The organism is Nocardioides sp. NPDC054178, assembly GCF_055585005.1.
In genome coordinates, this window is record NZ_JBVJKY010000001.1 from 500,872 (window position 1) to 613,756 (window position 112,885).

105 protein-coding genes, 3 tRNA genes, 1 other RNA gene and 2 pseudogenes (2 of these 111 running past the window's edge) are annotated in these 112,885 nt (G+C 69.5%); 68 read left to right on the forward strand and 43 right to left on the reverse strand.

Annotated elements, in window-relative coordinates:
• The 3 genes in view from ACZ6WN_RS02425 to ACZ6WN_RS02435 are tightly spaced (at most 57 nt apart) and all read left to right on the forward strand, a layout consistent with a single transcriptional unit that may run on beyond the window.
• On the forward strand, positions 1–1,449 hold the 3' portion of the coding sequence (locus ACZ6WN_RS02425) for an ABC transporter substrate-binding protein (protein ID WP_465862469.1). 102 nt of this gene lie to the left of the window's left edge; 1,449 of the gene's 1,551 nt are visible here — the last part of the coding sequence; its start codon lies off the left edge, out of view; its stop codon occupies positions 1,447–1,449.
• A gap of 57 nt (positions 1,450–1,506) precedes the next feature.
• On the forward strand, positions 1,507–3,717 hold the full coding sequence (locus ACZ6WN_RS02430) for a protein kinase domain-containing protein (RefSeq protein WP_465862470.1): 2,211 nt from the start codon (positions 1,507–1,509) through the stop codon (positions 3,715–3,717).
• Positions 3,714–6,041 (forward strand): protein kinase domain-containing protein, encoded by a 2,328-nt coding sequence (locus ACZ6WN_RS02435; protein ID WP_465862472.1) that lies wholly within the window; start codon positions 3,714–3,716, stop codon positions 6,039–6,041. Before ACZ6WN_RS02430 ends, ACZ6WN_RS02435 begins: the two co-directional genes overlap by 4 nt.
• A 73-nt stretch (positions 6,042–6,114) precedes the next feature.
• On the opposite strand, the gene eccCa is transcribed toward ACZ6WN_RS02435, so the two are convergent.
• Positions 6,115–10,146: a type VII secretion protein EccCa gene (gene eccCa, locus ACZ6WN_RS02440; protein ID WP_465862473.1), complete on the reverse strand. Its 4,032-nt coding sequence runs from the start codon at positions 10,144–10,146 to the stop codon at positions 6,115–6,117.
• 174 nt (positions 10,147–10,320) lie between these two features.
• On the opposite strand from eccCa, the gene ACZ6WN_RS02445 reads away from it, so the two are divergent.
• The 6 genes from ACZ6WN_RS02445 to ACZ6WN_RS02470 all read left to right on the forward strand — a co-directional run bounded on the left by ACZ6WN_RS02445 (position 10,321) and on the right by ACZ6WN_RS02470 (position 16,612).
• Complete coding sequence (locus ACZ6WN_RS02445) at positions 10,321–11,694, forward strand: ubiquitin family protein (RefSeq protein ID WP_465862474.1); 1,374 nt, start codon at positions 10,321–10,323, stop codon at positions 11,692–11,694.
• A 154-nt stretch (positions 11,695–11,848) separates the two neighbouring features.
• A complete protein-coding gene (locus ACZ6WN_RS02450; RefSeq protein ID WP_091043262.1) occupies positions 11,849–12,184 on the forward strand; it encodes a WXG100 family type VII secretion target in 336 nt (111 codons plus the stop codon).
• A 47-nt stretch (positions 12,185–12,231) separates the two neighbouring features.
• Positions 12,232–12,525, forward strand: coding sequence for a WXG100 family type VII secretion target (locus ACZ6WN_RS02455; RefSeq protein ID WP_091043260.1), 294 nt, complete (start codon positions 12,232–12,234; stop codon positions 12,523–12,525).
• 183 nt (positions 12,526–12,708) lie between these two features.
• Positions 12,709–14,079 (forward strand): type VII secretion integral membrane protein EccD, encoded by a 1,371-nt coding sequence (gene eccD / locus ACZ6WN_RS02460; RefSeq protein WP_465862476.1) that lies wholly within the window; start codon positions 12,709–12,711, stop codon positions 14,077–14,079.
• Positions 14,079–15,485 carry a type VII secretion protein EccB gene (locus ACZ6WN_RS02465; protein WP_465862477.1) on the forward strand — a complete coding sequence of 469 codons (1,407 nt, stop codon included), beginning with the start codon at positions 14,079–14,081 and terminating at the stop codon, positions 15,483–15,485. The genes eccD and ACZ6WN_RS02465 overlap by 1 nt, the downstream gene beginning before the upstream one ends.
• Positions 15,467–16,612 (forward strand): hypothetical protein, encoded by a 1,146-nt coding sequence (locus tag ACZ6WN_RS02470; protein WP_465862479.1) that lies wholly within the window; start codon positions 15,467–15,469, stop codon positions 16,610–16,612. The genes ACZ6WN_RS02465 and ACZ6WN_RS02470 overlap by 19 nt, the downstream gene beginning before the upstream one ends.
• An 87-nt stretch (positions 16,613–16,699) precedes the next feature.
• Here ACZ6WN_RS02470 and ACZ6WN_RS02475 read toward each other — a convergent pair.
• Positions 16,700–16,787: transfer RNA gene (locus ACZ6WN_RS02475), tRNA-Ser, on the reverse strand.
• A gap of 100 nt (positions 16,788–16,887) precedes the next feature.
• On the opposite strand from ACZ6WN_RS02475, the gene ffs reads away from it, so the two are divergent.
• From ffs to ACZ6WN_RS02515, 8 genes and pseudogenes are all read left to right on the forward strand, one after another.
• Positions 16,888–16,978: signal recognition particle sRNA small type (gene ffs / locus ACZ6WN_RS02480), an RNA gene on the forward strand.
• A gap of 66 nt (positions 16,979–17,044) precedes the next feature.
• A complete protein-coding gene (locus tag ACZ6WN_RS02485) occupies positions 17,045–19,201 on the forward strand; it encodes a DNA polymerase III subunit gamma and tau (protein WP_465862480.1) in 2,157 nt (718 codons plus the stop codon).
• A 10-nt stretch (positions 19,202–19,211) separates the two neighbouring features.
• Positions 19,212–19,601, forward strand: coding sequence for a YbaB/EbfC family nucleoid-associated protein (locus ACZ6WN_RS02490; RefSeq protein ID WP_378817442.1), 390 nt, complete (start codon positions 19,212–19,214; stop codon positions 19,599–19,601).
• Between the two features lie 33 nt (positions 19,602–19,634).
• Positions 19,635–20,231 (forward strand): recombination mediator RecR, encoded by a 597-nt coding sequence (recR, locus tag ACZ6WN_RS02495; protein WP_008356228.1) that lies wholly within the window; start codon positions 19,635–19,637, stop codon positions 20,229–20,231.
• Between the two features lie 86 nt (positions 20,232–20,317).
• On the forward strand, positions 20,318–20,905 hold the full coding sequence (locus tag ACZ6WN_RS02500) for a DUF5063 domain-containing protein (protein WP_141791375.1): 588 nt from the start codon (positions 20,318–20,320) through the stop codon (positions 20,903–20,905).
• Positions 20,906–20,916: 11 nt separating this feature from the next.
• A pseudogene (locus tag ACZ6WN_RS02505) lies at positions 20,917–22,221 on the forward strand (aspartate kinase); the annotation flags it as partial.
• A 75-nt stretch (positions 22,222–22,296) separates the two neighbouring features.
• Entirely contained in the window at positions 22,297–22,755 is a 459-nt protein-coding gene (locus tag ACZ6WN_RS02510; protein ID WP_465863508.1) for an ACT domain-containing protein, read from the forward strand.
• On the forward strand, positions 22,752–23,795 hold the full coding sequence (locus ACZ6WN_RS02515) for an aspartate-semialdehyde dehydrogenase (RefSeq protein ID WP_465862483.1): 1,044 nt from the start codon (positions 22,752–22,754) through the stop codon (positions 23,793–23,795). Before ACZ6WN_RS02510 ends, ACZ6WN_RS02515 begins: the two co-directional genes overlap by 4 nt.
• A 308-nt stretch (positions 23,796–24,103) precedes the next feature.
• On the opposite strand, the gene ACZ6WN_RS02520 is transcribed toward ACZ6WN_RS02515, so the two are convergent.
• From ACZ6WN_RS02520 to ACZ6WN_RS02535, 4 genes are all read right to left on the reverse strand, one after another.
• Positions 24,104–24,853: a hypothetical protein gene (locus tag ACZ6WN_RS02520; RefSeq protein ID WP_465862485.1), complete on the reverse strand. Its 750-nt coding sequence runs from the start codon at positions 24,851–24,853 to the stop codon at positions 24,104–24,106.
• 37 nt (positions 24,854–24,890) lie between these two features.
• On the reverse strand, positions 24,891–25,349 hold the full coding sequence (locus ACZ6WN_RS02525; RefSeq protein ID WP_465862486.1) for a nitroreductase family deazaflavin-dependent oxidoreductase: 459 nt from the start codon (positions 25,347–25,349) through the stop codon (positions 24,891–24,893).
• A gap of 73 nt (positions 25,350–25,422) precedes the next feature.
• Positions 25,423–25,496 (reverse strand) — tRNA-Pro (locus ACZ6WN_RS02530).
• Positions 25,497–25,569: 73 nt separating this feature from the next.
• Positions 25,570–26,514 (reverse strand): metallophosphoesterase, encoded by a 945-nt coding sequence (locus tag ACZ6WN_RS02535; protein ID WP_465862488.1) that lies wholly within the window; start codon positions 26,512–26,514, stop codon positions 25,570–25,572.
• A 25-nt stretch (positions 26,515–26,539) separates the two neighbouring features.
• Here ACZ6WN_RS02535 and ACZ6WN_RS02540 point away from each other — a divergent pair, with 25 nt between their 5' ends.
• A complete protein-coding gene (locus ACZ6WN_RS02540) occupies positions 26,540–26,998 on the forward strand; it encodes a GatB/YqeY domain-containing protein (RefSeq protein WP_465862489.1) in 459 nt (152 codons plus the stop codon).
• A gap of 70 nt (positions 26,999–27,068) precedes the next feature.
• On the opposite strand, the gene ACZ6WN_RS02545 is transcribed toward ACZ6WN_RS02540, so the two are convergent.
• Complete coding sequence (locus ACZ6WN_RS02545; protein WP_465862491.1) at positions 27,069–29,507, reverse strand: transglycosylase domain-containing protein; 2,439 nt, start codon at positions 29,505–29,507, stop codon at positions 27,069–27,071.
• Positions 29,508–29,735: 228 nt separating this feature from the next.
• Between ACZ6WN_RS02545 and ACZ6WN_RS02550 the strand changes: the two genes are divergently transcribed.
• The gene (locus tag ACZ6WN_RS02550) at positions 29,736–30,011 is read left to right on the forward strand and encodes a WhiB family transcriptional regulator (RefSeq protein WP_045548985.1); all 276 of its coding nucleotides are present in this window, start codon (positions 29,736–29,738) and stop codon (positions 30,009–30,011) included.
• Positions 30,012–30,114: 103 nt separating this feature from the next.
• Here the strand turns inward: ACZ6WN_RS02550 and bagB are convergent, their stop codons facing one another.
• The 3 genes from bagB to ACZ6WN_RS02565 all read right to left on the reverse strand — a co-directional run bounded on the left by bagB (position 30,115) and on the right by ACZ6WN_RS02565 (position 33,262).
• Positions 30,115–31,281: an ATPase BagB gene (bagB, locus tag ACZ6WN_RS02555; protein ID WP_465862493.1), complete on the reverse strand. Its 1,167-nt coding sequence runs from the start codon at positions 31,279–31,281 to the stop codon at positions 30,115–30,117.
• Positions 31,282–31,357: 76 nt separating this feature from the next.
• Complete coding sequence (bagA, locus tag ACZ6WN_RS02560) at positions 31,358–32,374, reverse strand: ATPase BagA (RefSeq protein ID WP_357337166.1); 1,017 nt, start codon at positions 32,372–32,374, stop codon at positions 31,358–31,360.
• Between the two features lie 72 nt (positions 32,375–32,446).
• Complete coding sequence (locus ACZ6WN_RS02565; protein WP_465862495.1) at positions 32,447–33,262, reverse strand: maleylpyruvate isomerase family mycothiol-dependent enzyme; 816 nt, start codon at positions 33,260–33,262, stop codon at positions 32,447–32,449.
• Positions 33,263–33,354: 92 nt separating this feature from the next.
• Here ACZ6WN_RS02565 and ACZ6WN_RS02570 point away from each other — a divergent pair, with 92 nt between their 5' ends.
• The 5 genes from ACZ6WN_RS02570 to ACZ6WN_RS02590 are packed head-to-tail and all read left to right on the forward strand — an operon-like array spanning position 33,355 to position 36,302.
• The gene (locus ACZ6WN_RS02570) at positions 33,355–33,510 is read left to right on the forward strand and encodes a DUF4177 domain-containing protein (protein WP_141791386.1); all 156 of its coding nucleotides are present in this window, start codon (positions 33,355–33,357) and stop codon (positions 33,508–33,510) included.
• Entirely contained in the window at positions 33,507–33,965 is a 459-nt protein-coding gene (locus ACZ6WN_RS02575) for a RidA family protein (RefSeq protein ID WP_465862497.1), read from the forward strand. The genes ACZ6WN_RS02570 and ACZ6WN_RS02575 overlap by 4 nt, the downstream gene beginning before the upstream one ends.
• A gap of 50 nt (positions 33,966–34,015) precedes the next feature.
• A complete protein-coding gene (locus tag ACZ6WN_RS02580) occupies positions 34,016–34,897 on the forward strand; it encodes an NUDIX hydrolase (RefSeq protein WP_465862499.1) in 882 nt (293 codons plus the stop codon).
• Positions 34,894–35,688: an MBL fold metallo-hydrolase gene (locus ACZ6WN_RS02585; protein ID WP_465862500.1), complete on the forward strand. Its 795-nt coding sequence runs from the start codon at positions 34,894–34,896 to the stop codon at positions 35,686–35,688. Before ACZ6WN_RS02580 ends, ACZ6WN_RS02585 begins: the two co-directional genes overlap by 4 nt.
• Positions 35,689–35,705: 17 nt before the next feature.
• A complete protein-coding gene (locus ACZ6WN_RS02590) occupies positions 35,706–36,302 on the forward strand; it encodes a YdeI/OmpD-associated family protein (protein WP_465862501.1) in 597 nt (198 codons plus the stop codon).
• A gap of 92 nt (positions 36,303–36,394) precedes the next feature.
• On the opposite strand, the gene ACZ6WN_RS02595 is transcribed toward ACZ6WN_RS02590, so the two are convergent.
• On the reverse strand, positions 36,395–37,072 hold the full coding sequence (locus ACZ6WN_RS02595; RefSeq protein WP_008356269.1) for a Crp/Fnr family transcriptional regulator: 678 nt from the start codon (positions 37,070–37,072) through the stop codon (positions 36,395–36,397).
• 187 nt (positions 37,073–37,259) lie between these two features.
• Here ACZ6WN_RS02595 and nth point away from each other — a divergent pair, with 187 nt between their 5' ends.
• The 4 genes from nth to ACZ6WN_RS02615 are packed head-to-tail and all read left to right on the forward strand — an operon-like array spanning position 37,260 to position 40,487.
• On the forward strand, positions 37,260–37,976 hold the full coding sequence (gene nth, locus ACZ6WN_RS02600; protein WP_465862503.1) for an endonuclease III: 717 nt from the start codon (positions 37,260–37,262) through the stop codon (positions 37,974–37,976).
• Positions 37,976–38,620 (forward strand): TlpA family protein disulfide reductase, encoded by a 645-nt coding sequence (locus ACZ6WN_RS02605; protein ID WP_465862504.1) that lies wholly within the window; start codon positions 37,976–37,978, stop codon positions 38,618–38,620. Before nth ends, ACZ6WN_RS02605 begins: the two co-directional genes overlap by 1 nt.
• Positions 38,617–39,312 carry an NUDIX hydrolase gene (locus tag ACZ6WN_RS02610; RefSeq protein ID WP_465862505.1) on the forward strand — a complete coding sequence of 232 codons (696 nt, stop codon included), beginning with the start codon at positions 38,617–38,619 and terminating at the stop codon, positions 39,310–39,312. The genes ACZ6WN_RS02605 and ACZ6WN_RS02610 overlap by 4 nt, the downstream gene beginning before the upstream one ends.
• On the forward strand, positions 39,309–40,487 hold the full coding sequence (locus tag ACZ6WN_RS02615) for a MarP family serine protease (RefSeq protein WP_465862507.1): 1,179 nt from the start codon (positions 39,309–39,311) through the stop codon (positions 40,485–40,487). The genes ACZ6WN_RS02610 and ACZ6WN_RS02615 overlap by 4 nt, the downstream gene beginning before the upstream one ends.
• A gap of 472 nt (positions 40,488–40,959) precedes the next feature.
• Here the strand turns inward: ACZ6WN_RS02615 and ACZ6WN_RS02620 are convergent, their stop codons facing one another.
• The 3 genes from ACZ6WN_RS02620 to nhaA form a co-directional block, all read right to left on the reverse strand.
• Positions 40,960–41,892 (reverse strand): DUF559 domain-containing protein, encoded by a 933-nt coding sequence (locus ACZ6WN_RS02620; protein WP_465862509.1) that lies wholly within the window; start codon positions 41,890–41,892, stop codon positions 40,960–40,962.
• A gap of 146 nt (positions 41,893–42,038) precedes the next feature.
• Entirely contained in the window at positions 42,039–42,446 is a 408-nt protein-coding gene (locus tag ACZ6WN_RS02625; protein ID WP_465862510.1) for a phage holin family protein, read from the reverse strand.
• A 42-nt stretch (positions 42,447–42,488) separates the two neighbouring features.
• Complete coding sequence (nhaA, locus tag ACZ6WN_RS02630) at positions 42,489–43,787, reverse strand: Na+/H+ antiporter NhaA (protein WP_465862512.1); 1,299 nt, start codon at positions 43,785–43,787, stop codon at positions 42,489–42,491.
• 518 nt (positions 43,788–44,305) lie between these two features.
• On the opposite strand from nhaA, the gene ACZ6WN_RS02635 reads away from it, so the two are divergent.
• Positions 44,306–44,836 carry a C40 family peptidase gene (locus ACZ6WN_RS02635; protein ID WP_465862513.1) on the forward strand — a complete coding sequence of 177 codons (531 nt, stop codon included), beginning with the start codon at positions 44,306–44,308 and terminating at the stop codon, positions 44,834–44,836.
• Between the two features lie 64 nt (positions 44,837–44,900).
• On the opposite strand, the gene acs is transcribed toward ACZ6WN_RS02635, so the two are convergent.
• The 7 genes from acs to ACZ6WN_RS02670 all read right to left on the reverse strand — a co-directional run bounded on the left by acs (position 44,901) and on the right by ACZ6WN_RS02670 (position 52,982).
• Positions 44,901–46,871 (reverse strand): acetate--CoA ligase, encoded by a 1,971-nt coding sequence (acs, locus tag ACZ6WN_RS02640; RefSeq protein WP_465862515.1) that lies wholly within the window; start codon positions 46,869–46,871, stop codon positions 44,901–44,903.
• Between the two features lie 112 nt (positions 46,872–46,983).
• The gene (locus ACZ6WN_RS02645; protein WP_465862517.1) at positions 46,984–48,615 is read right to left on the reverse strand and encodes a solute symporter family protein; all 1,632 of its coding nucleotides are present in this window, start codon (positions 48,613–48,615) and stop codon (positions 46,984–46,986) included.
• Complete coding sequence (locus ACZ6WN_RS02650) at positions 48,615–48,965, reverse strand: DUF485 domain-containing protein (RefSeq protein WP_465862518.1); 351 nt, start codon at positions 48,963–48,965, stop codon at positions 48,615–48,617. The genes ACZ6WN_RS02645 and ACZ6WN_RS02650 overlap by 1 nt, the downstream gene beginning before the upstream one ends.
• 211 nt (positions 48,966–49,176) lie before the next feature.
• Entirely contained in the window at positions 49,177–50,706 is a 1,530-nt protein-coding gene (locus ACZ6WN_RS02655) for a sodium/solute symporter (protein WP_465862520.1), read from the reverse strand.
• Entirely contained in the window at positions 50,703–51,086 is a 384-nt protein-coding gene (locus ACZ6WN_RS02660) for a DUF485 domain-containing protein (protein WP_465862521.1), read from the reverse strand. The genes ACZ6WN_RS02655 and ACZ6WN_RS02660 overlap by 4 nt, the downstream gene beginning before the upstream one ends.
• A 22-nt stretch (positions 51,087–51,108) precedes the next feature.
• Positions 51,109–51,882 carry a LytR/AlgR family response regulator transcription factor gene (locus ACZ6WN_RS02665; protein ID WP_465862522.1) on the reverse strand — a complete coding sequence of 258 codons (774 nt, stop codon included), beginning with the start codon at positions 51,880–51,882 and terminating at the stop codon, positions 51,109–51,111.
• Positions 51,879–52,982, reverse strand: a complete 1,104-nt coding sequence (locus ACZ6WN_RS02670; RefSeq protein WP_465862523.1) for a sensor histidine kinase — start codon at positions 52,980–52,982, stop codon at positions 51,879–51,881. The genes ACZ6WN_RS02665 and ACZ6WN_RS02670 overlap by 4 nt, the downstream gene beginning before the upstream one ends.
• Before the next feature lie 134 nt (positions 52,983–53,116).
• On the opposite strand from ACZ6WN_RS02670, the gene ACZ6WN_RS02675 reads away from it, so the two are divergent.
• Positions 53,117–53,590 carry a PNPOx family protein gene (locus ACZ6WN_RS02675; protein ID WP_465862524.1) on the forward strand — a complete coding sequence of 158 codons (474 nt, stop codon included), beginning with the start codon at positions 53,117–53,119 and terminating at the stop codon, positions 53,588–53,590.
• Positions 53,591–53,599: 9 nt separating this feature from the next.
• On the opposite strand, the gene ACZ6WN_RS02680 is transcribed toward ACZ6WN_RS02675, so the two are convergent.
• The 4 genes from ACZ6WN_RS02680 to ACZ6WN_RS02695 all read right to left on the reverse strand — a co-directional run bounded on the left by ACZ6WN_RS02680 (position 53,600) and on the right by ACZ6WN_RS02695 (position 56,173).
• Positions 53,600–53,671 (reverse strand) — tRNA-OTHER (locus ACZ6WN_RS02680).
• A gap of 104 nt (positions 53,672–53,775) precedes the next feature.
• Entirely contained in the window at positions 53,776–54,150 is a 375-nt protein-coding gene (locus ACZ6WN_RS02685) for a low affinity iron permease family protein (protein WP_465862526.1), read from the reverse strand.
• Positions 54,147–54,605: a low affinity iron permease family protein gene (locus ACZ6WN_RS02690; protein ID WP_465862528.1), complete on the reverse strand. Its 459-nt coding sequence runs from the start codon at positions 54,603–54,605 to the stop codon at positions 54,147–54,149. Before ACZ6WN_RS02690 ends, ACZ6WN_RS02685 begins: the two co-directional genes overlap by 4 nt.
• 131 nt (positions 54,606–54,736) lie before the next feature.
• Positions 54,737–56,173, reverse strand: coding sequence for a glucose/sorbosone family PQQ-dependent dehydrogenase (locus ACZ6WN_RS02695; protein ID WP_465862529.1), 1,437 nt, complete (start codon positions 56,171–56,173; stop codon positions 54,737–54,739).
• A 164-nt stretch (positions 56,174–56,337) separates the two neighbouring features.
• Between ACZ6WN_RS02695 and ACZ6WN_RS02700 the strand changes: the two genes are divergently transcribed.
• Complete coding sequence (locus ACZ6WN_RS02700; RefSeq protein ID WP_465862530.1) at positions 56,338–57,288, forward strand: 5'-nucleotidase; 951 nt, start codon at positions 56,338–56,340, stop codon at positions 57,286–57,288.
• 431 nt (positions 57,289–57,719) lie between these two features.
• Complete coding sequence (locus tag ACZ6WN_RS02705) at positions 57,720–59,177, forward strand: alkaline phosphatase PhoX (RefSeq protein WP_465862531.1); 1,458 nt, start codon at positions 57,720–57,722, stop codon at positions 59,175–59,177.
• 58 nt (positions 59,178–59,235) lie between these two features.
• Here the strand turns inward: ACZ6WN_RS02705 and ACZ6WN_RS02710 are convergent, their stop codons facing one another.
• Positions 59,236–60,345: a ScyD/ScyE family protein gene (locus ACZ6WN_RS02710; protein ID WP_465862532.1), complete on the reverse strand. Its 1,110-nt coding sequence runs from the start codon at positions 60,343–60,345 to the stop codon at positions 59,236–59,238.
• A 266-nt stretch (positions 60,346–60,611) separates the two neighbouring features.
• Between ACZ6WN_RS02710 and ACZ6WN_RS02715 the strand changes: the two genes are divergently transcribed.
• On the forward strand, positions 60,612–62,063 hold the full coding sequence (locus tag ACZ6WN_RS02715) for an MFS transporter (protein WP_465862533.1): 1,452 nt from the start codon (positions 60,612–60,614) through the stop codon (positions 62,061–62,063).
• 105 nt (positions 62,064–62,168) lie between these two features.
• Here the strand turns inward: ACZ6WN_RS02715 and trpS are convergent, their stop codons facing one another.
• Positions 62,169–63,122 carry a tryptophan--tRNA ligase gene (trpS, locus tag ACZ6WN_RS02720; protein WP_465862535.1) on the reverse strand — a complete coding sequence of 318 codons (954 nt, stop codon included), beginning with the start codon at positions 63,120–63,122 and terminating at the stop codon, positions 62,169–62,171.
• A gap of 185 nt (positions 63,123–63,307) precedes the next feature.
• Between trpS and ACZ6WN_RS02725 the strand changes: the two genes are divergently transcribed.
• The 5 genes from ACZ6WN_RS02725 to ACZ6WN_RS02745 all read left to right on the forward strand — a co-directional run bounded on the left by ACZ6WN_RS02725 (position 63,308) and on the right by ACZ6WN_RS02745 (position 67,208).
• Complete coding sequence (locus ACZ6WN_RS02725; RefSeq protein WP_465862536.1) at positions 63,308–64,525, forward strand: acetoin utilization protein AcuC; 1,218 nt, start codon at positions 63,308–63,310, stop codon at positions 64,523–64,525.
• 209 nt (positions 64,526–64,734) lie between these two features.
• Complete coding sequence (locus tag ACZ6WN_RS02730) at positions 64,735–64,938, forward strand: helix-turn-helix domain-containing protein (protein ID WP_008356311.1); 204 nt, start codon at positions 64,735–64,737, stop codon at positions 64,936–64,938.
• Positions 64,939–65,123: 185 nt separating this feature from the next.
• Entirely contained in the window at positions 65,124–65,225 is a 102-nt protein-coding gene (locus ACZ6WN_RS02735) for a 30S ribosomal protein bS22 (protein WP_008356322.1), read from the forward strand.
• Positions 65,226–65,239: 14 nt separating this feature from the next.
• A complete protein-coding gene (locus tag ACZ6WN_RS02740; protein ID WP_465862538.1) occupies positions 65,240–66,259 on the forward strand; it encodes an NAD-dependent epimerase/dehydratase family protein in 1,020 nt (339 codons plus the stop codon).
• The gene (locus ACZ6WN_RS02745; RefSeq protein WP_465862540.1) at positions 66,252–67,208 is read left to right on the forward strand and encodes a lysophospholipid acyltransferase family protein; all 957 of its coding nucleotides are present in this window, start codon (positions 66,252–66,254) and stop codon (positions 67,206–67,208) included. Before ACZ6WN_RS02740 ends, ACZ6WN_RS02745 begins: the two co-directional genes overlap by 8 nt.
• 273 nt (positions 67,209–67,481) lie before the next feature.
• On the opposite strand, the gene ACZ6WN_RS02750 is transcribed toward ACZ6WN_RS02745, so the two are convergent.
• The 3 genes from ACZ6WN_RS02750 to ACZ6WN_RS02760 all read right to left on the reverse strand — a co-directional run bounded on the left by ACZ6WN_RS02750 (position 67,482) and on the right by ACZ6WN_RS02760 (position 70,655).
• Complete coding sequence (locus ACZ6WN_RS02750) at positions 67,482–68,672, reverse strand: DUF5667 domain-containing protein (RefSeq protein WP_465862541.1); 1,191 nt, start codon at positions 68,670–68,672, stop codon at positions 67,482–67,484.
• Between the two features lie 142 nt (positions 68,673–68,814).
• A complete protein-coding gene (locus ACZ6WN_RS02755; protein WP_465862543.1) occupies positions 68,815–69,564 on the reverse strand; it encodes a sigma-70 family RNA polymerase sigma factor in 750 nt (249 codons plus the stop codon).
• 191 nt (positions 69,565–69,755) lie between these two features.
• Complete coding sequence (locus ACZ6WN_RS02760; RefSeq protein ID WP_465862545.1) at positions 69,756–70,655, reverse strand: HAD family hydrolase; 900 nt, start codon at positions 70,653–70,655, stop codon at positions 69,756–69,758.
• Positions 70,656–70,712: 57 nt separating this feature from the next.
• Between ACZ6WN_RS02760 and ACZ6WN_RS02765 the strand changes: the two genes are divergently transcribed.
• The 7 genes from ACZ6WN_RS02765 (at position 70,713) to ACZ6WN_RS02795 (ending at position 77,706) form a co-directional block, all read left to right on the forward strand.
• On the forward strand, positions 70,713–70,952 hold the full coding sequence (locus ACZ6WN_RS02765; RefSeq protein WP_465862546.1) for a glutaredoxin family protein: 240 nt from the start codon (positions 70,713–70,715) through the stop codon (positions 70,950–70,952).
• A 178-nt stretch (positions 70,953–71,130) separates the two neighbouring features.
• Positions 71,131–71,856, forward strand: coding sequence for a redox-sensing transcriptional repressor Rex (locus tag ACZ6WN_RS02770; RefSeq protein ID WP_465862548.1), 726 nt, complete (start codon positions 71,131–71,133; stop codon positions 71,854–71,856).
• Positions 71,853–73,148, forward strand: coding sequence for a glutamyl-tRNA reductase (locus ACZ6WN_RS02775; protein WP_465862549.1), 1,296 nt, complete (start codon positions 71,853–71,855; stop codon positions 73,146–73,148). The genes ACZ6WN_RS02770 and ACZ6WN_RS02775 overlap by 4 nt, the downstream gene beginning before the upstream one ends.
• Complete coding sequence (gene hemC, locus ACZ6WN_RS02780) at positions 73,145–74,158, forward strand: hydroxymethylbilane synthase (protein WP_465862551.1); 1,014 nt, start codon at positions 73,145–73,147, stop codon at positions 74,156–74,158. Before ACZ6WN_RS02775 ends, hemC begins: the two co-directional genes overlap by 4 nt.
• Positions 74,155–75,840 (forward strand): bifunctional uroporphyrinogen-III C-methyltransferase/uroporphyrinogen-III synthase, encoded by a 1,686-nt coding sequence (locus ACZ6WN_RS02785; protein WP_465862552.1) that lies wholly within the window; start codon positions 74,155–74,157, stop codon positions 75,838–75,840. Before hemC ends, ACZ6WN_RS02785 begins: the two co-directional genes overlap by 4 nt.
• Positions 75,841–75,935: 95 nt before the next feature.
• Complete coding sequence (hemB, locus tag ACZ6WN_RS02790) at positions 75,936–76,919, forward strand: porphobilinogen synthase (RefSeq protein WP_465862554.1); 984 nt, start codon at positions 75,936–75,938, stop codon at positions 76,917–76,919.
• A 67-nt stretch (positions 76,920–76,986) separates the two neighbouring features.
• On the forward strand, positions 76,987–77,706 hold the full coding sequence (locus tag ACZ6WN_RS02795) for a TetR/AcrR family transcriptional regulator (RefSeq protein WP_465862556.1): 720 nt from the start codon (positions 76,987–76,989) through the stop codon (positions 77,704–77,706).
• 215 nt (positions 77,707–77,921) lie between these two features.
• Here ACZ6WN_RS02795 and ACZ6WN_RS02800 read toward each other — a convergent pair whose 3' ends face one another.
• A complete protein-coding gene (locus ACZ6WN_RS02800; protein ID WP_465862557.1) occupies positions 77,922–79,178 on the reverse strand; it encodes a lytic transglycosylase domain-containing protein in 1,257 nt (418 codons plus the stop codon).
• Positions 79,179–79,440: 262 nt separating this feature from the next.
• On the opposite strand from ACZ6WN_RS02800, the gene hemL reads away from it, so the two are divergent.
• The 12 genes from hemL to ACZ6WN_RS02860 all read left to right on the forward strand — a co-directional run bounded on the left by hemL (position 79,441) and on the right by ACZ6WN_RS02860 (position 91,713).
• Positions 79,441–80,799 carry a glutamate-1-semialdehyde 2,1-aminomutase gene (gene hemL / locus ACZ6WN_RS02805; RefSeq protein ID WP_465862558.1) on the forward strand — a complete coding sequence of 453 codons (1,359 nt, stop codon included), beginning with the start codon at positions 79,441–79,443 and terminating at the stop codon, positions 80,797–80,799.
• A gap of 2 nt (positions 80,800–80,801) precedes the next feature.
• Positions 80,802–81,467, forward strand: a complete 666-nt coding sequence (locus tag ACZ6WN_RS02810) for a histidine phosphatase family protein (RefSeq protein ID WP_465862560.1) — start codon at positions 80,802–80,804, stop codon at positions 81,465–81,467.
• A 35-nt stretch (positions 81,468–81,502) separates the two neighbouring features.
• Positions 81,503–82,081, forward strand: coding sequence for a TlpA family protein disulfide reductase (locus tag ACZ6WN_RS02815; protein WP_465862562.1), 579 nt, complete (start codon positions 81,503–81,505; stop codon positions 82,079–82,081).
• Positions 82,078–82,836: a cytochrome c biogenesis CcdA family protein gene (locus ACZ6WN_RS02820; protein ID WP_465862563.1), complete on the forward strand. Its 759-nt coding sequence runs from the start codon at positions 82,078–82,080 to the stop codon at positions 82,834–82,836. The genes ACZ6WN_RS02815 and ACZ6WN_RS02820 overlap by 4 nt, the downstream gene beginning before the upstream one ends.
• Positions 82,833–84,416 carry a cytochrome c biogenesis protein ResB gene (gene resB, locus ACZ6WN_RS02825; protein WP_465862564.1) on the forward strand — a complete coding sequence of 528 codons (1,584 nt, stop codon included), beginning with the start codon at positions 82,833–82,835 and terminating at the stop codon, positions 84,414–84,416. The genes ACZ6WN_RS02820 and resB overlap by 4 nt, the downstream gene beginning before the upstream one ends.
• Entirely contained in the window at positions 84,413–85,423 is a 1,011-nt protein-coding gene (gene ccsB, locus ACZ6WN_RS02830; protein ID WP_465862565.1) for a c-type cytochrome biogenesis protein CcsB, read from the forward strand. Before resB ends, ccsB begins: the two co-directional genes overlap by 4 nt.
• Positions 85,420–85,737, forward strand: a complete 318-nt coding sequence (locus ACZ6WN_RS02835; RefSeq protein ID WP_465862566.1) for a DUF4229 domain-containing protein — start codon at positions 85,420–85,422, stop codon at positions 85,735–85,737. The genes ccsB and ACZ6WN_RS02835 overlap by 4 nt, the downstream gene beginning before the upstream one ends.
• Positions 85,738–85,756: 19 nt before the next feature.
• Entirely contained in the window at positions 85,757–86,377 is a 621-nt protein-coding gene (locus tag ACZ6WN_RS02840; protein WP_465862567.1) for a maltokinase N-terminal cap-like domain-containing protein, read from the forward strand.
• Positions 86,378–86,745: 368 nt separating this feature from the next.
• Positions 86,746–87,813, forward strand: a complete 1,068-nt coding sequence (chvE, locus tag ACZ6WN_RS02845; RefSeq protein ID WP_465862568.1) for a multiple monosaccharide ABC transporter substrate-binding protein — start codon at positions 86,746–86,748, stop codon at positions 87,811–87,813.
• Between the two features lie 76 nt (positions 87,814–87,889).
• Positions 87,890–89,422: a multiple monosaccharide ABC transporter ATP-binding protein gene (gene mmsA, locus ACZ6WN_RS02850; protein WP_465862570.1), complete on the forward strand. Its 1,533-nt coding sequence runs from the start codon at positions 87,890–87,892 to the stop codon at positions 89,420–89,422.
• A 6-nt stretch (positions 89,423–89,428) separates the two neighbouring features.
• Positions 89,429–90,715: a multiple monosaccharide ABC transporter permease gene (gene mmsB, locus ACZ6WN_RS02855; RefSeq protein WP_465862571.1), complete on the forward strand. Its 1,287-nt coding sequence runs from the start codon at positions 89,429–89,431 to the stop codon at positions 90,713–90,715.
• 122 nt (positions 90,716–90,837) lie between these two features.
• Positions 90,838–91,713 carry a 1,4-dihydroxy-2-naphthoate polyprenyltransferase gene (locus ACZ6WN_RS02860; protein WP_465862572.1) on the forward strand — a complete coding sequence of 292 codons (876 nt, stop codon included), beginning with the start codon at positions 90,838–90,840 and terminating at the stop codon, positions 91,711–91,713.
• Positions 91,714–91,725: 12 nt separating this feature from the next.
• Here ACZ6WN_RS02860 and ACZ6WN_RS02865 read toward each other — a convergent pair whose 3' ends face one another.
• The 4 genes and pseudogenes from ACZ6WN_RS02865 to ACZ6WN_RS02880 form a co-directional block, all read right to left on the reverse strand.
• Positions 91,726–92,385, reverse strand: a complete 660-nt coding sequence (locus ACZ6WN_RS02865; RefSeq protein WP_465863520.1) for a hypothetical protein — start codon at positions 92,383–92,385, stop codon at positions 91,726–91,728.
• A 217-nt stretch (positions 92,386–92,602) separates the two neighbouring features.
• A pseudogene (locus ACZ6WN_RS02870) lies at positions 92,603–92,737 on the reverse strand (type IV toxin-antitoxin system AbiEi family antitoxin domain-containing protein); the annotation flags it as partial.
• Between the two features lie 201 nt (positions 92,738–92,938).
• On the reverse strand, positions 92,939–94,150 hold the full coding sequence (locus tag ACZ6WN_RS02875; RefSeq protein ID WP_465862573.1) for an MFS transporter: 1,212 nt from the start codon (positions 94,148–94,150) through the stop codon (positions 92,939–92,941).
• A gap of 224 nt (positions 94,151–94,374) precedes the next feature.
• The gene (locus tag ACZ6WN_RS02880; RefSeq protein ID WP_160025706.1) at positions 94,375–94,548 is read right to left on the reverse strand and encodes a hypothetical protein; all 174 of its coding nucleotides are present in this window, start codon (positions 94,546–94,548) and stop codon (positions 94,375–94,377) included.
• Positions 94,549–95,000: 452 nt separating this feature from the next.
• On the opposite strand from ACZ6WN_RS02880, the gene ACZ6WN_RS02885 reads away from it, so the two are divergent.
• From ACZ6WN_RS02885 to ACZ6WN_RS02930, 10 genes are all read left to right on the forward strand, one after another.
• Positions 95,001–95,267, forward strand: a complete 267-nt coding sequence (locus ACZ6WN_RS02885) for a hypothetical protein (protein ID WP_091043078.1) — start codon at positions 95,001–95,003, stop codon at positions 95,265–95,267.
• A 39-nt stretch (positions 95,268–95,306) separates the two neighbouring features.
• Complete coding sequence (locus ACZ6WN_RS02890; RefSeq protein ID WP_465862575.1) at positions 95,307–96,545, forward strand: hypothetical protein; 1,239 nt, start codon at positions 95,307–95,309, stop codon at positions 96,543–96,545.
• Complete coding sequence (locus ACZ6WN_RS02895; protein WP_465862576.1) at positions 96,542–99,265, forward strand: ATP-binding protein; 2,724 nt, start codon at positions 96,542–96,544, stop codon at positions 99,263–99,265. Before ACZ6WN_RS02890 ends, ACZ6WN_RS02895 begins: the two co-directional genes overlap by 4 nt.
• Entirely contained in the window at positions 99,265–101,400 is a 2,136-nt protein-coding gene (locus tag ACZ6WN_RS02900; RefSeq protein ID WP_465862578.1) for a hypothetical protein, read from the forward strand. Before ACZ6WN_RS02895 ends, ACZ6WN_RS02900 begins: the two co-directional genes overlap by 1 nt.
• Positions 101,400–101,930: a hypothetical protein gene (locus ACZ6WN_RS02905; protein WP_465862580.1), complete on the forward strand. Its 531-nt coding sequence runs from the start codon at positions 101,400–101,402 to the stop codon at positions 101,928–101,930. Before ACZ6WN_RS02900 ends, ACZ6WN_RS02905 begins: the two co-directional genes overlap by 1 nt.
• A gap of 3 nt (positions 101,931–101,933) precedes the next feature.
• On the forward strand, positions 101,934–103,877 hold the full coding sequence (locus tag ACZ6WN_RS02910) for a peptidoglycan DD-metalloendopeptidase family protein (protein WP_465862582.1): 1,944 nt from the start codon (positions 101,934–101,936) through the stop codon (positions 103,875–103,877).
• 100 nt (positions 103,878–103,977) lie between these two features.
• Entirely contained in the window at positions 103,978–105,015 is a 1,038-nt protein-coding gene (locus ACZ6WN_RS02915) for an AMP-binding protein (RefSeq protein WP_465862583.1), read from the forward strand.
• Entirely contained in the window at positions 105,012–105,971 is a 960-nt protein-coding gene (locus ACZ6WN_RS02920; RefSeq protein WP_465862585.1) for an o-succinylbenzoate synthase, read from the forward strand. The genes ACZ6WN_RS02915 and ACZ6WN_RS02920 overlap by 4 nt, the downstream gene beginning before the upstream one ends.
• A 9-nt stretch (positions 105,972–105,980) precedes the next feature.
• Positions 105,981–107,585: a 2-succinyl-5-enolpyruvyl-6-hydroxy-3-cyclohexene-1-carboxylic-acid synthase gene (menD, locus tag ACZ6WN_RS02925; RefSeq protein ID WP_465862587.1), complete on the forward strand. Its 1,605-nt coding sequence runs from the start codon at positions 105,981–105,983 to the stop codon at positions 107,583–107,585.
• 17 nt (positions 107,586–107,602) lie between these two features.
• On the forward strand, positions 107,603–107,947 hold the full coding sequence (locus tag ACZ6WN_RS02930; RefSeq protein WP_465862588.1) for a hypothetical protein: 345 nt from the start codon (positions 107,603–107,605) through the stop codon (positions 107,945–107,947).
• A 2-nt stretch (positions 107,948–107,949) separates the two neighbouring features.
• Here the strand turns inward: ACZ6WN_RS02930 and ACZ6WN_RS02935 are convergent, their stop codons facing one another.
• The 5 genes from ACZ6WN_RS02935 to ACZ6WN_RS02955 form a co-directional block, all read right to left on the reverse strand.
• Positions 107,950–108,162, reverse strand: a complete 213-nt coding sequence (locus ACZ6WN_RS02935; protein WP_465862589.1) for a helix-turn-helix domain-containing protein — start codon at positions 108,160–108,162, stop codon at positions 107,950–107,952.
• Positions 108,159–108,812 (reverse strand): DUF2975 domain-containing protein, encoded by a 654-nt coding sequence (locus tag ACZ6WN_RS02940; RefSeq protein WP_465862591.1) that lies wholly within the window; start codon positions 108,810–108,812, stop codon positions 108,159–108,161. Before ACZ6WN_RS02940 ends, ACZ6WN_RS02935 begins: the two co-directional genes overlap by 4 nt.
• Before the next feature lie 208 nt (positions 108,813–109,020).
• The gene (locus ACZ6WN_RS02945; protein ID WP_465862592.1) at positions 109,021–109,590 is read right to left on the reverse strand and encodes a TIGR03086 family metal-binding protein; all 570 of its coding nucleotides are present in this window, start codon (positions 109,588–109,590) and stop codon (positions 109,021–109,023) included.
• On the reverse strand, positions 109,587–110,075 hold the full coding sequence (locus ACZ6WN_RS02950; RefSeq protein WP_465862593.1) for an SRPBCC family protein: 489 nt from the start codon (positions 110,073–110,075) through the stop codon (positions 109,587–109,589). Before ACZ6WN_RS02950 ends, ACZ6WN_RS02945 begins: the two co-directional genes overlap by 4 nt.
• Entirely contained in the window at positions 110,072–110,431 is a 360-nt protein-coding gene (locus ACZ6WN_RS02955) for an ArsR/SmtB family transcription factor (RefSeq protein WP_465862595.1), read from the reverse strand. Before ACZ6WN_RS02955 ends, ACZ6WN_RS02950 begins: the two co-directional genes overlap by 4 nt.
• Before the next feature lie 205 nt (positions 110,432–110,636).
• Here ACZ6WN_RS02955 and ACZ6WN_RS02960 point away from each other — a divergent pair, with 205 nt between their 5' ends.
• Entirely contained in the window at positions 110,637–111,482 is an 846-nt protein-coding gene (locus ACZ6WN_RS02960) for a GH25 family lysozyme (protein WP_465863509.1), read from the forward strand.
• Positions 111,483–111,508: 26 nt separating this feature from the next.
• Here ACZ6WN_RS02960 and ACZ6WN_RS02965 read toward each other — a convergent pair whose 3' ends face one another.
• The 3 genes in view from ACZ6WN_RS02965 to ACZ6WN_RS02975 are tightly spaced (at most 24 nt apart) and all read right to left on the reverse strand, a layout consistent with a single transcriptional unit that may run on beyond the window.
• Complete coding sequence (locus ACZ6WN_RS02965) at positions 111,509–111,787, reverse strand: YciI family protein (RefSeq protein WP_465862597.1); 279 nt, start codon at positions 111,785–111,787, stop codon at positions 111,509–111,511.
• Positions 111,787–112,419 (reverse strand): MBL fold metallo-hydrolase, encoded by a 633-nt coding sequence (locus tag ACZ6WN_RS02970; protein WP_465862599.1) that lies wholly within the window; start codon positions 112,417–112,419, stop codon positions 111,787–111,789. The genes ACZ6WN_RS02965 and ACZ6WN_RS02970 overlap by 1 nt, the downstream gene beginning before the upstream one ends.
• A 24-nt stretch (positions 112,420–112,443) precedes the next feature.
• A protein-coding gene (locus ACZ6WN_RS02975; protein WP_465862600.1) for a hypothetical protein crosses the window boundary here: on the reverse strand, positions 112,444–112,885 show its 3' portion. It continues 50 nt past the right edge of the window; only the last 442 of its 492 coding nucleotides appear in the window; its start codon lies off the right edge, out of view; it ends in the stop codon at positions 112,444–112,446.

Sequence of the window (112,885 nt, forward strand, 5' to 3'; positions counted from 1 at the left end):
ATGGAGGGCGACAAGCAGCCCAGGGTGCGCTACGACTTGGCCGAGCCGACCTGGTCCGACGGGGTGCCGATCGACACCGCCGACCTCATGCTCGCCTGGGCGGCGACCTCGGGCTACTTCGGCACCGCCCAGGAAGACAGCGACGGCACGGTGGACTTCGGCGGAGTGCCGACGGGTCTGACCAAGAGCGCCTACATCCCCGAGGTCGACGAGGGCGCGCGCGCCATCGAGGTCCCGCTGGTGGTGCCGGTGGTCGACTGGCGTACGGCCCTGGACGTCGCCGTGCCGGCGCACGTCGTCGGGCAGAAGGCGCTGAAGATCGAGGACCCGATCGAGGCCAAGGAGGTCGTCGAGACCGCGATCGAGGAGTCCGACACCGCGAAGCTGACCAAGATCGCGGAGGCCTGGAAGTCGACCTTCGCGGTCGCCGAGGACGGCAAGGCGTCCGAGGACGCGCTGCTCTCCAGCGGGCCCTACACGATCTCGAAGATCTCGGTCGGAGAGGCTGGCCAGGAGGTCGACCTGGAGGCCAACCCGGAGTACGCGGGCGAGGCCAAGCCGACCTACGAGCAGGTACGCCTCACCCCGGCCGGCGCCGACGCGCTGGACAGCCTGGGGGAGAAGGTCGACGTCGTCCAGGTCACCCCGACCAAGGCCAACCGGAAGCAGGTGCGCGACCTCGAGCGCCGCGACTACGGCGTCGCCGATGCCCACGACGGCACCATGTGGGCGCTGATCCTCCGCACCGACCGCGGCTTGTTCAAGCGCAAGGACACCCGCACCGCCTATCTGCGGGCGGTTCCCCGCGGCGACATCGCCGAGGGTGGCGCGGGCGATTGGGCCGAGGCGTACGAAGCCACCGACGTGGTGCTGTTCCCGCCGGGTGGCGAGGGCTACCAGATCGCGACCGAGGACTCCGGGTTCTCCACGAAGTTCGGAGCCTCCCAGGACGCGAAGGCTCCGCGTGGCGCCCGGGTGTGCATCGCCTACGACAAGTCGAGCGCCTTCGCCTCGGGCGCCTACGACGCCATCGCGAACGCCGTCGACGACGAGGGCTGGAGCACCGCCGACTGTGGCGTGTCCTCGGCCGACAAGGTGCTCTCCGGCAACAGGTCGGATGCTGTCCTCGCCCGCATCCCGATCCCGCAGACGCCGGAGGAGATCTCGGCGCAGTGGGGGAGCAAGGGCAACCAGAACGCGACCGGCGGCGGCGACCGCGAGCGCGACCGACTCATCAGCGAGCTGGCCCGCACCGCCGACCCCTACGAGGCCCGCGACGTACGCGTCCAGATCGAGAAGACGCTGGTCCGGGACTCGATCGTGGTGCCGATCGTGATGAACCCGACGGTGACGGTGAGCGACAAGAAGGTCGACAGCGTTCGGCCCCGGTCCGGACAGGTCGCGCCGCTCGTCTCCACCATCGTCGAGTGGTCGCCGACGAAGAAGTAGGCGACTTTTAGCACATTGGAGTGGTTGGGTTCCGCGACCCTTGAATAGGGTGCGGGCATGACGACGCTTCATCCCGGGGCAGTGTTCGGCCACTACCGCCTGGATCGCATTCTCGGCGAAGGTGGAATGGGCGTGGTCTACGACGCCTTCGACACCAAGCTCGAACGGCAGGTCGCCCTGAAGATGGTGCATGCCCACCTCGCCGACCGACAGTTCATCGACATGTTCATCCGCGAGGGGCAGACCCTCGCGCAGATCAGGTCGCCCCACATCATCGCGATCTACGACATCGGCGAGCAGCACGGCAGCCCGTTCATCGTCACCCAGTTCATCAAGGGCGGTGATGTGACCGGACTCGTACGCAGCAACGGACCGTTGGCGCCGCACCTGGCGTGTCTGGTGAACGCGCAGGTGGCGGGGGCGCTCCACGACGCCCACCAGGCGGGGATCATCCACCAGGACGTCAAGCCCTCGAACGTGCTCGTACGCAACCCGGCGAGCCCGCTCGACCCGTTCGCGTTCCTGTGCGACTTCGGGATCGCGACCTCGTCCTCCGACTCGCCGGCCGGCGGGATCACGGGCACGTGGAACTACCTCGCGCCCGAGTACATCCGCGACGAGCGCGACGCGCAGGGCCGGCCGATCTCGCCGGAGCCGTCACGAGACATCTACGCGGCCGGCTGCATGCTGTGGTTCACGCTGACCGGCAAGATCCCCTACTCGGGTGCGGCCGTGCAGGTGGCGATGGCCCACCAGAACGCACCGATCCCGCAGTTCGTCGGCTCCGACGACTGGACCAAGGCGGCCAACCGGATCCTGCAGCTCTCGATGGCGAAGGACCGCCGGAGCCGCTACCAGAGCGCCGCCGTCTTCAAGGACGACCTGCTGAGGCTGCGCGAGATCACCGCGCCCGCCCAGCTGGTGCCGGCTCCTTCGATGAGCGACCCCCACCCGCTGCCGATCCTGGTCGCGGCCGTGCGGGCGCCTTCCGAGAGCGAAGCGATCCTGATCGAGGAGGCGCAGCGGCCGTCGAAGATCACCCCGCTCCGGGTCGGCGCCGCGATGGTCGGGGTGGCCGCTCTCGGGGTCGGCGGTGCCCTGGCGATCACCCAGCCCTGGGTCGAGCACGGGCCCGAGCCCATCGTGCCGACCGTCAAGGGGGCTGCGTACGCGGATGTGAACGGCGACAAGTTCGGGGACGTGGTCACCAACGTCCAGAACCCTGACGGCAAGGGCGTCGACGTCGTCACCTGGAAGTCGGACGGACGCACGTTGACCCCGTCGAAGCCCGTCACGTACGACGACCCTGCGCTTCCGGCGGACAACGACGGGGGCGAGGTGTTTCCGCTCTGCGCCGACTTCACCGGCGATGGCAAGAACTCCTTCCTCACCTTCGTGCGGAGCGAGAAGGGCTTCACGTTCCAAGGCGATCTGGAGGGGTCCCTCAAAGCCCCCGCCGGGGTCGTCGAGCAGGGCAAGAAGATGACGGGCTCGAACTTCTACTACGACCTCGGCACCGACGACTTCGACGGTGACGGGGTCGCCGATCTGTTCATGTCCACCCACTTCGGCAACCCGGACCCCGCTCTCGACAGGCAGGGGAGGAGGACCGGGGACGGCACGATCTGGGTCTACCGAGGAACCGGGTCGGGATTCGCCGAGCCGACGCTCTTCGCGGCCTATCCGGCCACACCGGTGGAGCAGATCTCGGTGGGTGAGTTCACCGGTGACGAGAAGGCCGATCTGGTGGTCCTGAACCGGGTCGAAGGGAGCCCGGAGGACATGACGCTCACGTCCGGAAGCTCTGACCTGGACCTCTACCAGGGAGAGGGGGCGACGGTGGCCGCCGCGAAGACGTTCCCGTTCAAGCACCAGTCGATCAGCTCGTTCCTCGCCGGTGACGTCAACGGCGACGGCCGGGACGAGATCGTCGCCACGGAGTCCGGTCGTGGCGAGGGCCAGTCGATCACCGTCGGCACGTTCAGCGAGGACCTCACCCAGTTCTCGATCGCCACTCGCGGCAAGCTTCCCAAGCCCCGCAACACCCTCAAGACCACCAGCAGGTATCCCGCGACCGTTGCCGACGTCAACGGTGACGGACGGACCGACATCGTCGCGGTCACGCAGGACACCAGCGAGAGCCCCTACGCCTTCTACGTCGCTCTGGCCTCGAAGACCGGGACGTTCTCCGGTCACATGATGGCGACGTGGAAGAAGTCGCCCGACGATGTCCGCCGCTACAACCTGATGGGAGGAACGCTCGGATGAGCGATTCCACCGGAACCCCTGACCCCACGCCCCGCGGTCCCCAGCCGTCGTTCGAGCGCCCCCCGGTCGACGATCCCGACAAGACCACGATCAGGCCGCGGATCGCTCGGCCCGGCGGACCCTCGAGTACGCCGCCGCCACCGCCTCCTCCTCCGCCGACCCAGCAGCCGATCCAGCAGCCGGCTCAGACCCCGCCACCCCCGCCGCCGCCCGTGCAGACAGCTGCCCCCGCGACCGCGCCGCAGGCGGACGCCCCCGGCATGATCGGGCCCTACCGGCTCGAGCAGCAGGTGGCGTCCAACGACATGGCGGTGGTCTACCGGGCCACCGACACCCGGCTCAACCGAGCGGTCGCCCTCAAGGTGCTCCTCGGGCGCGGCGCCCGTGACCCCGAGTTCGTGTCCCGGTTCGACAAGCAGGCTACGCTGATGGCCAAGCTGGACTCGCCGCACATCATGGGCGTCTACACCAACGGCCGGACCAACGACGGCGCCCCCTACCTGGTCTCCCAGTTCGCCGACGGCGGCGACCTCGGCTCGCTGCTGAAGGCCCGTGGCCGTCTTCCCGGCCCGCTGGCCGCCGACATCTGTGCCCAGATCGCCGATGGCCTGGCGGCGATCCATTCGCCCGAGGTCGGCGTCGTGCACGGCGACGTGAAACCGTCGAACATCCTGCTGCGCGACGGCAACACGCCGCCGTACGTCTACCTCGCCGACTTCGCGGCGGCGCGTGCCGACGACTCCGCGACGGCCAGGCCCGGGATCCACTCCGGCGCGTGGAACTACCTGGCGCCCGAGCGCGCGATGGGGGCGCCGGCCACCCCGGCGAGCGACCTCTACTCGCTGGGCTGCCTGTTCTACGAGCTCGTCACCGGGACCGTTCCGTTCACCGGGGCGAACGACGTCGAGACCGCGATGGCTCATGGATCGCAGCCGATCCCGACCCTGCCCGGGCGCGACGACTTCACCCTGCAGGCCAACGACCTGCTCTCCGGTGAGCGTGGTCTGCTCGCGAAGGATCCCGCGCAGCGTACGAACGAGGCGGTCCGGGTCCGGGACCGCTTCGCCGCGATGGCCGGGCGCCAGATGGGGTTCGCGTCCGGAGCCACGGTCACCCTCAAACGCGCCAAGGCCACGTGGTGGATCGCCGGTGCGGCGGCACTCGCGGTCCTCGTTGCGGGCGGCACCGCGGTGGGCGTGACCCTCGCGACCACGGAGAACACTCCCGCGAAGCCCAAACCGGCGGTGAGCGGAGACATCGACGGGGACCGGCTGGGCGACCTGGTGCTCGGTGCGCCGTTCGGTGACGTCAACTACAACTGGGACGGCAACGCCGCGACCCTCTTCGCCTCCACCGGCAAGGGGTTCGAGGCAGCCACCACCAAGGGCCTCAAGTTCGGCAACCTGCTCGGCGACCTCGATGCCGACGGGCGGGTGGACGTGGTTCAGGTCTCCGGCATCGGCTCCTCGTTCAACGTCGACTCCAACGCGAAGAACCAGCCTGACGGCGCGATCCAGGTGCCGGCATCGGGCAAGCGGCTGGCCATGTTCTGCGCCGACTTCAACGGCGACGGCCGCGACGACATCGGGATGATCTCGGTCGGCAACGGGACCAAGCTGCCCAAGGAGGACGCCGACCTGGCCAAGCTCGAGGACCTCGAGTTCCAGATGACGGTCATGCTGAGCAAGGCGGACAACACCTGGGGCAAGAGCGCCGAGTGGTACACCGGTCCCTGGAAGGGCCCGACGTTCGACATCAACTTCGACGTCGGGGACTTCGACGGCGACAAGCGCGCCGACGTCGTCATGGGGGCCAGGGAGACCTCGCCGGCTGCGGTGGTCCTGCTGATGAGCAATGGCTCGAAGCTCACCAAGACCGACCTCGAGGTGCCCGGACCCGACGGTGATCGGGTCGCCGGATCGTCGAACATCGCCGACGTCACCGGTGACGGGAAGGACGAGCTGATCACCCAGGAGATCGTGGACCAGAAGTGGGCCATCCGCGTCTACTCCTACGACCCCGAGGGCAAGAAGTTCGTCGCCGAGCCGTCGTGGGACATCGACGACCCGGTCAAGAACGACGACGCGCTCAGCGGGTCTCAGATCCCCGGTGTCGCCGATGTCAACGGTGACGGCAGGGACGACCTGGTGAACCCGTTGCGTGCGGGTGACGGAGACTACGAGTACCTCAACAAGGCGTCGGTCCTGATCTCCGGCAAGGACGGGTTCACCGCCGAGACCTGGGAGATGCCCGGGGCCGACCAGTTCCAGACCCACCCGCCGTTGCGCAAGGCGTCCAACAACAACGGCACCGGGACGCTCTGAGCACCGGCGAACGACGAGACGGCCCGCGACCTGGATCAGGTCGCGGGCCGTCTCTCGCTCGGGCTGTCGAGGGCTAGACCGTCGATTCGCTCCAGGCCAGCTGGATGACCTCGATGCCACGGTCACGGGTGACCAGGCGCCCACGACCCGGGAGGGTCGGGACCGGCTTCAGGTTGCCGATGAGCGGGCCCTCGTCGGGGTTGCCGGAGAGCAGCAGGCCCGGCATCGCCAGGTCGCGCATCGACTGGATGACCGACTCGTAGAGGGATCGCGACGCGCCACCCGAACGGCGGGCGATGATCACGTGCAGGCCCACGTCGCCGGCCTGGGCCATCAGCGGCTGCAGGGGCGCTAGGGGCGAGCCCTGCTGCGTCGAGACGAGGTCGTAGTCGTCCACGAGCACGAACAGCTCCGCGCCGGACCACCACGACCGGTTGCGCAGCTCCTCGGGCGTGACGTCCGGGCCCGGGATCCGCTTGGTCAGGTACGCCGCCAGGTCGTTCAGCGTCGGGTTCGCCTGCGTCGCCGAGGTGAGGTAGCCGACCAGGTAGTCCTCGGGGATCTCGCCGAGCAGCGAGCGCCGGTAGTCGACGACCGCGATCTGCGCCTCCTTCGGGGTGTAGGTCCGCATGATCTCGCGGGCGAGGTTGCGCAGCATCGAGGACTTGCCGGACTGGCCGTCGCCGAAGACGAGCAGGTGGGGCTCGGTGTCGGGGTTGAGACCGACCGGAGCCAGCTCCTTCTCGTTGATGCCCAGCAGCAGACGCTTGCCGGGCTTCTCCTCGGTGACCCCGGCCTGCTCACGGATCCGCTCGATCGTGATCTTCTCGGGCAGCAGCCGCAGCTTCGGGCCGGCGGGACCCTGCCAGGCGGCGGAGACCCGGGAGATCAGGTCGTCGACGCCGTCGCCCAGCGTCGCCGCCGAGCCGTCGCCGTCCATGCGGGGCAGGGCGCTGAGGAAGTGGAGCTTCTCCTTCACGATGCCTCGGCCCGGACGCCCGGTCGGCACCAGGGCGGCGAGCTTGCGGTCGAGCTCGGAGTCCATCGGGTCGCCCAGACGAAGCTCGAGCTTGGTGCCGAAGATGTCGCGCATCGAGGAGCGGAACTCGGCCCAGCGGCCGGCCGCCGCGACGATGTGGACGCCGAAGGTCAGGCCTCGCGGAGCGATCTCCTGGATGGCGTACTCGAGATCGTCGAAGTCGGCGCGCAGCGTGCCCCAGCCGTCGATGACGAGGAAGACGTCGCCCCAGCCGTCGTCGGCCTGGCCGCGGGCACGGCGGGTGCGGTAGGTCTCGATCGAGTCGATGCCCTGCGCCCGGAAGTAGGCCTCGCGGCGGTCGATGATGCCGGAGATCTCGGCCAGCACGCGGCGTACGACATCGGGCTCGGAGCGGGTGCCGACGCCGGAGACGTGCGGGAGCTTCGCCAGCGGCGCGAACGTGCCGCCACCGAAGTCGAGCACGAAGAACTGCACCTCCTGCGGCGTCATGGTCAGCGACATCGAGGTGACGATGGTGCGGAGGGTGGTCGACTTGCCGGTGCGTGGGGCACCGATGACCGCGACGTGACCGGCGGCCCCGCGCAGGTCGACGGTGAGCGTGTCGCGCAGCTGCTCGCGCGGCTTGTCGACGATGCCCAGGGGTACGACCAGCCCGCCGAGCCGCTTCCAGGCCGGCGAGTGCAGACCGAGCTCGGGAGACGTGGTCAGGTCGGGCATCAGCGAGTCGAGCGTGTCGGGGATGTCGAGCGGCGGCAGCCAGACCTGGTGGGCCGGGGTGCCGTGTCCGGTCATCCGGTCGACGGCGATGTCGAGCATCGACTTCTCGACGCCGTCGGCGCCCACGACCGGGGCGGCCGGACGATCCTCCTCCTCGGCCGGCATCGCCAGCTGCTTCACCTCGGCGATCGAGAACGGGAAGATCCCCTGCAGCTTGCCGCCCTCGTCGCGGCGGATCCGCGACCCGGCGGCCGGCGGCCCCGAGACGTACGCCGCCCGGAACCGCTGCATGTTGGTCGGGTCGGGCTTCAGGTAACCGAGGCCGGGGACCGCCGGGAGCTCGTAGGCGTCCGGCACGCCGAGCACGGTCCGCGACTCCTGCGCGGAGAAGGTGCGCAGACCGACGCGGTAGGAGAGGTGCGAGTCGAGACCGCGCAGGCGGCCCTCCTCGAGGCGCTGCGAGGCGAGCAGCAGGTGGATGCCGAGCGACCGGCCCAGACGACCGATCGCGACGAACAGGTCGATGAACTCGGGCTTGGCCGAGAGCATCTCGGAGAACTCGTCGACCACGATGAACAGCGACGGCAGCGGCGCCATCGACGGGTCCTGCGTACGAGCCTTCTCGTAGTCCTTCAGCGAGGAGAAGTTGCCGGCCTCGCGCAGGAGCTCCTGGCGGCGGGTCATCTCACCGGAGAGCGCGTCCTGCATACGGTCGACCAGGGTGAGCTCGCCCTCGAGGTTGGTGATCACCGCGGAGACGTGCGGCATGCCCGCCATCCCGGCGAAGGTCGCACCGCCCTTGAAGTCGACCAGCACCAGGTTGAGGACCTCCGGCGGGTGGGTGAGCACCAGGCCGAGGACGAGGGTGCGGAGGAACTCCGACTTACCGGAACCGGTCGCGCCGATGACGAGGCCGTGCGGCCCCATACCCTGCTGGGCCGACTCCTTGATGTCCATGTAGATCTGCTGGCCGGCCTCGCCGACACCGACCGGCACCCGCAGCCGGTCGCGGTTGGCGCGGGGGCGCCAGGCGACGTCCGGGTCGAAGGAGCGTACGTCGCCGAGACCGAGCAGCGCCATGTAGTCCTTCGGCGCCGCGATCTCGGTGTCCTGCGGGGTCTCGGCGGCGGCGTCGGAACCCTCCGGCGCCACGGTGTAGAGCGCGGTCAGGCGCCGGGCGTACGCCTCGGCGTCAGCCATGGTCATCTGGTCCACGCGCAGCCGGACCGGGTCCATGCGTACGCGCACCTGGTAGCCGGAGACCGTGTTGTTCTCGTCGGGCTCCTCGTCGTCGATCAGGAACCGCACCCGGCTGGAGTCGAACAGCTCGTCCCAGTGGGTCGGCAGGTCGATGACGGTGACGCCCTGGATGCCGTCGTCGGGGAGGACGTGGTTGCCCGGGGGGACCGAGCCGCCGTCGACGATGACCACGACCTGGGGCGAGGGGATCCGGTCGTCGGTGCCCCAGCGGGCGCGCTCGCCGACCTCGGTCGGGAGGAGCGCGGCGAGGTCGTTGATGTTGGTGACCACCATCCGGCGCGGCCCGACGGCGTCGACCTCGCGGCCGCTCTGCGCGTGCGGGAGCCACTTGACCCAGTCCCACTCGGCCAGGTTGCGCTCGGAGGTGAGGACGGCGACGATCAGCTGCTCCGGCGAGTGGAAGGCCGTCATCCCGCAGATCAGGGCGCGGGCGAGGGCCCGGGCCTGGTCCTCGTTGCCGCAGATCTCCATCTTGTCGAAGCCGCGCAGGTTGGTCGCGGCCGGCAGGTCGGGCTGCACCCGGTGGACCGTCAGCAGCCGGTGCAGCGCGCTCGCCGACGCGGGGTCGACCTGGTCGATCGGGGTCTGCTGGGGCGGCACCAGGGTCAGGGCCAGGGGTTGGTGCGCGACGCCGTAGCGGACGTCGAGGTAGCGCTTGTGGGTGTTCGCGCGCTCCCACAGCCGACTGCGCTCCTCGGCGATCGCGGGCAGCGAGGACGGCGCGGGATAGTGCCAGGTCAGCGCCTTGCGCTGCTGCTCGCCGGCCCTGCGCGCCGACTGCCGGACGCCGGCCAGGTAGCGCAGGTAGTCGGTGCGCTGCCCACCGACCTGCTTCTGCTTCTGCTTCCGCTGGCGGTCGATCTGCACGAAGATGAAGCCGAGCGTCGCGAAGAGGAACATGCCGGCGGCGATGTAGCGCTGGATCGGCGGGGACCCGCCCGCACCCGACTGCATCGTCGCGATGAGCACGATCGACCCGAGGCCACCGAGCATGGGGATGGCGTTCATCAGGATGCCGCCGACGCCCTCGCCCTCTTCGATAGCCGGCGGAGCATTCAGAGCCAGCTCCCCCTCGGGGACCTCCGGCTCCTCGGTGCGGGTACCGCCGGCTGTCGCAGCGATGGTCACGTGTCCCCCTGAGACTGGTTCAGTGCCCCGCGGGCCCGGATGCCGCAGGTGGTCAGGATCTTAGAGTGCCCGCTACCCGGCTACTACCCTTAACCGTGCCGGTCGGGTAAAACGGGCGGTGGAGCTTCCGATGTGGAACTCTGTCACAGGGTCATCACGCATCCGGGAGGTGTCATGCCCACTCAGACGGCCGATGCCGTAGAGCCGGCGCTCGCAGCAGGCGGCCTGGCGGTCACGGTCCACGGCACCGCCGGAGTGGTCGACATCGTCGTTCCGTCCGATGCGCACGCCTCGGACCTGGCGCGGGAGTACGCGACGGCCGTCGGCCTTCCCGCGGCTCCGGTCCTGCGGGACCGGCGTGGCGAGGTGATCCGGCCGGACGCATCGCTCGCCTCACGTGGCATCACCTCGGGCGCCCTGCTCGCCGCCGACTCGCCGCCGACGCAGGCCTACGCCCGCCGCGAGGTCGTCGAGACGGCCGCTCCGGTCCGAGCAGGCAGCTTCTCGTTCTACTGGGTCGGTCTGGCCACCCTCCTCGCAGTCGCCGCGGCCGGGTTCGGCGCCCAGGCCGACGGCTGGCAGCGACTGGCCATCGCCGGTCTGCTCGCGCTCGGCGCACTGGTCGGCATCATCCCCGCGGGGCCGTACGCAGCGCGCCGGGCCATCGTCGCCCCGGCCTTCGCCGCCGGCGCCGCCTTCGTCATCACCGTCGACCCGGCGCCCGAGACGCTGCCGATCGCGGTCGGTGTGGCCGGGCTGAGTGCCGCGGTCGTCGCGACGATCTCGAGGTCGCTCGTCGACACCGTCGACGAGGGCCTGAAGATCTGGACCGCGACCGGCGTGGCGGTCTTCGTGGTGACCGCCCTGTGCGCTCTGCTCGGCACCTCGCCGCAGGTGCCGTGGTCGATCCTGTTCGCCGCTGCCGCGCTGGCGGCGCGGATCGTCCCGTCCTACGCCGTCGACGTCCCGGACTCCTATCTCCTCGACGTCTCCAAGCTGTCGGTGACCGCCTGGTCGGCGCGGGCCAAGACGACCTCCGGCAAGGCGACGGTCCCGATCGACGAGGTCACCGAGGTCGCCGAGCGTGGTTCCCGCACCCTGGCGGCGGCCTCCTGGGCGATTCTCGCCGTGGTCGCGGTGAGCGGGCCCGGGCTGGTGGCGACCGCCACCGACGACGTGGACCGGATCGGTGGCTGGCTGATCACGCTGACCGGTGCCTTCGTCATCCTGCTCGCGGCACGCAGCTACCGCTACTGGCTGCCTCGCGGCGTACTCCGGGTGGCAGGAGTTATTGCGCTGGCGGTCGGGGTCGACGCCTTCGTAGGCTGGGCCGACCCGGAGCTGGTCTCCTGGTTCGGTCTGGGAGTCGTGGTGATCGGGTTCGCCGTCATCATCGCGGCGATCGCGACCGGCCGGGGCTGGCGCTCGGCGAAGTGGGCAGCTCGGGCCGACTGGGCGGAGTCGCTGTGCGGCGCCGCCGTCATCGCGTCGTTCGTGGTCTCCTCAGGGTTCTTCCGACACCTGTGGGAGTCGGGTTTCAGCGGCTAGACAGCAGGGCCGAAAAAGTTCAGAGATTTGTGTTTAGAACTCCGGGGACGGGGTATGAACACATTGTCCGGACCTCGGGGGAGCCCATCGGGAGCCGGGCTCCAACAGGTATCTAACCTAGGAAAGCCGGTTCCGCCGGTGGAAGGACAGCACCATGAGCAGTGAGATCAAGCAAGGTCAGGCGATCAACACCGCCGTCAACTTCATCAACGAGACGAAGGCCAAGCTGCAGAGCGTCAACAGCCGCACCGTCTCGGAGGCCCAGGCGGAGGGCGCATCGGGCTGGAAGGGTGCCGGCGGCACCTCGTTCCAGCAGCTGATGAACACCTACAACGAGAAGTCGCGCGAGATCACCAACGCGCTCGACGAGCTCACCGCGGGTCTCGAGAACGCCCGCAAGGTCGGTAGCCAGGCCGACGAGGATGTTGCCGGACAGTCCAGCTCCGTCACCTCCAGCATGGACAGCATCTCCTACAAGATGGGTGGCTGACCACCCGGTCAGCCCGCATTTCAAGCACAGGACTGGAAGGAACTGACATGGGTGAAGAGATTGTCGTAAACCACGGGAAGATGGGCTCCATCACCGACGTCCTGCTCAAGGGCGTCGCCGACATGGACCGCGAGCTCGACGAGCTCGAGCGTCACATCCTCGGTCTCCAGGAGAACTTCACAGGTGAGGCGGCCGACGCCTACAACCGGGCCCAGGCCAAGTGGAACCAGAGCATCCGCGAGCTCGGCATGGCTCTGGACCGCGGCAGCAAGTTCGTCAACGAGGCCAACGCCAACATGCACGACGCGGACCGACGCGGTGCCGGCGGCTTCGGCGGCTGAGTTCTTCAGCACACAGGCAACACGGGGGGATCGGTGCGGGGCACCGGTCCCCTCGTCGCTGCTTTTATGGCAAAGTCAGCGCTGATGCTCGCCGGCTGGCTCAGCCGGCGATGGTAGGGCGTAGATCTCGGGACATTCGGTCGGTTCGTCTCGGGCACAGGCACGACGCGAGGAGTTCGTGAAATGACGCAGGCGCAGGTGGCGCCCACTGGGCTGGTCCGGGTGACGGTCGCCTCCGGCACCCGTCGGATGGATCTGGTGCTGCCGGGCTCCGTGCCGGTGGCAGAGCTGGTGCCCGAGCTTGCGCGAAGCGTCGGGCTGCTCGACCCGCAGACGGCGTACGCCGGCTACCGCGTCGTGCTCGCCGATGGCCGCAAGCTCACCGGTGACCTCGGTCTGATCCCGCAGGGCGTCGAGGACGGCGGCGTGCTGACCGTGAGCGCCGGGATCGACGACAAGCCGCCGCGGGTCTACGACGACGTGGTCGAGGCGATGACCGACGTCGTCGAGAGCGAGATGGCCCCGTGGAAGCCCGAAGCAGGACGGCGTACGTCACTGCTGGCTGCCGCGCTGCTGCTGCTCCTCGGCGCCGGTGCGTTGTGGACGCAGGCCCCGTCGATGCTCGCCGGCGTCGCTGCCGGGGTGATCGGCATCGTCCTCGCCGGAGGCGCGATCGTGCTCTCCCGGCTCGAGGCCGAGAACGACGCCGCGATCGCGGCGGTGTGGATCGGTGAGGTCTACGGCGCGGTCGCCGGCTTCCTGATCGGCTCGGCCTCCCTCGGCCCCGAGGGCGGCGTCGGGATGCCGCTGGCCTTCGCCGGCGCGGGCGCGATGCTCGCCGCCGCGATCGGCTTCCTCGGTCTGGGTGAGGCCCGGATGCTGGCGATGCCGGGTGCGCTCGTGGGTGGCGTCTTCCTGGTGGCCGGCATGCTGCTGAGCATGACCGGCTGGAAGGCCGGTGTGGTGCTCGGGATCGTGCTGGTCGTCGTGGTGCTGGCCGGCAGCTTCTTCCCGTGGCTCGCGCTGAGCACGACCAAGACCGACGTCCCGCAGCTCTACTCCGACGAGGACATCAACCTCGACCCCGACGAGATCCGGCAGGACCAGGTCCGGGTCGACGCCAGGGTCGCCCACGAGATCCTGGTCGCCATCTCGCTCTCCGTCGGCGTCCTGGTCGTGCTGACCGCGCCGTTCGTGGTGCGCCTCGGGCTCTTCGGCACGCTGCTGGCTCTGGCCGCGTGTGTGGTGCTGATGCTGCGTACGCGGCAGTACCGGACGGGTTCGGAGGTGCTCGTCGGCCTGGTCTCCGGGATCGCCGGGCTGCTCGCGATCGGCGCGGCGTTGCTGGTCTACCACGAGTCGTGGCGGCCGACGACCGCCGTCGTGCTGGCGGCCGCGGGTGGCGTACTCCTGGTGCTGACGCTGGTCCCCGACGTCGGGTCGATCCGGCGTGGGCGGCTCGCTGACGTCGCCGAGACGGTCTGCCTGCTCGCGATGCTGCCGCTGATGGTGCTCGCCTCGGGCCTCTTCGGCGCCGCGGTGGCTGGTTTCTGATGGCCAGCAAGAAGGACCTCGTAGAGGCGCATGCCTTCAGCCGTCGCCGGCTGGTCTCCGCGTTCCTCTCCGGTGCCCCCGGTGGGCGCGAGGTGGAGCCTGCTCGCCCCGGCCGCTCCGTCTTCGGCGGCCTCGTGCTCGCGGTGCTGCTCATCGCCGGCGGCGCCGTCGCCCACTTCCTCTCGCCCAAGCCGGCGACCGGCTGGGCCGACACCGATGGCCTGATCGTCACCAAGGGCGGTGCGCGCTACGTCGTCACCGGCCCGGACAAGGACAAGGAGCTGCACCCGGTCGTCAACCTGGCCAGCGCGCAGCTCATCCTCGGTCTCGACCTGGAGAAGAGGTCCAAGGTCATCGATCAGGAGGAGATCGACAAGGAGTTTCCGAAGCAGACGATCGGTCTCTCCGGCCCGAAGGTCCCCGAGGAGCTGCCGCTGACGTCCGACTTCATCAACTCCGGCTGGACCGCGTGCACCGCCAACGGCGCGGGGACGTTCCTGAACATCTCCGCGAAGCCCGACGTCAAGGCCGCCGCGGACACCGGCTTCATGGTGCAGACCGAAGACGGCAACTACCTCATCGCGGAGCACGAGACCACCGACGGATACACCCAGGCGTACAGCTACAAGATCGAGGGCGACTCGGAGACCTATGCCGACCGCACCTTCGACGGGCCGGTCTCGACGCCGACCGTTCCGCAGGCTTGGGTCAACCTCTTCCCGTCCGGCGCGCCGCTGTCGGGCAACTCCTTCGGAAGTGCCTTCACCAAGGTCGGTGGCACGGTCGAGGGTGAGGAATACCCGATCGGCACCAAGGCCAACTACCAGGCCAACAACTACCTGATGACCGAGTCCGGCTGGATCCGGCTGGACGAATTCGCCAGCGAGATCTATGACGTCGCCTTCGGCAGCAAGGGCAACCAGCAGTCGCTGAGCTCGCAGCCGAACATCAACGGTGAGCGGCTCGAGACCTCGTGGCCCGCGTCGACCCTCGAGCCCGGAACGGGCAGCGTCTGCGCCAAGCTCGAGACCGAGGACAAGACGACGGTACGCCTCGGTGTCGACCCGGGTGAGAGGGCCTGGCCGACGTCGGAGCCTCCCGCGGCGACCGACTTCACCTCGGCCCGGGTCGACCCCGGCAAGGGCGCCTTCGTCTTCGCGGCCAACGGTGAGGAGCTCCAGAAGCAGAGCGCGACTCCCTACCTGATCGACGCCCGCGGCACCGCCAACACCCTCGACGGCAAGCTCACGGTCGAGCGGCTCGGCTTGTCGAACGACTCAGGCCCGATCGTGCCCGGCACGTGGCTGGGGCTGCTCCCGGCCGGCGCTGCGCTCTCGACAGAGCTGGCGTTGTGCCCGCCGAGCACCGGAGAGGTTCAGGAGAGCAAGTGCGTGGCGACCGAGTGACGCTGGTGCGTTCTGGCATCGCGCTCGTGGCCGTCATCGGTGGGCTGAGTCTGCTCGGCGGCCCGAGCCCTGCGTACGCAGCGGAGGAACGAGCCGACTGCTCGGTCTACGCGCAGAACACCGGTGGCGGTGCACCGCCGAAGGCGGAGACCAAGGCGGCGCCGGTGCCGGAGACAGTGGCTCCGTTCGCGATCATGCGGATCGGCGAAGCGCAGAAGGTGAGCAAACAGGGTCAGGGGATCCGTGTCGCGGTGATTGACTCCGGTTACAGCGCCAAGGCACAGGACTATCGCGGCACCGTTGCGGCGGGCCTGATCTCCGGGATCGCTCCCAAGGCGACGCTCAGCGACCACCCGGTCCTCAAGGTCGGCCAGGAGAAGTCCACGATCGACGCCAAGCGGATGGTGGCCGAGCTCAACTCGCTCGCCAAGGGCAATGCGAAGGGGCTGATCGTCGACATCGGTCTGCCGGCGACGGAGGTCGCCGCGGGCCTGGACACGGCCGTCGACACCCTCATCAAGAAGGGGGCCATCGTGGTGATGGCCGCGGACTGGTCCGGTGTTGCCAGTGGCACCGACCGGGACATGGGCCCCAAGGTCTTCCCGAACGCCAACGACTCCGTGGTGACGGTCAGCGCTTCCGGAACCTGGGCCTCCGACCCCGACTCGGCGGTGCTGCCCAACTCCAACACCGACGTGGCCGCACCGACGTACGGAGCCCCGTCGAAGACGCTCTTCGGCAAGCCGTGCTGGGTCGACTCGATCTCGACGTCCTTCGCCTCCGCCGAGGTCTCGGCGGTGCTCGCGCTGATCTGGTCGACCAACCGGAGCTGGAGCGCCGCCCAGGTCATCGACCGTCTTTACAGCACCACGTCCGGCCGTGAGGGCCAGGGCGGCCGGTTCTGGGGTGCGGGTGTCGTGAATGCGTACGACGCGCTCACCCGGCCGCCGGTCGAAGAGGCCGCGGCCGCGCCGGAGGTCGAACAGGCCCCGATGGCCCGCGACGAGGTCGATCCCCTCGCGACCGTCCGCGACAACGCGATCTGGTGGGGCATCGCCGGCGGCGGCGCACTCGGTCTCGGGCTGGTCCTGAGGCCGCTGTTCTCGCGGCGCAAGAGCTCGATGTAGTTCACCCGGCTGGGAAATGCAGAACGCCGATCCGGAAGCTTGCGCTGTCCGGATCGGCGTTCTTGCAGGTCAACCAAGGTTTCCTGCTGGCGGATCTGGGGGGATTCGAACCCCCGAGGGCGTTAACCCAACACGGATTCCAGCCGTGCGCCATAGGCCACTAGGCGACAGATCCGTGAGGGATCCTACGCGGCTCCGCGAGCATCGGGGAAATCGGCGGAGGGTCGGCGGGTGTGCTTTGGGATCGGCGAGCGGACTCGTCTAGACTCTTCGGCAACCCCCCATGTGGCGACATCTTGTCGAACCTCCCCAGGGCCGGAAGGCAGCAAGGATAAGCGAGCTCTGTTGGGTACGTGGGGGGCCTTTTCTATTTCCTGACAGCCTGCCCCGCGCGGTCGCAAACTGTCGGTGCGGGCGGATAGGGTCTACCGGGTGGACGCACCGCTAGCTCTCTACCGCCGCTACCGGCCGGAGACGTTTGCCGAGGTCATCGGCCAAGATCACGTCACCGGCCCGCTGCGCAATGCGCTGGCGGGCAACCGGGTCAACCATGCGTACCTCTTCTCCGGGCCACGTGGCTGCGGCAAGACGACCTCGGCGCGGATCCTGGCGCGGGCGCTGAACTGCGAGAGGGCGCCGATCGCGGACCCGTGCGGCGAGTGCGAGTCGTGCCGCGACCTGGCGCGCGGTGGCCCCGGCAGCATCGACGTGATCGAGATCGACGCGGCGTCGCACGGTGGTGTGGATGACGCCCGTGACCTGCGCGAGAAGGCGTTCTTCGCGCCGGTGAAGAGCCGCTACAAGGTCTACATCATCGACGAGGCCCACATGGTCTCGACGCAGGGCTTCAACGCGCTCCTCAAGCTCGTCGAGGAGCCGCCGGAGCATCTGCGCTTCATCTTCGCGACGACCGAGCCGGAGAAGGTCATCTCGACGATCCGGTCGCGCACCCATCACTATCCGTTCCGCCTCTTCCCGCCCAAGCTGGTCTCCGACTACATCTCGACGCTGTGCGAGAAGGAGGGGATCAACGTCGAGCCCGCCGCGCTGCCGCTGGTCGCGCGCGCGGGCGCCGGGTCGATGCGCGACAGCCTCTCGGTCATGGACCAGCTGCTCGGTGGTGCGGGTCCCGAGGGCGTGACGTACGAGCTGGCCGCCGGGCTGCTCGGCTACACCCCTGACGCGCTGCTGGACGAGGTCGTCGACGCCTTCGCCGCCCATGACGGGGCCGCGGTCTTCGGCGTGATCGACAAGATCATCGAGACCGGCCAGGACCCGCGGCGGTTCACCGAGGACCTGCTGCGGCGACTGCGTGATCTGGTCATCGTCAAGGCGGTCCCGGACGCGCCCGCGACCGGACTCATCGACGTCTCCGAGGACGGCGGCGAGCGGCTGGTCGCCCAGGCCGGACGCTTCGGGCCCCACGATCTCTCGCGGGCCGCCGATGCGGTCGCCACCGGCCTGACCGAGATGCGTGGCGCCACCGCACCCCGGCTTCTGCTCGAGCTGATCTGTGCCCGGGTGCTGCTGCCTGCGGCCGACGGCGCCGATGGTCTCGCGGCCCGGCTCGACCGTCTGGAGAGGCGGATCGAGATCAGCGGTACGCCGACGGTGACCGCTCCTCCGGCGGCGGCCGCCCCCGCCCAGGACCGGCCGGTGCTCAAGCCGTCCGTCGGCGCTCCGGGGCACGAGCCGGCCGCTCCGGCGGCGCCGCAGCCCGAGCCCGTCCAGGCGTACGCCTCGACCCCCGAGCCGGCCCGCGAGCCGGCCTCCGAGCCGGTCCGCGAACCCGCTCCGGCCGCGCAGACGCCTCCGCCGCAGGCGCCGGCCGCTCCCGAGCCGTCGAGCCAGCCTCAGCCGCAATCGGCGACGCCGCCGCAGCCACAGCCTCAGGCACCTGCGCAGTCGCCGGGCGGGATGGGCAACGTGGACGTCCGCCGCCTGTGGGACGACGTGATCGCCCAGACCAAGGGCTTGCGCCGTGCGACCTGGTCGTTGGTGGGCCAGAACGCTCAGGTGGTCGACTTCCGCGACGGTGTGCTCACCCTCGGGTTCGCCTCGCCGGGACTCCGCGACCGGTTCGCGACCGGCGGGCACGAGCCGATCCTCGGGCAGGCGCTGGTCAACGTGATCGGCATCCAGCCGAAGATCGAGGCGATCGTCGCGGGCGGAGGGCAGGGAGCCCCGCAGCGGCAGGCTCCGCCTGCGCCGCAGTCGGCCCAGCCCCAGGAACCCTCTCCGCAGCAACAGTCACCGGAGGCATCCTGGAACGAGCAGGCGCCGCCACCCGACTGGGCCACCGAGCCGCCGCCACCCGACCAGCCACCGGCTCCGCCGGAGCCGCCGGCGGCCTCCTCGCCGCAGCCGGCCGACCCGGGAGCGATCGCGCTGGCGCGGGAGGCGATCCGTCCGACGCGTGCGTCCGACTATGAGCCCCCGGTCGACGACACCGCGGCCCGTCTGGCGGAGGCCGACGCCGCGGTGAACCCCGACGACCAGGCCTACGACGGTCCGGCCGCGATGGGCGCCGAGGCGCTGCTCGCTCAGGAGCTGGGTGCAACCATGATCGAAGAGATTCCTCACAACTAGGACGGCACAGATGACGAACCCACTCGAAGGCCTCGGCGGCGAGGGCGGCTTCGACCTCAACGCGATCATGCAGCAGGCCCAGGCGCTGCAGAGCCAGATCGTCGACGCCCAGGAGAAGCTCGCCGAGACGATCGTCGACGGCACCGTCGCCGGTGGTGCGGTGACCGTCAAGCTCACCGGCACCGGCGAGCTGGTCGGTGTGGAGATCAAGCAGGGCGAGTTCGACGGCAGCAACCCCGACGACCTCGAGGACCTCGGCGCCGTGATCGTGGCCGCCTACCGCGAGGCCAAGGGCAAGGCCGACGCGCTCGCCGGTGAGGCGATGGGCCCGCTCGCGGGCGGTCTCGGCGGCCCCGGTGCGCCCGGCGGCGGCGAGCCGCCGTTCAAGCTCGGGTTCTGAGACAAGCACAGCTAGAGACAGGCGATAACCAAGTTGTACGAGGGTGTGGTCCAAGACCTCATCGACGAGCTGGGACGGCTGCCGGGCGTAGGTCCGAAGAGCGCTCAGCGGATCGCGTTCCATCTGCTCCAGGCTGATCCCGCCGACGTACATCGGCTGGCCTCGATCCTCAACGAGGTCAAGGCGAAGGTGAAGTTCTGCTCGGTCTGCTTCAACGTCTCCGAGGAGGAGACCTGCCGGATCTGTCGCGACCCGCGTCGCGAGCAGTCGGTGCTGTGCGTGGTCGAGGAGTACAAGGACGTCGTCGCGATCGAGCGCACCCGCGAGTTCCGCGGGCGCTATCACGTGCTCGGTGGCGCGATCAGCCCGATCGACGGGATCGGTCCCGACCAGCTGCGGATCCGGGAGCTCGTCCAGCGGCTCAACGACCCCGGCATCACCGAGGTGATCCTCGCCACCGACCCCAACCTCGAGGGTGAGGCGACGGCGACCTACCTGACCCGTCAGCTGAGCCCGCTCGGGCTGAAGGTCACCCGCCTGGCCAGCGGCCTCCCGGTCGGTGGCGATCTGGAGTACGCCGACGAGGTCACCCTCGGGCGCGCGTTCGCCGGCCGGCGCGCGGCTGAGTAGTCGCTAAGAGCCGACTCTTTACCCTCGTCAGGCGGCGACTTCGGCGGTAGCCTGACGATTCAAGGGACCTCGGGAAGGGGGCCGTCATGACGAACGACTTGACCGGCAAGGACTTCGCCACCAGCATCGCCGACTCGGTGGAGAGCTTCCTGCTCTCGGTGCGGGCGATAGCTGCCGACGGCGATGGTGGCAGCGCTGTCCCGATGCTGCTGCTGGAGGTGAGCCAGATCCTGCTGGCGGGCGCGCGACTGGGTGCCCAGCAGGACTTCGAGCCTCGTGAGGAGTTCCAGCCCGACGTGGGTATGGAGGCCGACGTCGATGAGCTCCGGATGGGGCTTGCCGAGATGTTCGGGGACATCGACACCTACAGCTTCGTCTTCGATCCGTACAGCCCGGACGTGGTCGACAGCCAGATCTCCGACGACGTCGCCAGCCTGGTGACCGACCTGGAGTACGGCCTGCGTCACTACCGTCTCGGCGACGTCGACGAGGCGCTGTGGTGGTGGCAGTTCAGCTACGTCAACAACTGGGGCAACCTGGCCGGTGCCGTGCTCAACGCACTGCTCACCGTGGTCGCTCACGACCGCCTCGACTCCGAGCCGTTCACCGGTGAGGACGAGGACCTGGCTGCCGCTGATGAGATGCTGGAGAAGACGCCCGTATCGGCAACGTAGACTTTCCCGCCGTGGGAATCGTCGTTCAGAAGTACGGTGGCAGTTCGGTCGCGGACGCTGCAGGCATCAAGCGCGTGGCTCAGCGAGTGGTCGCGACCAAAGAGCAGGGCCACGACGTGGTCGTGGCCGTCTCTGCCATGGGCGACACCACCGACGAGCTGATCGACCTGGCCAACAAGGTCTCGCCCGATGCGACCGCGCACGCGCGTGAGTTCGACATGCTGCTCACCTCCGGCGAGCGGCAGTCGATGGCGCTGCTCGCGATGGCGATCAACGACGTCGCGAACGAGCGCGGGCTGGCGTACGAGGCTCGGTCGTTCACCGGGTCGCAGGCCGGTCTGATCACCGATGCGCAGCACGGGCGCGCCAAGATCCTCAGCATCACCCCGGAGCGGATCCAGGCAGCGATCGGCGACGGCGCGATCGCGATCGTGGCCGGCTTCCAGGGCGTCTCCAGGGACACCAAGGACATCACCACGCTGGGCCGTGGCGGCACCGACACCACCGCGGTCGCGCTGGCGGTGGCGCTGAACGCCGACGTCTGCGAGATCTACACCGACGTCGACGGTGTCTTCACCGCCGACCCGCGGATCGTCCCGACCGCTCGCAAGCTGAGCTCGGTCGCCTTCGAGGAGATGCTCGAGCTGGCGGCCTCCGGCGCGAAGGTGCTCCACCTGCGCTCGGTGGAGTTCGCCCGGCGTCACAGCCTCCCGATCCACGTACGCTCCTCCTTCTCCACCCTCAACGGCACCGTGGTCAAGGGCAGCATCGACGCGGGCTCGCCGCAGGGCGACCACCAGCCGGGCACGGATGCCGGTATGGAGGCGCCGATCGTCGCCGCCATCGCCTACGACCGCAGCCAGGCGAAGATCACCGTCGTCAACGCGCCCGACAAGGTCGGCGCGGCCGCGAAGGTCTTCGAGATCATCGCCGGAGTCGGGATCAACGTCGACATGGTCGTTCAGGACGCCTCGGCGGCCAAGACCGAGCGCACCGACATCACCTTCACCCTGCCCCGCGACGACGTCGAGCGTGCCGTGGAGGCGCTGGAGCTGGCCCAGGCAGAGGTCGGCTTCGAGCGGGTCAGCGCCGAGCCGAGGATGGGCAAGGTCTCGCTGACCGGCGCCGGGCTGCGCACGCAGCCGAAGAAGATCGCCGACTTCTTCTCGGCCATCGCCCAGGCCGGGGTCAACATCCAGATGATCTCCACCTCCGAGGTGCGGGTCTCGGTCGTCGTCGACGACGACGAGGTCGACCGGGCGGTGCAGGCCGCGGCGGAGCAGTTCAGCGACGTCGAGGTCGAGAAGGTCTCCTACGGTGCCGAGCCCAACGGCGACGTCCCCGAGATCGTCGGCATCGCGCACGACCGCAGCGAAGCCAAGATCACCCTGGTGGGTGTCACCGACGAGCCGGGCGAGGCGGCCCGCGTCTTCGACACCCTCGCCGAGGCCGGCATCAACATCGACATGATCGTCCAGAACGTCTCGGCCGAGGAGACGCGACGCACCGACATCTCGTTCACGCTCCCGCGCACCGACGTGAAGTTGGCCCGAGCGGCCCTGGGCGACATCCAGAGCGAGATCGGCTTCGCCGACCCGATCGCCGACGAGCAGATCGGCAAGCTCTCCATCGTCGGTGCGGGGATGCGTACGCATCCGGGGATCACCTCGCGATTCTTCGCCGCGCTCGCCGCTGCGGGAGTCTTCATCCGGATGGTGTCGACCTCGGAGATCAGGGTCTCGGTGCTCGTCAGCGCCGACGACCTCGACCGCGCCGTGCGCGCCACACACAAAGCATTCGGCCTCGACAGCGACGTAGAGGCCATCGTCTACGGAGGGACCGGCCGATGAGCATCAATCTGGGAATCGTGGGAGCGACCGGACAGGTGGGCGTCGCCGTACGCCAGATCCTGCTCGAGCGCGGCTTCCCGCTGGGCGAGGTCCGTTTCTTCGCCTCGGCACGCTCGGCCGGCAAGACCATCGAGTTCGGTGACCGCTCGGTCGTTGTCGAGGACGCCGCCACCGCTGACCCGTCGGGCCTCGACATCGCGATCTTCTCCGCCGGTGGCGCCACCTCCAAGGCGCTGGCGCCGAAGTTCGCGGACGCCGGTGTGATCGTCATCGACAACTCCTCGGCGTGGCGCAAGGACCCGGAGATCCCCCTGGTCGTCTCCGAGGTCAACCCCTCGGCGATGGACGGGGTGATCGCGGCCCGCCAGGGCATCATCGCCAACCCCAACTGCACCACGATGGCCGCGATGCCGGCCCTCAAGGCGCTCCACGACGAAGCCGGTCTCGAGCGCCTCATCGTGTCGACCTACCAGGCGGTCTCGGGCTCCGGCGTCGCCGGTGTCGAGGAGCTCGTCAACGGCGTCGCCGCCGCCGGTGACAAGGCCCGCGAGCTGGCCTACGACGGCTCCGCGATCGCGTTCCCGGAGCCGGACAAGTACGTCGAGACCATCGCCTACAACGTTCTCCCGCTGGCCGGGTCGCTGGTCGACGACGGCCTGAACGAGACCGACGAGGAGCAGAAGCTCCGCAACGAGTCCCGCAAGATCCTGTCCCTGCCCGACCTGCGGGTCTCCGGCATCTGCGTCCGCGTCCCGGTCGTCACCGGTCACTCGCTCGCGATCAACGCCGAGTTCTCCTCGCCGCTGACCCCCGAGCGAGCCACCGAGATCCTGTCGAACGCCCCGGGCGTCGAGCTTCGCGAGGTACCCACTCCGCTGTACGCCGCCGGCAAGGACCCCTCCTACGTCGGCCGGATCCGCCAGGACGAGGGCGTACCGGACAACCGTGGCCTCGCGCTGTTCATCTCCAACGACAACCTCCGCAAGGGCGCTGCGCTCAACACGGTCCAGATCGCTGAGCTGGTAGCCGCCGCCCTCTGACGAGACGTCAGGTACGTCGGCCGAGGTGGCACCGTGGTGACGCTTCGGCCGACGGGGGTGACGTCTCGGTCGACGGGGGTGACGTCTCGGTCGACGGGGGTGACGCTTCGCCCGACCGGGCTGACGCTTCGGTCGACCGGGCTGACGTCTCGCCCGACCGGGCTGACATCTCGCCCGACCGGGCTGACGTCTCGCCCGACCGGGCTGACATCTCGCCCGACCGGGCTGACGTCTCGCCCGACCGGGGTGACGCTTCGGCCGAAGGGGCTGACGTCTCGGCCGTCGGGGTGACGTCTCGGCCTTGGCGGTCAGTCGATGTAGTTGGTCGTGACCCAGTAGGCGAGGGCGTAGGCGGCGGCGGAGAGGATCACGACGATGATCACTCCCCAGGCGTGGACGAAGAGGTCGGTGAGGAAGAGCATCGAGAGTACGGCGACGAGGGCCGAGCCGAGGAAGCTGATCGTGAAGGGGGAGCGGGCGGCGGCCAGGCGGAGGAGGTAGCCGCCGACGATGATCGCGAGGGCGAAGACGGCGATGAGGATGATCGCTCCCTTGTCGCCGAGCGACGAGGTGCCTCGTGTCCACTGGCTCACGGTGCCGCTGAACCAGACGGCCAGGGCCATGAATGCGCCGACGATGGCCCCGATCATGACCGCTGCGGACAGACCCGACGGAGTGCCGACATTGATCCGTCGCCGGCTCGGGTCCTTGGGCTCCCTGGGCGCCTTGGGGGCTTTCGGTTCCTTCGCAGGCTTGGGCGGCTTCTGCGCCTTCTGCTTCTTCGCCGGCTTCGCGGCCGGTTTCTCCGCAGACTCCTCCGCAGGCGGCTCGGGAGCGATGACGGGTGGTGCCGTCTTCTCCAGCACCTGGGTCTTCTCCGCCGAGGCTGACTCGACCGGAACGGCCTCGACCGATGCCGTCTCGACCCGAGTCTTCGGGGGCTGAGCCTTCTGGGGCTGGGTCTTCTCTGGCTTGACGTTCGCCGGCTTCGTACCCCCACGCTTCTTCTTGAAACCGAACGACGGCGCGGCGAGCTTGTCGGCGGGGTCGTTGCTCATGAGGGGCAGTTTCGCATGCCGAGCGTCACATTTGAACTCAGGCGCGGGTCAGACGGATGACCGGGATCTCGCGGTCGGTCTTCTCCTCGTAGGTTCCGAAGTTGGCAGCGGAGGCGACGATCCTGGCCCAGGCCTGCGCCCGCGCCTCACCGTGGAGCTGCTCGGCCGTCACCGGAATGGTCTCGCCGCCCAACTCGATCGTGACCCGGTCGGGGTTGGCGGCGAGGTTGTAGTACCAGGCAGGGTTCTTGGCCGCGCCGCCGGCGGAGGCGACGACCAGCCAGGTGCCGTCATCGCCCGGGAACCAGGCCAGTGGCGACGAACGGGGTTCGCCGCTCTTCTTGCCGATCGTGGTGAGCACGAGGAGGCGCATCCCGGCCGTCGTGGCCTTGCTCTTGCGGGCGCGGCTCATCATCAGCTTGTTGCCCAGCTTGAGGAGGAGGTTGGCCGAGGGCTGCCTGGCGCCGCGGGTGCCGTTGCGCGTGTCGAAGCTCATGGCGACGACACTACTGCCTCGGAAAACGGGATCAGGCTCGGAGATCTTGCGATCTCCGAGCCTGAGCTCGATGTCGGGTTGACAGGATTTGAACCTGCGGCCCCCTCGTCCCGAACGAGGTGCGCTACCAAGCTGCGCTACAACCCGAATGCTGCACCGAACAAACGGTCCAACGAGGAATGAGCATAGCCCAGAGACTCCCCGGACCCGTAATCGGGCCCTACCGACGAGAGGACCCACGCGGGGTGAGCGTTAGGAGGGTCGCCTCGGGCCGGCAGGCGATGCGGATCCGGGTGTAGGGCGAGGTGCCGAGGCCGGCGGACACGTGCAGCCAGGCCTGGCGTCCGGCGTGGGTGTGAGTGTGCAGTCCGCGCACCCGGGCGGGGTCGAGATCGCAGTTGGTGGCCAGGGCTCGGCCGCCCGGCAGGCAGATCTGACCGCCGTGGGTGTGGCCGGCCAGGATCGCGTCGTAGCCGTCGGCGGTGAACTGGTCCAGGACTCGTAGATAGGGGGCGTGGGCGACCCCGAGGCGTACGTCCGCGGCCGGGTCCGCGGGGCCGCGGACCGCCGACAGGTCGTCGAGGCGCAGGTGGGGGTCGTCGACGCCCGCGAAGGCGATCTCGATGCCCTTGACGGTCAACGAGGAGCGCGTGTTGGTGAGGTCCAGCCAGCCGGACTTGGTGAAGGACGCGGACAGGTCACGCCAGGGGAGCTGGGGCACGTTCGTCTGCCGCTTGCCGTTGTCCGGCAGCAGGTAGCCGATCGGGTTGCGCAGCCGCGGCTCGTAGTAGTCGTTGGAGCCGTGCACGAAGACGCCCGGTACGTCGAGCAGCGTGCCGAGGGCGTTGACGATCGACGGCACCGCCCGCTGGTGGGCCAGGTTGTCACCGGTGTCGACGACCAGGTCGGGCTTCAGCGCGGCCAGCGACGCGATCCAGTCGAGCTTCTTGTGCTGCGAGGGAACCACGTGCATGTCGGAGAGATGGAGCACCCGCAGCGGGTCCGCGCCCTCGGGCAGCACGGGCAGCCCGACGTGGCGCAGCGTGTACTGACGGGCCTCCCACAAGGCGTACGCCGTGATGGCCGCGCCGGTGGCGAGCCCGGTGCCCAGTGCTGTGCCGACTACTGGGCCGATTGCTGGGCCGATTGCTGAGGCGAGCCGCATGGCTCAACCCTGCCACAATGGGTCCATGAGCACTCTGAAGGACCAGCTGAGGACCGACCTGACCTCCGCGATGAAGGCCCGTGACAAGGAGCGCGCCGGCACGCTGCGCATGGTCATGGCCTCGATCACCGAGGCCGAGGTCGCCGGCAAGGAGGCCAAGGAGCTCACCGACGACGAGATCATCACGATCCTGACCCGCGAGGCCAAGAAGCGGCGCGAGGCGGCGACGGCCTTCGCCGACGGTGGTCGCGCCGAGCAGGCCGAGAAGGAGACCGCGGAGGCCGCGGTGATCACCGAGTACCTGCCCGCTCAGCTGAGCGCCGAGGAGATCTCCGACCTGGTCAGCAAGGCCATCGCCCAGACCGGTGCGGCCGAGGAGGGGATGCGCGCCATGGGCAAGGTGATGGGCGTGCTGACCCCGCAGACCAAGGGCAAGGCCGACGGCGGCGCCGTGGCCGCCGAGGTGCGCAAGCAGCTCGCCTGAACGGTAGTCCGAGAACGACTGTGGCCCCACCGAATCGGTGGGGCCACAGTCGTTTGGACAGGGTTCGGCGTCAGCCGGTCGGCCATTCCCAGCCGAAGTCGGGCTCTTCCTCGACCGCGGCCGGTTTCTCGTTGCCGCCGCCGGGCTTCTTCCTGTCCGGCTGCTTCTTCTTCTCGGGCTTGGGGTCGGGCTTCGGCTCCGGGCCGAGCGAGGTGTAGATCGTGATCGGCGATCCCTCGGCAGCGTCACCGGAGGGCGTGGTGAAGGCGACCAGGCCCGGGTCGTACTCCGAGTGCGCCTGCGGGCCCACCTGGACCTGGAACCCGGCCTTCCTCAGCACCTTCGTCGCCTTCTCGACGGTCATGCCGCCGACCCAGGGGACGTCGACCGTGTGACCCGCGATCACGTTCGGGTCGGGCTCCTCGAAGTCGACCCACTTGAGGTACTTGTCGATCACCTGCATCGCGTCGCCCCACATCGGGCCGGCGAAACCGGATCCCGATGCGGTGGCGATGTAGTCGCCGCCGATGTACTGGCCCTGGAGTCCCAGCGGCGTGCCCGCCGAGTTGGCTCCGGCGATCATCGCCGCGGTCGCGAGCCGCGGCGTGTAGCCCATCAGCCACACCGCCTTGTTGTCCTGCGTGGTGCCGGTCTTGCCGGCGCTCGGCACCGACAGGGCCAGGTTCTGGCCGAAGCCGCCCGGCTCCATCACGCCGCGGAGGATGTCGTTGACCGCGTCGGCGGTGCCCTTGGCCATCGCCTGCTCGCAGGTCGGCTCGTACTTCTTGATCACCTTGTCGTTGGCGTCGAGGATCTCGTTGACCGGCACCGAGTCGCAGTGCTTGCCACGGGCGCCGAACGTCGCGTACGCCTCCGCCATCTCGAGCGGGCTGACGTCGACGACGCCGAGGGTGAAGGTGGGTACGCGCTCGGCGCCGCCGCAGCGGGTCTCGCTCGGCTTGCAGACGTGACCGTCGTCGAAGCTGACCCCGAACGGGGCGGTGAGCTTGACGCCCATCTTCTGCGCCATCTTGTAGGGCGTGCACATCCCGGTGAGCTGGAAGAGCTGGGCGTAGAAGGTGTTCACGGACTCCCGGGTGCCGGTGTAGGCGTCCTTGCTGCCCGAGGTGGTGGAGTTGTGGAAGGTGTGCGAACCGACGCGGTTGCCGTCGCCCGGGCAGCCGGCGAAGGTGGACTCGTTGAGGGTCAGCTCCTCGGGGGAGTTGATCTTCTGCTTGAGCGGGAAGCCCTGCTCGATGGCGGCGGCCAGGGTGAACGCCTTGAAGGTCGACCCGGCCTGGAAGCCGTTGGAGTCGCCGGCCTTCTCCTTCGGGACCAGGTAGTTGAGGTAGGACTGGCCCTTCTTCTTGTTGTCACCCATCGGACGGGACTGGGCGAGCGCCCGGACCCGACCGGTGCCGGGCTCGACCATGGCCAGCGCGCCGATGGCCTGGTCGGTGGCGTGGACGTGATCCTCGACCGACTCCTGAGCGGCGTCCTGGAACCGCTGGTCCAGCGTGGTCTTGATGGTCAGTCCGCCCGACTTGATCAGCGCGAGCCGGTCGGTCTCGTTCTCGCCGAAGGCCGGGTCCTTGAGCAGCCACTTGATCACGTAGTCGCAGAAGAACTCCGCCGACGAGCCGAGGCAGCCGTTGCGCTGCTTCTGGACGTTGAGGCCGAGGCTGGCGTCCTTCAGCTTCTCCGCCTCGGGCCGGGAGACGACCTTGAGGGCGGCCATCCGGTCGATGACGACGTTGCGGCGGGCGATGGTGGCGTCGGGGTAGTTGGTCGGGTCGTAGCCGGTGGGGTTCTTCACCATCCCGGCCAGCATCGCCGCCTGCTGCCAGTTGAGCTCGGAGGCGTTGACGTTGAAGTAGTGCTTGGCGGCGGCCTGGACGCCGTAGGAGCCGTCGCCGAAGTAGGCCGCGTTGAGGTAGCGCTCGAGGATCCAGTCCTTGGAGTGCTGCTCCTCCAGCGCGATCGCGTAGCGCAGCTCACGGATCTTGCGGGCCGTCGACTTCTCGATGGCCGCCTTGCGCTCGGCCTCGGTCTTCGCGGAGTAGACCAGCGTCGTCTTCACCAGCTGCTGGGTGATCGAGGAGCCACCCTGCACGGAGTCGCTGGCTTGGTTGGTGATCAGCGCGCGCAGCGTGCCCTTGAGGTCCATCGCGCCGTGCTGGTAGAAGCGGTAGTCCTCGATCGCCAGCAGTGCCTTCGTCATGTTGGACGAGATCTGGTCGAGAGGACGGTAGACGCGGTTCTGGTCGTAGAGCGTCGTGATCAGGTTGCCCTTGCGGTCGACGATCTTGGTCGTCTGGGACATGTCGTCGACCTCGAAGGCCTTCGGCAGCGAGTCCATCTTCTCGGCGGTCTCCTTGGCCGCGATCCCGGCCACACCGGCGAAGGGGATGGCGAGACCCGCGGCGACGACTCCGAGGACGGCTGCCACGCCGCACATGACGGCGAGGTGCTTGAGCACGGTCTGCGGGCGCAGCGACGGCGAGGACATGCTCGTCATCGTAGGTGATCGCGGCTAATAGCACATGATTCGCAACCGGGGCCGGACAGGGAGGCCACAAACGGGGTCCCGAGGCCCCTTCTAGTCATTTAGAACTACGTACTTTGGGTCAGAAGGGTGTGTCACTCGACCGGTCAAGGTCCTTAACCTTTAGTCCGCACGGGCGCCCACGCCGTCATTTGGGGAGGGCGATGCGCTCCGACGAAGGGATGGCACACAATGTGGGTTGATGAATGGTCGCTGCAGGCCGCTTGTCGTGAGAACGAGCCCGACGAGCTCTTCGTGCGTGGAGCCGAGCAGAACAAGGCGAAGATGGTCTGCTCCGGTTGCGTCGTCCGCACCGAGTGCCTCGCCGAGGCGCTCGACAACCAGATCGAGTGGGGTGTCTGGGGCGGGATGACCGAGCGCGAGCGTCGTGCGCTGCTCCGGCGCAGCCCGAACGCCTCCTGGCGCGCCGTGCTCGAGGCCGCGCGCACCCGCGCCTCGGTGGAGTGAACGCTCGTCCCCTACTCGAGTGGATCGCTGAAGATCTTGGTCTGAGCCAGGACGTACGTGACGTACGTGACGTACGTCCTGGCTCGACCTCTTTTCCGGGTGCTCAGCCCTGGGCCAGCAGCCGGCCGATCTCGCGGAGCCCGTCGAGATCGTGTACGTCACCGGGCAGCGCCGGCACGACGGCGGTCGGCACCTGGGGATGGGCGACCGCGAAGCGTTCGCGCAGCTGGTCCTGACGCTCGACCAGGAGCGCACGGTCGGCATGGAGCCGCAGCAGCCCGGCGGTGAGGGGCGCGTCGGGGAGACGCTCCGAGGCGGCCCCGGCCGCCGCGGCGGTCAGAGAGGCGTCGTCGGGCAGGGTGGCCCGGTTGACGACCAGGCCCTGGAGCGGCATCCGGTCGCCGGAGAGGCGCTCGACGAAGTAGGCGGCCTCGCGGAGCGCGTCGGGCTCGGGAGCCGCGATGACGAGGAAGGCGGTCTCGTCGGCCTGGAGCAGGGCGTACGTCTCCTGGGCTCGTTGCCGGAAGCCACCGAAGACGGTGTCGAGTGCGGTCACAAAGGTCTGCAGGTCGGTGAGCATCTGCCCGCCGAGCACCTTCTTGAGCGCGTTGGTGACGATGTTGATCCCGGCCGACATGAGGCGGACCGGACCCTTGGCCGGGGCCAGCATCAGGCGCAGGAAGCGCCCGTCGAGGAAGCTGGAGAGGCGCTCGGGGGCGTCGAGGAAGTCCAGCGCGCTTCGGCTCGGGGGCGTGTCGACGACGATCAGGTCGTAGTCGCCGTTGCCGCCGTTGTGGGCGAAGGAGTCGCGGTAGAGCTGGCCGAGCTTCTCCATCGCCATGTATTCCTGCGTGCCCGCGAAGCTGGAGCTCAGCGCGATGTAGAACTGGTTGTTGAGGATCTGCTGCGCCTTCTCGGGGCTGGCCTGGGACTCGACCACCTCGTCGAAGGTGCGCTTCATGTCGAGCATCATCGCGTCGAGCCGCCCGGGGCCGATCCCGGAAACGGTGCGAGGCGTGTTGTCGAGCCGCTCGATGCCCATCGACTGGGCGAGGCGTCGCGCCGGATCGATCGTCAGCACCACCACCTTGCGCCCGCGCTCGGCCGCTCGGAGGGCGAGCGCTGCCGAGGTGGTCGTCTTGCCCACGCCGCCGCTGCCGCAGCAGACGATGATGTGGGTGTCGCGGTCGTCGAGCAGCCGGTCGATCTCGAGGGCGCGGGTGTGGTCGGCGTGGGCGGCGAGCGGGCCGACGCGTGGATGCGACGTCATGCCGCCGCCTCCGTAGGACAGCGCCAAGAATACGGAACCGGCGGCACGACCCCTATGGTCGCTCGCTTGCGGTCGCTCATGCGAGCCCCTGGTCCTTGAGCTCGGCCGCGAGCTCGTAGAGCCCGCCGATGTCGATCCCGCCGGCGATCCGGTCGAGCTCGTAGGTCGGGACCCCGAGGCCGGCGACGAGGTCGCGCTGGGCGTCCTCGAGGGCTCGACGCTCGGCGTACTCCTTCGCCTCGTCGGCCAGGGCGGAGATCAGGGCGGGGTCGGGTTCGACGCCGGCGCGCTTGAGGTCCTCGGCGATCGTCTCGCTGTCGAGGGTGCCGGCGAGGGCGGGGGCGAGGGACTCGTCGGGGAGGTCGCGGGGGCGTACCTGGTTGACGATGACACCGCCGACCGGGAGCCCGGCGGCACGCAGCTCGCTGATGCCGTCGGCGGTCTCCTGGACCGGCATCTCCTCGAGCAGCGTGACCAGGTGGACCGCGGTGCGGCGGGAGCGGAACAGGGTCATCATCGTGTCGGCCTGGTTCTTGATCGGGCCGACCTTGGCCAGGCCGGCCACCGACTCGGAGACGTTGAGGAAGCTCGTGATCCGGCCGGTCGGCGGAGCGTCGAGCACGACGGCGTCGTAGGTCCGCGCGCCCTTGTTGCGACTGTTGCGCTGGACGGCCTCGAAGAGCTTGCCGGTGAGGAGGACGTCTCGGACCCCGGGAGCGATCGTGGTCGCGAACTCGATCACGCCGAACCGGTCGAGGGCGCGGCCGGCCGGGCCGAGCTTGTAGTACATCTTGAGGTATTCGAGGAGGGCTTCCTCAGGGGCGATGTGCAGGGCGTAGACGTTGCCGGGCTCGGCGTCGGCACCGGACCTCGACCGCATCCGCAGCCCGGTCGCGATGCGGGTCTCGGCATAGGGCAGCGGGTCGACGTCGAACATCCGCGCCACCCCCTGGCGGCCCTCGACCTCGCACAGCAGGACGTTCTTCCCGTGGGAGGCCAGCCCGAGCGCGAGGGCCGCAGCCACCGTCGACTTGCCCGTGCCACCCTTGCCGGTCACCACATGCAGCTGCACGTGTGGCCAGTCGGAGCTCATGCGCCGACTTTATCCGGGCTGAGGAGGTTGTGAACCCGAGAGTGACCTATCGATCACTCTCGGACTCGCAACTCAGGGGGTGATGTTGAGGTTCTCGACGATCTTGGTGCCGAGGGTGGCCTCGCCGGAGATCCTCACCTTGGCAGGGTCGGCCGAGGCACGTCCGCCGGCCAGCAGGACGTACGTCTCGCGGTCGGTGGAGAGGGTGACGGTGGGGTCGGCGACCGGGTCGGCCTGCGGGACGCCCTTGCCTTCCTTGGTGACGGTGAAGGCGTAGGGGTCGTGGCCCTCGACCTCGACGACGACCGTGGAGCCGGGGGCGCCGCCGGCCTTCTTGGCGAGCACGAAGCCGACGCCTTCGAGGAGGTAGTCGGCGGTGTGGAGGGCGCCGGGGCTGTCGAGGTTGCCGGGGCGACCGGTGGCGCGGCGGATGTCCTGTTCGTGCAGCCAGAGGTCGAGGGGGCGGTTGCGGAGCAGCTTGCCGGTGGTCCACCCGATCGCACCGAAGACGCCCGGCGCCGGTGCCGCGGGGTCCTCGGGCGGAGAGGCGAGCAGCTCGTCGTGGCGTACGGCGGTGTAGCGGCGGATCTCGTCGATGATGCTCGCCGGCGAGGCGTCGCGGCGGGTGATCACGCCGATCTCGGTGAACTGGCCCATCGGCGACTTGATGTGGGCCGACTCCGGCACGGAGACGTCCTCGCGGGGTGCGCCGGCGGTGAGGCCCTCCAGGTGAGCGACGTGGGAAGCGATGGCGCGGACGTCCCAGCCGGGGAGGTCGGTGGGCTGGTCCCAGTCCGGCTCGGAGAGCTCCTCCAGGAGCGCGAGGAGGTCCTGGACGGAGGACCACCAGGTGTCGACGTACGTCTTCAGCTGCTCTGTGGAAGTCACGGACCCGACGATAGTGGGCCGGATGCACGGTTGGAAGGTCAAACCTTCTCGCCGAGAAACCCGTCCGCGGGTCCGCGAAGTAGGGTGCCGATATGACCAAGTGGGAGTACCAGGTAGCGCCGATCCTCAACCACGCGGCGGCGCAGATCCTCAACAACTTCGGTGCCGACGGGTGGGAGCTCGTCTCCATCCTCGACAACGGCACCGGCAACTACGTCGGCTTCTTCAAGCGGGCGGTCTCGGAGTGAGCGGGCCCGAGGAGGTCCTCGCCGAGCTCGGGCTGAGCGTGCCGGACGTCGTGCCGCCGGTGGCTGCCTACATCCCGGCGGTGCGCTCGGGCAACCACGTGTTCACCTCGGGCCAGCTCCCGATGAAGGACGGCGCGCTGCTGTCCACCGGGAAGCTCGGTGGCGAGGTCTCGCCCGAGGAGGGCGTAGCGGCCGCGCAGCAGTGCGCGCTCAACGCGCTCGCCGCGGTGAAGGCCGAGATCGGCGATCTGTCGCTGGTCAAGCGGGTCGTCAAGGTGACCTGCTTCGTCGCCTCCACCCCTGACTTCACCAGCCAGCCGGGCATCGCCAACGGTGCTTCCGAGCTGCTCGGCAAGGTCTTCGGTGACGCTGGGCGCCATACCCGATCCGCCGTCGGCGTACCCGTGCTGCCGCTCGACTCTCCCGTCGAGGTGGAGATCATCGTCGAGATCTGAGCCTCGGACGGGGGTAGGGCCCTGGTGTGAGCGTCGCTACAGTGACGAACGTGCGTATCCCGATCCCTCCAGTCCGGCTTGGTGACGACATCGTGGCGTTGGCCGGGGAGTACGCCGAGGGCGTACGCACCCCGGTCGAGCCGCGCGACGCAGCGACGGTGCTGCTGCTGAGGCCGGGCTCCGGCGCCTCCTCCGGCCCGGAGGTCTATCTGCTCCGTCGGCAGCTGACGATGGGGTTCGCCGCCGGGATGGCCGTCTTCCCCGGCGGTGGCGTGGACGTACGCGATGCCGATCTGCCCGACTCCTGCTGGGCCGGGCCGTCCGCCGGTGAGTGGGCGCGCCGGCTCGGCGTCGAGGAGTCCCGGGCGCGGGCGCTGGTCGCCGCGGCGGTGCGGGAGACGTTCGAGGAGTGCGGCGTGCTGCTCGCGGGGACGTCGGCCGATGCCGTCGTCTCCGATGTCTCGGGCTCGGACTGGGAGACGGACCGGGTCGCCCTGGAGTCGCGCTCGCTGTCGTTGACCGAGATGCTGACCCGGCGTGGGCTGGTGCTGCGTACGGATCTGCTGGCGCCGTGGGCGGCCTGGACGACGCCCGTCTTCGAGCCGAAGCGCTTCGCGACCTGGTTCTTCGTCGCCCGGCTGCCCGAGGGGCAGGTGACCCGCGACGTGTCGACGGAGTCCTCCTCGGTGCACTGGCTGGGTGCCGCCGAGGCGGTCGACCAGGTCGAGGCCGGCGAGCTGGCGATGATGCCGCCGACCTACCTCAACTGTCTCGAGGTCGCCTCGATCGGCTCCGAGGACGACGTCCTCGCCGCCGCCGCGGAGCGCGAGCTGACCATGTTCACCCCGGCCGTCACGGCGGTCGACGGCGGCCACGCGCTGTCGATGCTGCCGCTGCACGCCACGCTCCTCGCCGGAAGGGGACGCTCATGAACGAGTCCTGGTCAGGCGGTGTTTTCGGCGAGCGCGGTCGCTGCATCCTCGCGCCCAACCCCGGGATCATGTCGCTCGACGGCACCAACACCTGGGTGCTGCGCGAGCCCGGCGCGCGCCGGTCGGTCGTGATCGACCCCGGGCCTCTCGACGAGGGGCATCTCGATGCGGTCGCGGAGGCGGCCGGCGAGGTGGCGACGGTGCTGCTGACCCATCATCACTACGACCACTCCGAGGCGGCACGGGCCTTCGCGGAGCGGGTCGGAGCCGGCGTACGCGCTCTTGATCCTGAATACCGGCTCGGCACCGAGGGGCTCGGCGACGGTGACGTCATCGAGGTCGACGGGCTGGAGATCCGCGTCGTCGGGACTCCCGGGCACACCTCGGACTCGTTGTCCTTCTGGCTGCCGGGCGATGGGGCGGTGCTGACCGGTGACACGGTCCTCGGGCGGGGGACCACGGTGGTCGCCCACCCCGACGGCGAGCTGGGCGCCTACCTCGACTCGCTCGACCGGCTCCACGCCTTGGCCTCCGAGCACGGTGTCGGCAGCGTCTGGCCCGGTCACGGCCCGGTCATCGGCAACGCACTGGGAGCCCTCGACTACTACATCGCCCACCGCCGCGAGCGCCTCGGCCAGGTCGAGGCCGCTGTGGCCGGGCTCGGGGTCACTCCGGCCGACGCAGACCCGCGGGCGATCGTCGAGATCGTGTACGCCGACGTCGACCAGGTCCTCTGGGGTGCCGCCGAGCTCTCGGTGAGGGCGCAATTGGCTTATCTCGCCGAGCGCTGAGGCCTACTCTTCGGCTCATGGCCACCCTGCCCGGAGTCGAGCTCCTGCTACCCGATCCGCCCGCGTGGCGGACCTGGTTGGACGAGCACCATGCCGATACGCCCGCGGTCTGGCTGGTGCTGACCAAGAAGGGCGGCACGCTGACCACGCTGACCTGGCAGACCGCGCTCGACGAGGCGCTCTGCTTCGGCTGGATCGACGGTCAGGCCCGGCGGCGCGACGAGCAGTCGTCGTTCCAGCGGTTCACCCCGCGAGGGCCGAAGAGCCGCTGGTCACTGAGGAACGTCGAGCACATCGACCGTCTCGAGCACGAGGGCCGGATGACCGCCGCCGGGCGGGCCGCTGTGGAGGCGGCGAAGGCGGATGGGCGGTGGGAGGCGGCGTACGCCGGACCGGCCACCGCCGAGACCCCGCCCGACCTCCTCGCGGCGATCGCCGCGGTGCCCGAGGCGCAGGCGATGTACGACGTCCTCACCTCCCAGAACCGCTACGCCCTCTATCACCGCATCACCGCCCTGAAGACCGAGGCCGCGCGGGCGCGGCGGATCGAGGAGTACGTCGCCATGCTCGCTCGGCACGAGACGCTCCACCCCCAGAAGCGCCGGCCTCGATAGACCCGTCTGGGGGAAAACAAAGGCACGGCCTCCTTTCACCGGCTACTACGCCGGATGAGAGGAGGCCGGGTGCCTGTTGAAAGGTAAAAGAATCAGCGGGCGCGGCGGGCCATGCGCTCGATGTCCATGATGACGACGCTGCGGGGCTCGAGACGGAGCCAGCCGCGGCTGGCGAAGTCGGCCAGGGCCTTGTTGACGGTCTCGCGGGAGGCGCCGACGAGCTGGGCGAGCTCCTCCTGGGTGAGGTCGTGGTGGACGTGGACGCCGTCGTCGGCGGTGCGGCCGAAGCGGTCGGCGAGGTCGAGGAGGGCCTTCGCGACACGGCCGGGGACGTCGGAGAAGACGAGGTCGGCGACGACGTCGTTGGCCTTGCGGAGGCGGCCGGCCAGCTGGGCGAGCAGGCCGCGGGCGACGACCGGGCGGCCCTCGAGCCACTTGAGGAGGTCTTCGTGCGAGAGGCTCGCGAAGGCGGAGTCGGTGACCGCGGTGACGGTGGCCGAGCGGGGGCCGGGGTCGAAGAGGGAGAGCTCACCGAACATCTGGCCGGGGCCCATGATGGCGAGCAGGTTCTCGCGGCCGTCGGACGAGGTGCGGCCGAGCTTCACCTTGCCGTCGATCACGACGTACAGCTTGTCGCCGGAGTCGCCCTCGTGAAAGAGCACCTCTCCGCGGCGGAGCTTCGACTCTGCCATCGAGGCGTGCAGGGCCGTCATCGACTCGTCGTCGAGTGCGCTGAAGAGCGGTGCCTGACGGAGTACGTCGTTGTCCATTGCGGCCATTCCTCCTGGATTTTCCCCACATCCGCGGGTATTACACCGGGAATCCTATCTGTGGAACGTCTCACAAGTGCACATCACCCACCGATAAGGGCAGAAAGTGCATGTGTTGAGCGGTGTTTGTGGTAGCCGTCCTCCGGGCCGGATCGGCATTGTCGGTGCGGCCGCGTAGCCTTGCTGCGTGCCTGCCCAGAAGTTTGCGACTGAGACGCGCCTGGGTCTGGTGCGTCGTGCCCGTCGGATCGACCGCATCCTCGGTGAGACCTACCCCGATGCGAAGGCCGAGCTCGACTTCACCAACCCCTTCGAGTGCCTGGTCGTCACCGTGCTGAGCGCGCAGACGACGGACAAGCGGGTCAATCTGGCCTCGCCCGCCCTGTTCGCGGCGTACCCGACCGCGAAGGAGATGGCGGCCGCGCCCCGGGAGCACCTGGAGCAGCTCGTCGGGCCGCTCGGCTTCTTCCGCGCCAAGACCGACGCGCTGCTGAAGCTCAGCGCCGTCCTCGTGGAGGAGTACGACGGCGAGGTGCCCGACCGTCTGGAGCAGCTGGTCAAGCTGCCCGGTGTCGGGCGCAAGACCGCCAACGTGGTGCTCGGCAACGCCTTCGGCAAGCCGGGGATCACCGTCGACACGCACTTCGGACGCCTCTCCCGGCGCTTCGGCTGGACGACCGAGAAGGACCCGGTCAAGGTCGAGCACGAGGTCGGCGCGCTGTTCGAGAAGCGGGACTGGACGATGCTGTCGCACCACGTGATCTGGCATGGACGGCGGATCTGTCACGCCCAGAAGCCGGCGTGCGGTGCCTGTCCGGTGTCACAGCTGTGCCCTGCGTACGGGGAGGGCCCGACCGATCCTGACGCTGCCGCCAAGCTGGTCCGCACGGAGGGCCGCAACTGATGCTTCGTGTCCTGGGGAGAGCCCGGGTCGCGTCGGCAGCCGCCCTGCTGCTGGCGGTCCTGGCGGGTTGCGGCGCCGATCCCTCGAGCGGTGGCGGGCAGTCCGGCGCGCCGCTCGCCGACGGGCCGTCCTCCTCCAAGGTCGACGTCGCCACCGCGGAGATGGTCGCGGCCAAGAAGGCATCGAAGGTGGAGGCCTGCCAGGAGGGGCCCGCGAATGACGGCGGACTGCCGTCGATCGTGCTGGCCTGCCTCGGCGGTGGCGAGTCCGTCGACCTCGCGTCGTTCGAGGGACCGATGGTGATCAACCTCTTCCAGGGTTTCTGTGCGCCCTGCAAGGAGGAGATGCCCGCGCTGCAGAGCTTCTACGAGACCTACGGCGACGAGGTGCCGGTGATCGGCATCGACGTGATGGACACCGTCCCCGGGGTCGCGCTCGAGGAGGCGATCTCGCGCGGGGTGACCTTCCCGATGTACGCGGATCCTGGCGGTGAGCTGCAGGGCGGGTCGCTCACGGCGCGCTCGGTGCCGGCGACGTACGTCCTGTCCTCCTCCGGCGAGGTGGAGCTGCTGCAGATGGGTGGCATGACCAGTGCGACCCAGGTCAAGGAGCTCGTGGAGAAGAAGCTGGGGATCACGCTGTGAGCGAGCGTCAGGCGGCCAACGGGACGCGGCCGGAGTGGTTCGAGGAGATCGTCGAGGCGGCGCAGCAGATCCAGGGCGAGGACATCTCTCAGTTCCTGCCGCCGGCCGACGGCAGCGCACGCGAGTCGGCCGTGCTGATGCTCTTCGGTGACGGGCCCTCGGGTCCTGATCTGCTGCTGACCGAGCGCTCGCACACGATGCGTTCGCACCCCGGACAGGTCTCGTTTCCCGGCGGCCGGCTCGAGCCGGGGGAGACGGCGGAGGAGGCTGCGCTGCGGGAGGCGTGGGAGGAGACCGGGCTCGACCCGACCGGTGTCGACGTGGTCGGCCGCCTCCCGGCGCTGTGGATCCCGTTCTCCAACCACGCGGTGGTGCCGATCATCGCGTGGTGGCGCGAGCCGTCTCCGGTCACCAACCGGTCGCTCGAAGAGGTGCACGCCGTCTACCGGGTGCCGTTGTCGGATCTCATGGATCCGGCTCACCGGATTCAGGTCGGCGCGCCGGGCCGCAGCGGATGGCTGATGCCCGCGTTCTTGATCGGACCGGAGAAGGATGTCATCCTCTGGGGCTTCACCGGTGGAATCATCAGCCGCTTCTTCACCTATCTCGGGTGGATCACGGAGATTCCGGACGCCCCGATCAAGGAGTTGCCCGAATACATGCTGCAGGGACGCGAACGGAATCGGCCGTGAACTTTCTTGATTGGATCCTGATCATTCTCGTCGGGGCCTACGCGCTCTCGGGCTACTGGCAGGGCTTCATCACCGGCGCCTTCGCGACCGGCGGACTGCTGCTGGGTGGCTTCATCGGCATCTGGCTGGCACCGAAGGTGCTCGGCAGTGCGGCTCCGTCGTTGTGGGTCTCGCTCGGCGCCCTGTTCGTCGTGATCGCGTGTGCGTCGATCGGGCAGGCGGTGCTGCAGTACGGCGGAGTGCGCGTGCGGGACGAGATCACCTGGCAGCCGGCCCGGATCGTCGATGCGCTCGGAGGGTCGTTGCTCAGCGCGGCGGCCGTGCTGGTGGTCGCCTGGGCGCTCGGGGTCGCGGTCTCGGGGGCGCAGATCAACGGGCTCACGCCCGCGGTGCGTGGGTCGGCGATCCTGGCCAAGGTCGACTCGATCATGCCGTCGCCTGCCGACCGCGCGCTCAGCGCGTTCAACGACGTCGTCGGCACCTCGTTCTTCCCGCGCTACCTGGAGCCGTTCGCCCGCGAGCGGATCGTCGAGGTCGGACCCGGTCCGCGGCGGATGCTCACCGACCCCGATGTCGTACGCGCCGGCGAGTCGGTCCTCAAGATCCGCGGCGCCAACGAGTGCGGCAAGGGTGTCGAGGGCACCGGGTTCGTCATCGGCCGCGGCTATCTGATGACCAACGCCCACGTCGTCGCCGGCGTACACGACCCCAACGTCATCGTCGGTGACGGCGCCAACGACGCCAAGGTCGTCCACTACGACCCCGAGATCGACATCGCGGTCCTGAAGTTCGAGGGAGGCGGCAACCTCAAGCGGCTCGAGTTCGACAGCACTGCCGCCGCCGAGGACCCGATCGCCGTCCTGGGCTATCCGCAGGACGGCCCCTTCGACGTACAGCCCGGGCGTATCCGTGCCGAGCAGCGCCTCCGCTCGCCGGACATCTACGGCGTCGGCACCGTCATCCGCGACGTCTACTCCGTGCGTAGCCTCATCCGCCCCGGCAACTCCGGTGGCCCCATCGTCGACTCCGAGGGTGACGTCGTCGGCGTCGTCTTCGCCGCCTCGGTCACCGACTCCGAGACCGGCTACGCCCTCACCACCGACCAGGTCATCGACATCGCCCGCCAGGCTCGCTCCCAGACCGCCGCCGTCGACACCGGAGCCTGCGCCGGCTGACTCTCGCCGAGACGTCACACCGGTCGGCCGAGGCGTCACGCCGGTCGGCCGAGGCGTCACGCCGGTCGGCCGAGGCGTCACGCCGGTCGGCGAGGCGTCAGGTACGTCGGCCGAGACGTCACGTACGTCGGGGGGGGGGGGGGGGGGGGGGGCCCCACGCCCCCCCGGGGGGGGGGGGGGCCCCCCCCGGGGGGGCCGCCCCCCCCCCCCGGGGGGCCGACCGGGCGCGGGGGGGGGGGGGGGCCCGGGGCCGGGGGCGGGGCGCCCCCGCGGGGGGGGGGGGGGCGGGCCCGGGGCCCCCCCCCCCCCCGGCGGGGGGGGTTGGGGCGGGGGCCCCCCCCCCCCCCCCCACGGGAGTGACGCTTCGGCATGCCCGGGTGACGCCTCGAGCGACGGGAGCGACGCCTCGGCCGGTGGGCCTGACGCCTCGGCCGACGCGGGTGCCGCCTCGGCCGACGGGGTGCCGCTTCGATCAGAAGCGGCGGGAGGAGTAGGTCGGGATCAGGGCGTCCTTGATCTCGCGGAGCCAGGCGTCGAGACGGTCACCGGTGAAGTCGCCCTTCCGCACGATGACGATCGTCCAGCCGTGATCGATCAGCCAGCCTCGTCGCTCCTCGTCGTAGATGCGTTGGTCGGGATCGTCGTGGTCCTCCCCGTCGTACTCGATCGCGACCTTGGCGAGTCGATAGGCGAAGTCGAGGCGGTAGGTCGGGATCCCCTCGACGTCGACCCAGACCTGAGCCTCGGGAAGAGGAAGTCCGGCGTCGCTGATCGCGAGCAGGGTCCACGATTCGCGTTGGGACTCGAGGCGACGATTCAGCAGCGGGACGAGCTCGCGGAGCTGGACGACACCGCGACGCCCGCGAAAACGGGGCAGCTGCTGGTCGAGGGCGTCCCGCGTGATCCCGTGGTGTCTGGCGAACTCGTTGAGCGCCGCCATCGCCTCACGCCGGTTCAGGTTGCAGCCGAGGTCGAGCGCGGTGCGGAGCGGCGTCGTCACACGTACGCCGCCGATGGCCGTGATGTCCTCCGGCAGGAGGTCGCGCGAGCGGCCGTCGGTGCCCGGGCGCCGCGTGCGGGTGTGACCACGGACGGCACACGTCTCCACGGCCGGTAGCTGTGCCATCTCGGTCTCGGTGAAGGTGTTGACGCCGTGCACCCAGGCGGCGGTTCGGTCACTGATCACCTGGTGCGCGGAGACCACCTGCACGAGCGCCTCGGCGCGCTTCACCGGGTCGTCCTCCGCCTGCGCGGCGAGATAGACGCCCCGGAAGGGGCGGCGCACGTCCCCATGGTTGATCGCCTGGGCGAGTGCGTACCGGTTCGTCGCAACGGACTCGATGTCGGACGTGGTGAAGGGGCGCTCGGGCAGGTGGCTGTCGGTCTTGACGAGTGAGAGATTCATGGCCGCAGCGTGCGACAGGTCGCGGACGAAATCATCCGTCTACGCAGAGACTGTGGATAACTCCGGACCCAGCGCGCCCTGTGGACGGAAACTGGCCCGCCACCGTGACGCCTCGGCCGACGGGGCTGACGCCTCGGCGGGGAGGGTCAGTACTGGCCCCGGAGAGCCCGGGGGATCTCCTTGCCCTGGGCGATGGCCTTCTCGGGAGCCTTGACCTTCTTCACCTTGCGTACGCCGATGAAGGCGAGCAGGGCGGCGAGGAGGACGTAGAAGCCGAAGACGATGAGGAAGGACCAGTGCAGGCCGAGGCCGGTCAGGTGGATGAAGTAGGCCGCCGAGACGGAGAGCATGATCACGGCCAGGACCAGCAGGAACGCGGTGGCCGCGAAGAGACCGACGCCGACACCGGCGTTGGTCACCGAGACCTTGAGCTCCTGCTTGGCGAGCGTGATCTCCTTGTTGACGAGCTCGGAGATGTCGCGGGTGGCGTCGACGACGAGCTTGCCGATCGTCGGGTCCTCGTCGCCCGGGGACTTCACGATGTCGACTGCCATGGGAACCCTTCGCTGAACGTGTGTTGGGGAGCGCCCACGACCTTACCGGTCCAGACCCCGATCATCCTCGAACACGTCCGGCACGCCGTCGTTGTTGGCGTCGATCGTCTCCAGCTCCTCGATGCGGCGGTAGACGCGGTTGCGGGCCCGCAGCACCACCGTCGCCAGCAGTGCAGCCAGCACGGACCCGAACAGCACGCCCACCTTCATGTGGTCGTGAGCCGACGGATCCGAGCTGAAGGCGAGCTCGCCGATCAGCAGGGACACCGTGAACCCGATGCCGGCCAGCATCGCCATCCCGATCACGTCGGTCCAGGCGAGGTCGTCGTCGAGGGAGGCACGGGTGAACCGGGCCAGCAGCCAGGTCGACCCGGAGATCCCGATGGTCTTGCCGACGATCAGACCGAGGATGATGCCGAGCGTGATCGGGTCGTGCAGGGCTCCGGTGATGCCCGCCCAGCCGCCCAACGACACGCCGGCGGCGAAGAAGGCGAAGATCGGCACCGCGACGCCTGCCGAGATCGGCCGGACCAGGTGCTCGAAGTGCTCGGCGAGCCCGCGCTTGGCCTCCGGGTTGCGAGCGATCACGGGCACGGTGAACCCGAGCAGCACGCCGGCGACGGTGGCGTGGACGCCGCTGGAGTGGACGAGGGCCCAGGCGATCAGGGCGAGCGGGAGGAGCAGCCAGGGGCTGCGTACGCGGCGCTGCACGAGCACCGCGAAGAGCCCGATCGGGATGAGCGCGAGCAGGAGGTAGCCGATGTGCAGGTCGGAGGTGAAGAAGACCGCGATGACGATGATGCCGAGCAGGTCATCGACGACGGCGAGGGTCAGCAGGAACGTACGCAGCCCCGCAGGCAGGTGCGTCGAGATGACCGCCAGGATGGCGACCGCGAAGGCGATGTCGGTGGCCACCGGCGTTGCCCAGCCGGCCAGCGAGCCGTCTCCGATCAGGTTGACGGCCACGTAGACCAGCGCCGGCATGACCATGCCGCCGACCGCGGCAGCGATCGGCAGCGCGGCCCGCCGCGGGTCGCGCAGGTCGCCGGAGACGAACTCGCGCTTGAGCTCCAGGCCGGCGACGAAGAAGAAGATCGCCAGCAGGCCGTCGGCCGCCCACGCCCCGATGGTCAGATCGAGATGGAGGGACGCCGGTCCGACCCGGAAGTCGCGGACCGCTTCGTACGCCTCCTGCCAGGGGCTGTTGGCCAGGATCACCGCGATGAACGCGGCGATGATGAGGAGTACGCCGCCCGTCGTCTCGGCGCGCAGGATCTCGGCCGTCCGCGAGGTCTCCAGCCAGGATCCGCGGGTGAACAGGCGGTTGCGGGTGTCGGTCACGGGTGTGCCTCCAGGGGCTCAGGGGTCGACGAAGTCACGCCGACCAGACTTCCCGGCACACCTGACGACGACCCTAGCAAGCGCCGTGGTCAGAGGCAGGAGGGTGATCAACACGGGGCCACTTTCGACCAAAAGTCGAAGGAAAACCAGAGCAAACACAAGCAAAACCATGAAATGGAGAGTGAGTTGCTCCACAAATGCCCCGCCCGGCACCGATTTTCGTTGCATAGTGGATGAGCCCTCACCGAATGGTGGGGCCGCTCCGGTCGCGCCGAGGCCCGTCACAACCGGAGGAGAGTCGATCCGACCACGGTGGCGGGCACGGGGGAGCCGAGCAGTACGCCGGGAGCCAGAGACAAGGCAGACCGGCTCGGGGTGAAGGCGTAGACGGAACACCACCAGCGCCCGGGCAACAGCAGCCCGAATCCGACAGGTAAACCTTCGCAGGCGTCGCTGCAACAGGGGAACCCCGAATGACCGGATCGTGTGTCCGTGCGCTTTCGCGCGTCTACAGAACGATGACCGTCGGCCTCGCGACCGCCCTTGTGGTCGGTCTCGCGCTCGTCGCCGCTCCCAACCAGTCCGCCACGGCTGCCGCCCCGCCGGGCGCAAGTGCCCAGGCCGGCGCCGACAAGGGTGCCCGGACGAGCACCCCCACCACCAAGAAGAAGCACAAGAAGTCGCGCGGGCTGCGAGCGCTGCGTCGCGTCAAGAGCCAGGCCGGCGATCCCTACTCCTACGGCGCCAACGGCCCCCGCGCCTACGACTGCTCGGGCCTGACCCAATGGGTCTACAAGAAGCTCGGCCACAAGCTGCCGCACAGCTCATCGGCCCAGGTCGGCCACACCTTCAAGGTCAAGAAGCCGCGCAAGGGCGACCTCGTCTTCTTCTACGGCAGCGGCGGCGTCTACCACGTCGGCATCTACGCCGGGAAGCGCGACGGTCGCCGCTGGGTCTGGCACGCCCCCGGCTCCGGTAAGGCCGTCACGAAGGACCCGATCTGGACCAGCAGCCACTTCATCCGCCGGGTGAAGTACACGAAGCACTAGGACGTACGCAGCGGCCCGGTCACCCCTCGCGGGGCGACCGGGCCGCTGTGCTAACCGAGCGTGATCAGTCGTCCGTGGCGGTCGTCTTCCCGGCCGCGATCAGATCCATGATCGTCTGGTCGGCGAGCGTGGTCGTGTCGCCGACGCCGCGACCCTCGGCGAGGTCGCGGAGCAGCCGCCGCATGATCTTCCCCGAGCGGGTCTTGGGCAGCTCGGGCACGATCATGATCTGCCGCGGCTTGGCGATCGGGCCGATCTCCTTGCGGACGTGGTCGGAGAGCTCCTTGTGACAATCCTCGGGCGACCCGTCGCGCAGGATGACGTACGCCACCACCGCCTGGCCCGTGTCGGGGTCGGTCGCGCCGACGACCGCCGCCTCGGCGACGTAGGGGTGCGAGACCAGGGCCGACTCGATCTCGGTCGTGGAGAGCCGGTGACCCGACACGTTCATCACGTCGTCGACGCGGCCCAGGACCCAGACGTCACCGTCCTCGTCCTTCTTCGCGCCGTCGCCGGCGAAGTAGTAGCCGCGGTCCTTGAAGCGGGCCCAGTAGGTGTCGACGTAGCGTTCGTCGTCCCCCCAGATCGTACGCAGCATCGACGGCCACGGCTGGGTCAGCACGAGGTAGCCCCCGGCACCGTTCGGCACGGACTCGCCGTTGTCGTCGACCACGTCGGCGCCCACTCCGGGCAGCGCCTTCATCGCCGAGCCCGGCTTGCCGTTCGTGACGCCGGGAAGCGGCGAGATCATGATCGCGCCGGTCTCGGTCTGCCACCAGGTGTCCACGACGGGGACCTTGTCGCCGCCGATGACCGAGCGGTACCAGATGTAGGCCTCGGGGTTGATCGGCTCACCGACGGACCCGAGCAGGCGGACCGAGGAGAGGTCGCGGGCGTCCGGGATGGCGCGGCCCTGCTTCATGAACGTCCGGATCGCGGTCGGCGCGGTGTAGAAGAGGGTGACGCCGTACTCCTCGATGATCTGCCACCAGCGACCCTTCTCCGGGAAGTCCGGGGTGCCTTCGTAGAGCACCTGGGTCGCGCCGTTGGCCAGCGGTCCGTAGACGATGTAGGAGTGGCCGGTGATCCAGCCGATGTCGGCGGTGCACCAGTAGACGTCGGTCTCCGGCTTGAGGTCGAAGACCTCCCAGTGGGTGAACGCCGCCTGGGTGAGGTAGCCGCCGGTCGTGTGCAGGATGCCCTTCGGCTTCCCGGTGGTGCCGGAGGTGTACATCACGAAGAGCGGGTGCTCGGCGTCGTGCGCGACGGGGGTGTGCTCGCTCGACGCCGACGACACGACATCCGACCACCACTTGTCGACCGAGTCGTTCCAGTCGACGTCCTGGCCGGTGCGCTTGACCACGAGTACGTTCTCGACGAGGCCCGGCTGGGTCGCCTCGACCTTCGTGACCGCCTCGTCCACGGCGGGCTTGAGCGCCGAGGGCGCGCCGCGGCGGTAGCCACCGTCGGAGGTGACGATCAGCTTGGCGCCGCAGTCGACGACGCGGGTCGCGAGGGCGTCGGCGGAGAAGCCGCCGAAGATGACGGTGTGGATCGCGCCGATCCGCGCACAGGCCAGCATCGCGAAGACGGCCTCGGGGATCATCGGCAGGTAGATCGCCACCCGGTCGCCCTTGCCGACCCCGAGCGCCTCGAAGGCGTTCGCGGCCCGGGAGACCTCGTCCTTGAGCTCGGCATAGGTGATGGTGCGCTTGTCGTCCGCGGGCTCGCCGACCCAGTGGATCGCGACCCGGTCCCCGAGCCCGGCCTCGACGTGGCGGTCGACGGCGTTGTAGGCGACATTGATCTCGCCGCCCTCGAACCACTTCGCGAACGGCGGGTTGTCCCAGTTCAGGACGCGGTCGAACGGCTTCGACCAGGTGAGCCGCTCCGCGGCGGCCGCCCAGAACGCGTCGCGATCCGCCGCGGCGGCGTCGTAGGCATCGGCCTTGACGTTGGCGGCGGCGGCGAGCTCGGCGGGGGGCTCGAACCGGCGCTTCTCGTGCAGCAGGTTGGACAGGGTCTCGTCGCTCACAGTGACTCCTACGTACGAAAAATGTGTGGCTCAAGCCACAGGGTAGTGCGGGGGAAAGAATGATGGCGGGCCGTCGTACGACACCAGGTGTACGACGGCCCGCCGAGGGGGATCAGTGCGTGATCGCCTTCTCCGAGCCGGCGCCGGTGAGGGCGCGGACCTCGAGCTCGACATAGCGCTCAGCGGTCTCCGGCTCCTTCGACGTCACCGTGCCCAGCCAGCCCAGGAAGAACCCGAGCGGGATGGAGATGATGCCGGGGTTCTCCAGGGGGAACCAGGAGAAGTCCACGCCGAGCGGGAAGAGCGAGGCGGAGATCGTCTCGCCCGTCACCGCGTCCACGGCCGTCTTGCCGGAGACGACCGGCGAGAAGAAGACCAGGCCGACGCAGGAGATCAGGCCGCCGTAGATCGACCAGACCGCGCCGCGGGTGTTGAACCGCGCCCAGAACATGTTGTAGATGATCGCCGGCAGGTTCGCCGAGGCGGCGACCGCGAAGGCCAGCGCCACCAGGAACGCGATGTTCAGGGACTGTGCCGGGATGGCCAGCAGGATCGCGACCAGGCCGATGCCCGCCGCGGCCCAGCGCGAGACCTTCAGCTCGTCCTTCTCGGAGGCCTTGCCACGCTTGATCACCGAGTTGTAGATGTCGTGGGCGACGGAGACCGACGAGGTCAGCGTCAGGCCCGCGACGACGGCGAGGATCGTGGCGAAGGCGACCGCGGAGATGAGCGCCAGCAGTACGGCACCGCCGACGGAGCCCTCGCCGCCGCCGACCTCCTGGGCGAGCAGTGGCGCCGCCAGGTTGCCCGCCTTGTCCATGGTGGCCGGGTCGACCAGCGCGGCCGCGCCGAAGCCCAGGACCAGGGTGAACAGGTAGAAGACGCCGATCAGGCCGATCGCCCACAGCACCGACTTGCGTGCATCCGCCGAGGTCGGGACGGTGTAGAAGCGGATCAGGATGTGCGGCAGGCCGGCGGTGCCGAGCACCAGGGCGAGACCGAGCGAGACGAAGTCGATCTCGCTGGTGAAGCTCAGGCCGTACTTCAGACCGGGCTGCAGGAACGCGTCGCCCTTGCCCGAGGCGTCGGCGGCGGAGCCGAGCAGCTCGGAGAGGTTGAAGCCGAACTGGGCGAGCACCAGGATGACGATCAGCGCCGAGCCGGTCATCAGCAGGACGGCCTTGACGATCTGGACCCAGGTGGTGCCCTTCATCCCGCCGACGGTGACGTAGAAGATCATCAGCGCACCGACGAACAGGATCACGACGTTCTTGACCGCCTGGTCCTCGACGCCGAGCAGCAGGGCCACCAGGGCGCCCGCACCGACCATCTGGGCCAGCAGGTAGAAGATCGAGACGACGACCGTGGAGGTCGCCGCGGCCATGCGGACCGGGCGCTGCTTCATCCGGTACGCCAGCTGGTCGGCCATCGTGTAGCGACCGGAGTTACGCAGCACCTCCGCGACCAGCAGCAGCGCCACCAGCCAGGCGACGAGGAAGCCGATCGAGTAGAGGAACCCGTCGTAGCCGGACAGGGCGATGGCGCCGGAGATGCCGAGGAACGACGCCGCCGACATGTAGTCGCCGCCGATGGCGAGGCCGTTCTGGAAACCGGAGAAGCCGCGGCCACCGGCGTAGTAGTCGGCCGCGGTCTTCGTCTGCCGGCTCGCCCAGAAGGTGATGCCGATCGTGATCGCGACGACCGCGAGGAAGAGGACCGTGGTGAGGATCTGGCTGCCGTCCATCAGAGCTGCCTCTTCTCGATCTCGTATTCCTCGTCGAGCTTCCGAGCCAGCGGGTCGAGGTGCTTGTTGGAGTAGTTCGCGTAGAGGTACGCGATACCGAACGTGGTCACGAACTGGAGGAGCCCGAAGACCAGCGCGACGTTGATGTTGCCGATGAGCTTGGTGTTCATGAAGTCCTCGGCCCAGTTGGAGCAGAAGACATAGAGGAGGTACCAAGCCAGGAATGCCACCGTGGCCGGGAATACGAACTTCCGGTACGCCGACCGCAGAGCGCGAAACTCTGCCGTGGCGTGCAGTCTGTCGTAGACCGGGTCGTGCCGGTGGGCCTGGTCGTGTGCTGCGTCGCTCACGGTCTAACCCTTTCGTTGACGAGGCCATCCATCGTGGGGGTGAAGGACGGACGACGTGTGATCGCAGTCACATTAGGGGTCGCTCGCCCTGCTCGTCGCGGGGTAACACGCAGTCCCTCGGTGGACGGCGCGGTCGCGCGATGAGCGGTCGATTTCGTACGTCGAGTGGCTGGTCCGGCCGCGACGCCCGCCGCCGGCGGCGGCATCGAGATCAGCGCTGCAGGGCGGGTGCTACTGCGGGCTCGATCGTGGGCTCGGGCGAGTGCAGGCGCACCAGCAGCCGTGTCGTGTGGGCCGGGACGTGGGCGGAGGTGGCGAGGCTGACGGTGATCATGACCGCGAAGGAGAGCGGCACCGCCCACAAGGCCGGCTGGGCGAGCACGACGTCGGCCCACGTGCCCGTCCGCGAGCCGCTGATGGTGAACACCACGGCCGTCCCGGTGGTGACCAGGCCGGTGACCAGGCCGGTGGCGGCGCCGTAGGCGGTCAGCCGGCGCCACCAGATGCCGAGCAGGAGGAGCGGGCAGAAGGTGGCGGCGGCGAGGGCGAAGGCGAGCGCGACGCCGCGGGCGACGCCGACGCTGGGGGTCAGCAGGGCGCCGACGACCGGGACGATGACGGCGACCAGGGAAGCGATCCGGAAGGCGGCGACGCCACCGAAGCGGCTGCCTCTTCGGCGTAGGAGGGGGACGACCACGTCCTGGGAGAGCACGCCGGAGACGGCGATCGCCAGACCGGACGAGGTCGAGAGGAAGGCCGCGAAGGCGCCCGCGCAGACGAGTCCGGTCAGGGCGTCTCCGGCCCAGCCGGGGACCATCAGCCGGGGAAGCTCGAGCACCAAGGTGTCGGCGGAGGCGGGGGTGGCTGCGTACACGCGACCCAGGAGGCCGAGGATCGGCGGCAGCAGGTAGAAGACGCCGAGGAGGGCGAGCACGACCAGGGTGGTGCGGCGGGCGGCGCGGCCGTCGGGGTTGGTGTAGAAGCGGACGCCCACGTGCGGCAGGCCCATGGTGCCGAGGAAGGTCGCCGCGATCAGCGAGTAGGTGGCGTAGAGGCCGGCGGAGCCGTCGGTGCCCATCGGCAGCGACCACGCCTGGCTGAGGTCGGTCGCGCGGGGTGCGCCGTCGCTGCCCCAGACCGCGACCAGCACTGCGACGGGCACCAGGAGTGCGGTCAGCTTGAGCCAGTACTGGAAGGCCTGCACGAAGGTGATCGAGCGCATCCCGCCCGAGAAGACGCTGACCAGCACCACCGTCCCGACCAGCACCGGTCCCACCCAGCGAGGCGCTCCGGCGACCAGCTCCAGGGTCAGCCCGGCGCCCTGCAGCTGCGGCAGCAGATAGAGCCAGCCGATGCTGACGACCAGCAGCGAGCACAGCCGCCGCACGCCGCGTGAGGCGAGCCGCTCCTCGGCGAAGTCGGGCAGGGTGTACGCCCCTGACCTGCGCAGAGGGGCCGCGACCAGGGTCAGCAGCACGAGATAGCCGGCAGTCCAGCCGATCGGGTACCAGAGCATCTCCGCGCCGGAGGTGAACACCAGCCCGGCGACCCCGAGGAAGGAGGCGGCCGAGAGATACTCCCCGCCGATGGCGCTCGCGTTGAGGCCTGGTCGCACGGAGCGCGAGGCGACGTAGAAGTCGCTCGTGGTCCGGCTGAACCGCAGCCCCCAGGTGCCGATCGACAGGGTCGCCAGGGTGACCAGGGTGACCGCGACGATGGCGGGGGCGGAGTCGAACGTCATCGCGCCTCGTCCTCGGAGCCCGAAGAATCGGTACGGAGCAGGTCGGCGTAGCTGGCCTCGTTGCGCTCCGCGCCGCGAAGGTACCAGCGGCCCAGGAGGAACAGGAACGGGTAGACCAGCACCCCGAGAAGAAGCCAGGGAAGGGGCACGCCGAACGGAGCGGTGCGCACCAGCCCCGGAGCCAGCCAGAACAGCAGCGGGAGCGAGCCGACGCCCAGGAAGAGCACCGCCAGGGTGCGTACGGCGATCGAGAGCTGGGCGCGCATCAGCGAGCCGAGGTAGATCTCACCGAGGCGGGTGTCCTCACCGACGTCGACCCGGCGCACGGCCGGTCGTCGCCGGGGCGGTCCGGTGACGCGTACGCGTTGGGGCTCGGTCATCAGGCTCTGCTGTCGGATCGGGTCATGAGCGTCGGGCGAGCAGGTCCTTGAGCTGGCGCGTGTGCCGGCGGCTCACCTGCAGCTCGCTGCCGCGGGCCGGGCCGCCGACGACGACCGAGGTGCGTCCGGCCTCCGAGCGCACCTCGGTCACGTGGGCGAGGTTGACGAGGAGGGAGCGGTGGATGCGTACGAAGCGGGCGGAGGCCCACTCCTGCTCCAGCTGGGTCAGCGGGACCCGCACCAGGTGGGAGGCGTCGGCGGTGTGCAGCCGGGCATAGTCGCCCTGCGCCTCCACGTGGGTGATCTGGGAGCGCCACACGAAGCGGGTGACGCCGCCGAGCTCGACCGGGATCTGTACGTCGCCGCTCGGCTCCTCCTCTGGCATGCTGCCCATCAGCCGGGTGACGGTCTCGGCCAGCCGCTCGGCGCGCACCGGTTTGAGCACGTAGTCGACCGCGCGCAGGTCGAAGGCCTCCAGCGCGTGCTCCTCGTGAGCGGTCACGAACACGACCGCCGGCGGCGTCTTGAACCGGGCCAGCAGCCGGGCCAGCTCGAGCCCGTTCAGGCCCGGCATCTGGATGTCGAGGAACACCGCGTCGACGCCCGACCCCTGCAGCTGCTGCAGCCCGTCGGTCGCGTTCAGGCAGGTGCGCACCTCCGCCACCCGGGAGTCCTGGGTGAGCAGGTAGGAGAGCTCGTCGGCCGCGGGCGGCTCGTCGTCGACGACGAGGATGCGGAGCCGGCCTCCCGGCGCTCCGTGGCGCGCGGCAAAAGCCTGCGTCGTACGGCCGTTCATGGGTGCACTCCTGGGGCGAACTTCGGGATCCTGAGGATGACCTTCGTGCCGGCGGCGGGCGCGGTCTCGACGACGAGCCCGTAGTCGTCGCCGTAGGCGTTGCGGAGCCGGGCGTCGACGTTCCCGAGCCCGACGGAGTCGGCCCCGCCGGCCAGCGCGTTGCGCACCTTCTCCGGGTCCTCGCCGGCGCCGTCGTCCTCGACCTCGATCACGCACTCGGTGCCGCTGTCGGCGGCCCGGATGGAGATGTGGCCGGTCTGCGCGTCGGCCAGGCCGTGGCGTACGGCATTCTCGACCAGCGGCTGCAGGCACAGGAACGGCACCGCGATCGGCAGCACCTCGGGCGCGACCGAGAGCCTCACCGAGAGCCGCTCGCCGAACCGGGCCTGCTCCAGGAGCAGGTAGCGCTCCACGGAACGGAGCTCCTCGGACAGCGTCGTGTACTCGCCGTGGGTCCGGAAGGAGTAGCGGGTGAAGTCCGCGAACTCCAGCAGCAGCTCGCGGGCACGCTCCGGGTCGGTGCGTACGAAGCTGGCGATCGCTCCCAGCGAGTTGTAGATGAAGTGCGGGCTGATCTGAGCGCGCAGCGCGCGGACCTCGGCCTCCATCAGGCGCCGTCGCGACGCGTCGAGCTCGGCCAGCTCGAGCTGACCGGAGACCCAGGTCGCGACCTCGTCGGTGGCGCGGACCATCATCGCCGAGGTGTCCGGGGCGTACGCCTGCAGAGTGCCGACCAGGTGGTCGTCGACGACCAGCGGGCTGACCACGGCCGAGTGCAGCGGGCAGCCGGCCTGGCCGCACTCGAGGTCGACCCGGTCGTAGAACCGGGTCGCGCCGCGCTCCAGCGTCCCCTCCGCCAGCTTGGTGACCTGCTCCTGGTGGTGGGTGCCGATGCCTTCCCAGGCGAGCAGGCCGTCGGTGTCCGTGATCGCGAGCGCGGGAGCGGCCAGGAGCGCCTGCAGATGAGGGGCCGCGCGCTCGGCGCTGTCGACGGTCAGGCCGCCACGCAACGCCGGGCTCGCCAGCGATGCGTTGTGGAGGGTGCGGAAGGTCGCCCGGTCGGCCTCGGTGCCCAGGTGAGTGCGCCTCCAGCGCCGCATCCGCACTCCTTCTCTCCGGTGGTCGAGCTCATCGAGCGGGGTATCGAGCTCGTCGAGATGACCTCAACAATTGTGACGGCGCCCACGCTATCTGTCACCCGAGCCGCTCCAGGGTCGCGAGGTAGGTTTGCGGCATGCGATTGAGTCGAGTGATCCCGGGTCTGCTGGCAGTCGGCGTAGCGGGTGCGGGCGCCGCCTTCGTGATCGGCATGCGCAACAAGTCGCCCTGGCTGCAGGACCGCATCCGCGCCTTCTCGAAGCGGTTCGCCGCCGAGGCACTGAAGACGGCCGGGACCGAAGGCGCCACCAACGGCGTCGTCCTCCACGTCGGCCGCGCGAGCGGCCGGGAGTACGCCACCCCGATCACGCCGTTCCCCACCCCGGACGGCTTCGTCATCAACCTGCCCTACACCTCCAAGGTCGACTGGGCCCAGAACGTCCTGGCCGCCAACTCGGCCACGATCGTCTACGACGGCGTCGACCACCGGGTCACCGACCCGCGCGTCGTCCCCTACGCCGAGGTCGCGCCGCTGCTCCCGAAGGCCGCCGGCGTCTTCCGTGCCGTCTTCGACGTCCAGGAGTTCCTCCGCGTCACCAACACGGACTGATCTCACCCGTCGGGTTGGCGGGACTCGAACCCGCGATCGCCTGGACCGAACCAGGAGGGATGGCCGCTTCCCCACAACCCGCTGAACAACTGGTTCTCAGCGGTGTCACGGAAGCGGTCGCGGCTGCATGCCGACCACCGTAGACAGGCCCGGACCTCGGGCGCACACCATTTATCGGTAGCCGACTACCGCTGGTGCCGGTGCCGGATGTCCTCCTGGTCCTCCAGGCCGCGGTCCTCCATCGCGATCACGTCGTTGTCCGCGCGGTCGTCGCTCTCGACCAGCTCGTCGAGCTTGAGCAGGATCGCCTTGGTCTGGCGGTTGGTCATGTGCTGGATGCTGAAGAGCACCAGCAGGCTGACGATGGAGCCGGCCGCGTAGACGAGGCTGTGCCAGCCCGCGCCGAACCCCGTGACCAGACCGGCGATCAACAGCCCGGCGACGGCCAGCATGCTGATCCCGCTGGCCCAGGCCGACCCGGCCGCGCCGGCGAGCGCGTGCGCAGCGACCGAGAACCGGTCGCGTACGTAGTCGGAGCCATCCCGCCCGGGGTGGCTCATTCCGCGCTTTCCCGTTCCTCCAGACCCACGGCCTCACGCAGTTCGTCGCGGTCCTCGCGAAGCTCGGGATGGTCGCGGGCCAGGCGCTCCATCATGCCGGAGAGTCCTTCGGCGATGGCGTTGAGCTTCTGCTGGACGGCATCGTCGGCTCGCTTCTGGGTGTTCTGCAGGAGCGCCACCAGCAGGAACGTGACGATCGTCGTGGCCGTGTTGATGATCAGCTGCCAGGTGTCCACGTCGGGCAGCACGATGATCGACGGTGCCCAGAGCACGACCAGCAGCACGCACAGCATGAAGAACCACGCCCGTGACACGAACGAGCTCGCATGGGTGGCGAACCGGTCGAAGACACCCACCTTGCTGGTGACCTGGGAGGGCATCGTCTTCACGTTGCCGTGGTGTGACTCGCCGGACCCGTTCCGTTCGGAGTGCTGCTGGCGCTCGCTCGTCGACATCACTACCTCCTGTGCCGAGGGTCCGGTACCCGAATCGCGGCCCGCCATACCCACGGCCGATCGCCGTGGGCACCACCGACGACATCGGGCCGGGTCGCCCGAGGACGACCCGGCCCGAGGGGCGACGTACGTCAGTTGCTGACCGGGAAGGCGAGCAGCGAGCCCGGGTGGGTGAGCTCGGTGGTCGGGGCGTCCCCCTCACCGCGGACGAGGCCGGCGGTGTCGGTGATCGCGTAGACCGTCTTGCCGTCGGGGCTGACGACGGTGGCGCGGAACCGGTCCTGGTCGCTGTAGAGCGGCTCGACGGCGACCACGTCGGTCTCGGTCGAGTTGAGGGCCAGCCGGTAGATCGTGCCGTCCTTGAGGCTGGTCATGATCACCGAGTTCTCCCAGCCCGGCATCGCCCGGCCGGTGGCCGGCTTGTAGTAGGTCAGGCTGGAGGGCGCGATGGTCGGGTAGCAGATGTAGTAGAGACCCGACTCGTCGCACGGGGCGCCGGTGAAGTCGTGGTCCCAGGTGACCGACGTGCCGAAGGTGTCCAGCGGCTCGGTGAAGCGCTGGGTGAACTCCGACTCCTTCCATGTCGGTACGTCCTGGTGGATCTCGAAGTCGGAGTGCGTCAGCTCCGCGCAGGGCGTGGGGGAGGAGGCGCTCCAGTCGCCGTAGACGTAGGCGGACTCGTCGTCCTGATAGCCGGCGACGTTGGGCCAGCCGTAGTTGCCGCCGGCACGGAGCAGGTTGATCTCGTCGTCGGTCTTGGGCCCGTGCTCGGCCTCGAGGAGCTTGCCGGACGCGGTGAACGCGAAGCCCTGGGGGTTGCGGTGGCCGTAGGTCCAGATGTGGCTGCGTACGCCACCGATCGTCGGGTTGTCGGTCGGGATCGAGCCGTCGCGGTTCAGGCGCAGGGTCTTGCCCTGGTAGGCGAACCAGTCCTTGCCGGCGACCTCGGCCGCGGTGGGCAGGGTCTGGGCCTGGTTCTGACGGCAGGCGAGGGAGTACTGGTTGGTGCCCTGGTCGCCGATCGAGTAGTAGAGCTTCCCGTCGGGACCGATCAGCAGGCGGCCGGCCTGGTGGTCGATGCTTCCGGGCAGCCCGGAGATGATCGTGGCCGGCCTGACCAGCTTCTTGGTGGCGTCGTCGTAGCTGTAGCGGACGATCTTGGTGCGCCGGGTCTCGCCCGTGGACTCCTCGGCTCGGCCGGAGTCGTAGGTGAACGAGACGTACGCGTAGCCGCGGTCGTTGTTGACGACCGACGGCTCCACGGCCAGGCCCAGCACGCCGTCCTGGCCGCTGGAGACGGCCTGGGTGGAGAGGTCCAGCAGGGTGCTCTTCGCGCCGGTCGTGGGGTCCACGCTGAGGACCGACCGGCCGCTCTTCTCGGTGAGCCACAGCTTGTCGCGGGCTCCCCACGCGAGCGAGTAGGGGTTGTTGAGGCCGTCGGCGACCACGTTCGGTGCGCCCAGCGCCGGGTCGGCCCCGGTGGCCGCGGTCGCGGGCAGAACGGTGATGGCCAGCGCTGCCAGCGCAGCGGATCCGGCGGCGAGACTCAGGCTTCGAGTGATGCTCATGAGACGTACTTCTCCTCCAGGGGAAGGGGGATCGAAGAAAACGAAAACAGCGCTCCTCCCCGAGAGATGTGGCCGGTGCCACGAGGACGCTGGCGCGAACTATGGCGGACATGAGTTGATCTGGCAACGACCATGTTCCGGGCCCGAGCGGTAGGTTGCGGAGCGTGGGATACGAGCTGAGTGACCGGTTGGTCGTCGGGATCGCGTCGAGCGCGCTCTTCGACCTCACCGAGTCGGATGCGTACTTCCGCGAGCACGGGGAGGAGGCCTACCGCCGCTACCAGGACGAACGCATCGACGAGCCGCTCCGGCCGGGTGTCGCGTTCCCGTTCATCAAGCGGCTGCTGAGCCTCAACGACCTGGCGCCGGACGCCGAGGACGGGCTCGTCGAGGTGATCGTGGTCTCGCGCAACGACCCGAACACCGGGCTGCGGGTGATGCGGTCGATCGAGCACCACGGCCTGCCGATGACCCGCGCGGTCTTCACCCAGGGCCGCTCGCCCCACCCCTACATCGGCGCGCTGGACATGTCGCTGTTCCTCAGCGGCAACCGTGAGGACGTCATCGCGGCCAACCGAGAGGGATTCCCGGCCGGTCACGTGCTGCCTTCGGCGGCGACGTACGACGAGACCGACCGCTCCGTCGTCGTCGCCTTCGACTTCGACGGCGTGCTTGCCGACGACGGCTCCGAGCGGGTCTTCCGCGAGGAGGGCATCGAGCGGTACCGGGCCTACGAGGCGAGCCGCAAGGCGGAGCCGCTCGCGCCCGGGCCGCTGCAGCCGCTGCTGCGCGACCTCAACCAGATCCAGCAGATCGAGGAGCAGCGCCGCCTGGAGGATCCGGGCTACGAGCCACGGCTGCGGATCGCGCTCGTCACCGCCCGCGGCGCTCCGGCCCACGAGCGGGCGATCCGGTCGCTGCAGTCCTGGGACGTCCACGTCAACGAGGCCTTCTTCCTCGGTGGCGTCGAGAAGGTGCGCGTGCTCCAGGTGCTCCGCCCGTTGATCTTCTTCGACGACCAGACGACCCATCTGGACGAGGTGGTCGAGTCGATCGCCGGGGTGCACATCCCCTACGGCGTCGCCAACTCCGACGACGTTCCCGCTGGTCAATAGGGCCGTCACAGTTCAGCCACAGGATGTTCTCAACTGGGGGACGGCCCCTGGCGTATGTCACCCTGGAACGAGTTGTACAGATTCCGTTCACGTATGAAGTGCGAGGAGTTCACTCGATGACTTCGGCTATGTGTGCCAAGTGCACCGAAGACGAGGAGATCCGGGTTCTCTCGCGTACGGCGGGGGGCCGCCGGCGACTGATGTGCTGCAGGTGTGGGTACGCGTGGGAGAGCGGGCGCTCCGGCCCCGCCCGGAGAAATGGCCTGACCGGCCTGTTCAGAGCGGCCTGAGGCGCCGCCTCGGCGTACGTTTTCACGGTGTCGTCGTCTGAGGTTCACCTCAGGCGGGCGCCCGGGTGTTGCGGAGTGGCTTGGGTAGAGGGCTGAGACCTGTCACGGGTTCCCCTACGAAGCTCCGAGGAGTTCCAACCCATGTCCGCAACTCGACGCTCCCTGCTCACCGGAGGAGCCGCGGCCGGGGTCGGCCTGGCCGTCGCCGGTGCCGTACCCGCTCTGGCCGAGGCGAAGCCGGCACGGCCCGGCACTCCCGGGCGCAAGCGCGCCCGCGAGCCGTTCCCGCCGCTCGTGGACGACCCGAAGGGGATCCTCGCGCTGGCCGAGGGGTTCACGTACGCCATCGTCACCTCGGCCGGCGAGACGACCCTGAAGACGGGGGAGAAGACGCCGTCCAACCACGACGGGATGATGGTGCTCGGTGGCAGGCGTGGGCGCTACACGCTGATCCAGAACCACGAGATCGAGCCCGGCGAGGGCGTACCGGTGCCGCTGGTCGAGGGCACCGTCTACGACCCGGGCGCGCCCGCGGGCGGCTGCACCGTGATCACCACCGACGCGGGCGGCGCCAACCTCGGTGAGTTCGTCGCGATCTCCGGCACCTCCACCAACTGCGCCGGTGGCCCGACGCCGTGGGGGACCTGGCTGACCTGCGAGGAGACCGTCAACGACGCCGGCGAGGAGTGGGAGGGCGAGGACGGCACCACGGGCGTCTACGAGAAGGACCACGGCTACGTCTTCGAGGTCTGGGCCGACGGCTCGGCCGACCCGCGCCCGATCAAGGCCCTCGGCCGCTACGACCACGAGGCGCTCGCGATCGACAGGACCCGCACCCAGGTCTTCCTCTCCGAGGACGCCGACGAGCCGAACGGGCTCTTCTACCGCTGGACCGCTCCGGCCGGGGTCAGGCTCGGGCCGGGCGTGCTCACCGAGCTGGCCGACGACGCCGGCACGCTCGCCGCGATGCAGATCATCCTCCCCGACGGCTCGGTGCTGCCGGACGTGGCCTACCTGACCTCCGCGCAGCTGGGCCAGTCCTTCCCGGTGACGTGGAAGACGGTCCCCGAGCGCGACGCCCAGGAGACGCCGTGCCGCGAGCAGTTCGCCGACGGCGAGGTCACCCGCGGGCGCAAGTTCGAGGGCGTGTGGGGCACCGACGAGGGCGTGTACGTGGTCAACTCCTACGCCTGGGAGGACACCGACCTCCCCGCCGACGCCTCGCCGCACGACGGCATGGTCTGGTTCTACGACTACCGCGCCGAGACCATCCAGCTGGTGACGTACTTCCCGCACCAGAGGCAGTCCGAGGACGACGCCCCGGCGCCGAAGTACACCGATCTCACCTTCGACGGCCCCGACAACGTCACCGTGACCCCCTGGGGTTCGCTGGTGCTCGCCGAGGACGGCACCGGCGCCTCGCACGTGCTGGGCGCGTTCCCGGGCGGCCCGGCGTACGCCATCGCCCGCAACGACCTCAACGACTCCGAGTTCTGCGGCCCGTGCTTCTCGCCCGACGGCAAGGTCCTCTTCGTCAACATGCAGGACCCCGGCTACACGCTGGCCATCACCGGCCCGTGGGAGCGCTACCTCGGCTGAGCCCGAGAAGGAAGACGTACGCGGCGGGCGGCTCGGGCCGCCCGCCGCGTCGTCCGGATCACCCGAGGTTGACCAGCTTGCCGGCCGGCGCCGAGGTGCCGTCGGTGCCGGAGAGGACGTCGATCGTGGCGACCACGCCCCACCTGGTCCACTCCACCGCTCCGGGAGTGGGCTTCTCCGCCTTGGTCCAGCGGTGGCCGTGACGTACGGCGGTGATCTTGTTGCCGAACATCTCGGCGACGTAGATCGTGCCGTGCGGGCTCACCGCGACGCCGGTGGCGCCGAGGAAGTCACGAGCGACCTGCTTCGTGTGTCCCGTCCGGGCGTCGATCTTGAAGACGCTGCCGCGGGGACCGAGCTCGGGACCCTCCGGTCCGCCGGGCAGGCTCGTGACGTAGAGCCGCCCGTGGTGGCCGGTCTCGACATCGGTCGGCACGCCCTCGAAGTAGTAGGTCCGGCCCACGAAGCACTCGTCGAGCCCGAAGCCCTCGACCACCTCCGGCGTGAACGTGTACGGGATCCCCGGCAGCGTCGTCACGGTCCGCACGTGACCGGACGAGGAGACCGACAGGATGCTGTTGCCACCGGCGTCGGCGACGTAGGTGCGACCGTGGGCGCCGGCAGTGGCGTACGGGTGCGAGTCGATGCCGCCCTTGTAGGCCGCTGGCGCGCCGATGTCGGCCGGCCACTTCGCGTTGCAGGCGGTGTCGCCGTCGCGGAACCCGTAGGACGTACGGCCGTCGGGGTTGCGCTTGGTCTCGTAGGCGTGCAGGTCGGCGACCGTCTTGACCTTGCCGGACGGGTAGAGCCGCTTGAGCCAGCTGCCCGTGTTCTCGAAGGTCTCGCGGTTGGACCGGGTGACGACGAACGTCACCACGCCGTCGTGGACCGAGAGCCCGCCGACCTCGTAGCCGTCGGGGTCGGTGTAGATGACCTTGGCCGCCTTGCCCGGCCGGACCTTCAGGATCTGGCCGGCGAAGTTCGAGGAGACGTACGCCGTTCCGTCGTCGTCCACCGCCGCGCTGAGCGGGCTGAGCAGACCGGTTGCGAGTACGCCCTTGGGCAGACCAGGTTTGGAGTGGGCCTGTGCTGCCGGGGTGGTGGCGATGAGCGCCGCGCCGAGGATCAGTGCGACAGCCGCCGTCAGACACCGTGGAAGTCTGGACATGGTGTGTCCCCCTTGTGTTGTCCGTACCGACCGGCGACCGCGTCGTCACCGGTCGTCGTTCAGTCTCATTGCCTTCGGTGGCGATCGAATCGCCCGGTTTGGGTAAGGCCTTTACCTAAGTGCCGGCGGCAGACGTGAGGCTGTGAGCGCTGTGAGACCGTGAGCGGAAGTTGACGGTCTCGCACGCGAGAGCCTGCGGCTGCTGAAACCTGGGCTGGCGATCGTGGGTGGTATCTCGCCGACCGCCCGCACCTGAGGAGCCCACCATGAGCCGCCGCTACTGGATCGACGACTGGCGTCCGGAGGACGCCACCTTCTGGGAGGAGACCGGGGCCAGGACCGCCCGCCGCAACCTGATCTGGTCGATCTTCGCCGAGCACCTCGGCTTCTCGGTCTGGCTGATCTGGTCGGTCTCCTCGGCCTTCCTGGTCGCCCAGGGCTTCGACTTCACCCCCAGCCAGCTGTTCTTCCTGATCGCCATCCCCAACCTGGTCGGTTCGCTGCTGCGGGTGCCCTACACCCTCGCCGTGCCGAAGTTCGGTGGCCGCAACTGGACGATGATGTCGGCTGCGCTGCTGCTCGTGCCGACCCTCGGCTTCGCGTACGCCGTGACCCAGCCGTCCACTCCCTACTGGGCCTTCTGCCTCATCGCCGCCACCGCCGGGCTCGGCGGCGGGAACTTCGCCTCCTCGATGGCGAACATCAACTTCTTCTACCCCGCGTCGAAGAAGGGGGCGGCGCTCGGTCTCAACGCCGCCGGCGGCAACCTCGGCGTCGCGCTCATCCAGTTCCTGCTGCCGGTCATCGTCGGGGGTGCCGGCATCTTCGGGCTGATCAAGGCCTCGTCCGGTGGCATCCACCTGGAGCGGGCCGCGTTCGTCTACGCGGCGCTGGCCGTCATCGCGATCCTCGCGGCCTTCTTCTTCATGGACAACATCAGCTCCGCGAAGTCGCCCGTACGTGAGCAGCTCTCGGTCGTGAAGTCGAAGCAGACCTGGATCATGTCGTTCCTCTACATCGGCACCTTCGGGTCCTTCATCGGCTACTCCGCCGCGATGCCGCTGCTGATCAAGCTCAACTTCTGGGTGCCCGAGCCCGCGCCGCTCGGCACCGGCATCTACTTCGCCTACTTCGCCTTCCTCGGCGCCCTCATCGGCTCCGCTACCCGTCCGCTGGGTGGCTGGCTGGCCGACCGCTGGGGCGGCGCCAAGGTCACGCTCGGCGCCTTCCTCGGGATGGTCGTCTTCACCCTCGCGGTGCTGTGGACCCTGATGCAGCTCACCCCGAACCCGGACGCCTCGCCCGCGATCGCCCAGGCGAACCAGTCCTGGTTCCCGGTCTTCCTGGGCTTCTTCATGCTGGTCTTCGCCTCGACCGGCATCGGCAACGGGTCGACGTACAAGATGATCCCGTCGATCTTCCGCCGCGAGGCCGAGCTGGCCACCACCCCGGGCACGGCCGAGCGGGACGCCGCACTCGTCGGCGCGACCAAGAAGTCCTCCGCCGCGGTCGGCATCATCGGCGCCGTCGGCGCGGTCGGCGGCTTCCTCATCCCGATCGCGTTCAACAGCCCGTGGGTCGACAACCCCCTCGACGCCACCAAGTCGGCGTTCGTCGCCTTCACCATCTTCTACGCCGTCTGTGCCCTGGTCACCTTCGTGGTCTACCTGCGCCCGCAGCGTGCTCGGGTCGGCGAGCTGGTGGACGTCCGGATCTGACGGATCTGACGGACCCGGCAGGGGTAACACGGTGTTACACCGGGTAGCAGCGTGCTGCAGCACGCTCTTACCCGCGCGGACACCGTGTCACCCCTGGCTGCGTCGTCAGCTCAGCCCGATCGCAGCCTCCGCGGCGGCCAGGACCGGGGCGGTCACCTCGCGGCACCTCGCTGCTCCGGCGGCGTAGACCTCGGTGACGTACGCCCGGTCGGCGGCGAGCTCGCGGTAGCGCTTCTGGATCGGCTCGAGCTCGGCGACGACGGCGTCGGTGACCGCGGCCTTCAGGTCGCCGTAGCCCGACAACTCGGCAGCGGAACCGCCGCAGGCCTCCAGGATGTCGATCAGGTTGGTCACTCCCGGCCGCTCGGGATCGCGGGAGACGTCCCCGGCGGAGTCGGTGACCGCGCGAGCCACCTTGCGGCGTACGACATCGGCCTCGTCCAGCAGGAAGATCGAGCCCGGGTGCTCGTCACCGGCCGACTTCGACATCTTGCTCGTCGGATCGGCCAGATCCATGATCCGGGCGCCGGCCTCGGGGTGCACGGCCCGGGGGACCGAGAAGACCCGGCCGTACGTCGTGTTGAACCGGATCGCGATGTCCCGGGCGAGCTCGACGTGCTGGCGCTGGTCGTCGCCGACGGGCACCTCGGTCGCCCCGTAGAGCAGGATGTCGGCCGCCATCAGCACCGGATAGATGAACAGCGACGCACGCACCGACGCCCCGACTCGGCGTGACTTCTCCTTGAACTGGATCATCCGGCCGAGCTCGCCGGTGTGCGCGACGCACTCGAGCAGATAGCTGAGAGACCGATGCGCGGGGACGTGGGACTGGAGGAACAACGTGGCCGGTTCGAGCCCGGACGCCATCAGCAGGAGGGCCATCTCCTCCGTCCGCGTACGCAGCACCGACGGTTCGTGCGGCAGCGTCAGGGCGTGCAGGTCGGAGAGCCCGTAGAAGGCGTCCGAGTCGGCCGAGGCAGCCATCGGCCGTAGCGCGCCGAGCAGGTTGCCGAGGGTGAGCCGGCCGGAGGGAGTGATGAGGGAGAGTCGCTTCGTCATGGTGGACCTTTCGGGTGGTGAGGCCCACGGGTCAGCGACGATCGAGATCAGAAAGGCCGCCCGTGGGCGGCCTGATGTGAGTGCTCGACAAGAGGGTGGACCGCCTAGGAGGCGGACCACCACTGGGTGGAACGAATGCTGAACACCTCTCCAGTGTTGCACACCTCACGGATACCGTGTGGCCCATGACGACTCCGCCGACCACAGGGCCGACCACGTGGCCGACCTCGTGCCAGGGGCACTCGACGGTCGTCTTCGACGAGAGCCTGGCCGACTACGACTTCGGCCCGACCCACCCGATGGCGCCGATCCGGGTGGACCTGACGATGCGCCTGGCCGGGGAGCTCGGCGTGCTCGACCACCTGAAGGTCGTCGAGGCTCCGATGGGCACCCCGGAGCAGCTGCTCACCGTCCACGACGAGAGCTACATCGAGGCGGTCATCAGGGCGGGCCGGAGCGGCGAGTCGGATCTCGCTCACGGCCTCGGCACCGAGGACGACCCGGTCTTCACGCACATCCACGACGCCAGCGCCCACATCGTCGGCGCGAGCATCGAGGCCTGCCGTCAGGTCTACTCCGGCGAGAGCCTGCACAGCGCCAACATCATGGGCGGCCTCCACCACGCGATGCGCGGACGAGCCTCCGGGTTCTGCATCTACAACGACGTCGCCGCCGGCATCCAGTGGCTCCTCGACCAGGGCGTGAAGAAGGTCGCCTACGTCGATGTGGACGTGCACCACGGCGACGGTGTCGAGCGGGCCTTCTGGAACGACCCGCGGGTCCTGACGATCTCGCTCCACGAGACCGGGCAGCTGCTCTTCCCCGGCACCGGCTTCGCCGAGGAGGTCGGCGGACCCGAGGCCGAGGGGACCGCGGTCAACGTCGCGCTGCCGCCCGGCACCGCCGACCACGGCTGGCTGCGCGCCTTCCACGCCGTCGTGCCCGACCTGATCCGTGAGTTCCAGCCGGAGATCCTGGTGACCCAGCAGGGCTGCGACTCCCACACCGACGACCCCCTGGCCGACCTGGCGCTCAGTGTGGACGGCCAGCGGGCGGCGTACGTCGCGCTCCACGAGCTCGCCCACGAGGTGTGCGCGGGCAAGTGGGTGGCGTTCGGCGGCGGCGGTTATGCGGTCGTCGACGTCGTGCCACGCGCATGGACGCACCTTCTTGCGCTAGTGTCGGGGAATCCCTTGGAGCCGACGCTCGACGTGCCAGGTGGCTGGCGTGAGCACGTGCAGACGCGCCTCGGGAGGGTCGCGCCGTTGCGCATGACGGACGGACGTGAGCCGGCCTACCGCGACTGGGGAAGCGGATACGACCCCGGCACGTGGCTGGACCGGCAGGTCCACGCGACTCGCACAGCGGTGTTCCCGCTGCACGGGCTCGACCCGATGCCGTAGCCCGACGCCTAGTTTCGAGCCGGTCTAGAAACCTCAGATCGCCGCGCCCAAAAGCAACTCGACACGCCGGTGGTATGTGAGATTCTCAAGGGTGTCCCCTTCCCCATCCGTCACATCAGGCCCTATTCTCACTTTGGGATCGCGTTTTTGGACCAGCGGTGGGGAAGCCGCTGGCGTCGCGATCACTCGAGAGAGAACGGTGGAAGCAGATGGTTACTCCTTCTGGAGACATCTCTGACAGCAAGTTCCTGACCGTTGCCGAGGTTGCGTCGATGATGCGCGTCTCCAAGATGACGGTCTACCGGTTGGTTCACTCGGGCGAGCTGCCTGCGGTGCGCGTCGGTCGTTCCTTCCGGGTTCGGGAGGACGACGCGAACGAGTACCTCAAGAGCTCGTTCTACAACGCGGGCTAGTTGTCGGGCCCCGCGCCCGAGCAGGATGGGCGCGGGGGCAACACCGGTCTCACCGGGTCACCGATTCTCTCTGGGTGCCCAGGCTTCGTTAGTCTTACCCCCTAGGTCTGTTTGCCGCGCGCTGCGGTGAGTGGCCGCGTCGGCACCGGGCCGGCATTCTCTGCAACGATCGTGAAGGGTTCCCCGTGGGTTCTGTCATCAAGAAGCGTCGCAAGCGCATGGCGAAGAAGAAGCACCGCAAGCTGCTCAAGAAGACTCGCGTCCAGCGCCGCAAGCTCGGCAAGTGACGTTCGTGGCGTAGGTGGCGGAACGCACCGGACCCGGCCGGGTCCTCCTGGTCACCGGGGTCTCGCGTGACCTCGGTCGCCGTTTTGCGCGCGCTGCCGCCCGCCACCCGAACGTCGAGCGGGTGATCGGCGTCGATGTCGCACCGCCTCGCGGTGACATCGGCAAGGTCGGATTCGTCCGAGCCGACATCCGCAACCCGGTGATCGCCAAGGTGATCGCCAAGGAGGAGGTCGACACCGTCGTCCACCTCAGCGTCATCGCGACCCCCGGCTCCACCGGGGGTCGTTCGACGATGAAGGAGCTCAACGTCATCGGGACGATGCAGCTCCTCGCGGCGTGCCAGACGGCGCCGTCCCTGCGCCAGGTCGTGGTCAAGTCCACGACCCAGGTCTACGGGGCGAGCAGCCGTGACCCGGCGATGTTCACCGAGTCGATGGAGCCGCGGCGCACCCCGTCCTCCGGCTATGCCCGCGACGTGGCCGACATCGAGTCCTACGTACGCGGCTTCGCCCGTCGTCGGCCGGACATCGCCGTCACGGTGCTGCGCTGCGCCAACGTCCTCGGACCGAGCGTGGTCAGCCCGATCACGGCTCACTTCCGGCGCGCGGTCGTGCCGAGCGTGCTCGGCTTCGACCCGCGCCTGCAGTTCCTCCACGAGCAGGACCTCTACGGCGTCCTCGAGCATGCCGTACGCACCGGTGTGCCCGGGACGTTCAACGTCGCCGGCGACGGCGTGCTGACCCATTCGCAGGTCGCGCGCCGGCTGCAGCGGGTCACCGTGCCGATCCCCGAGCCGCTGTTCGGTCTGGCGAGGTTCGGTGGCGGCGAATACCCCGCCGAGCTGAGGGCACTGCTGACCTACGGTCGCGGCGTCGACACCACCCGGATGCGCTCGCTGCTGGGTTTCGAACCTCGATACACCACCGAGGAGACGGTCGTAGACTTTGCGGACAGCGTGATGCCGTCCGCCAACCGTGCCGACCGTGCGCTGGCCGCCTTGGAGAGCCGACTGACAGGAGCGCCCGGTGACTGAGTCCGCCGCCCAGGGTTTCACCGGCACCACCGCACGCGAGCGCCACCCGCTGCGGGCGATCCCGGCGGCCGACTGGGCCGCGGCTCTGGAGATCGCCGCGAAAGAGGTCTTCGGCACCGAGTGGGAGGAGCAGCTCGCTCGGTTCATCGTGTTCCTGCGCCGCCGGATCTCGGGGGAGTACTCCGTCGACGAGTACGGCTTCGACCGCGAGCTGACCCAACGCTTCCTGCTGGCCGTGCTGCGACCGATCAAGGAGAAGTGGTTCCGGGTCGAGGTGCGCGGCATCGAGAACATCCCGACCGACGGCGGCGCCCTGATCGTCTCCAACCACTCCGGCACCATCCCGATGGACGGCCTGATGACGATGGTCTCGATCCACGACGAGCTCGGGCGTGACCTGCGCCCGCTCGGGGCCGACCTCGTCTTCCGGATGCCGATCGTCGGCAACATCGCCCGCAAGGCCGGCGCGACGCTGGCCTGCAGCGAGGATGCCGAGCGGATGCTGCGCAACGGCGAGCTGGTCGGCGTGTGGCCCGAGGGTTTCAAGGGCATCGGCAAGCCCTACAGCGAGCGCTACAAACTCCAGCGCTTCGGCCGCGGCGGCTTCGTCTCCTCCGCGCTGCGCACCGGCGTCCCGATCGTGCCGCTCTCCGTCGTCGGCGCCGAGGAGATCTACCCGCTGGTCGGCAACATCCCGGCCCTCGCCAAGGTCCTCGGCGTCCCCTACCTGCCGATCACGCCGTTCTTCCCGCTCCTCGGGCCGCTGGGTCTCATCCCGCTCCCGTCGAAGTGGCTGATCGAGTTCGGCGAGCCGATCCGCACCGATGCGTACGACGACTCCGAGGCCGACGACCCGATGCTCGTCTTCAACGTGACCGACCAGGTGCGCGAGACCATCCAGCAGACCCTCTACCGACTGCTGGGCGAGCGCGCCTCCGTCTTCGGCTGACCCACCCCGGCCAAGGTGTCGCCCCCGTCTGCCGAGACGTCACCCCCGTCGGTCGAGGCGTCAGCCCGGTCGCTCGAGGCGTCAGCCCGGTCGGTCGAGGTGTCACCTCGGTCGCTCGACGCGTCACGCATACCGCCTCGATCGGCGTAGGTGACGCTTCGACCGACGCGCGTGACGCTTCGGCCGACGCGCGTGACGCTTCGGCCGACGCGCGTGACGCTTCGACCGACGTACCTGACGCTTCGGCCGACGCGCGTGACGCCTCGGCGTGCGTTACGGGGTGAGTAGGCCGGTGGCGCCGGCGAGGACGTCGCCGACCAGGCCGGTGACGCCGGTGACCAGGCCGGTGACGGGGTCTGTCACGGTGCCGGTGTCGGTGTCGGGCTCCTCGGAGGGATCGCCGTCGGCCGGGTTGGTGGGGCTCGGCAGGATGCTGCCGTCCTCGTCTGGTTCCTCGGAGGGCTTCTCCGGGTCGTCCTTCTCGTCCTTGGGGTCGGTCACCGAGCCGGGACCGATCTTGTCGGGGTCGATGGAGGGCAGGTCGAGGGCGTTGTCGTCCTGGGTGAGCGGCGGCAGCGCCTCGGCCTCGACGACGGTGTCGGCCGGAAGCAGCCCGTCGATGTCGGAGGTCAGGCTGGAGACCAGCGTCGCCGGAAGCTCGGTGATGCCACCCTCGCAGGTGGGGCAGAGCTGGGCGGCGGCCTGGTCGATCAGCACGAGGGTCTGCGCGGCGTCGGAGACCGCGGGCTCGGCCCGCTCGGGCACCTTCGGGCTCAGCTCGGCCAGCTCCTCGACGCCGTCGGCCGCGAACGTACGCAGCTGGGCGAGGGAGTCGTTGTCCTGGGACTGCTCGAAGTCGCTGATCAGCAGGTCGGAGCCGTGCGCGGCCTGTCGCGAGAAGGTCTCCAGCGTCGTGGTGACCCGCTCGGCGTCGGTCGTCGGCCCGTCGGCGACCAGCGACTTGGCCTCGCGCAGGCGGGTGCCGGCGTCCTCGAGGATCCGGATGCCACGGGCCTGGGCGCTGACGGTGAAGCCGGCGGAGACGTTCTCCACGGCACGCTTGACCGGGTAGAGCGAGTCGCCGGGCAGAGCGGTCTGGGACGCGGCCGCGGCACCCGCGGTGCCGCCGACGATCGCCATCGCGGCGAAGGCGACGGCCAGCTTGCGCTGCCGGCGCGGCCTGCGCACGGGACCGACGGTGAGCTTGCGCTCGACAGTCTTCTCGGTGCGGGGCGCGGGCACGAGCTCGGTGTCGGCGGCCTCCATGAGGCGCTCGCGCAGGGAGACGGAGAAGTCGCGACTGGGGACGGCGGAGTCGCTGAGAGTGGAGAGCGACGAAGCGAAGACGGCCAGATCACGAAGCTCGTCGGCAGACTGCGAGGCACGCCGATCCGTCGCGGCACACGCCGCGACCATTCGGTCGAACTCGTCGGCACGCTTTCGCGCCGGGAACGCCGGGCTCATCGGAGGGTTCCTACTCGGTATCGGCTGTCAGGGATTCGTCGAAACAGCTGCGCACAAGGTGCAGCCATGTCGGACAACGAGTCGCCCCGGCCGCGGGTTACGGCAACCGGTCGAGCATTCAAGGTGGTGCGGAACACAGTCATCAGCGGATCCCGTCAGGCATCTGCTTGGCGAGATTGCGGATCCCGCGCAGCTGGAGCTGTTTCACGGCTCCGTCGCTGCGCCCGAGGATAGCGGCTGTCTCCGCGATTGACAGCCCTTGGAGGAAACGCATGATGATGCAGTCGCGCTGCTCGTCGGGAAGCTTGGAGAGAGCGCCGAGCAGCATCTCGTTGGTGATCCCGGCCATCACGATCTTCTCGGGCCCGTCCGAGGAGGAGTCGTGCTGGCCCATGTCCTCGGTGGTCATCTCCAGGCGCGTACGTCCCGCCTTGAAGTGGTCCGTGGCCAGGTTGCGGGCGATGGTCATCAGCCAGGCGCCGAAGTCCTTGCCCTGCCAGCGGAAGCCGGTCATCGAGCGGAGCGCCCGGAAGAACGTCTCCGAGGTCAGGTCCTCGGCGACCTGGGTGGAGCGGGTCCGGTAGAAGAGGAACCGGTAGACCGCGCCGTGGTAGTGGTCGTAGAGGAGACCGAACGCCTCCTTGTCGCCCTTGCGGGCGAGCTCGACCAGCGCGATCAGCCGGGTGCGGTCGGCCTCGCTCTCCTCCGAGGAGGCGGCGAGCTCGGTGTCGTCGTCCGGCTCGTTGTCGGAGCGGGGCGTGGAGTCGTGGGTGCCACCAGAGCCCCGACGCCCGGGCTCGGCGAGCGGGCCGGACGCGCCGGCCACTCCGGCGTATGCGGGTTCGTAGCCCTCGTTCATCAAGAGCTCGACCGCAGCGCGAAGTGCATCCAAGCGACGATGGACGTCATTGGCGCGGCGCGACATGTGGGTCCCTCCCGAAGACTCCCCCTGAGCGAGCCCAACCTTACGGGTTGCGGACTCCTGATGTCAGGTCCCGAGCCGAAGTTGCCTCGGCGTGTGGTGGCATTTTTCCGACAGGACGGCGAATACCCGTCACTGCATGCGGGTCGCCAGCGGCGCGATCACTCCCGCCGCCCGCGCAGCGCGATCGCCACCGCGATCGCCCCCGTGGCCGCGCCGCCCAGCGCTGCGGTGACCACGCCGGCCCGGGCCGCCTTGCGCCCGGTGCGGTAGTCACGGATCGGCCAGCCCTTCGCGCGCGCGTGGGCGCGCAGGCGCGCGTCCGGGTTGATCGCACACGGATGCCCGACCAGCGAGAGCATCGGCAGGTCGTTGTAGGAGTCGGAGTAGGCCGCACAGCGAGAGAGGTCGAGGTCCTCCCGGGCGGCGATGGCCTTGACCGCCTCCGCCTTGGCGGGTCCGTGCAGCATCTCGCCGACCAGCTCGCCGGTGTAGACGCCGTCCTCGGTGGCCGCCACCGTCCCGAGCGCGCCGGTGAGGCCGAGCCGCCGGGCGATGACCCGCGCGGCCTCGACGGGCGCCGCGGTCACCAGCCACACCCGCTGCCCCTGGTCGATGTGGGTCTGCGCGAGAGCGCGGGTGCCGGGCCAGATCCGGTGGGCCATGCCCTCGTCGAAGATCTCCTCCATCAGGCTCTCGACCTCCTCGGCGCGATGGCCGCGGATGAACGACAGTGCCGAGGAGCGCGCCGACTCCATGTGGGCCGGGTCCTCGACCCCGGCCACCCGGAAGTAGGCCTGCTTGTACGCGGCCGAGGCGATGTCGCGCGTACGGAAGAACTTGCGCCGATGCAGGCCGCGGGCCAGATGGAAGATCGTCGCGCCCTGCATGATCGTGTTGTCCACGTCGAAGAAGGCTGCCGCCGTCGGGTCGCCGGTCGTCGGATAGAGCCAGGCCTCGATCTCCGCTGCCGCGGCCGATGCCTCGCCGGCGAGAGCCGAGCGGCGTTTGAGGTCTTTTCGCCGCAGCTCGGCGCGGCGGCGGTCGCTGGCGCTGCTCATTTCGCCAACAGTAGTGGTCCGGACGTCGTCACGGGACCCAGGTGCCAAGATGGTCGGATGGAACCGCGTGTGACCTTCTACACCCGTCAGGGCTGCCATCTGTGCGACGAGGCTCGGCTCGTCCTCGAGAAGGTGGTCGGGGACGACTACACCGAGGTCGACATCGACGCCGACGAGAAGCTGCGGGAGCGTTTCACGAACGAGGTGCCCGTGACGTACGTCGACGGGAGGCAGCACGACTTCTGGCGTGTCTCCGAGGAGCGGCTGAGGGCAGCGCTCGCGCGCTCCCCAGAATAACTGTCGATCGGCCCATTACCCCGAACAACCCCCCTCTGCCAACTCGGCAAACACGTGTGCTAGCCGACGGTCTGCGAGTTTGTTCTCGCGGTCACAAACTCCGTATGGTGGCTGAGCCGCAGGGCGATCCCGGGCTAAAAAGCCCCCGTCTGTGGCGCCGGCATTGAAAGAGCAGAGCGTGACGGCACGGAGTACGAATACGGGCGAGGGCAGCGGTGCCCAGGACCCCCACCGGGACATCCCCGAGGCGACAGTCGCCCGGCTTCCGGTCTACCTCCGGGCCCTGACCTCGCTCGCCGAGCGCAACATCGTCTCCTGCTCCTCCGAGGAGCTCGCGACGGCCGCCGGGGTCAACTCCGCCAAGCTGCGCAAGGACCTCTCCTACCTGGGCTCCTACGGCACTCGTGGGGTCGGCTACGACGTCGACTACCTGAGCTACCAGATCGCCCGCGAGATCGGCGTCACCCACGACTGGCCGGTCATCATCGTCGGTATCGGAAACCTGGGCCAGGCGCTCGCCAACTTCTCCGGCTTCAGCAGCCGCGGCTTCCGCACCGTCGCGCTCCTGGACGCGGCCGCGCAGATGCAGGGCCGCACGGTCGCCGGGCTCGAGGTCCGGCCGTTCGCCGACCTGGCCGAGATCGTCGCGGCCGAGCAGGTCTCGATCGGGGTCATCTCCGTGCCGGCGACCGCGGCCCAGGACGTCGCCGACGCGATGGTCGCGGCCGGCATCAGCAGCATCCTCAACTTCGCACCGGCCGTCCTGAACGTGCCGCCCGGTGTCGATGTACGCAAGGTCGATCTCTCGATCGAGCTGCAGATCCTCGCGTATCACGAGTCGCGCAAGGCTGCAGAAGCTGACGAGACGGTGGACAATGGTTCCGAGGAAGGGATCACCGCATGAGTGTCCTTGTTGTCGGCATCTCACATAACTCTGCGCCGGTCTCGCTGCTCGAGGCGGCGTCGGTGGATGCGGACGGCCTGCAGAAGCTCCTCACCGACGTGGCTGGTTGTGAGCATGTCAGCGAGGCAGCGGTCATCGCGACCTGCAACCGTCTCGAGATCTACACCGAGGTCGAGCGCTTCCACGGCTCCGTCGAGGAGCTCTCCCGCCGCATCATCGAGGGCGCCGGTCAGACGCTCGAGACGATGCTGCCGCACCTCTACGTCCACTACGACGACGGTGCCGTCTCCCACCTGTTCAAGGTGGCGGCCGGGCTCGACTCGATGGCCGTGGGCGAGGGCCAGATCCTCGGTCAGGCGCGTGCGGCCCTGCAGCTCGGCCAGGAGATGGGCACGGTCGGACCGGCGCTCAACAGCCTGTTCCAGCAGGCGCTGCGGGTCGGCAAGCGCTCGCGCGCGGAGACCGACATCGACCAGGCCGCCCCGTCGCTGGTGACGGCGTCGCTGGACCGTGCCGCTCGAGCCGTGGGTGACGTACGCGGCAAGCGGGTCGCGGTCGTCGGGGCCGGTGCGATGGCCGGGCTGGCCACCGCGACCGTCTCCCGGCTCGGTGCCGCCGACGTCGTCGTGGTCAACCGCACCACGGCCAACGCCGAGCGCCTCGCCAAGGAATACTCGGCGCGCTCCGCCTCCCTCGGCGAGCTCGCCGACGAGGTCGCGGCCGCCGACATCGTGATCACCTGTGCGGGTGCCAACGGGCTGCTCGTCCCGGCCGACATGGTCGGTGACCGCAGCGGCCGGCCGATCGCGCTGATCGACCTGGCTCTGCCCCACGACATCGACCCCGACGCGGGGTCGCTCCCGGGGGCCACCCTGATCGACCTGGCCGCCCTCGCCGACGAGCTGCACGCCTCGCCCGCCGGCCAGGAGGTGCTCGCGGTCCGCGACATCGTCACCCAGGAGGTCGCGGCGTTCCTGAGCGCTCGTCGCCAGTCCGCGGTGACCCCGACGGTGGTCGCGCTGCGGAGCATGGCCACCGGCGTCGTCGCCGCCGAGATGGAACGCCTCGACAACAAGCTGCCCGGCCTCGACGAGGTGACTCGTGCCGAGGTCCTCCGGACCGTACGCCGCGTGGCCGACAAGCTGCTGCACGAGCCGACCGTCCGGGTCAAGGAGCTCGCCAACGAGACCGGCGCGGTGTCCTACGCCGCTGCGCTCGCCGAGCTCTTCGCGCTCGACCCCGAGGCCGTCTCCGCGGTGACCCGGGCCGACGTCCCAGGAGACCACTCATGAGAACTCTTCGCCTCGGCACCCGCCGTTCCCAGCTCGCCGTCACCCAGTCGACCCTCGTCGCGGAGATGCTCCGCGCCCAGGGCCACATCGTCGAGCTGGTCGAGATCGTCTCCGACGGCGACCGCACCCAGGCGGCGAACACCCCGCTGACCAGCGCGAACTCGACCGGCGTCTTCGTCAGCGCGCTGCGCGACGCGCTCCACGCCAAGGAGATCGACCTCGCGGTCCACTCGCTCAAGGACCTGCCGACCTACCCCGAGGACGGCATCGAGCTGGCCGCGATCCTGCCGCGCGAGGACCCGCGCGACGTGATCGTCGCCCGCGACGGGCTGACCCTCGGTGAGCTCCCGCCGGGCTCGCGGGTCGGCACCGGCTCGCCGCGACGCGTCGCCCAGATCAAGGCCCTCGGCCTCGGCCTGGAGCTGGCCGGCATCCGCGGCAACGTGGACACCCGCATCGGCAAGGTCCGCTCGGGCGAGTTCGACGCCGTCGTGCTCGCGCGGGCCGGCCTGGCCCGCATCGACCGGCTCGACGAGGTCACCGAGGTCCTCGACCCGATCCAGGTGCTGCCCGCTCCTGGGCAGGGGGCCCTGGCGGTCGAGTGCCGTGCAGGTGACGCCGATGCCGACGTACGCAAGCTGCTGACCTCCCTCGACGACTCGTCCACCCGAGCGGCCGTCGAGGCGGAACGCGCGGTGCTCGCCACCCTCGAAGGTGGCTGCGCCGCGCCCATCGGGACCCTCGCCGACGTGGTGGAGGGTGAGGAAGGACCAGAGCTCTGGGTGCGGGCAGTGGCGCTCTCACTCGATGGCTCGCTCTCGGTTCGACTCTCCGCATCCGGGCCGGTCGACGACGCCGCAGGCGTCGGGCGTCGGCTCGCCGAGGAGATGCTCGCCGAGGGTGCAGCAGACCTGACCGACGACCCCACCACTGAACCCGGCCAGGCTGTCATGGACACGGGCGGTTCCCCCCAGACCGCTCCCGAGCAGGACAAGGTGCACAACGCATGACCCGAGCAAAGACCACCGAGCAGACGGCCGAGCTCAGCTCGGCCACCCCACTGGGCTGGGTGTCCTTCGTCGGCAGCGGTCCCGGTGACCCTGAGCTGCTGACGGTACGGGCGATCGACCTGCTGAAGCAGGCCGATGTTGTCGTGACCGAGGCCCCCGAGCACGCTTCGATGGTGCGCGGCGTACTCGGCATCCCCGAGCCGGTCGAGCCGGCCGAGGGTGAGGAGACCCCGGAACCGGTCGGACCCGAGTTCATCGACGGCGGATTCGGCGTGGACGGCCAGCCCCTGGCCAACGCCGCCCGTGCCAAGGCCGTCGTCAAGCAGGCGAAGCTGGGCAAGCGCGTCGTGCGCCTGATGACCGGCGACCCCTTCCTCTACGCCTCCGGCCCCGAGGAGGCGCAGTCCTGCGCCAAGGCGGGCATCGGCTTCGAGATCGTCCCCGGCGTCTCGTCGGTGTCGGCGGTCCCCGCCTACGCCGGCATCCCGCTGACGACCAAGGACCACCAAGAGGTCGCGGTCGTCACCTGCAACGAGAAGATCGACTGGAGCCAGTACGCCGACAACCGCACCCTGGTTCTCCTCTCCGGTGTCGGCATGATCGGTGACATCGCCAAGGAGCTCGTCGCGGCGGGCCGCCCGGCCAAGACCCCGGTCGCGATCACCCGCGTCGGCACCACGACCGAGCAGTCGACGGTAGAGTCGACGCTGGAGAACATCGCCGTCGACGCTCGTGCCGCACGGATGGCGCCGCCGGCGATCGTGGTGATCGGCAAGGTGGTCAACTTGCGTGAGACGCTCTCGTGGTTCGAGACGAAGCCGCTGTTCGGCTGGCGCGTCCTCGTGCCGCGCACCAAGGAGCAGGCGCCGGCGCTGTCGCTGAAGCTGAAGAGCTTCGGTGCCGTGCCCGAGGAGGTCCCGACGATCTCCGTCGAGCCGCCGCGCAACCCGCAGCAGATGGACAAGGCCGTACGCGGCCTGGTCGAGGGGCGCTACAACTGGATCGCCTTCACCTCGATCAACGCGGTGCGTGCGGTCCGCGAGAAGTTCGACGAGTACGGCCTGGACTGCCGCGCCTTCTCCGGTCTGAAGATCGCCGCCGTCGGCGAGAAGACCGGCCAGGCGCTCGAGGCCTGGGGCCTGCGTCCCGACCTGGTGCCGAACACCGACAACCAGTCGGCCGCCGGCCTGCTCGATGTGTGGCCGGAGTACGACGAGGACCTCGACCCGATCAACCGGGTCTTCCTCCCGCGCGCCGACATCGCCACCGAGAACCTCATCGCCGGCCTGGTCGACCTCGGCTGGGAGTGCGACGACGTGACCGCCTACCGCACCGTCCGGGCGGCCCCGCCGCCCGCGCCGACCCGCGACGCGATCAAGACCGGCAAGTTCGACGCGGTGGTCTTCACCTCCTCGTCGACGGTCCGCAACCTGGTCGGCATCGCGGGCAAGCCGCACACCTCCACGGTGATCGCGGCGATCGGCCCGGCCACCGCCAAGACCGCCGAGGAGCACGGCCTGCGGGTCGACGTGATGTCGCCCGAGCCGTCGATCGAGGCGCTCACCGAGGCGCTCGCCGCCTTCGGTGCCGCGCGTCGGGCCTCGCTGGTCGAGCAGGGTCTGCCGGTCACCAAGCCGTCCGACCGGCGCCCCGCCTCGCGCCGCCGTTCGCGCACCTCCTGATCCGACCGTTCTACGCAACAGCCGCTTGCTCCCGAGTGTGGGAGCAAGCGGCTGTTGCACTACCGTGGAACGTACCCTTTTGCGATGGAGTGCAGATGAGCATCGAGAAGCCCGTGATCCGTCCCCGCCGGCTGCGCCGCACGCCGATCATGCGCCGGATGGTCGCGGAGACGGCCGTACGTCCCGCCAACCTGGTCCTGCCCGCGTTCGTGCGCGAGGGGATCGACGAGCCCGTCCCGATCTCGACGATGCCCGGCGTCGTCCAGCACAGCCGGGAGTCGCTGCGGAAGGCCGCGGCCGAGGCGGCCTCCGCCGGCATCGGCGGCATCATGCTCTTCGGTGTCCCGGAGACGAAGGACGCGGTCGGCTCCGGTGCGCTGGACCCTGACGGCATCCTCAACGTGGCCATCGCCGACGTGGTCTCCGAGGTCGGCGACGCGCTCACCGTGATGAGCGACCTGTGCCTCGACGAGTTCACCGACCACGGTCACTGCGGTGTGCTCGCCGAGGACGGCTCGGTCGACAACGATGCCACCCTCGAGATCTACGCCCAGATGGCGATCGCCCACGCCGAGGCCGGCGTCCACATGGTCGGCCCGTCCGGGATGATGGACGGCCAGGTCGCGGTGATCCGCGATGCCCTCGACGGCGCGGGTCACACCGACGTCTCCATCCTGGCCTACTCCGCGAAGTACGCCTCGGCCTTCTACGGCCCGTTCCGTGAGGCGGTCGACTCCTCGCTCAAGGGCGACCGGCGCACCTACCAGCAGGATCCGGCCAACGCGCTGGAGGGCGTGCGCGAGGCGCTTCTTGACGTGGCCGAGGGCGCCGATATCGTGATGGTCAAGCCCGGGCTCCCGTACCTCGACGTCCTCCAGCGAGTGCGTGAGTCTGTCGATGTTCCGGTGGCTGCCTACAACATCTCGGGGGAGTACGCGATGTTGGAAGCCGCCGCCGCGAACGGCTGGATCGACCGCGAACCGGCGATCCTGGAGACACTCACCGCCTTCAAGAGGGCGGGCGCGGACGTCATTCTGACCTACTGGGCCACCGAAGCCGCCGGCTGGCTGCGAGGCTGAGTTTTCTCGCTCCAGCAGCCGAGCAGCTCTGTGACGTGGAACATATCCTGAGAGTAGACTCGAGCCTGTGACCAATCGAGAGTTGGGCAGCACGAAGCGCACCGGTCGGCCGCGCAACAGTGGACGCAATTCGGCGAACCCGCGAGAAGAGATCCTCAAAGAGGCGTCCCGGCTCTTCACCGCTCAGGGGGTCGCGGCGACGACGATCAGCCAGATCGCCGAGTGCGTCGGGCTGCGCCAGTCCTCGATGTACTACTACTACAAGTCCAAGGAGGAGATCCTCTCCGCCTTGATGGAGAAGAACCGCGAGTCGCTCACGCTCGCGGAGAAGCTCCTCGAGGAGGACGGCCCGGTCGCTCCGCGGCTCTACGCCTTCCTCTACACCGACGTACGCCAGCTGTGCACCGCGCCGCTCGACTTCTACGAGCTGGAGGTGGCCGCCCTGGCGCAGCCCCAGGTCTTCGCGGGCTTCGAGGAGGACGGCGAGAAGCTGCGCGCTGCGGCCGCTCAGCTCCTCGAGCTGGGCGTCGAGAGCAGCGAGCTGCGCCAGACCGACCCTGCCGCGACCGCGCTGATGCTGCTCTCGCTCAACGAAGGCGCCCAGCACCGGCTGTGGCACGGCCGCCGCGACGAGGAGAAGGCCCTGGCGAGCTCTGACGCCCTGGCCGAGTCGGTCGCCGACTACCACCTCAGCTCTCTGCTGGCCGACGCGTCCTCCCTGGCCGCCGTCCGTGAGGCCGGCCGCGCCTTCGTCACCGAGTACGAGGACGACCAGCCCGCCGCCTGACCCCCGCCGGTCGGGCCCGCTGGCCACGCCGTTGGTCACTCCGCTGGGCAGCCGCGGCAGGTGTAACACGTCGTTCGTAGGACTATTCGCCCTATCAGAACGACCGGATAGTCCTACGAACGACGTGTTACACGGGCGGCGCAGGCGCGATCACAGCTCTCGCAACACCGAAGGGACCCCGCCGGATGGCGGGGTCCCTTCGGATGTGGTTCGAGCTACTTGACGAGCCCGAGCAGCCTCAGCAGGCCGGTCAGGATGCCGCCGACAGCATCGGTGGCCTCCGTCAGGGTCTTCCCCTGCAGCTGTGCCACGCAGTCGGTGATCGTGCTCTTCGGGACGGTGCGGGCGAGCACGGAGCCGACCTGGTCGATCACCGCGTTGGTGCAGATCGTGGTCAGCTCGGAAACGGTCGCGACGACCTTCTCCACCGGCTGGGTCACCGGCTCCAGCGCCTTCCCCGGGTCGGTGGTGGCCCCACCGCCGGCGTCGCCGCCCCCGGTGCCACCGCCGGTGCTCCCGCCGGGCGTCTCCCCGGACGGAGTCTCGCTGGACGGGGCGGAGGGAGACTGCGAGGAGCCGCCGCGCGGGCCGGCCTGCTGGCCGCCTGCACGGAGCTCGCGGTCCTTCTTCTTCGAAGGCTTCGGAGCCTCCATCCGCGGGATCGCGTAGTCGACCGGGACCGTGCTGTTCGGGATCGAGGTGAAGTCACCGGAGCGGTAGGCCTCGGCGACACCGAGCACCGTCGTGACGTACGACTGGCTGTGGTTGTAACGGAAGACCGCTGCCCGCGCGCCCTGGTCGGTGGAGAGGTCGTCGTCGCCGGAGCAGAGGTAGACGGCGGAGGCGAGGGCGGCGTCGTTGATGTCCTGCGGGTTGCGTTTGCCGTCACCGTCGGCGTCCACGCCGACCATCGCCCAGGTGGAGGGGATGAACTGCATCGGGCCGACCGCGCGGTCGTAGCTGGTGTCGCCGTCGTACTGCCCGCCGTCGGTGTCGGTGATCTGGGAGACGTTGCCCTTGCCGTTGAGCGGCACCCCGTAGATGCCGGGCGTGGAGACGCCCTCGGCGCTGAGACGGTTGTCGTTGGCGCGCCCGTGGTTGGACTCGACCCGACCGATCGCGGCGATCAGCGGCCAGTCGATCTTGCAGCCGGCGTCCGCGGCGTTGATGACCGTGGCTGCACGCTGGTAGGCAGCGAGCGCGGCGGACGGGATGCCGGCGGCGCTGGCCGTCCCGGGCAGCGACGTGTCGCCCCCGTTGGTCGAGGCCGACACGCTGGCCGGCGCCTCGATCGCCTCGGTCGGGACCGATGTCCCGTCCGGCAGGCTGAACGCATCGTCGTAACGGGTCCCTGATGCGGTGGCGCTCGACTGCGTCAGACCGGTGACGTTGACTGTCCAGGCCGCGCTCAGCAGCGCGAGCGGAACGAGCGCGGTCGCCTTCTGGAGGCGGCTGTAGCGCGTAGCGGACATCGAATCTCCCTCTCAATCCCCGGGGCAGAAAGTCCCGGGTCTTGCTCCCCAAATCGCAACGTTCTCAACGAACCGTCTCATGTCAAAGTTACGCACGTCACGTTTTACTGGCACATTGCGTTCCAGTTAACGAGACGTCGATGAGACGCAGGTTAATTCGGTTCATGACGACGAACATCGGTTTTCGTACGCATCGGTAACCCGATTCCGTGGTGGCACGCGTGCGCGGTGCGGCCCGGAATGGGGATTGCGGGTGGGGTTGATGAAGAATGAGCCGGTGCCTCACGACATCTCGCCCCTGTCCGCAGCGGCATCCGAAGCGCTCTTCGCCCGTGCGAAGGCAGTGACGCCGGGCGGCGTGAACTCGCCCGTACGCGCCTTCAACGCGGTGGGCGGGACGCCGCGCTTCATCCGGGAGGCGAAGGGGGCGTGGCTGACCGACGTCGACGGGAACGAGTACGTCGACCTGATCTGCTCCTGGGGCCCGATGCTGCTGGGCCATGCCCATCCGGAGGTCCAGGCCGCGGTCCTCGAGGCGGTCGCCCGGGGCACCTCCTACGGGACCCCGACCACGCCCGAGGTCGAGCTCGCGGAGGAGATCGTGCGCCGGGCGCCGGTCGAGAAGGTGCGGTTCGTCAGCAGCGGCACCGAGGCGACGATGTCGGCCATCCGGCTGGCGCGAGGCTTCACCGGCCGCGACGTGATCCTCAAGTTCGCCGGCAACTACCACGGCCACGTGGACTCCCTCCTCGCCAGCGCCGGGTCCGGCCTGGTCACCCACGCCATCCCCGGCACCCCGGGCGTACCCGAGAGCAGCACCGAGCTCACCGTCGTGCTGCCCTACAACGACCGAGCCGCCGTGACCGCGGCCTTCGAGACCTACCGGGGCCGCGTGGCCTGCCTGATCACCGAGGCCTCGCCGGGCAACATGGGCATCGTGCCGCCGGAGCCCGGGTTCAACCAGTTCCTGAGCGAGACCTGCACGAGCAACGGCGCCCTGTTCATCTCGGATGAGGTGATGACCGGGTTCCGGGCCAGCAAGCAGGGGCAGTGGGGCCTGGACGGCAAGACCGAGGGCTGGACGCCCGACCTGGTCACCTTCGGCAAGGTGATGGGTGGCGGGTTCCCGGCGGCGGCCTTCGGTGGCCGCGCCGACGTGATGAGTTCGCTCAGCCCCGACGGGCCGGTCTACCAGGCCGGCACGCTGTCGGGGAACCCGGTCGCGACGACCGCGGGCCTGACCACGCTGCGGCTGGCGACCGACGAGGTCTATGACCACATCACCCAGGCCGGCGACGTCGTGAAGGCGGCGATCGAGGAGACCTTCACCAAGGTCGGTCTGCCGCACGTCATCCAGTCCACCGGCACGATGTTCTCGGTCTTCTTCACCGACAGGCCGGTGCGCGACTTCGACGAGGCCAAGACCACCGACGAGGCGGCGTACAAGGCCTTCTTCCACGCCATGCTCGATCAGGGCGTCTACCTGCCGCCGAGCGCCTACGAGGCCTGGTTCCTCTCCTCCGCCCACGACGAGCGGGCGGTCTCCCGGATCGTCGAGGCGCTTCCGTACGCCGCCGAGGCTGCTGTGGCCTCGACAGGCTCGACCCCCGAAGGAGCATGAGTATGGAGACGACGGTTCACCTGCTGCGCCATGGTGAGGTCCACAACCCGGAGGGCATCCTCTACGGGCGCAGGCCCGGGTTCAACCTCTCCGAGCTCGGCCTGCGGATGGCCGAGCGGGTCGCCGACCGGATCGGCGGGCAGGACATCACCCACGTCATCTCCAGCCCGCTCGAGCGCGCCCAGCAGACCGCCGGGCCGCTGGCGAAGGCGCTCGGGGTCGACATCTCGCTCGACGAGCGGGTGCTCGAGTCGGAGAACCTCTTCGTCGGCAAGAGCTTCAAGGACGGCATGGGGCCGCTGAAGGACCCCAAGGTCTGGCCGAAGCTGCTCAACCCGCTGAAGCCGTCGTGGGGCGAGCCCTACCTGGAGATCGTGGCCAGGATGATGGCCGCGATCCACGACGCCCGCGATCTGGCCAAAGGCCACGAGGTGGTCATCGTCTCCCACCAGCTGCCGATCTGGACCACCCGGCTCCACATCGAGGGCCGCAGCTTCCTGCACGACCCGCGCCGCCGCCAGTGCGCGCTGTGCTCGCTGACCTCGCTGCACTTCGTCGACGACGAGTTCGTCGCGCTCTCCTACAGCGAGCCGGCCGGCGACATGCTGCCGGCGAAGGACAAGTACGCACCGTTCTCGGCCGGCGACGCGGAAGACGCGGAAGATTAACGAGGCTCTCAGGTTTGTCAGGAAGAGTCCTGCGCGTGCGTAAGAAGTTGGGTGGCCTCCTCCTCACCTTGGTGACGGTGGGGCTGCTGGCCGCGTGTGGGCAGACCGGCACGAACGAAGCCGGCTACATCTCCGGTGACGGCCGCACCCAGGAGATCCCTGTCGCCGATCGCGGCGAGCCGGTCGAGCTCACCGGCGAGACCCTCGAGGGCAAGCCGTTCGACCTGGCCGACACCCGGGGCAAGGTCACGGTGCTCAACGTGTGGTGGACCGGCTGTGCGCCGTGCCGCAAGGAGATGCCGATGCTCCAGGCCGCGTACGAGGAGCTGGGCGACGAGGTCGCCTTCGTGGGGCTCAACACCCGCGACGCCTCGGCCGCCCAGGGGCTGGCCTTCGAGCGCCACTACGGCGTGGAGTACCCGTCGGTCTACTCGCCCGACGGCGCCGCCGTCCTCGCGCTGAAGGGCTCGCTGGCGCCCCGCGCCATCCCGGCCACCGCGATCCTCGACACCGAGGGCCGCGTGGCGGCGCTGATCCGCGGTGAGATCCCCTCGGCACGTACGCTCGACGAGCTCATCTCCGCGGCGGGGAAGCCGGAGGAGGGCGCAGCATGACGGACTGGTTCGCGAGCACCGCCGGGAGCGGATCGCTGATGCTGGCGGTCCCGATCGCGCTGCTGGCCGGGTTCCTCTCGTTCATCTCGCCGTGCACGCTGCCTCTGCTCCCCGGCTACCTCTCCTACGCCACCGGCCTGTCCGGTGCCGACCTCGCCTCCGGTGACGTACGCCGCGGCCGCATGCTCGCGGGGTCCCTGCTCTTCGTCGCCGGGTTCTCGGTGGTCTTCGTGCTGCTCGGCGTGACCGTGGGCGGGATCGCCTACAAGCTGCTGGCCTTCCAGGAGACCGGCACCAAGGTCCTCGGCGTGCTCTCGATCATCATGGGGGTCGCGTTCATGGGCTTCATCCCGCTGCTGCAGCGCGACCTGAAGTTCCACAAGGTGCCGGCGGTCGGGCTCGCCGCCGCGCCGCTGCTCGGCTTCCTCTTCGGGCTGGCCTGGACCCCGTGCACCGGACCGACGCTCGGTGTCATCACCGGCCTCGCCTGGGACCAGGGCACCGCCGCCCGCGGCGGCCTGCTGCTCGCGGTCTACGCGCTCGGCCTCGGCATCCCGTTCGTGCTCGTCGCGGTGATGTGGCGCAGGGCCACCGTCGCGCTGAGCTGGTTCCGCCGGCACACCCGCGCGATCACGATTGTCGGCGGCGTGCTGATGATCCTGATCGGCGTCGCCATGCTCACCGGCTGGTGGGACAACGGCGTCCAGTGGCTGCAGGTCCAGCTCGTCCAGCGTTGGGAGGGCATCGCACTGTGAGCACCACCGCTCCTCCCGACCAGAACGAAGGCGTACGCCGCCCGGGTGAGCTGAACGCCCGCGAGCTGGCGCGCTGGGGCTGGCGTCAGCTGACCTCGATGCGTACGGCACTGATCCTGCTGCTGCTGCTCGCGCTCGCGGCCGTGCCGGGGTCCCTGATCCCGCAGGACGGCGTCGACTCGCTCAAGGCGGACCAGTGGCGCGAGGCGCACACGACGCTGACGCCGATCTACGAGAAGCTCGGGCTCTTCAACGTCTACTCGACGCCGTGGTTCGCGGCGATCTACCTGCTGCTGATGGTCTCGCTGGTCGGCTGCATCATCCCGCGGTGCCTCGTCTACGCGCGGGCCATGCGGGCCGAGCCGCCGGCGACGCCGGCCAGGCTGACCCGGCTGCCCCACTCCACGACGTACGTCACCGACGAGGAGCCCGCGGAGGTGCTCGCCGCGGCCCGGAAGCAGCTGCGCGGCTACCGCATCCGTAAGACCGGGGACGACGGCGAGTCCGTCTCGGCGGAGAAGGGCTACCTGCGCGAGGCCGGCAACCTGATCTTCCACATGTCGCTGATCATCGTGCTGGTCGCGTTCGCGACCGGCAGCCTGTTCGGCTACAAGGGCGGCGTGATCGTGCTGGTGGGGGAGGAGTACGGCTTCGCCAACGAGCTGTCGCAGTACGACGACTTCAAGTCCGGCTCGCTCTTCGCCCCCGAGGACCTCGACGACTTCAGCTTCAAGATCGACGACTTCCACGCCGAGTGGCTGACCACCGGCGCCGGTGCCGGCACCGCGCGCGGATTCAACTCGAAGATCCGCTACACGGCCGGGGCGAGCGACGAGAAGAACTACGACCTCAGGGTCAACCACCCGCTCACCATCGGCAGCACCGACGTCTTCCTGCTCGCCCACGGCTACGCGCCGGTGATCACGGTGCGCGACGGCAACGGCGACGTCGCCTACTCGGGCCCGACGATCTTCCTCCCGCAGAGCCAGAACCTGCTCTCCTTCGGCGTCGTGAAGGCGCCGTACGCCTCGCCCGAGGAGATCGGCTTCCAGGGGCTGTTCTACCCGTTCGAGGGCACGGTCGACGGTGAGCCGGTCAACCTGATGGGCGACATCGGGGACGGGTCGCACGCGATGCTCTCGCTGCAGGGTTTCCGGGGCGACCTCAACCTCGACGCCGGGCCCCAGTCGGTCTACGCGCTCGACACCTCCAAGGCCAACATGATGTCGCCCGACGAGACGGGCAAGGCGTTCAACCTGCGACTGGGGGAGACGGCCGAGCTCCCCGACGGTCTGGGGTCGATCTCCTTCGACGACGTCCAGCAGTGGAACCGGGTGCAGATCTCGAAGTCGCCCGGCAAGGAGTGGGCGCTCCTCGGCGTCTCGCTCGCCCTCGTGGGACTGCTCGGGTCCCTCTTCATCCGCTCGCGACGGGTGTGGGTTCGCGCCCGCCGCGTCGATGGGCGCACACTGGTCGAGATCGCCGCCCTCGACCGCTCCGGCGGTGGTGACACCGCTGCTGTCGTCACCGGCCTCGCGGAGACGTTACGAGGCGTGCGCACACAGGAGGAGAACCGATGACTGACCACACCTGGGGCGTTCTCAGCAACCAGGCCATCACGGCCGCCGGCGTCGTCTACTTCCTGGCGCTGCTCTGCGCGCTGGTCGAGTGGTCGGCCTGGCAGTCGCGCGCCAGGGCCGCGGTGGCGGAGAAGGAGCTCGTCGGCGCCGGTGCACCGGCCGACGAAGCCGACGACACCGACGCCCCGGGGGACCCCGCCGATGCCGTACGCGCGCAGCGGGCGGCCCTCTTCGGACGCCTCAGCCTGCTGCTGACCGCGATCGCGGTGGCGTGCCACTTCGTGGCGTTGGTCGGCCGCGGGATGGCCGCGGACCCCAACCGGGTGCCGTGGGGCAACATGTACGAGTTCACGATCTCGGGCTCGTTCGTGGTGGCTGCTGCGTACGTCGCTCTCCACCGGCGGCTCAAGCTGTCCTGGATGGCGCCGTGGGTGCTCGGCTTCACACTCGTGGTGCTCATGCTGGCGGTGGTCGGGCTCTACGAGCCGGTCGCGCCGCTGACCGAGGCGCTCAACTCCTACTGGCTCGTCATCCACGTCATCGCGGCGATCATCGCCACCGGTGGTTTCACGCTGGGCGGCATCGCCTCGGCGGCGTACCTGCTCAAGGCGCGCTTCCCCGACGCCGCTCTGCTGGCGCGGGTGCCCGACCTCGACAACCTCGACCGGGTCTCCTACCGGATCCACGCCTTCGCGTTCCCGGTGTGGACCTTCGGGGTGCTGATCTCCGGGCCGATCTGGGCCCACGAGGCCTGGGGCTCCTACTGGAACTGGGACCCCAAGGAGGTCTGGGCGTTCATCACCTGGGTCGTCTACGCCGGCTACCTGCACGCCCGCGCGACCGCCGGGTGGAAGGGCAAGAAGGCCGCGATCGTTGCGCTGATCGGGCTGGCCACGCTGTGGTTCAACTTCATCGGCATCAACTACTTCTCCTCGACCTCGCAGCATTCCTACGCTGCGCCCGCGGCCCCGGTGGTCGTCGAGCTCACTGAGGGAGCCTCACGATGAAAGAGTTCTGGATCTACACCGGCCTGCGACTGCTGTCGCTGCTCGCCACCTTCGGCATCGTGGCGGGAATCTGGGCGCTCGTCGCCGGCGAGGTCGACATCTTCCTCTCGGTGATCGTGGCGTTCGTGATCAGCGGCGTACTGTCGTTCTTCGTGCTCGACCCGCAGCGACGGGCCTTCGCCGAGAAGGTCGAGGCCCGGGCCGCGAAGGCGGTCGAGGCCGCCCGCGCCAAGGAGGACTCCGAGATCGACTCCGAGACGCCCGCCGAGACCGAGGCACCCTCGAACGGCGAAGGCGATAGCCACAAGGTGTGATGAGTGGTAGATAACGATCATGTCGATCGTTCACAAGGCCACGCTCACTCCTTCGAAGAAAGAGATCTTCGGCGCCTGGCTCGCCACCCAGACCTGGTCGCCCGGTGAGCTGGTGGGCACGATCGGCTCGTACCGGTTCGACGACCCGGCCGGGAAGGTCGGGATCGAGTGTGTGCTCCTCGAGGTCGGCGAGTCGGTCGTCCACCTCCCCGTCTCCTACCGGGAGGCACCGCTCGACGGCGCCGAGGACTTCCTGATGGCGACCACCGAGCACTCGGCGCTCGGAACCCGCTACGTCTACGACGCCTGTGCCGACCCGGTGGCGGTCCGGGCGCTGTTGGTGGCCGCCCTCACGGGCGCGACCCAGGAGCCGATGGACGTCTACGACCAGGGCCGTCTGGTGGATCGCCGCGACACCGTCGTCACCGCGACCGGCACCGGCTCGTGGTCGCCCGACGCGGTGCCGCACTTCGACGGCGTCACCATCCGTTCCCACGGCGCCGACGCCCGGGTGGACGCGGGCAGCTTCACGATCGTCGTGAAGCGAGTCGTCGACGGCTCCGACGCCGACGGCGCGGAGTCCATCCAGGTCACCTGGCCCGACGGGGCCGATGCGCTGGTGGGCGTACGCCACCGCTGACCCCGCACGCCGAGTCGGCTCGTCCTGACCGGATCCCCCGCCGAGTCGGCGCGTCATAACGCGCCGACTCGGCGGGGTCGAGCGTCAGGACGAGCCGACTCGGCGCTGTTTGGACAGGTCGCGCCCGCTGTCTGTGAAGTCCCTGTGTGAGCGCAGATGATCAACGGGGCCTCCCGTAAGTCACGAGTCGGAAACATCCTCGTCCTGCACTTGACGCATTTGGACATGAAGAGGCAGCCTGTCCCAATGTGAGCGTTCACATCTGTGATCTGACTCACCTGGGAACCGGCCCGTGCGCCGGTCTCCAGCACCCCCGACAGCGGCGCGTAGGCCTACCGACGTGGCCGTAGATGAAATGGAGCAGGTAAGTGCGCAAGGTACTCACCACGATCACCGCGGCGGCGCTTGCGCTCGGCCTGGCGGCATGCGGCGGCGGCGACGGCGGCGAGGGCGGCGACAAGGGCACCGTCGGCGTAGCCATGCCGACCAAGTCCTCGGAGCGCTGGATCGCTGACGGCAACAACATCAAGAAGCAGCTCGAGGCCGAGGGCTACAAGGTCGACCTGCAGTACGCCGAGGACGACATCCCCACCCAGGTCTCCCAGGTCGAGAACATGGTCACCAAGGGCGTCGACGTCCTGGTGGTCGCCGCCATCGACGGCACCGCGCTCGGCGAGGTCCTCGAGACCGCCGACTCGCAGGAGATCCCGGTCATCAGCTACGACCGCCTCATCCGCGACACGAAGGCCGTCGACTACTACTCGACCTTCGACAACTTCCAGGTCGGCGTGCAGCAGGCCACCTCGCTCGTCGAGGGCCTGAAGGCCAAGGGCGAGGGCCCCTACAACGTCGAGCTCTTCGGCGGTTCGCCCGACGACAACAACGCCACCTTCTTCTGGGACGGCGCCATGTCGGTGCTCGAGCCGCTGATCAAGTCCGGCGAGATCGTCATCCCCTCCGGTCAGACGGACTTCAAGCAGGCCGCGATCCTGCGCTGGGACCCCGCCACCGCGCAGAAGCGCATGGAGGACATCCTCACCAAGACGTACGCCTCGAAGAAGGTCCAGGGCGTGCTCTCGCCCTACGACGGCCTCTCGCTCGGCATCATCGCCGCGCTCAAGGGCAACGGCTACACCACCGCCGACCTCCCGGTCGTGACCGGCCAGGACGCCGAGGTGCAGTCGGTGAAGTCGATCAACGCCGGTGAGCAGTACTCCACGATCTTCAAGGACACCCGCGAGCTCGCCAAGGTGACCGTCGACATGATCGTCGCCGTCGGCGCGGGCGAGGAGCCCGAGGTCAACGACACCGAGACGTACGACAACGGCGAGAAGGTCGTTCCGTCCTACCTCCTCGACCCGGTCGTGGTCACCAAGGACGACGTCACCAAGGTGCTCGTCGACTCCGACTACTACACCGCCGACGAGATCAAGTAGCACCCCGTACGCGGCGTGGGCCCGGGTCTCTCCGGACCGGGCCCACGCCTGCACCTGGCCAGATAGCAGGAACCACATGAGCTCACCGATCCTGGAGATGCGCGGCATCACCAAGGAGTTCCCCGGCGTCAAGGCGCTCTCCGACGTCAACCTCGTCGTCAACCGCGGTGACATCCACGCGATCTGCGGTGAGAACGGCGCCGGCAAGAGCACCCTGATGAAGGTGCTCAGCGGGGTCTACCCCCACGGCACCTACACCGGCGACATCGTCTTCGAGGGCGAGACCGCCACGTTCGCCAACATCCGGCAGAGCGAAGCCGCCGGCATCGTGATCATCCACCAGGAGCTCGCCCTCATCCCCGAGCTCTCGATCGCGGAGAACATCTTCCTCGGCAACGAGACCGCCAAGCGCGGCATCATCGACTGGGGCCGTGCCAACCGCGAGGCGATCGACCTGCTCGCGCGGGTCGGCCTGCGGGAGAACCCGCTGACGCCGGTGAAGAACCTCGGCATCGGCAAGCAGCAGCTGGTCGAGATCGCCAAGGCGCTCTCGAAGGAGGTCAAGCTGCTCATCCTCGACGAGCCGACCGCCGCCCTCAACGACGACGACTCCCAGCATCTCCTGGCGCTCCTGGAGGGGCTGAAGGAGAAGGGGATCACCTCGATCATGATCAGCCACAAGCTGAACGAGATCGAGCAGATCGCCGACGAGATCACGATCATCCGCGATGGCCAGAGCATCGAGACGCTCTCGGTCGCCGACGGTGGCGTGGACGAGGACCGGATCATCCGCGGGATGGTCGGCCGTGACCTCGAGAACCGCTTCCCCGACCACACTCCTTCCATCGGGGAGGTCCTCTTCGAGGTGCGCGACTGGACGGTCATGCACCCGCAGGACAGCCACCGCGAGGTCATCCGCCAGGCCAACCTGTCCGTGCGGGCCGGCGAGATCGTCGGCATCGCGGGGATGATGGGCGCGGGACGTACGGAGCTGGCGCGGTCGATCTTCGGTCGCTCCTACGGCTCGCGGACCTCCGGCTCGCTGATCCTGGACGGTGCCGAGCTGCAGCTCAACACGGTCACCCAGGCGATCGATGCCGGCATCGCGTACGTCTCGGAGGACCGCAAGGGCCTGGGGCTCAACCTCATCGACGACATCAAGACCTCGATCACCGCGGCGGCGCTGAAGAAGCTGCGCACCGGGCTGGTCGTCGACGAGCACAAGGAGGTCGTGGTCGCCGAGGGCTACCGCAAGAACCTCAACATCAAGGCGCCGTCGATCACCGCCGGCGTCGGGAAGCTCTCCGGCGGCAACCAGCAGAAGGTGGTGCTGTCCAAGTGGATGTACACCGACCCGAAGCTGCTGATCCTCGACGAGCCGACCCGAGGCATCGACGTCGGTGCCAAGTACGAGATCTACGGGATCATCCAGGAGCTCGCCCGCAGCGGTCGCGGCGTACTGGTGATCTCCTCCGAGCTGCCCGAGCTGCTCGGTCTGTGTGATCGCATCTACACGCTCGCCGAGGGCGTGATCACCCATGAGTTCGACCGCTCAGAGGCCACCCAGGAGTCCCTGATGCGCTATATGACCGCGGACGCGAGGAAGTAACCCCCGATGAATGCCCTGCTCAACACGCTGCGCGGGAACGTCCGCCAGTACGGGATGATCATCGCTCTGGCGGCGATCGTCATCCTCTTCCAGATCTCGACCGAGGGTGTGCTGCTCAAGCCGCTCAACGTCTCCAACCTGGTCGTCCAGAACGCCCAGATCCTGATCCTGGCCATCGGCATGGTGATCGTGATCGTGGCGCGCCACATCGACCTCTCGGTCGGTTCCGTGGCGGCCTTCGTCGGCGCCGCCTCGGCGATCATGATGACCCAGTACGACTTCCCCTGGTGGTTGGCCGTCTTCCTCGGCCTGCTGATCGGCACCGCGATCGGTGCCTGGCACGGCTTCTGGGTGGCGTACGTCGGGATCCCGGCGTTCATCGTCACGCTGGCCTCGATGCTGCTCTTCCGCGGTCTGACCCTGGTCGTGCTCAAGGGTGCGACCGTCGGTGGTCTGCCGGAGCAGTTCAAGGCCATCGGCAACGGCTTCCTGCCCGAGATCGGGCCGGACACCGGGCTCCACAACCTGACGCTTCTCATCGCGGTGGCCGCCGTCGGTGTGCTGATCTTCCTCGAGGTGCGTCGCCGCAACGCCCAGACGGCGTACAACTTCGACGTCCTGCCCTTCCCGCTCTTCGTGGTGAAGCTGGCGCTGCTGACGATCGTGATCATGTACTTCGCCTACCTGCTCGCCGACGCGCGCGGGCTGCCGATCGTCGGGCTGATCCTGGCCGGGCTGATCGTGGTCTACACGTTCATCATGAACAGGACCGTCTTCGGCCGTCACGTCTACGCGATCGGCGGCAACGTCGACGCGGCCACGATGTCCGGCGTCAACACCAAGCGTGTCGACTTCCTGGTCATGATGAACATGGGTCTGCTCTCGGGCCTGGCCGGCCTGGTCACGACCGCCCGCCTGACCGCTGCCAACCCGAAGGCCGGCGTCAACTTCGAGCTCGACGCGATCGCCGCGGCCTTCATCGGTGGCGCGGCCGTCACCGGCGGTGTCGGCACCGTCGTCGGCGCGATCATCGGTGGTCTTGTCATGGGTGTCCTCAACAACGGCATGTCGCTGCTCGGTGTCTCCATCGACTGGCAGCAGGCCATCAAGGGCCTCGTGCTCCTGCTCGCCGTCGCCTTCGACGTGTGGAACAAGCGCCGCACGGCCGGGTCCGGTGGCGCCGGTGCCGAGTCCGCCGAGCCCAGCGCTCCGCCGCCCGACAAGCTGGCCGAGGAGATCGAGGCCATGGAGGCCGAGCTGAGCGTCGACTCCAACGATCCTCCGAAGACCTGATCCATCCCCCACACCCCCACCCCTCGACCCCTGCCTCCCCCCGGGCAGGGGTCGTTGGGTTCTCGGGGGTAACCGTGTTACCCCGGGGCCGGCTCGCCGGACCCCAGGTGTTGAATAGCGGGGTGGCAAACACCGCTCAGTGGCTCCAGGGAGCCCGTCCTCGCACCCTCCCCGCGGCGCTCGCGCCGGTCATCGCCGGCACCGGAGTGGCTGCGTACGCCGGTGGGTTGGTCTGGTGGAAGGCGCTCCTCGCGCTCGTCGTGGCGCTGGCGCTGCAGGTCGCGGTCAACTACGCCAACGACTACTCCGACGGGATCCGGGGGACCGACGACGAGCGCGTGGGGCCGCTGCGGCTGACCGGCTCGGGCCTCGCGTCACCCTCCTCGGTCAAGCGCGCCGCGTTCATCGCCTTCGGGATCGCCGCGGTGGCGGGGCTGGTGCTGGCGTTGACCTCGGCCTGGTGGCTGATCCTCGTGGGGCTGATCTGCATGGTCGCGGCCTGGTACTACACCGGCGGCTCGCACCCCTACGGCTACGCCGGCCTCGGCGAGGTCATGGTCTTCGTCTTCTTCGGGCTCGTCGCGGTCATCGGCACCACGTTCGTCCAGACCCAGACCTGGGAGTGGGGTGCGCTGTGGGCCGGTGTCGGGATCGGCGCGATCACCTCCGCCCTCTTGGTCGCCAACAACCTCCGCGACATCCCCGGCGACACCGAGTCGGGGAAGATCACCCTCGCCGTACGCCTCGGCGACGCCCGCACCCGCTGGCTCTACGTCGCCCTCGTGGCCCTCGCCGCGGTCTCCGTCGTGCTCGTGGCCCTGACGACGTCCTGGTGGGCGCTGCTCGGTCTCGGGTTCATCGCCGTCGCCGCGCCGGGCGTCCGCACCGTCCTCGACCGTGCCAACCTCGGCCCGCGGCTGATCCCCGTCCTCCAGCAGACCGGGCTCGCCACGCTGGTGTGGGGGCTGCTGGTCGGCGTACCTCTGCTGTTCGTCTGAGGTCGGCCGAGATCAGGCCGCCCTCGAGCGACGCACGCGGAATCGGTCCAGGTCTGAGATGTCGGTGCCGAAGGCTCGGCAGGTGGCCAGGTACTCCCGGTCCAAGCGGTCCTTGAGGTAGCTGCGCTTGCGGCCGAAGAGATCGGCCCACTCGACCCGCGACATGCCGAGGTGAAATCCATGGGCCCAGTCCTGACGGGTCTTCTCCTCGGCGAGAATCTCGTCGACCGATCGGAGCGCCAGGCCGCCTTCCGCCGTGGGCACGTACTTGCCGCGGCCATCGAACTCGAAGATGTGACGGCCAACCCTGAGGTCGAATCGAGCGGTGCGTACGCCGTCCGTGATCTCGAACTGGGTCTCGATTCCCGTCAGTCCGAGCTCTTCGAGTACGTCCCGGGTGAGTGACTCCCCGATCGACTCGACCCCTGCGTACGAACGCTCAATGCCACCGAGCGCCTGGCGGCGGTTGGGCCAGTGCTGCATGTGATCGAGGACCGCATAGAGCTCGTCGAGCGACACCCCCATCTGTCGAGCGGAGTCGACAGCGACGACGCCGTACGGGTGACCGTGCTCGCGAGCGATGTCGATCGCGGTGCGAGCAAGACCAAGGACCTCGAAGCCGTTCGCTTCCGTCACCTGGTCCTCGAGGTAGGGCGCGAGGTGATGCTTCACGCCCCACTTGCTGTGGCTGCCCACCACCGGTCGGCGGGTGACGTGGGTCTGCGGCCGTGTGGGCAGGAGAATGCCGAGGTCGAGCTCGAGCGCTGCGGTGTCGTGACTGCGTACGAACGGGACGGTGATGGGCCGCGCACGCAGCCCGATCGCGAAGGCGCTGTCGGTCGGTGGGCAGGGTGATGCTCTCGAGGTAGGACTGCTCGGCGTAGACGCCGCGACGTACGACTCTCCAGGTCCCGCTCCTGAGCTGGCGATAGATCGTGTCGAGATCGAGCCCGCAGGCGATTGCCTGCCTGCGAGTGATGAGGCCATGGTTCGCAGCCATGGTCGCCTGAATGCGTGGGTTCATGGAACCAGCCTGCGAGACCCCACCGACACCTCGTGCCGCCCTGTGGAGAACCCCGGCCTGAACCTGGGCTGTGGATGGCGGTTGGCCCGGTGGCCCCGACTTGTTGCGGCCCCGCGGCGGTGTAACACGCTGTTCGTAGGACTATCCGGTCGCTCTAACGGGCGAGTAGACCTGCGAACGACGTGTTACACCGGCGGGCGGCTACCCGACGACGGCTGCCGCTGCCACCGCCGGCCGGCGCCGCTCCAGATAGCGCTCGGCGGCGCGGGCGGAGGGGTGGACGCCGATGGCGGCGGCGACGATGATCGCCGCGATGACGGCCCAGCCGAGGTGGCCGAGCTCCATGGCGAGGAACGTGTACGCCGCGGGAGCCCAGACGGTGCCGAGGGTGTAGCCGACCTGGGCGGCACCCTGGTAGTCGCCACGGTGCTCCGGGTCGGAGAGGTCGGCGACCAGGCCCCACTCGCCGGCGGACTGGAAGAGCTCGGCCCCGGTGACGGTGACGTGGCCGAGCCAGACGAGGGCGATCGTGATCAGACCGACCGTGTCATGGGTGACCGCGATGATCGCGCAGGAGGCGAGGAAGCACAGTGCGCCGCGGCGCTGAGCCTTGAGCGAGGTGGTCACGTCGGTCACGCCCCGGGCGGCGATGACCTGCAGCCCGACGGCCATCACGGTGTTGGTGCCGAACAGCCAGGCCAGCAGCACCCGCGGGGCGTCGGTCTCCTGGACCAGCCACAGCGGGATGACGACGTTGAGCAGGACCTGGTGGGTGCCGAGCACGCCGTCGAAGAAGGTCGTCGCGAGGAATGCGCGGTTGCGCAGGGCACCGAGGCGGTCGCGTACGTCCTTCTTCAGGTCGCCGGGCGAGGCAGCGGCGGCGAGGCGGGGCAGGCGCGAGATCCAGTAGGCGTTGACCAGGAGGACCACGGCGGTCATCAGCGGGACGGCCTTGATCAGGGTGTTGGAGTCGGCGGCCAGGGCGAGGCCGCTGGCCAGCGCGCCGATCGTGTAGCCGACGTTGCGCGCGGCACGCATGTAGGCGAACGAGCGCACTCGGGTCGCCGCGGGGAAGACCGAGATCCGGTAGGCGTCGCGGCCCGACCTCTGCCAGGACGAGGCGAGCGCGAGCAGGACCTCGACGGCGACGTACGCCGCGAAGTTGCCGACCAGCACCCAGGCGCCGAACAGCAGCGCCTGGAGGACGGCGCCGGCGATCCAGGTGAACCGGGTGCCGAGACGGTCCGCGAGTCGGCCCAGGGGGACGGCGAACAAGAAGGTTGCGACGCCCGCGATCGTGAGACCGAGGCCGACCTGTGCGGCGGAGAGGCCGACGATCTGGGTGAAGAAGACCGCCGAGCCGGTCAGGAAGGTGCCTTCGGCGAAGGCCGAGAGCACCGACTGGTACGACATCGCCCGGATGAGCGGGTCGTCTGAGAGGACCTTGTCCCTCAACCGGATGAAGTGAGGGGACAAGACGACTCCAAACTATCTTGACATCGAGACAAGCGAAGTCTGGTCATCGCCATGTCCGACGTCAAACAGTTATCCGTGCTGATCGGTCCCCAAACCGCGCAGCCGGAGAAAAGGAGTCCAGCGCGCCGACGCACGTGCGTCGGCGTAGGTTGCGGGCGAGGTCAGCGGGTGGAGCCCTCGATCGTGCCGATCACGCCGCCGAAGACGTCGGTGGTGACGCCCCAGATGCCGCCGGCGATTGCGGAGATCGTGCTGGTCAGCCCTTGCGGATCGGTGAACAGCCAGAACCCGACGAACAGGGCGCCGATGACGATGAAGATCTTCTTCTTGTCCATGTGAGCTCGTCCTCCCGAGAAATCCGATTGAATGTGTAAATTCGTGAATCCGGACGCAAGCGCGCGGAATCCGCGAGGATGCACCGGGATATAGAGTCCCCGAAGTTAGCCTCCCCTCGCAAGCCTTCGACAAAGGTGACCGTTGGGCGGGACAGTGTTGTGCCCAACGGTCCGGTGGGTGGCATGACAACCGTATGACGCGCGTCGGCGAGGGCCTGGTACGCGCGCGCCCGGCGCGTGTCGTCAGGTGGAACGAGGTGCGCTATGGCGGCCTGGCGACTACGCTCGTCTCACATGGCGGTGGCGTATGTCCAGAATGCCGACGCCGGGAGTTCGCGTCAGCCCGCGGGAGGGGCAAGGCGCCTCCACCCACCGGTGCCGTATGGGGCTGCGCCGGGCGGGACAACCGAATACTTCCGGCAACCACACCTCACCTCGGGAAAGGGAGAACAATGGCACCGCACCAGCTGATTCAAAGCACGACTCAAGCCGCCGAGTATGGCACCGGCGGCCTGGCCGAGTGGATCACCGACAACATCATCACGCTCGTCGTCCTGATCTTGGGCGTCACGGTCCTGTGGGCTGCCCGCAGCGGCAACATCTCCAAGGCCGTCACCATCGTCGGTGGCCTGATCATCGGTCTCGGCGTCCTCGGCCTGGCCGTGGGCAACAACGCCACGGACCTCGGTCAGTGGATGGCTGGTCTCTTCAAGGGGTGAACTCGGTCCCGTTAGCTAACCCAGGGAGGGATCTCGGGGATGAGGCTGCCTGACGACGACGAGCTGTACGAGGTCGACCAGACCTATCTCGGCCCCCCTCGTCGCTACATCGGGGAGATGCGTTATCGCACCATCTTCCTCTTCCTGGTGATCGCACCATTGACGCTCGTGCTGCTGCGCAAGCTCGGCATGCCGGTGACGTTGCTCAGCATGGGGCTGTGGCTGATCGGCGCCTCCTACCTCTCGATGAAGGCCTCCGACTACATCAGCTCGGAGAGCTCGGCCGGCGCCTGGCTGATGACCTTCTGGCACGAGCTGACCACGCCGCGCGTGGAGACCAGCGCCGAGTACGCAGGCGGCGCGGCTGTCGCCTTCCGGCACGCCACGAGCCCCCGCGGTGGCTGGGCGAAGGCCATGCGACGACCCGGCCGGCGGTTCGCGCAGCAGCCGGGTGCCACCCCCTCGCCGGGGATGCTGCAGGCCATGGTCGTCACCTCGACCCCGAGCGTCCGGACAGGAAGCCCCGCCGCGCCGGTGCGCGGCAAGGCAGCGCCCGTACGCCCCGTGATCGAGGCGAAGGTCGTCGAGGAGCCGCTCCCGGCCCACCTCTCGGTCCAGCCCGAGGCCCAGCCTGCGAGGCAGCAGCACGCCCCCGGCGTACGTCCGGCGAAGGGCGGCTGGTCGAGCCGGCCCTCCTCCTCGCCGCGTGAGCCCCGCGACGTACCGTGGAAGGGCGGCGCCCCGTGGCAGGCCCGGCAGGAGCCGGAGCAGCCTACGTCGCGCCCTCAGCGGCCCGCCGAGCCGACAGAGCCGACCCCAGCGGCCACGCCGCCTGCGCCGCCGGCTCCGGCCGCCGAGACGAGGGCGTCCGCCGCACCGCCGCCTCCGCCCGCGGCCCAGCCCAGGGTCCAGCCCGCAGCGCAGCCCCCGGCGCCGCCCACTGCACCACCCCCGCCACCTCCGCCGCCTCCGCCCGCAGCGGCCCCAGCGGCCCAGCAGGCTACTCCGGAGCCCGCGCCCAAGCCGGTCCGGCAGCCGCTCTCGCATGCGGTCAGGCCGGCCGTGGTGATCGCACCGGAGCCGGGTTTCGACGACGACGCCGAGGGATGGGACGACGCCGACGGCTGGGACGACTTCGACGATGCGCCCTCGGGACGTACGCGTCCCAGGGACAATCAGGACGACTCCGCGGTGCCCGACGGGCGCCCGCAGAGTGTGGACGACTACCGCAAGCGCCTCGATGGCGACGACGCACCCAACGACGGAGGAACCGCATGAGGCGGCCGCGAACGGAGCGGGCCTACGGGCCTGGCTTCGAGAAGCCCAAGCCGGGACGCAGGGGCGTCTTCGGTGGCGGCGGCGACGGCTCGAAGGGCGTCCGTGAGCCCAGAGGTGACAAGTGGGCGCTGGAAGAGGTGCGCGGTCACCTGACCTTCACCAGCGACCGCATCATCGCCTGGTACCTCGCCGAGCCGCAGACCTGGTCGTTCCGCGCCCACTCCGACCTCGAGGCCCTGATCACCGACCAGGCGAGCCAGCTGGCCGACCTGGTCGGCAACACCGTCCACGGCCGGGTCACCACCCGCCCCTATCCCGTACGTCACTGGGCGCACGCCGCGTTCGCCAACGCCCCCGACCCGCAGCCCGGGTTCGAGGAGATGATGGCGCGCAACCAGGCTCACATGGCCGCCCACAGCCAGGCCGACAAGCTCGTCTACTACGGCGTCGACCTCGGCCGCCGTGACGCGACAGTGAGGACGCTGGCGAAGTTCTCCGCCGGTGCCGCCGAGCGTGAGATGGCCGCGATCAGCGAGCGCCTCGACACGGTCAACCGGGTGATGTCGCGGCCGGGCTTCTCGGCGCGGCCGGCGGTCGGTCACGACATGGAGTGGATGATCGCCCGTTCCCTCTCCCTCGGCGCCAAGATCCCCGTGCCCGAGCCGGGTGAGGCCCAGCAGAACTTCCTCGACACCGACGACATGGCCGAGTGGTTCGAGTCGGTCGCCTGGTCGGCCGAGCCGCTGGCGCCGACCGTGCAGGTCACCAGCAGCATCGGCGGCCGCCAGGAGACCAGCCATGTGTGCGTGCTGACCGTCTCCCGGATCGGCGACATCGAGGTCCCGGAGACCCATGCGCCGTGGATGGCGAAGACCGACGCGCTCGGCTTCCCGGTGGAGTGGTCGTTCCGGGTCGAGCCCCGCTCGCCGGAGGACGTCTCCCGCGAGATGGCGTCCCTGACCCGCCGCATCGACGGCCAGGTCAGCCACTGGTCCGACGACCACGGCAAGCGGCCTCCCAAGCAGCTCTCCCGCCAGGCCGGCCGAGCCGCCGACGTCGAGGACGAGATGCGCTCGGAGTTCACCGGCCTGTCCACCCGCACCAGGGGCTGGTACCGGATCGCCGTCACCGGTCGCAGCGAGGCGGAGGCGCTCGACAAGGCGCAGAAGGTCGTCGACCTCTACCGCCCGCAGATCAAGATCACCCGCCAGCTGGGGCAGTACCACCTGGCTCGCGAGTTCGTCCCGGGCGAGCCGCTCGCCTCGACCGCTCACGCCCGGAAGTTCCCGGTGCTCAAGGTCGCCGCCGGACTCCCGGCGGTCACCGCGGAGGTCGGCGACAAGCGCGGCTTCTACCTCGGCGAGACCTCGGCGATGGCGTCCCGGGCCGTGCTGATGGACCCGTGGTATCTCACCGAGGTCATGGAGCAGGCCGGCCTGATCCCGCTGGTCGGCACCCCCGGGTCCGGCAAGTCGACCCTGATGGGTGTCGTCATCTACATGTCGATCCTGTCCGGCATCCACGGCGTCGCCATGGACCCCGCCGGACGGCTGCAGCGGCTGATGACGCTGCCCGAGATCGGCGGCGGAGTCTTCAATGGCCGGCAGGTGCCCGCCCGCGCCCGCAGCGTCGACGTCCTCGGTGGTCGCCCCGGCTCGCTCTCGCCGTACGCCGTCGTCCCCGATCCCAACCCGGAGCTGATCCGGGCCGAGGCGATGTCTGACCACGAGTTCGCCGAGCGGCTCCACCGGGAGCGGTCGGCCGCCGTGCAGCAGCGCCGCGACCTGACCGTCTCGGTCCTCCGCGCCTGCCTCCCGGTCGGACTGGCCAACAACGAGGAGGTGCTCAAGCGCATCCGTGCCCGCGTCATGGAGGCGCAGGCCGACCGCGGCGCCGACACCTCGACGATCGTGAAGATGCTCTTCGAGGGGGATGGCGGCGACCAGGAGATCGCCCGCGAGCTCGCCGCCGCACGTGAGCGCGAGCTCGGCCGCCTCTTCTTCGGCAACGACTTCCTCCAGTCCGACGAGGAGCTGAAGGGCACGCCGTTCACCTTCTACAACCTCAAGGGTCTCAACACCCCGCCCGAGCACGTGCCGCGCGAGGAGTGGAGCGCCGAGGAGCAGATGGCGCGCCCGATCATGACCCTGGCGGCGTGGTCGGCGCTGCACCTGATCTACCGCAGCGACCCCAACGAGCGGAAGCTGTTCGCGCTCGACGAGGCCCACGAGGTCACCCAGGCGAGCGGTGGCACCGGGCGGGCCCTGGTCCACAAGCTCTCCAGCGACTCCCGCAAGAACAACTGTGCCGCGCTGGTCTCGACCCAGAACGCCTCCGCGATCCTGGGCTCCGACATCAACAACTTCGTCGGCGCGGCCTTCGTGGGACGTACGCAGGACGAGACCGCCCAGCGTGACGCGCTCAAGCTGCTCGGCAAGCCCGAGGGACTGGGCTATGAGTCGATCCTGGCGCGCCTCTCGCCGCGCACCAGGCGCGGTGACGAGCAGCTCGGCTACCGCGAGTTCATCTACCGCGACGGCCTCGGTGGCGACACCGGTCACGGCGGCATGGAGATCATCAAGGTCACGCTCAACCACCACCCGGGTCTGCAGGAGGCGCTCAACACCACCGCCGACCCGACCCGCCGCGTCAGCCGCGCCATCGGCGGCGACCCGGCCGATCTCCCCAGGACCGAGATCTCCGGGGACGGGATCGGCTGATGCTGCCGCGCCCCGCTCACCACAGGACACCCCTGCGCCGCAGGGCCGCTGCCCTCGTCGTACTCGTGGTGGCGCTGCTGTCCGTCGCCGGTCCGGCGGCGGCCGCGGGGCCGCGGGGGATCGACATCCCGATCCCGTTCGATCCGACGGGTGGGCTCTCGGGTGTGAGCGATGCGTGCAACAACCTGGATGCGCCGATGCCGGCTTCCCCGTACGGGGACGGGTCCTTCATCGTGCGGATGACGGCGCTGGGGGCGGCGTCGAAGGCGGGCACCGAGCTGAACGACCCGGAGAAGATCAACGACGAGCTGGATCCGTTCCGGAACAAGGACGAGGTCTCGTTGGAGTCGGCCTACGGCACGACTCCGCAGTGGTGGACCTACGACAACGGGTGCACGGGGCAGTTCGTCGCGGGGGCGGGGACCTCGATCGGCAACATCATGCTGGAGATCTCGGGGATCCTGCCGAACTGGTCGCACGCGCTGTTGAACGCGGTGATCGGGGAGAACTCGTTCCTGAGGGCGCTGGACGACCCGATCGTGGCGGCCAGCCAGGCGGTCACCGACGGGGTCTGGGCGCCGTGGGTGAGCGTGGTGCTGCTGCTGGTGGCCGCGACGGTGATGATCCGGGCGCGTGATGGCCGGTTCGCGCGGGCGGTCACGGCGGCGGGCTGGGCGCTGGGTGTGCTGGTGGTGACCTCGTGGCTGATCCAGTATCCGGTGGAGTCGACCAAGCTGGTCGATGAGGGCGTCCGGTCGGCGACGGGGATGATCGCGACCGGGTTCAACGACGGCCGGACGGTGCCCGGCGTCAATGACGACACCTTCGGTGAGACCGACGCGGTCAAGGCCGTGGACGGCCAGATGGACGAGGTGGTGCGCTCGACGCAGTACCGCACCTGGCTGGCCGGCGCCTTCGGCGATCCGGACTCGGCCACCGCGAAGCGGTACGGGCCGCGGGTGTTCCGGTCGACGCACTTTTCCTGGCAGGAGTACGACACCTACCGCAAGGACCCCAACGGCGACGGCAAGAAGGTCCTGGAGGCCAAGCAGGACGCGTTCAAGAAGCATGCCGAGGCGGTCAAGAAGTCCGACCCGGTGGCGTACGAGTACTTCAAGGGTGAGCACTGGTCCCAGCGGGCGACCACGGCGTTGGTGAACCTGGTCGTGGTCGTGGTGGTGTGCGGGTTCCTGCTGGTGGCCGGGCTGGCGATCCTGTTGTCGTTCGCGTTGATCCGGTTGATCGTGCCGTTCGCGCCGGCGGCGGGGGTGCTGTTCATGCTGGACCACACCCGGGACGCGGCGGTGGCGATGCTGAAGCGGGTCGTCGGGCCCTTGGTGATGGGCCCGATCTACTTCCTGGTCGCGTTGTTGCTGCTCCGGCTGGACTCGGCGATCCTGGGCTCGACGATGTGGTTCGTGCTGCAGCTGGCGTTGATCGCGGTGCTGACCGTGCTGGCCTGGCGTCTGACCCGGCCCGCCGCCTACGGCATCCCGCTGCCGGGCATGGGCCGGCTCACCTCGATGCTCTCCTCGTACGTCGGTGCCCGGACGGGCACCGAGGCCGGGGTCCGCGACGCGGCCGAGGACCGGCCGACCGTCACGGGCGGTGCCCCGGCGGGCACCGGCTCGGTCTCGAGCCCCGGCGGCGTCTACATGCCCGGACACGAGCTGACCGGCAGCCGACCCACGATGACCGCCGAGCAGGTGCCCAACCAGGCGCCGGTCACCGCCGCCGGAGCGCTGGGTGCCGGTGCGAGCGCGAGCAGCACACCGACGTACGCCCTGGGGTCCTCGATGAGCGGCGAGGAGAGTGAGCGGGTGGCCGGACAATGGTTTGACTCGCGCTCCGTCGAGCGCGACGAGCCGGGCTTCCGCGACGACGCGCGGCCGGGTGCCGCCGCTCGGCAGGTCTACCAGGACCGCCCCGAGGCGCCGAGCCCGGTCGACTACACCGCGGGCTACGACCGCGAGCCGGAGCCGCCGCGACAGTCGCCGGTGGCGGAGGCCAACGTGGACTACGACGCCGATGGCAACGCGGTCTTCGTCATCTACTCACCGAACGGGAACCGCTCGGTGCCCGTCGACAACGGCCCGGGCCGGTCCGAGGGCTGGTCTGAAGGAGGAGCCCGGTAGTGCGGTCGACAACGACGCGTGGTGTGCTGTGGGAGGTCATCGCGCCGGTGCTGAGGTGGCCCATGCGGTCGCCGTTCCGGTTCTTCTCCGTGGTCGTCGGCATCGTCTTCGTCATCTGGCTCATCGCCCAGTGGAGCGACGCTCCCGACGCCGAGCCGGCCGCCCAGCCCGAACGTGGTGCCGCATCGGCACAGCAGAGCGCCTCGGCGACCGGCTCGCCGGCGCCCGTCCCCGACCCGACACCCTTGGCGACCAAGTTCGTCGTCGCCTGGGCCCGCCCCGACCTGACGACCGAGCAGTGGTGGGCCGGGATCAACGCCGCCCGCCCCGACGAGTCGCTGGCCCAGGCCCTGGGCACCACCGACCCGGCGACCGTGCCGGCGACCAAGGTGGTCGGCGCCGCCAAGGTGCTCGAGCAGAACGACGGGGAGGCACGCGTCGAGGTCACCACCGACGGTCCGAAGGTCATCGTCTACCTGACGCTGGTCGACAACGTCTGGTACGTCTCCAACATCCTCCCGGGAGGTTGATCGGTGCTCCTCGCCAAGGCTCGTCTGATCTGGGGGATCGTGGCCGGAGCGGCCACGCTCGTCCTGGTGGTCGTGGGCGCCCTGGTGATCATCATCGGTGGCCTGGCGAGCACCGAGCAGAGCACCCAGGACCAGGCCGAGTCGGGCTGTGTCGGCGGGGCCAACGCGGTCCAGGCCGGAAATCTGGGGCCGGACGGTGAGGTCCCCGAGGGCAGCATCGCCGGCTTCGACACCGAGCAGATCCAGAACGCCCGGACGATCGTGGCGGTCGGCAAGCAGTCCGGCGTGCCCGCCTACGGGTGGGTGATCGCGCTCGCGACCGCGATGCAGGAGAGCACCCTGCGCAACCTCAACTACGGCGACCGCGACTCACAGGGTCTCTTCCAGCAGCGCCCGGTCTCCGGCTGGGGTTCGGTCGCCGACATCACCAACCCGGTCAAGTCCGCCCAGGCGTTCTACGGCGTGGCCGCCCACACCGGCAACACCGGGCTCCTGGACATCCCGGGCTGGCGCAAGATGCAGGTCACCGCGGCCGCGCAGGCGGTCCAGCGCTCGGCGTTCCCGCTGGCGTACGCCCAGCACGAGGACGAGGCGCGGGCGCTCGTCGCCGCGCTCGCCGACGGGGTCTCGGCCGCCGATCTGACGGCCACCGCGACCGACGTGTCCTGCACGATCGGGATGGCCGGGATCAGCACCAGCGTCATCCGCCCCATCCAGGCCGGCCTCGCGGTCGACCAGGGCAACTACGGCAACTCCGGCTCCAACTGGGCCAACATGCACACCGGCAACGACTACTCCGCGCCGTGCGGCACGCCGGTCCAGGCGTCCCACGGCGGCACCATCGTGATCGAGTCGGGCGGCAGCTGGGGCTGGTCGGGACGCTGGCTGGTGAAGGTGCAGACGGCGCCCGGCAACCTGACCACCTGGTACGGCCACATGCAGTCGCTCTCGGTCGCCGCGGGGCAGACGGTCAAGGCCGGGCAGGTCATCGGACAGGTCGGCAGCGAGGGCAACTCGACCGGCTGCCACCTCCACTTCGAGGTGCACCCGCACGGTGGCGGCTACCTGCAGGACCAGGTGGACCCCGCGGCCTGGCTGAAGAAGAACATCGGCAAGACCCTCGAGGCGACCAAGCAGGTCGGCGGGCTGCCCGGCGCGGGACAGATCGGCGCCTCCCCGGCCGCCGTCTCCGGCCCGCAGGTGCGCCTGGCGCAGGCCAACATCAAGGTCTCGCTGTCCCGCTCGAAGTACCGCTCCGACCTGGCCGAGGTCATCAAGCACGGGCCTGACTTCGTCTCCCTGAACGAGGCCCAGTCACGTACGGTCTCCGACGTCTCGGTGCGCGGCTACGGCACCTACCGCGCCTCGGAGGACGAGTACGGCCGTCGGAGCCAGGCGCTGAGCCCGGTCGTCATGTGGCGCACCGACCGCTGGGTGGCGGTCGACAAGGGCACCGTCCAGCTCACCAAGCCGGTGACGGGCGTCAAGAACGACAACAGGTACGCCACCTGGGTGGTCCTCGCGAGCAGCGACGGCTCCGGGCGCATCTCGGTGATCTCGACGCACACCATGACCTCGCCCGCCAACAGCCCCCAGGCGCGTAAGGACGAGGCCCAGCGTGGCTTCGCGAAGCTCGCCGGGCTGGCGCAGGGGCTGCAGAAGTACGGCCCCGTCCTCGTCGCCGGGGACCTCAACTCGCCCTACCCCCGCAACGGGGGCAACGGCGACCCGTGGGGCCCGAAGCCGCTGATGACCAAGGCCGGGATGACCTCCTCCTTCGAGACCCTCGGCGCGCCCCCGCAGGGCTGGGCCACCCACGACGGCGGCGGCACCATCGACTGGCTCCTCGGCTCGAGCTCGACCGCCACCCCCACCCGCCACGCCACGTTCAAGCTGGAGTCCGACCACCACGGCCTGGTCGGCGACTTCAACATCCGCGGCCAGTAGCGCCTGCGCCACGTGTCACACGTCGTAACAGCGTGTTGCACCCCACGAAGCCCACCGGCCCGCCGCGAACCCCCGCACCGCGGGCGATAGCGTTGGTTCCATGAGCGACGCGGTGAAACGGGCTGAGGAGGCCGTCGCCGCGATGGCCGAGTGGCTCGCCGGAGGCGGGCCGGAGCACTGGGTCGTGGAGACCTCCGGGTCGACGGGAACGCCCAAGCGGGTGATGCTCTCGCGCAAGGCCATGAGGGCGTCGGCCGCCGCGTCGGCGCGACGCGTCGGGGCGAGCGGGCAGTGGCTGCTGACGCTCCCGGAGTCGTACGTCGCCGGGGCCAACGTGATCGCCCGCTCGCTGCTGGCCGGCCACGAGCCGGTGATCGCCGCCGCCCACGGGTCCTTCGCCGAGGCCGCGGCGGCGATGGACGACGGGCCTCGGTTCGTCTCGATGGTGCCGACCCAGCTGCACCGGATCGTCGAGTCGGGTGGTGACGACCTCGCCGCCCTGGCCGAGTTCCACACGCTGCTGCTCGGCGGCGGTCCGATCGACCCTTCGCTGCGTGCCCGGGCCGAGGAGGCCGGGGTCGACGTGGTCGCGACCTACGGGTCGGCCGAGACCTGCGGCGGGTGCGTCTACGACGCGATGCCGCTGGACGGCGTCGCGATCGCGGTCGGCACCGACGGCCGGGTCCGGATCAGCGGTCCCACGCTCTTCGACGGCTACCAGGACGACCCCGAGCAGACGGCGGAGGCGCTGGTCGACGGCTGGTTCCTCACCTCCGACGCCGGCACCTTGGACGAGGACGGCCGGCTCCGGATCCTCGGCCGGGTCGACGACATGGTGATCACCGGCGGTGTGAAGGTGCCGGCGGCGCTCGTCGCCAGACGGCTCCGCGAGCACCCGGCCGTCACGGCCGCCGAGGCCCTCGGCACGCCTGACGAGGAGTGGGGCCAGCGGCTGGTCGCCTTCGTCGTCGGCGACCTCGACGCCGCCGACGCCCGTGACTGGGTCGCCGCGGAGCACCCCCGCTCGTGGGCGCCCCGGCAGGTCGTCGCGCTCGACGCGATCCCGCTCCTCGGCAACGGCAAACCCGACCGGCAGGCCCTGCTGAGCCTGGTCACGAGCGACGAGGAGCCGCGATGAGCCTGCACGTCTTCTCGCTGCCGATGACGACCCGCTTCCGTGGGATCACCGAGCGCGAGGGCCTCGTCTTCGAAGGCGCCGGCGGATGGGGCGAGTGGTCGCCGTTCCTCGACTACGACACCCCCGAGATCGAGCCCTGGCTGCGCTGCGCCGAGGAGGCGGCAGCGGGCGACTGGCCGGCCGCGCTCCGGGAGACCGTGCCCGTCAACGCGACCGTCCCGGCGGTCGGTCCCGAGCGTGCCCACGAGATCGTGACCCGCTCCGGGTGCGCGACCGCCAAGGTGAAGGTCGCCGACCCGGGCCAGAGCCTGGCCGACGACATCGCTCGCGTCGAGGCGGTCCGGGACGCCCTCGGCCCCGGCGGCAAGGTGCGGATCGACGTCAACGGGCTCTGGGCGGTCGACGAGGCGGTCGCTGCGATCGCGGTGCTGGACCGGGCCGCCGGCGGGCTCGAGTACGTCGAGCAGCCCTGCGCCACGGTCGAGGAGCTCGCCGACGTACGCCGCAGGGTGGACGTCCCGATCGCCGCGGACGAGTCGATCCGGCGGGCCGCGGACCCCTATCGCGTACGCGACCTCGAGGCCGCCGACGTGGCGGTGCTGAAGGTGCAGCCGCTGGGCGGCGTACGCGCCTGTCTGCGGATCGCCGAGGACATCGGGCTGCCGTGCGTGGTCTCCTCGGCGCTGGAGACCTCGGTCGGTATGGCCGCCGGGATCGCGCTCGCGGCGGCGCTGCCCGAGCTGCCCTATGCGTGCGGGCTGGGCACGGTCTCGATGTTCATCGAGGACATCGCCGCCGTCCCGCTCCTTCCGGCAGGCGGTGTCCTGCCGGTGCTACCTTCCTCGCCCGCCCCGGAGCGCCTCGTCGCCGACCCGGCGTTGCGGGCCACGCCGGAGCGTACGGAGTTCTGGCGCAGGCGGCTGGCTGACGTGATGGCGTACCGGGAAACGCTCTGAGGAGGATGGATGCCCACTGCTACTGAGCTCGCCCGGGCGGTCGTCACCGCGCTCCTCGAGGCGCGCGTCACCGACATCGTCGTCGCGCCGGGATCGCGCAACGCACCGCTGTCGTTCGCCGTCCTCGACGCCTCGCGCGCCGGCCTGGTGCGTCTGCACACCCGGATCGACGAGCGTTCGGCCGGCTTCTTCGCGCTCGGCCTGACCAAGGTCGGCGCGCGCGCCGCGGTGATGTGCACCTCCGGCACCGCCGTCGCCAACCTGCACCCGTCGGTGCTCGAGGCGGCCCATGCGGGCGTGCCGCTGGCCGTGGTCACCGCCGACCGGCCCGCCCGGCTCCGCGAGACCGGCGCCAACCAGGTCACCGACCAGGTGGGCATCTTCGGCAGGCTGGTGGAGACCGTCGACCTGGCCGAGGCGCCGAGCGCGGACCACCTCGAGGCGCTCGACTCGGCGCGCGGCCCCGTCCACTGGAACCTCCAGCTCGACGACCCGCTGACCCCGCCCGACCGGTGGCAGCCGGGGGAGATCGCGGTCCGTCCGGAACCCGTACGTCCCGAGCTGATGATCCACGAGTCGATCCCGACCGGCGCCGGGACGCCACGCACGGTCGTCATCGCAGGTGACGACGCCGGCCCGCCCTCCCGGGTCCTCGCCCAGGACGGCGGGTGGCCGCTGCTCGCCGAGCCCTCCTCGGGCGCGCGCACCGGCGACAACGCGCTGCGCTCCTACCGGCTGCTGCTCGAGTCACCGCTGGCCGAACGGATCGAGCGGGTCGTGGTCTACGGCCACCCGACCCTCTCCCGGCCGGTCACCAACCTGCTCGCCCGTGCCGACATCGAGGTCATCGCGGCCCCGGTCGGCGGTGTCTGGCCCGCGCGCCCGTTCCGGGTCGACCGCACGATCCGCAACCGGCTCCACGTCGAGGGCGAGCCCGACCCGGCGTGGCTGGACGAGTGGCGTACCGCGGATCGCGAGCTCAGCCGCCAGGTGGACCGGCTGCTCCACGAGCGGCAGGAGATGACGGCGTACGACGTCGCCGGCTGTGTCGCCCGCGCCCTGCCCGACGGCGGGCTGCTGATGCTCGGCCCCTCCAATCCCGTACGCGACCTGGACCTGATGATGCGGCCCAACCGCGTCGGCGGGCGGCGGAAGGTGATCGCCAACCGTGGGCTGGCCGGCATCGACGGCATCGTCTCCACCGCGATCGGTGCCGCCGCCGGCCGCGCGTCGTCGACGCGAGCGCTCGCGCTGATGGGCGACGTGACCTTCCTGCACGACGCCGGTGGTCTGCTGCTCGGCCCCGAGGAGGTCCGCCCGGACCTCACCATCGTCGTCGCCAACGACGACGGCGGCTCGATCTTCGCCTCCCTCGAGCAGGGCGCCGACGACTACGCCGACAGCTTCGAGCGCCTCTTCGGCACCCCGCACGGGACCTCCCTCGAAGCCCTCTGCGCCGCCCACCGCATCCCGCACCTCGCGGTCACCTCGGCGCCCGAGCTCGAGGCCGCCCTCGCTTCGCCCAACGGCGGCATCGAGGTCGTCGAGGCCGTGGTCTCCCGCGACGGCCGGCGCGACCTCGACCTCGCCATCCGCGCCCTCGCTCGTTCCTGACGTGGCACAGTGACCTCGTGACAGAACAGCCGCAGTGGCCGGGTGTGGTGCCCTACGTCGAGTACTACACCGGCACGAAGCGCATCCTGGTGATCCACCTGACCAGCGGAAACGTGATGCTGGCCAACAACCCGGGCAAGCTCCCGCCGATCGTGAGCATCGACGGGAGGCAGTACGTCGTCTACTGGGGCACCGTCTCGTTCGAGATCCCCGCCGAGCGGGCCTGCCACGTCAGCGTCCACGTCGAGGGCGACTACATCCAGCAGGCCGCCACCATCCTGCTCTCGCCCGGGCCTGAGCAGGTCCAGTTGACGTACGCGACCCACTACACCTCGGGTGTCGGCTCCCTGACGCTGTCCTGAGGTCAGCGCACCCGGAGGATGTCGCCAGGCTGGCACTCGAGTACGTCACAGATCGCGGTGAGCGTCGAGAACCGGATCGCCCGCGCGCGGCCGTTCTTGAGGATCGACGCGTTGGCCAGGGTGATGCCGATCCGGTCGGCGAGCTCGGTGAGCGTCATCCCGCGCTCCTCGAGGAGCGTGTCGAGATGCACCGTGACGCGGTGGTCGTCGGTCATATGGTCAGTGCCACCTCTTGCTGGAGCGACACTCCGCGGCGCATCACCCGGCTGAAGGTGAGGGCGCAGACCCCGAGGATCAGCGGTGACCAGTCCGGGGCGGAGGTACCCACCTGGGAGCTCCAGGTTTGGTCCAGGTCAGGAGCCGAGGCTGAGGCGATGAAGATCCCGTCGCCGATGTTCGTGCCGACCGGGCCGATGATCGCCATGGCGATCAGGAACCACCCCAGCGCTCGCATCAGCCCGGCCGGACCGGCCGTGAAGATCCCTTCACGTCGAGCGACCTTGATGAACCGTCGCGCGATCAGACACGCTCCGAGCAGAAGCACCATGCCGAGGATCCCGCCGGCCGACGCGGCCAACTGCATCGTCCAGCTCGGATCCTTGGTGCAGAACGTCGTCCCGGAGGACAGGGTCCTAGAGCCCGGCTTGGTGTGTGGTTCGGTGTCTAGCTCCTCGCCGGTGTCCACGATGATCGAGTCGGTCTCGACACACACGTCGTCCGAGAAGGAGAACATGTGAGCGCCATCGGCCTTGCCGAACAAGTGCAGGCCGCTGACGACCACAGCGAAGAGGGCGAACGCGACGATGAGCGCAGAGACGGCATCGACCAGAGTGTTCAGTGGCGCCAGGGGGTCCCGCTCGGCCATGACGACTCCTTATCGTTTCCCGATGTTATCGAGAAACGATAAGGCACGGTCGCGGCCTGCTGCAACGACTCTGTTGGGCATCCTTCTCTGATGTCGAGAGCCGGATCGCCGCGGCCAGGACTCAGGCCTTGCCTACGTCAGTCGACGGCAGTTCGTGAATGCACTCACAAGGTCCCGTCAACTGACGTAGGCAAGCCGGACAGAAGCCTCACGGGCGCCAGTACGGATCCCGGCCGATGAAGCCGAGGAGCTGCTCCTGAGGGGTGGCGTCGGCGGGGACGTCGACGCGCGGGCCGAACTGGCCGGAGCCGCGCATGGCGTCCTCCATGGCGGCGGCGCCGGCCAGCATCGCCGCGGCACGCTCGGCGCCGAGGTCGAAGTCGCGGCCGAGGGCGCGGGAGAGGTCCCAGGAGTGCATCCAGATGTCGGGCGTATAGATCTCCGAGAGCGCCACGTCGAGCGGCTTGTCGCCCATGTGGGGGTTGGAGATCATCCGGCCGGCGGGATCGTCGAAGAGCCCCTGGATGTCGGCGGTGTGCGTCTTCCAGGCGGCGACCGGGTCCGCGGCGACATCGAGCGGTGCCAGGTCCACACCGGCCGAGGCGCGGAGGAAATCGCGCGGCCACCCGATCAGGTGCGAGACCACGTCGAGCGCGGTCCACGCCGCCACCGGGCTGGGCCGGGCCCAGTCCTCGGGGGCGGCGGTGGCGACGATCTCGGCGAACCGGCCCGCGTCGTACGCGTGCTGCTCGCGCATGCTCAGGGCCGCGGCGCTCACGAGAGCTCCGCGAGGAGCTCGTCGAGCTGCTCGTAGCCCTGGATGACGCCCTTGTCCATGCCGCTTGCCATGATCGCCGCCTGGGTCTCGAAGGACTCGACGACGCTGAGGCCGGTCAGCCGGGTGCGGCCGCCGGGGAGCGGCTCGAGGGTGAGGAACTCCAGCGAGGCTCCGTCGGGCGCGCCGCGCCAGGTGAAGGTCTGCACGATGCGCTCGTTCTCGCGCACCTCGTGGAAGCTGCCGAAGAACTGGGTGAACTCGTCACCGTCGCGCTCGGCGGAATAGGCCCACGAGCCGCCGGTGCGGAAGTCCCACTCGGTGATGTGCATGCCGACGTCGCGGGGCCCGAGCCACTTGGCGTACAGCTCCTTCTCGGCGTGGGCGCGGAAGACGAGCTCCGGGGGAGCGTCGAACTCGCGGACGATGGTGATCGTGGGGGTCTCCTGGGAGGCCTCGATCGTGGTCTCGTGCTTCGTGGTGGTCATGATGCGTCCTCTTCTCGTGCTGGTTCTCGTGCTGGTCGGTCTTCCTGCATCTCGGCGAGCAGTGCGTCCAAGCGCTGGTAGCGCTCCTCGGCCTGCTGTTGATATCTCTCGATCCACTTGGTCATGAGGTCGAACACCTCCGCTTCGAGGCGTACGGGTGCGCGGCGCCCCTCCCGGCTCACCAGGCCGGCCTCCTCGAGCACCTTGAGGTGCTTGGAGACCGCCTGGAGGCTGACGTCGTACGGCGCTGCCAGCTCGCCGACCGTCGCATCGGCGGACGAGAGCCGGGCGACCAGGTCACGCCGGGTCGGGTCCGCCAGTGCCGCAAAGACTCGGGAGAGTCTGTCCTCGCTCATCCGCTACTCCTCAACCATTTGGTTGATAACGAGGCTAGGTCGTGGCCTGCGGCATTGTCAACCACCTGGTTGAGTAATCTGCTTACTGGAAAACATTCCCCGGGGGACATCGGTTGCGGCACCATGATTCCCAGCCACGATGCTTCTCAGTGCACGTCTCCTCCTCGGGAAAGGCAGCCCCATGAGTCCTTCGCGCCGCAGATCCATGAGAGTGACCGCGATAGCCGCCGGTCTCCTCCTCGCCATCTCCCTCTCCCCGACCCAGTCCGCCGGTGCCGCAGGTGCCGCCGAGAAGGACGACCGCCGGCTGACCCAGAAGGCGAGGTCCCACGGCGTCACCCTCGAGCACGGGGCGTACGTCGGCTGGTCGACGCCCGGCTCCGACGCCGAGGGCGGCACCAAGAACGCCCCACCGATCACCGCCCAGGCGACCGTGAGCGGCATCGACGTCTCCGGCCACCAGGGCAACGTCGACTGGGCCTACTGGTGGGGTCAGGGGAAGCGGTTCGCCTACATCAAGGCGACCGAGGGCACCTACTACAAGAACAGCACCTACTTCCCGCAGCAGTACAACGGGTCCTACAACCAGGGCTTCATCCGCGGCGCCTACCACTTCGCCAACCCGTCCGACTCTGGTGGCGCGGCGCAGGCTGACTACTTCGTCAACAGCGGCGGCGGCTGGTCGGCGGACGGGAAGACGCTCCCGGGGGTGCTCGACATCGAGTACAACCCCTACTCCGGTGGCACCTGCTACGGCCTCTCCCAGGCCTCGATGCGCTCGTGGATCGCGGCCTTCCTGGACCGCTACCGCGCCCGCACCGGCCGCGACGCGGTCATCTACACGACCACCGACTGGTGGACGACCTGCACCGGCAACACCTCGCAGTTCGCCAGCGCCCACCCGCTCTGGATCGCGCGCTACGCCAGCACGCCCGGCACCCTGCCGGCCGGCTGGGGCTACTACACCTTCTGGCAGTACACCTCCTCGCCGTTGGACCAGAACACGTTCAACGGCGCGTACGACCGCCTGCAGGCGCTCGCCCGGGGGTGATCACGTCGGGGGCGGACCCCCGGTCCTCACAGGCCCAGCTGGGCCTTCCAGGAACCGAGGACCGGGGTCCACTCGAAGATGCGGCGCTCCTTGATCAGCCCGACCGCGAGGAACGGGTCGTCGTCCACGGTCGCCTCGACGGTGGCGATCTCGCCCTCGAAGACGAGCAGGCCGGAGCCGTCGGAGGTGGGGCCTGAGAGCACCAGGTTGTCCTGGCTCGCCAGGAACCCGCGATGGGCGTCGAGATGCTCGGCGCGTACGTCGGGGAGGTCGTTGTAGGCGTACAAAACCACGACGAGGGCCATCAGAGGTCAGCCCCGTCCGCGAGACGCACGTAGCCGCGCTCGGCCGGGATCAGGGCGGCCGCCTGGGTGTCGAAGATGCTGGATCCGGCCTCGGAGTAGACCCGGTCGTGGATCGCGACCGTCCGGGAGGCGCCGACCTCGCGGGCGAAGTCGATGAGCTCGGCCGAGCGGGCCCACGGCGCGGAGACGGGCAGAAAGAGTACGTCCACCGCCCGGCCCGGGCCGTCGAGCGCGTCGCCCGGGTGGAATAGCGTCTGGTCGCCGGCGCTGATCAGGTAGCCCGAGTTGTCGAAGTGGGGCAGGTCGGCGTGGATGACCGCGTGCTTCTCGTTGATCGCGGTGACCGGGAGCCCGGCATCGAACGACTCACCCGGCTTCACCACCGTGGTCCGCTCGTGGACCGCGGGAGCACCCTTCTGGATCTGCGCCGCGACCGCGCCGATGGTGTAGATCGGCGCGTCGTTGCCCTCCAGGAGTGCCGGGGCGTAGTGGTCGGGGTGCTCGTGGGTGATCAGCACCGCCGTGGCGCCGTCCAGCGCCTCGGGCTGGGTGAACACGCCCGGATCGACGACCACCACCGCCCCGTCGTGCTCGATCCGGACACAGGCATGGCCGAACTTCGTGATCCTCATGCCGCCGAATCTATCGCGGGCGAGCTAGACGTCGGAGCGGACCATGTTGGCGAGCCACAGACCGAGGAAGACCGGAAGGAATACGCCCCAGCCCATCTGCACCGCGGAGTCCTCGGGCAGCGCGACCACGCCGATCACGGCGATGGCGCTCGGCAGCACCCCCGACACGATCGCGATCCCGATCTCGACGGCGGGGTGGTTGCTCCGGGAGTAGGCGAAGTAGAGACCCATCGCCGCGGCCGCCACGGCGAAGAGGATCGTCAGCACCGCGGCGACGACCAGCAGCTTGTAGGCGCCCGGGGCATCGTCGGGCCGGTCGCCCAACCATGCGATCGCCGACCAGAAGCCGTAGCTGTCGCCGTCCTCACCGTCGTCGTGGACGATCCGGTAGGCCGGCACCGAGATCATCGCGACGATCAGGACCGGCACGAGGAGCAGCTGGGTGCGCGCCAGCCGGTCGGCGTTC

Coding starts and splice junctions, on each gene's coding strand:
- ACZ6WN_RS02430 (WP_465862470.1), top strand. CDS start 1,507: ATGACGACGCTTCATCCCGGGGCAGTGTTCGGCCACTACCGCCTGGAT.
- ACZ6WN_RS02435 (WP_465862472.1), top strand. CDS start 3,714: ATGAGCGATTCCACCGGAACCCCTGACCCCACGCCCCGCGGTCCCCAG.
- ACZ6WN_RS02445 (WP_465862474.1), top strand. CDS start 10,321: ATGCCCACTCAGACGGCCGATGCCGTAGAGCCGGCGCTCGCAGCAGGC.
- ACZ6WN_RS02450 (WP_091043262.1), top strand. CDS start 11,849: ATGAGCAGTGAGATCAAGCAAGGTCAGGCGATCAACACCGCCGTCAAC.
- ACZ6WN_RS02455 (WP_091043260.1), top strand. CDS start 12,232: ATGGGTGAAGAGATTGTCGTAAACCACGGGAAGATGGGCTCCATCACC.
- eccD (WP_465862476.1), top strand. CDS start 12,709: ATGACGCAGGCGCAGGTGGCGCCCACTGGGCTGGTCCGGGTGACGGTC.
- ACZ6WN_RS02465 (WP_465862477.1), top strand. CDS start 14,079: ATGGCCAGCAAGAAGGACCTCGTAGAGGCGCATGCCTTCAGCCGTCGC.
- ACZ6WN_RS02490 (WP_378817442.1), top strand. CDS start 19,212: ATGACGAACCCACTCGAAGGCCTCGGCGGCGAGGGCGGCTTCGACCTC.
- ACZ6WN_RS02500 (WP_141791375.1), top strand. CDS start 20,318: ATGACGAACGACTTGACCGGCAAGGACTTCGCCACCAGCATCGCCGAC.
- ACZ6WN_RS02515 (WP_465862483.1), top strand. CDS start 22,752: ATGAGCATCAATCTGGGAATCGTGGGAGCGACCGGACAGGTGGGCGTC.
- ACZ6WN_RS02520 (WP_465862485.1), bottom strand. CDS start 24,853: ATGAGCAACGACCCCGCCGACAAGCTCGCCGCGCCGTCGTTCGGTTTC.
- ACZ6WN_RS02525 (WP_465862486.1), bottom strand. CDS start 25,349: ATGAGCTTCGACACGCGCAACGGCACCCGCGGCGCCAGGCAGCCCTCG.
- ACZ6WN_RS02535 (WP_465862488.1), bottom strand. CDS start 26,514: ATGCGGCTCGCCTCAGCAATCGGCCCAGCAATCGGCCCAGTAGTCGGC.
- ACZ6WN_RS02540 (WP_465862489.1), top strand. CDS start 26,540: ATGAGCACTCTGAAGGACCAGCTGAGGACCGACCTGACCTCCGCGATG.
- ACZ6WN_RS02545 (WP_465862491.1), bottom strand. CDS start 29,507: ATGTCCTCGCCGTCGCTGCGCCCGCAGACCGTGCTCAAGCACCTCGCC.
- ACZ6WN_RS02550 (WP_045548985.1), top strand. CDS start 29,736: ATGTGGGTTGATGAATGGTCGCTGCAGGCCGCTTGTCGTGAGAACGAG.
- bagB (WP_465862493.1), bottom strand. CDS start 31,281: ATGACGTCGCATCCACGCGTCGGCCCGCTCGCCGCCCACGCCGACCAC.
- bagA (WP_357337166.1), bottom strand. CDS start 32,374: ATGAGCTCCGACTGGCCACACGTGCAGCTGCATGTGGTGACCGGCAAG.
- ACZ6WN_RS02570 (WP_141791386.1), top strand. CDS start 33,355: ATGACCAAGTGGGAGTACCAGGTAGCGCCGATCCTCAACCACGCGGCG.
- ACZ6WN_RS02585 (WP_465862500.1), top strand. CDS start 34,894: ATGAACGAGTCCTGGTCAGGCGGTGTTTTCGGCGAGCGCGGTCGCTGC.
- ACZ6WN_RS02590 (WP_465862501.1), top strand. CDS start 35,706: ATGGCCACCCTGCCCGGAGTCGAGCTCCTGCTACCCGATCCGCCCGCG.
- ACZ6WN_RS02595 (WP_008356269.1), bottom strand. CDS start 37,072: ATGGACAACGACGTACTCCGTCAGGCACCGCTCTTCAGCGCACTCGAC.
- ACZ6WN_RS02605 (WP_465862504.1), top strand. CDS start 37,976: ATGCTTCGTGTCCTGGGGAGAGCCCGGGTCGCGTCGGCAGCCGCCCTG.
- ACZ6WN_RS02620 (WP_465862509.1), bottom strand. CDS start 41,892: ATGAATCTCTCACTCGTCAAGACCGACAGCCACCTGCCCGAGCGCCCC.
- ACZ6WN_RS02625 (WP_465862510.1), bottom strand. CDS start 42,446: ATGGCAGTCGACATCGTGAAGTCCCCGGGCGACGAGGACCCGACGATC.
- ACZ6WN_RS02635 (WP_465862513.1), top strand. CDS start 44,306: ATGACCGTCGGCCTCGCGACCGCCCTTGTGGTCGGTCTCGCGCTCGTC.
- ACZ6WN_RS02645 (WP_465862517.1), bottom strand. CDS start 48,615: ATGGACGGCAGCCAGATCCTCACCACGGTCCTCTTCCTCGCGGTCGTC.
- ACZ6WN_RS02655 (WP_465862520.1), bottom strand. CDS start 50,706: ATGACGTTCGACTCCGCCCCCGCCATCGTCGCGGTCACCCTGGTCACC.
- ACZ6WN_RS02660 (WP_465862521.1), bottom strand. CDS start 51,086: ATGACCGAGCCCCAACGCGTACGCGTCACCGGACCGCCCCGGCGACGA.
- ACZ6WN_RS02665 (WP_465862522.1), bottom strand. CDS start 51,882: ATGAACGGCCGTACGACGCAGGCTTTTGCCGCGCGCCACGGAGCGCCG.
- ACZ6WN_RS02670 (WP_465862523.1), bottom strand. CDS start 52,982: ATGCGGCGCTGGAGGCGCACTCACCTGGGCACCGAGGCCGACCGGGCG.
- ACZ6WN_RS02675 (WP_465862524.1), top strand. CDS start 53,117: ATGCGATTGAGTCGAGTGATCCCGGGTCTGCTGGCAGTCGGCGTAGCG.
- ACZ6WN_RS02685 (WP_465862526.1), bottom strand. CDS start 54,150: ATGAGCCACCCCGGGCGGGATGGCTCCGACTACGTACGCGACCGGTTC.
- ACZ6WN_RS02690 (WP_465862528.1), bottom strand. CDS start 54,605: ATGTCGACGAGCGAGCGCCAGCAGCACTCCGAACGGAACGGGTCCGGC.
- ACZ6WN_RS02695 (WP_465862529.1), bottom strand. CDS start 56,173: ATGAGCATCACTCGAAGCCTGAGTCTCGCCGCCGGATCCGCTGCGCTG.
- ACZ6WN_RS02705 (WP_465862531.1), top strand. CDS start 57,720: ATGTCCGCAACTCGACGCTCCCTGCTCACCGGAGGAGCCGCGGCCGGG.
- ACZ6WN_RS02710 (WP_465862532.1), bottom strand. CDS start 60,345: ATGTCCAGACTTCCACGGTGTCTGACGGCGGCTGTCGCACTGATCCTC.
- ACZ6WN_RS02715 (WP_465862533.1), top strand. CDS start 60,612: ATGAGCCGCCGCTACTGGATCGACGACTGGCGTCCGGAGGACGCCACC.
- trpS (WP_465862535.1), bottom strand. CDS start 63,122: ATGACGAAGCGACTCTCCCTCATCACTCCCTCCGGCCGGCTCACCCTC.
- ACZ6WN_RS02725 (WP_465862536.1), top strand. CDS start 63,308: ATGACGACTCCGCCGACCACAGGGCCGACCACGTGGCCGACCTCGTGC.
- ACZ6WN_RS02730 (WP_008356311.1), top strand. CDS start 64,735: ATGGTTACTCCTTCTGGAGACATCTCTGACAGCAAGTTCCTGACCGTT.
- ACZ6WN_RS02750 (WP_465862541.1), bottom strand. CDS start 68,672: ATGAGCCCGGCGTTCCCGGCGCGAAAGCGTGCCGACGAGTTCGACCGA.
- ACZ6WN_RS02760 (WP_465862545.1), bottom strand. CDS start 70,655: ATGAGCAGCGCCAGCGACCGCCGCCGCGCCGAGCTGCGGCGAAAAGAC.
- ACZ6WN_RS02765 (WP_465862546.1), top strand. CDS start 70,713: ATGGAACCGCGTGTGACCTTCTACACCCGTCAGGGCTGCCATCTGTGC.
- ACZ6WN_RS02775 (WP_465862549.1), top strand. CDS start 71,853: ATGAGTGTCCTTGTTGTCGGCATCTCACATAACTCTGCGCCGGTCTCG.
- hemC (WP_465862551.1), top strand. CDS start 73,145: ATGAGAACTCTTCGCCTCGGCACCCGCCGTTCCCAGCTCGCCGTCACC.
- ACZ6WN_RS02785 (WP_465862552.1), top strand. CDS start 74,155: ATGACCCGAGCAAAGACCACCGAGCAGACGGCCGAGCTCAGCTCGGCC.
- hemB (WP_465862554.1), top strand. CDS start 75,936: ATGAGCATCGAGAAGCCCGTGATCCGTCCCCGCCGGCTGCGCCGCACG.
- ACZ6WN_RS02800 (WP_465862557.1), bottom strand. CDS start 79,178: ATGTCCGCTACGCGCTACAGCCGCCTCCAGAAGGCGACCGCGCTCGTT.
- hemL (WP_465862558.1), top strand. CDS start 79,441: ATGAAGAATGAGCCGGTGCCTCACGACATCTCGCCCCTGTCCGCAGCG.
- ACZ6WN_RS02810 (WP_465862560.1), top strand. CDS start 80,802: ATGGAGACGACGGTTCACCTGCTGCGCCATGGTGAGGTCCACAACCCG.
- ACZ6WN_RS02820 (WP_465862563.1), top strand. CDS start 82,078: ATGACGGACTGGTTCGCGAGCACCGCCGGGAGCGGATCGCTGATGCTG.
- ccsB (WP_465862565.1), top strand. CDS start 84,413: ATGACTGACCACACCTGGGGCGTTCTCAGCAACCAGGCCATCACGGCC.
- ACZ6WN_RS02835 (WP_465862566.1), top strand. CDS start 85,420: ATGAAAGAGTTCTGGATCTACACCGGCCTGCGACTGCTGTCGCTGCTC.
- ACZ6WN_RS02840 (WP_465862567.1), top strand. CDS start 85,757: ATGTCGATCGTTCACAAGGCCACGCTCACTCCTTCGAAGAAAGAGATC.
- mmsA (WP_465862570.1), top strand. CDS start 87,890: ATGAGCTCACCGATCCTGGAGATGCGCGGCATCACCAAGGAGTTCCCC.
- mmsB (WP_465862571.1), top strand. CDS start 89,429: ATGAATGCCCTGCTCAACACGCTGCGCGGGAACGTCCGCCAGTACGGG.
- ACZ6WN_RS02875 (WP_465862573.1), bottom strand. CDS start 94,150: ATGTCGTACCAGTCGGTGCTCTCGGCCTTCGCCGAAGGCACCTTCCTG.
- ACZ6WN_RS02880 (WP_160025706.1), bottom strand. CDS start 94,548: ATGGACAAGAAGAAGATCTTCATCGTCATCGGCGCCCTGTTCGTCGGG.
- ACZ6WN_RS02885 (WP_091043078.1), top strand. CDS start 95,001: ATGGCACCGCACCAGCTGATTCAAAGCACGACTCAAGCCGCCGAGTAT.
- ACZ6WN_RS02890 (WP_465862575.1), top strand. CDS start 95,307: ATGAGGCTGCCTGACGACGACGAGCTGTACGAGGTCGACCAGACCTAT.
- ACZ6WN_RS02895 (WP_465862576.1), top strand. CDS start 96,542: ATGAGGCGGCCGCGAACGGAGCGGGCCTACGGGCCTGGCTTCGAGAAG.
- ACZ6WN_RS02900 (WP_465862578.1), top strand. CDS start 99,265: ATGCTGCCGCGCCCCGCTCACCACAGGACACCCCTGCGCCGCAGGGCC.
- ACZ6WN_RS02915 (WP_465862583.1), top strand. CDS start 103,978: ATGAGCGACGCGGTGAAACGGGCTGAGGAGGCCGTCGCCGCGATGGCC.
- ACZ6WN_RS02920 (WP_465862585.1), top strand. CDS start 105,012: ATGAGCCTGCACGTCTTCTCGCTGCCGATGACGACCCGCTTCCGTGGG.
- menD (WP_465862587.1), top strand. CDS start 105,981: ATGCCCACTGCTACTGAGCTCGCCCGGGCGGTCGTCACCGCGCTCCTC.
- ACZ6WN_RS02935 (WP_465862589.1), bottom strand. CDS start 108,162: ATGACCGACGACCACCGCGTCACGGTGCATCTCGACACGCTCCTCGAG.
- ACZ6WN_RS02940 (WP_465862591.1), bottom strand. CDS start 108,812: ATGGCCGAGCGGGACCCCCTGGCGCCACTGAACACTCTGGTCGATGCC.
- ACZ6WN_RS02950 (WP_465862593.1), bottom strand. CDS start 110,075: ATGACCACCACGAAGCACGAGACCACGATCGAGGCCTCCCAGGAGACC.
- ACZ6WN_RS02955 (WP_465862595.1), bottom strand. CDS start 110,431: ATGAGCGAGGACAGACTCTCCCGAGTCTTTGCGGCACTGGCGGACCCG.
- ACZ6WN_RS02960 (WP_465863509.1), top strand. CDS start 110,637: ATGAGAGTGACCGCGATAGCCGCCGGTCTCCTCCTCGCCATCTCCCTC.
- ACZ6WN_RS02965 (WP_465862597.1), bottom strand. CDS start 111,787: ATGGCCCTCGTCGTGGTTTTGTACGCCTACAACGACCTCCCCGACGTA.
- ACZ6WN_RS02970 (WP_465862599.1), bottom strand. CDS start 112,419: ATGAGGATCACGAAGTTCGGCCATGCCTGTGTCCGGATCGAGCACGAC.